At 63.6% G+C, this 110,366-nt stretch carries 115 protein-coding genes, 1 tRNA gene and 1 pseudogene (2 of these 117 only partly in view); 79 read left to right on the top strand and 38 right to left on the bottom strand.

Going from position 1 to position 110,366, the window contains the following annotated elements; translation table 11 throughout:
* The 3 genes in view from minD to ROV95_RS17015 are tightly spaced (at most 37 nt apart) and all read right to left on the bottom strand, a layout consistent with a single transcriptional unit that may run on beyond the window.
* On the bottom strand, positions 1-183 hold the 5' end (the start) of the coding sequence (gene minD, locus ROV95_RS17025) for a septum site-determining protein MinD (RefSeq protein WP_019659318.1). 627 nt of this gene lie to the left of the window's left edge; the window shows 183 of its 810 coding nt (coding positions 1-183); it begins with the start codon at positions 181-183; its stop codon lies beyond the left edge, outside the window.
* Positions 184-220: 37 nt separating this feature from the next.
* Positions 221-1,066 carry a septum site-determining protein MinC gene (gene minC / locus ROV95_RS17020; RefSeq protein ID WP_164143875.1) on the bottom strand — a complete coding sequence of 282 codons (846 nt, stop codon included), beginning with the start codon at positions 1,064-1,066 and terminating at the stop codon, positions 221-223.
* The gene (locus ROV95_RS17015; protein WP_019659316.1) at positions 1,012-1,608 is read right to left on the bottom strand and encodes a GNAT family N-acetyltransferase; all 597 of its coding nucleotides are present in this window, start codon (positions 1,606-1,608) and stop codon (positions 1,012-1,014) included. Before ROV95_RS17015 ends, minC begins: the two co-directional genes overlap by 55 nt.
* A 150-nt stretch (positions 1,609-1,758) precedes the next feature.
* On the opposite strand from ROV95_RS17015, the gene ROV95_RS17010 reads away from it, so the two are divergent.
* From ROV95_RS17010 to ROV95_RS16990, 5 genes are all read left to right on the top strand, one after another.
* Complete coding sequence (locus tag ROV95_RS17010) at positions 1,759-2,961, top strand: sensor histidine kinase (protein WP_312545420.1); 1,203 nt, start codon at positions 1,759-1,761, stop codon at positions 2,959-2,961.
* Positions 2,961-3,602 (top strand): response regulator transcription factor, encoded by a 642-nt coding sequence (locus ROV95_RS17005; protein ID WP_021203109.1) that lies wholly within the window; start codon positions 2,961-2,963, stop codon positions 3,600-3,602. Before ROV95_RS17010 ends, ROV95_RS17005 begins: the two co-directional genes overlap by 1 nt.
* Positions 3,603-3,836: 234 nt before the next feature.
* Positions 3,837-4,910 (top strand): SRPBCC family protein, encoded by a 1,074-nt coding sequence (locus tag ROV95_RS17000; RefSeq protein WP_021203110.1) that lies wholly within the window; start codon positions 3,837-3,839, stop codon positions 4,908-4,910.
* Positions 4,911-5,014: 104 nt separating this feature from the next.
* Complete coding sequence (locus tag ROV95_RS16995) at positions 5,015-5,386, top strand: DUF423 domain-containing protein (RefSeq protein ID WP_019659313.1); 372 nt, start codon at positions 5,015-5,017, stop codon at positions 5,384-5,386.
* 410 nt (positions 5,387-5,796) lie between these two features.
* Positions 5,797-6,759, top strand: a complete 963-nt coding sequence (locus ROV95_RS16990; protein ID WP_049459279.1) for an IS110 family transposase — start codon at positions 5,797-5,799, stop codon at positions 6,757-6,759.
* Positions 6,760-6,969: 210 nt separating this feature from the next.
* Here ROV95_RS16990 and ROV95_RS16985 read toward each other — a convergent pair whose 3' ends face one another.
* Genes ROV95_RS16985 through ROV95_RS16965 form a run of 5 tightly spaced genes read right to left on the bottom strand, consistent with a single transcriptional unit; the run spans position 6,970 to position 9,668 of the window.
* Positions 6,970-7,779: a M15 family metallopeptidase gene (locus tag ROV95_RS16985; RefSeq protein ID WP_312545418.1), complete on the bottom strand. Its 810-nt coding sequence runs from the start codon at positions 7,777-7,779 to the stop codon at positions 6,970-6,972.
* A 9-nt stretch (positions 7,780-7,788) separates the two neighbouring features.
* On the bottom strand, positions 7,789-8,382 hold the full coding sequence (locus tag ROV95_RS16980; protein ID WP_312545416.1) for a PH domain-containing protein: 594 nt from the start codon (positions 8,380-8,382) through the stop codon (positions 7,789-7,791).
* A gap of 3 nt (positions 8,383-8,385) precedes the next feature.
* The gene (locus tag ROV95_RS16975) at positions 8,386-8,565 is read right to left on the bottom strand and encodes a DUF4177 domain-containing protein (protein ID WP_019659310.1); all 180 of its coding nucleotides are present in this window, start codon (positions 8,563-8,565) and stop codon (positions 8,386-8,388) included.
* On the bottom strand, positions 8,562-8,741 hold the full coding sequence (locus tag ROV95_RS16970; protein WP_312545414.1) for an Arc family DNA binding domain-containing protein: 180 nt from the start codon (positions 8,739-8,741) through the stop codon (positions 8,562-8,564). The genes ROV95_RS16975 and ROV95_RS16970 overlap by 4 nt, the downstream gene beginning before the upstream one ends.
* A 45-nt stretch (positions 8,742-8,786) precedes the next feature.
* The gene (locus tag ROV95_RS16965; protein ID WP_021203112.1) at positions 8,787-9,668 is read right to left on the bottom strand and encodes an SPFH domain-containing protein; all 882 of its coding nucleotides are present in this window, start codon (positions 9,666-9,668) and stop codon (positions 8,787-8,789) included.
* A 137-nt stretch (positions 9,669-9,805) separates the two neighbouring features.
* Between ROV95_RS16965 and purT the strand changes: the two genes are divergently transcribed.
* Positions 9,806-10,993, top strand: coding sequence for a formate-dependent phosphoribosylglycinamide formyltransferase (purT, locus tag ROV95_RS16960; protein ID WP_111101819.1), 1,188 nt, complete (start codon positions 9,806-9,808; stop codon positions 10,991-10,993).
* Between the two features lie 129 nt (positions 10,994-11,122).
* On the opposite strand, the gene ROV95_RS16955 is transcribed toward purT, so the two are convergent.
* The gene (locus tag ROV95_RS16955) at positions 11,123-12,337 is read right to left on the bottom strand and encodes an endonuclease/exonuclease/phosphatase family protein (protein ID WP_227844127.1); all 1,215 of its coding nucleotides are present in this window, start codon (positions 12,335-12,337) and stop codon (positions 11,123-11,125) included.
* A gap of 38 nt (positions 12,338-12,375) precedes the next feature.
* Entirely contained in the window at positions 12,376-13,131 is a 756-nt protein-coding gene (locus ROV95_RS16950; protein WP_049447050.1) for an arginyltransferase, read from the bottom strand.
* A gap of 156 nt (positions 13,132-13,287) precedes the next feature.
* Here ROV95_RS16950 and ROV95_RS16945 point away from each other — a divergent pair, with 156 nt between their 5' ends.
* Positions 13,288-13,848, top strand: a complete 561-nt coding sequence (locus ROV95_RS16945) for an EF-hand domain-containing protein (protein WP_061480377.1) — start codon at positions 13,288-13,290, stop codon at positions 13,846-13,848.
* A gap of 51 nt (positions 13,849-13,899) precedes the next feature.
* On the opposite strand, the gene ROV95_RS16940 is transcribed toward ROV95_RS16945, so the two are convergent.
* The 4 genes from ROV95_RS16940 to ROV95_RS16925 form a co-directional block, all read right to left on the bottom strand.
* Positions 13,900-15,117 carry a sigma-70 family RNA polymerase sigma factor gene (locus ROV95_RS16940; RefSeq protein WP_312545412.1) on the bottom strand — a complete coding sequence of 406 codons (1,218 nt, stop codon included), beginning with the start codon at positions 15,115-15,117 and terminating at the stop codon, positions 13,900-13,902.
* Between the two features lie 226 nt (positions 15,118-15,343).
* Positions 15,344-15,853, bottom strand: a complete 510-nt coding sequence (locus ROV95_RS16935) for a pathogenicity-like protein (protein WP_312545410.1) — start codon at positions 15,851-15,853, stop codon at positions 15,344-15,346.
* A gap of 4 nt (positions 15,854-15,857) precedes the next feature.
* Positions 15,858-16,757, bottom strand: a complete 900-nt coding sequence (gene tesB, locus ROV95_RS16930; protein ID WP_032953622.1) for an acyl-CoA thioesterase II — start codon at positions 16,755-16,757, stop codon at positions 15,858-15,860.
* Between the two features lie 79 nt (positions 16,758-16,836).
* On the bottom strand, positions 16,837-17,613 hold the full coding sequence (locus tag ROV95_RS16925) for an enoyl-CoA hydratase/isomerase family protein (RefSeq protein WP_021203118.1): 777 nt from the start codon (positions 17,611-17,613) through the stop codon (positions 16,837-16,839).
* Between the two features lie 34 nt (positions 17,614-17,647).
* Between ROV95_RS16925 and ROV95_RS16920 the strand changes: the two genes are divergently transcribed.
* Positions 17,648-18,094, top strand: a complete 447-nt coding sequence (locus ROV95_RS16920; protein WP_312545407.1) for a copper chaperone PCu(A)C — start codon at positions 17,648-17,650, stop codon at positions 18,092-18,094.
* A gap of 92 nt (positions 18,095-18,186) precedes the next feature.
* Here the strand turns inward: ROV95_RS16920 and ROV95_RS16915 are convergent, their stop codons facing one another.
* The 3 genes from ROV95_RS16915 to uvrA all read right to left on the bottom strand — a co-directional run bounded on the left by ROV95_RS16915 (position 18,187) and on the right by uvrA (position 22,400).
* Positions 18,187-18,912 carry an enolase gene (locus tag ROV95_RS16915; protein WP_312545405.1) on the bottom strand — a complete coding sequence of 242 codons (726 nt, stop codon included), beginning with the start codon at positions 18,910-18,912 and terminating at the stop codon, positions 18,187-18,189.
* Positions 18,913-19,002: 90 nt separating this feature from the next.
* A complete protein-coding gene (locus ROV95_RS16910; protein WP_019659297.1) occupies positions 19,003-19,410 on the bottom strand; it encodes a thioesterase family protein in 408 nt (135 codons plus the stop codon).
* Positions 19,410-22,400, bottom strand: a complete 2,991-nt coding sequence (gene uvrA, locus ROV95_RS16905) for an excinuclease ABC subunit UvrA (protein ID WP_279937027.1) — start codon at positions 22,398-22,400, stop codon at positions 19,410-19,412. Before uvrA ends, ROV95_RS16910 begins: the two co-directional genes overlap by 1 nt.
* 338 nt (positions 22,401-22,738) lie before the next feature.
* On the opposite strand from uvrA, the gene rplU reads away from it, so the two are divergent.
* The 3 genes from rplU (at position 22,739) to cgtA (ending at position 24,558) form a co-directional block, all read left to right on the top strand.
* Complete coding sequence (gene rplU / locus ROV95_RS16900; RefSeq protein ID WP_005408557.1) at positions 22,739-23,047, top strand: 50S ribosomal protein L21; 309 nt, start codon at positions 22,739-22,741, stop codon at positions 23,045-23,047.
* A gap of 18 nt (positions 23,048-23,065) precedes the next feature.
* Positions 23,066-23,329, top strand: a complete 264-nt coding sequence (gene rpmA / locus ROV95_RS16895) for a 50S ribosomal protein L27 (protein ID WP_005408558.1) — start codon at positions 23,066-23,068, stop codon at positions 23,327-23,329.
* Between the two features lie 176 nt (positions 23,330-23,505).
* Positions 23,506-24,558, top strand: a complete 1,053-nt coding sequence (gene cgtA / locus ROV95_RS16890) for an Obg family GTPase CgtA (RefSeq protein WP_021202450.1) — start codon at positions 23,506-23,508, stop codon at positions 24,556-24,558.
* A gap of 168 nt (positions 24,559-24,726) precedes the next feature.
* Here the strand turns inward: cgtA and rpsT are convergent, their stop codons facing one another.
* A complete protein-coding gene (gene rpsT, locus ROV95_RS16885; protein ID WP_005408560.1) occupies positions 24,727-24,996 on the bottom strand; it encodes a 30S ribosomal protein S20 in 270 nt (89 codons plus the stop codon).
* Positions 24,997-25,112: 116 nt separating this feature from the next.
* On the opposite strand from rpsT, the gene murJ reads away from it, so the two are divergent.
* The 7 genes from murJ (at position 25,113) to ROV95_RS16850 (ending at position 34,756) form a co-directional block, all read left to right on the top strand.
* The gene (gene murJ, locus ROV95_RS16880; protein WP_032955127.1) at positions 25,113-26,717 is read left to right on the top strand and encodes a murein biosynthesis integral membrane protein MurJ; all 1,605 of its coding nucleotides are present in this window, start codon (positions 25,113-25,115) and stop codon (positions 26,715-26,717) included.
* A 75-nt stretch (positions 26,718-26,792) separates the two neighbouring features.
* Positions 26,793-27,740: a bifunctional riboflavin kinase/FAD synthetase gene (locus tag ROV95_RS16875; protein WP_019659293.1), complete on the top strand. Its 948-nt coding sequence runs from the start codon at positions 26,793-26,795 to the stop codon at positions 27,738-27,740.
* The gene (gene ileS / locus ROV95_RS16870) at positions 27,737-30,568 is read left to right on the top strand and encodes an isoleucine--tRNA ligase (RefSeq protein WP_312545400.1); all 2,832 of its coding nucleotides are present in this window, start codon (positions 27,737-27,739) and stop codon (positions 30,566-30,568) included. The genes ROV95_RS16875 and ileS overlap by 4 nt, the downstream gene beginning before the upstream one ends.
* A complete protein-coding gene (lspA, locus tag ROV95_RS16865) occupies positions 30,568-31,092 on the top strand; it encodes a signal peptidase II (protein ID WP_005408564.1) in 525 nt (174 codons plus the stop codon). The genes ileS and lspA overlap by 1 nt, the downstream gene beginning before the upstream one ends.
* Before the next feature lie 27 nt (positions 31,093-31,119).
* Positions 31,120-32,070 (top strand): 4-hydroxy-3-methylbut-2-enyl diphosphate reductase, encoded by a 951-nt coding sequence (gene ispH / locus ROV95_RS16860; protein ID WP_019659291.1) that lies wholly within the window; start codon positions 31,120-31,122, stop codon positions 32,068-32,070.
* A 116-nt stretch (positions 32,071-32,186) separates the two neighbouring features.
* Complete coding sequence (locus ROV95_RS16855) at positions 32,187-34,070, top strand: peptidase M61 (protein ID WP_312545398.1); 1,884 nt, start codon at positions 32,187-32,189, stop codon at positions 34,068-34,070.
* Entirely contained in the window at positions 34,067-34,756 is a 690-nt protein-coding gene (locus ROV95_RS16850; protein WP_312545397.1) for a lysoplasmalogenase, read from the top strand. The genes ROV95_RS16855 and ROV95_RS16850 overlap by 4 nt, the downstream gene beginning before the upstream one ends.
* Before the next feature lie 59 nt (positions 34,757-34,815).
* On the opposite strand, the gene ROV95_RS16845 is transcribed toward ROV95_RS16850, so the two are convergent.
* Genes ROV95_RS16845 through ROV95_RS16825 form a run of 5 tightly spaced genes read right to left on the bottom strand, consistent with a single transcriptional unit; the run spans position 34,816 to position 40,850 of the window.
* Positions 34,816-35,523: a hypothetical protein gene (locus tag ROV95_RS16845; RefSeq protein WP_312545395.1), complete on the bottom strand. Its 708-nt coding sequence runs from the start codon at positions 35,521-35,523 to the stop codon at positions 34,816-34,818.
* Positions 35,520-36,476, bottom strand: a complete 957-nt coding sequence (locus tag ROV95_RS16840) for a hypothetical protein (RefSeq protein ID WP_312545393.1) — start codon at positions 36,474-36,476, stop codon at positions 35,520-35,522. Before ROV95_RS16840 ends, ROV95_RS16845 begins: the two co-directional genes overlap by 4 nt.
* A gap of 47 nt (positions 36,477-36,523) precedes the next feature.
* On the bottom strand, positions 36,524-39,319 hold the full coding sequence (locus ROV95_RS16835) for a TonB-dependent receptor (protein ID WP_312545392.1): 2,796 nt from the start codon (positions 39,317-39,319) through the stop codon (positions 36,524-36,526).
* 11 nt (positions 39,320-39,330) lie between these two features.
* The gene (locus ROV95_RS16830; RefSeq protein ID WP_019659285.1) at positions 39,331-40,299 is read right to left on the bottom strand and encodes a DUF4880 domain-containing protein; all 969 of its coding nucleotides are present in this window, start codon (positions 40,297-40,299) and stop codon (positions 39,331-39,333) included.
* Positions 40,296-40,850 carry a sigma-70 family RNA polymerase sigma factor gene (locus tag ROV95_RS16825; RefSeq protein WP_167692761.1) on the bottom strand — a complete coding sequence of 185 codons (555 nt, stop codon included), beginning with the start codon at positions 40,848-40,850 and terminating at the stop codon, positions 40,296-40,298. The genes ROV95_RS16830 and ROV95_RS16825 overlap by 4 nt, the downstream gene beginning before the upstream one ends.
* Before the next feature lie 240 nt (positions 40,851-41,090).
* Here ROV95_RS16825 and ROV95_RS16820 point away from each other — a divergent pair.
* The 21 genes and pseudogenes from ROV95_RS16820 to ROV95_RS16720 form a co-directional block, all read left to right on the top strand.
* Positions 41,091-42,678, top strand: a pseudogene (locus tag ROV95_RS16820) (autotransporter outer membrane beta-barrel domain-containing protein); the annotation flags it as partial.
* 100 nt (positions 42,679-42,778) lie between these two features.
* Positions 42,779-43,774, top strand: a complete 996-nt coding sequence (locus ROV95_RS16815) for a 2-hydroxyacid dehydrogenase (RefSeq protein ID WP_312545390.1) — start codon at positions 42,779-42,781, stop codon at positions 43,772-43,774.
* A gap of 58 nt (positions 43,775-43,832) precedes the next feature.
* A tRNA-Thr gene (locus tag ROV95_RS16810) sits at positions 43,833-43,908 on the top strand.
* 138 nt (positions 43,909-44,046) lie between these two features.
* Entirely contained in the window at positions 44,047-44,826 is a 780-nt protein-coding gene (locus tag ROV95_RS16805) for a hypothetical protein (protein ID WP_130519109.1), read from the top strand.
* Between the two features lie 38 nt (positions 44,827-44,864).
* A complete protein-coding gene (locus tag ROV95_RS16800) occupies positions 44,865-45,836 on the top strand; it encodes a hypothetical protein (RefSeq protein ID WP_312545387.1) in 972 nt (323 codons plus the stop codon).
* A 210-nt stretch (positions 45,837-46,046) separates the two neighbouring features.
* Complete coding sequence (locus ROV95_RS16795) at positions 46,047-46,295, top strand: hypothetical protein (RefSeq protein WP_024957510.1); 249 nt, start codon at positions 46,047-46,049, stop codon at positions 46,293-46,295.
* Between the two features lie 125 nt (positions 46,296-46,420).
* Positions 46,421-47,092 (top strand): DNA N-6-adenine-methyltransferase, encoded by a 672-nt coding sequence (locus tag ROV95_RS16790; RefSeq protein ID WP_024957511.1) that lies wholly within the window; start codon positions 46,421-46,423, stop codon positions 47,090-47,092.
* Entirely contained in the window at positions 47,085-47,747 is a 663-nt protein-coding gene (locus ROV95_RS16785; RefSeq protein WP_136191691.1) for an N-6 DNA methylase, read from the top strand. Before ROV95_RS16790 ends, ROV95_RS16785 begins: the two co-directional genes overlap by 8 nt.
* 499 nt (positions 47,748-48,246) lie before the next feature.
* Positions 48,247-48,417 carry a ribbon-helix-helix protein, CopG family gene (locus ROV95_RS16780; protein ID WP_140222693.1) on the top strand — a complete coding sequence of 57 codons (171 nt, stop codon included), beginning with the start codon at positions 48,247-48,249 and terminating at the stop codon, positions 48,415-48,417.
* 46 nt (positions 48,418-48,463) lie between these two features.
* A complete protein-coding gene (locus tag ROV95_RS16775; RefSeq protein ID WP_008265409.1) occupies positions 48,464-50,113 on the top strand; it encodes a phage/plasmid primase, P4 family in 1,650 nt (549 codons plus the stop codon).
* Positions 50,114-50,175: 62 nt separating this feature from the next.
* On the top strand, positions 50,176-50,421 hold the full coding sequence (locus ROV95_RS16770) for a hypothetical protein (protein ID WP_040008462.1): 246 nt from the start codon (positions 50,176-50,178) through the stop codon (positions 50,419-50,421).
* A gap of 66 nt (positions 50,422-50,487) precedes the next feature.
* Entirely contained in the window at positions 50,488-51,501 is a 1,014-nt protein-coding gene (locus tag ROV95_RS16765; protein WP_111196844.1) for a zincin-like metallopeptidase domain-containing protein, read from the top strand.
* 360 nt (positions 51,502-51,861) lie between these two features.
* Positions 51,862-53,721 (top strand): ankyrin repeat domain-containing protein, encoded by a 1,860-nt coding sequence (locus ROV95_RS16760; protein WP_077684467.1) that lies wholly within the window; start codon positions 51,862-51,864, stop codon positions 53,719-53,721.
* Positions 53,722-53,827: 106 nt separating this feature from the next.
* Positions 53,828-54,412 carry a hypothetical protein gene (locus ROV95_RS16755; RefSeq protein ID WP_024957517.1) on the top strand — a complete coding sequence of 195 codons (585 nt, stop codon included), beginning with the start codon at positions 53,828-53,830 and terminating at the stop codon, positions 54,410-54,412.
* Positions 54,413-54,707: 295 nt separating this feature from the next.
* On the top strand, positions 54,708-55,028 hold the full coding sequence (locus tag ROV95_RS16750; RefSeq protein WP_024957518.1) for a hypothetical protein: 321 nt from the start codon (positions 54,708-54,710) through the stop codon (positions 55,026-55,028).
* Complete coding sequence (locus ROV95_RS16745; RefSeq protein WP_024957519.1) at positions 55,025-55,339, top strand: hypothetical protein; 315 nt, start codon at positions 55,025-55,027, stop codon at positions 55,337-55,339. Before ROV95_RS16750 ends, ROV95_RS16745 begins: the two co-directional genes overlap by 4 nt.
* Complete coding sequence (locus ROV95_RS16740; protein ID WP_024957520.1) at positions 55,336-55,719, top strand: hypothetical protein; 384 nt, start codon at positions 55,336-55,338, stop codon at positions 55,717-55,719. Before ROV95_RS16745 ends, ROV95_RS16740 begins: the two co-directional genes overlap by 4 nt.
* Entirely contained in the window at positions 55,716-56,198 is a 483-nt protein-coding gene (locus tag ROV95_RS16735) for a hypothetical protein (RefSeq protein WP_024957521.1), read from the top strand. Before ROV95_RS16740 ends, ROV95_RS16735 begins: the two co-directional genes overlap by 4 nt.
* A 127-nt stretch (positions 56,199-56,325) precedes the next feature.
* Complete coding sequence (locus ROV95_RS16730) at positions 56,326-57,981, top strand: DNA methyltransferase (RefSeq protein ID WP_197697521.1); 1,656 nt, start codon at positions 56,326-56,328, stop codon at positions 57,979-57,981.
* A 2-nt stretch (positions 57,982-57,983) separates the two neighbouring features.
* Positions 57,984-60,629, top strand: a complete 2,646-nt coding sequence (locus tag ROV95_RS16725) for a DEAD/DEAH box helicase family protein (protein WP_024957523.1) — start codon at positions 57,984-57,986, stop codon at positions 60,627-60,629.
* A 21-nt stretch (positions 60,630-60,650) separates the two neighbouring features.
* On the top strand, positions 60,651-62,402 hold the full coding sequence (locus ROV95_RS16720) for an AAA family ATPase (protein WP_024957524.1): 1,752 nt from the start codon (positions 60,651-60,653) through the stop codon (positions 62,400-62,402).
* Between the two features lie 107 nt (positions 62,403-62,509).
* Here ROV95_RS16720 and ROV95_RS16715 read toward each other — a convergent pair whose 3' ends face one another.
* Positions 62,510-63,238 (bottom strand): hypothetical protein, encoded by a 729-nt coding sequence (locus tag ROV95_RS16715; RefSeq protein ID WP_024957525.1) that lies wholly within the window; start codon positions 63,236-63,238, stop codon positions 62,510-62,512.
* Positions 63,239-63,438: 200 nt separating this feature from the next.
* The gene (locus tag ROV95_RS16710; protein WP_024957526.1) at positions 63,439-64,167 is read right to left on the bottom strand and encodes a VRR-NUC domain-containing protein; all 729 of its coding nucleotides are present in this window, start codon (positions 64,165-64,167) and stop codon (positions 63,439-63,441) included.
* Positions 64,168-64,677: 510 nt separating this feature from the next.
* Between ROV95_RS16710 and ROV95_RS16705 the strand changes: the two genes are divergently transcribed.
* Positions 64,678-65,181: an H-NS family nucleoid-associated regulatory protein gene (locus ROV95_RS16705; protein ID WP_024957527.1), complete on the top strand. Its 504-nt coding sequence runs from the start codon at positions 64,678-64,680 to the stop codon at positions 65,179-65,181.
* A 381-nt stretch (positions 65,182-65,562) separates the two neighbouring features.
* Here the strand turns inward: ROV95_RS16705 and ROV95_RS21450 are convergent, their stop codons facing one another.
* Entirely contained in the window at positions 65,563-65,835 is a 273-nt protein-coding gene (locus ROV95_RS21450) for an HNH endonuclease (protein ID WP_322888679.1), read from the bottom strand.
* Positions 65,836-66,185: 350 nt separating this feature from the next.
* On the opposite strand from ROV95_RS21450, the gene ROV95_RS16700 reads away from it, so the two are divergent.
* The 3 genes from ROV95_RS16700 to ROV95_RS16690 all read left to right on the top strand — a co-directional run bounded on the left by ROV95_RS16700 (position 66,186) and on the right by ROV95_RS16690 (position 69,667).
* Positions 66,186-66,683, top strand: a complete 498-nt coding sequence (locus ROV95_RS16700; RefSeq protein ID WP_077684466.1) for a spore coat U domain-containing protein — start codon at positions 66,186-66,188, stop codon at positions 66,681-66,683.
* Between the two features lie 116 nt (positions 66,684-66,799).
* Positions 66,800-67,456: a fimbria/pilus periplasmic chaperone gene (locus ROV95_RS16695; protein WP_024957530.1), complete on the top strand. Its 657-nt coding sequence runs from the start codon at positions 66,800-66,802 to the stop codon at positions 67,454-67,456.
* 9 nt (positions 67,457-67,465) lie between these two features.
* Positions 67,466-69,667 carry a fimbria/pilus outer membrane usher protein gene (locus tag ROV95_RS16690; RefSeq protein WP_024957531.1) on the top strand — a complete coding sequence of 734 codons (2,202 nt, stop codon included), beginning with the start codon at positions 67,466-67,468 and terminating at the stop codon, positions 69,665-69,667.
* Here the strand turns inward: ROV95_RS16690 and ROV95_RS16685 are convergent.
* Positions 69,664-70,497, bottom strand: coding sequence for a hypothetical protein (locus ROV95_RS16685; RefSeq protein WP_024957532.1), 834 nt, complete (start codon positions 70,495-70,497; stop codon positions 69,664-69,666). The genes ROV95_RS16690 and ROV95_RS16685 overlap by 4 nt on opposite strands.
* Positions 70,498-70,641: 144 nt before the next feature.
* Here ROV95_RS16685 and ROV95_RS16680 point away from each other — a divergent pair, with 144 nt between their 5' ends.
* Positions 70,642-71,094, top strand: coding sequence for a BLUF domain-containing protein (locus ROV95_RS16680; RefSeq protein WP_024957533.1), 453 nt, complete (start codon positions 70,642-70,644; stop codon positions 71,092-71,094).
* Positions 71,095-71,134: 40 nt separating this feature from the next.
* Here the strand turns inward: ROV95_RS16680 and ROV95_RS16675 are convergent, their stop codons facing one another.
* Both ROV95_RS16675 and ROV95_RS16670 read right to left on the bottom strand, forming a co-directional pair.
* Entirely contained in the window at positions 71,135-71,497 is a 363-nt protein-coding gene (locus ROV95_RS16675) for a response regulator (protein WP_024957534.1), read from the bottom strand.
* 1 nt (position 71,498) lies between these two features.
* Positions 71,499-72,641 (bottom strand): PAS domain-containing sensor histidine kinase, encoded by a 1,143-nt coding sequence (locus tag ROV95_RS16670; RefSeq protein WP_008267080.1) that lies wholly within the window; start codon positions 72,639-72,641, stop codon positions 71,499-71,501.
* 161 nt (positions 72,642-72,802) lie between these two features.
* Here ROV95_RS16670 and ROV95_RS16665 point away from each other — a divergent pair, with 161 nt between their 5' ends.
* Positions 72,803-73,180: a response regulator gene (locus ROV95_RS16665; protein ID WP_065427875.1), complete on the top strand. Its 378-nt coding sequence runs from the start codon at positions 72,803-72,805 to the stop codon at positions 73,178-73,180.
* Between the two features lie 45 nt (positions 73,181-73,225).
* On the opposite strand, the gene ROV95_RS16660 is transcribed toward ROV95_RS16665, so the two are convergent.
* Positions 73,226-75,091, bottom strand: coding sequence for a YbhB/YbcL family Raf kinase inhibitor-like protein (locus ROV95_RS16660; RefSeq protein WP_197585899.1), 1,866 nt, complete (start codon positions 75,089-75,091; stop codon positions 73,226-73,228).
* A gap of 130 nt (positions 75,092-75,221) precedes the next feature.
* Here ROV95_RS16660 and ROV95_RS16655 point away from each other — a divergent pair, with 130 nt between their 5' ends.
* The 5 genes from ROV95_RS16655 to ROV95_RS16635 all read left to right on the top strand — a co-directional run bounded on the left by ROV95_RS16655 (position 75,222) and on the right by ROV95_RS16635 (position 80,187).
* Positions 75,222-75,731 (top strand): DUF892 family protein, encoded by a 510-nt coding sequence (locus tag ROV95_RS16655; protein WP_024957537.1) that lies wholly within the window; start codon positions 75,222-75,224, stop codon positions 75,729-75,731.
* 84 nt (positions 75,732-75,815) lie between these two features.
* Positions 75,816-76,760 (top strand): Ku protein, encoded by a 945-nt coding sequence (locus ROV95_RS16650; protein ID WP_049419341.1) that lies wholly within the window; start codon positions 75,816-75,818, stop codon positions 76,758-76,760.
* An 18-nt stretch (positions 76,761-76,778) separates the two neighbouring features.
* Complete coding sequence (locus ROV95_RS16645) at positions 76,779-76,955, top strand: DUF3606 domain-containing protein (protein ID WP_008266817.1); 177 nt, start codon at positions 76,779-76,781, stop codon at positions 76,953-76,955.
* A gap of 12 nt (positions 76,956-76,967) precedes the next feature.
* Positions 76,968-79,511 carry a DNA ligase D gene (gene ligD / locus ROV95_RS16640; protein ID WP_049419338.1) on the top strand — a complete coding sequence of 848 codons (2,544 nt, stop codon included), beginning with the start codon at positions 76,968-76,970 and terminating at the stop codon, positions 79,509-79,511.
* Between the two features lie 106 nt (positions 79,512-79,617).
* Entirely contained in the window at positions 79,618-80,187 is a 570-nt protein-coding gene (locus ROV95_RS16635; protein ID WP_024957540.1) for a DUF488 domain-containing protein, read from the top strand.
* Positions 80,188-80,841: 654 nt separating this feature from the next.
* Here the strand turns inward: ROV95_RS16635 and ROV95_RS16630 are convergent.
* The 3 genes from ROV95_RS16630 to ROV95_RS16620 are packed head-to-tail and all read right to left on the bottom strand — an operon-like array spanning position 80,842 to position 83,177.
* Positions 80,842-81,120 carry a hypothetical protein gene (locus ROV95_RS16630; protein ID WP_080354857.1) on the bottom strand — a complete coding sequence of 93 codons (279 nt, stop codon included), beginning with the start codon at positions 81,118-81,120 and terminating at the stop codon, positions 80,842-80,844.
* Positions 81,121-81,126: 6 nt separating this feature from the next.
* Entirely contained in the window at positions 81,127-81,504 is a 378-nt protein-coding gene (locus ROV95_RS16625) for a hypothetical protein (RefSeq protein WP_258390950.1), read from the bottom strand.
* Entirely contained in the window at positions 81,501-83,177 is a 1,677-nt protein-coding gene (locus ROV95_RS16620) for a PAS domain S-box protein (protein ID WP_099605708.1), read from the bottom strand. The genes ROV95_RS16625 and ROV95_RS16620 overlap by 4 nt, the downstream gene beginning before the upstream one ends.
* A 385-nt stretch (positions 83,178-83,562) precedes the next feature.
* Between ROV95_RS16620 and ROV95_RS16615 the strand changes: the two genes are divergently transcribed.
* From ROV95_RS16615 to ROV95_RS16585, 7 genes are all read left to right on the top strand, one after another.
* Positions 83,563-83,949, top strand: a complete 387-nt coding sequence (locus tag ROV95_RS16615; RefSeq protein ID WP_049451918.1) for an H-NS family nucleoid-associated regulatory protein — start codon at positions 83,563-83,565, stop codon at positions 83,947-83,949.
* Positions 83,950-84,334: 385 nt separating this feature from the next.
* Positions 84,335-84,520, top strand: coding sequence for a hypothetical protein (locus ROV95_RS16610; protein ID WP_049451917.1), 186 nt, complete (start codon positions 84,335-84,337; stop codon positions 84,518-84,520).
* A complete protein-coding gene (locus tag ROV95_RS16605) occupies positions 84,507-84,725 on the top strand; it encodes a hypothetical protein (protein WP_049419329.1) in 219 nt (72 codons plus the stop codon). Before ROV95_RS16610 ends, ROV95_RS16605 begins: the two co-directional genes overlap by 14 nt.
* 40 nt (positions 84,726-84,765) lie before the next feature.
* Complete coding sequence (locus tag ROV95_RS16600) at positions 84,766-85,005, top strand: hypothetical protein (protein ID WP_040008402.1); 240 nt, start codon at positions 84,766-84,768, stop codon at positions 85,003-85,005.
* The gene (locus ROV95_RS16595; RefSeq protein ID WP_049419324.1) at positions 85,002-85,376 is read left to right on the top strand and encodes a hypothetical protein; all 375 of its coding nucleotides are present in this window, start codon (positions 85,002-85,004) and stop codon (positions 85,374-85,376) included. The genes ROV95_RS16600 and ROV95_RS16595 overlap by 4 nt, the downstream gene beginning before the upstream one ends.
* Before the next feature lie 474 nt (positions 85,377-85,850).
* Entirely contained in the window at positions 85,851-86,102 is a 252-nt protein-coding gene (locus tag ROV95_RS16590) for a hypothetical protein (RefSeq protein WP_049419319.1), read from the top strand.
* A gap of 36 nt (positions 86,103-86,138) precedes the next feature.
* Positions 86,139-86,324 carry a hypothetical protein gene (locus ROV95_RS16585; protein WP_008268538.1) on the top strand — a complete coding sequence of 62 codons (186 nt, stop codon included), beginning with the start codon at positions 86,139-86,141 and terminating at the stop codon, positions 86,322-86,324.
* A 62-nt stretch (positions 86,325-86,386) separates the two neighbouring features.
* Here ROV95_RS16585 and ROV95_RS16580 read toward each other — a convergent pair whose 3' ends face one another.
* Positions 86,387-86,698: a hypothetical protein gene (locus tag ROV95_RS16580; RefSeq protein WP_140222682.1), complete on the bottom strand. Its 312-nt coding sequence runs from the start codon at positions 86,696-86,698 to the stop codon at positions 86,387-86,389.
* A 27-nt stretch (positions 86,699-86,725) separates the two neighbouring features.
* Entirely contained in the window at positions 86,726-87,082 is a 357-nt protein-coding gene (locus ROV95_RS16575; RefSeq protein WP_049419313.1) for a helix-turn-helix transcriptional regulator, read from the bottom strand.
* A 106-nt stretch (positions 87,083-87,188) separates the two neighbouring features.
* Between ROV95_RS16575 and ROV95_RS16570 the strand changes: the two genes are divergently transcribed.
* From ROV95_RS16570 to ROV95_RS16555, 4 genes are all read left to right on the top strand, one after another.
* A complete protein-coding gene (locus ROV95_RS16570; protein ID WP_049419311.1) occupies positions 87,189-88,007 on the top strand; it encodes a hypothetical protein in 819 nt (272 codons plus the stop codon).
* Between the two features lies 1 nt (position 88,008).
* A complete protein-coding gene (locus ROV95_RS16565; RefSeq protein WP_046433505.1) occupies positions 88,009-88,392 on the top strand; it encodes a hypothetical protein in 384 nt (127 codons plus the stop codon).
* A 74-nt stretch (positions 88,393-88,466) separates the two neighbouring features.
* Positions 88,467-88,964 carry a hypothetical protein gene (locus tag ROV95_RS16560; protein WP_239667460.1) on the top strand — a complete coding sequence of 166 codons (498 nt, stop codon included), beginning with the start codon at positions 88,467-88,469 and terminating at the stop codon, positions 88,962-88,964.
* Between the two features lie 298 nt (positions 88,965-89,262).
* Entirely contained in the window at positions 89,263-89,421 is a 159-nt protein-coding gene (locus ROV95_RS16555; RefSeq protein WP_158230919.1) for a hypothetical protein, read from the top strand.
* Positions 89,422-89,423: 2 nt separating this feature from the next.
* Here ROV95_RS16555 and ROV95_RS16550 read toward each other — a convergent pair whose 3' ends face one another.
* Positions 89,424-91,355, bottom strand: a complete 1,932-nt coding sequence (locus ROV95_RS16550) for a type 4 pilus major pilin (RefSeq protein WP_080353161.1) — start codon at positions 91,353-91,355, stop codon at positions 89,424-89,426.
* Positions 91,356-91,475: 120 nt separating this feature from the next.
* On the opposite strand from ROV95_RS16550, the gene ROV95_RS16545 reads away from it, so the two are divergent.
* The 8 genes from ROV95_RS16545 (at position 91,476) to ROV95_RS16510 (ending at position 95,068) form a co-directional block, all read left to right on the top strand.
* On the top strand, positions 91,476-91,703 hold the full coding sequence (locus ROV95_RS16545) for a hypothetical protein (RefSeq protein WP_143572931.1): 228 nt from the start codon (positions 91,476-91,478) through the stop codon (positions 91,701-91,703).
* Positions 91,700-91,945, top strand: a complete 246-nt coding sequence (locus ROV95_RS16540) for a hypothetical protein (RefSeq protein ID WP_049419303.1) — start codon at positions 91,700-91,702, stop codon at positions 91,943-91,945. The genes ROV95_RS16545 and ROV95_RS16540 overlap by 4 nt, the downstream gene beginning before the upstream one ends.
* Positions 91,942-92,412 (top strand): hypothetical protein, encoded by a 471-nt coding sequence (locus tag ROV95_RS16535; protein ID WP_049419301.1) that lies wholly within the window; start codon positions 91,942-91,944, stop codon positions 92,410-92,412. Before ROV95_RS16540 ends, ROV95_RS16535 begins: the two co-directional genes overlap by 4 nt.
* 197 nt (positions 92,413-92,609) lie before the next feature.
* On the top strand, positions 92,610-93,197 hold the full coding sequence (locus ROV95_RS16530) for a ParA family protein (RefSeq protein ID WP_049419299.1): 588 nt from the start codon (positions 92,610-92,612) through the stop codon (positions 93,195-93,197).
* Positions 93,198-93,208: 11 nt separating this feature from the next.
* A complete protein-coding gene (locus tag ROV95_RS16525; RefSeq protein WP_143572929.1) occupies positions 93,209-93,763 on the top strand; it encodes a hypothetical protein in 555 nt (184 codons plus the stop codon).
* A 323-nt stretch (positions 93,764-94,086) separates the two neighbouring features.
* Positions 94,087-94,311, top strand: coding sequence for a hypothetical protein (locus ROV95_RS16520; protein WP_046433416.1), 225 nt, complete (start codon positions 94,087-94,089; stop codon positions 94,309-94,311).
* 336 nt (positions 94,312-94,647) lie between these two features.
* Positions 94,648-94,866 (top strand): hypothetical protein, encoded by a 219-nt coding sequence (locus ROV95_RS16515; protein ID WP_049419296.1) that lies wholly within the window; start codon positions 94,648-94,650, stop codon positions 94,864-94,866.
* Positions 94,853-95,068, top strand: coding sequence for a hypothetical protein (locus ROV95_RS16510; RefSeq protein ID WP_024957697.1), 216 nt, complete (start codon positions 94,853-94,855; stop codon positions 95,066-95,068). The genes ROV95_RS16515 and ROV95_RS16510 overlap by 14 nt, the downstream gene beginning before the upstream one ends.
* A gap of 382 nt (positions 95,069-95,450) precedes the next feature.
* Here ROV95_RS16510 and ROV95_RS16505 read toward each other — a convergent pair whose 3' ends face one another.
* Together ROV95_RS16505 and ROV95_RS16500 are read right to left on the bottom strand one after the other, a co-directional pair.
* Positions 95,451-97,004: an AAA family ATPase gene (locus ROV95_RS16505; RefSeq protein WP_312545368.1), complete on the bottom strand. Its 1,554-nt coding sequence runs from the start codon at positions 97,002-97,004 to the stop codon at positions 95,451-95,453.
* 88 nt (positions 97,005-97,092) lie between these two features.
* The gene (locus tag ROV95_RS16500; protein WP_024957694.1) at positions 97,093-98,130 is read right to left on the bottom strand and encodes a hypothetical protein; all 1,038 of its coding nucleotides are present in this window, start codon (positions 98,128-98,130) and stop codon (positions 97,093-97,095) included.
* Between the two features lie 1,085 nt (positions 98,131-99,215).
* On the opposite strand from ROV95_RS16500, the gene ROV95_RS16495 reads away from it, so the two are divergent.
* The 10 genes from ROV95_RS16495 to mobF form a co-directional block, all read left to right on the top strand.
* Entirely contained in the window at positions 99,216-99,548 is a 333-nt protein-coding gene (locus tag ROV95_RS16495; RefSeq protein ID WP_130519073.1) for a hypothetical protein, read from the top strand.
* Between the two features lie 34 nt (positions 99,549-99,582).
* A complete protein-coding gene (locus ROV95_RS16490) occupies positions 99,583-100,191 on the top strand; it encodes a hypothetical protein (protein ID WP_049419283.1) in 609 nt (202 codons plus the stop codon).
* 66 nt (positions 100,192-100,257) lie between these two features.
* Positions 100,258-101,406: a hypothetical protein gene (locus tag ROV95_RS16485; RefSeq protein WP_049419281.1), complete on the top strand. Its 1,149-nt coding sequence runs from the start codon at positions 100,258-100,260 to the stop codon at positions 101,404-101,406.
* Between the two features lie 64 nt (positions 101,407-101,470).
* The gene (locus tag ROV95_RS16480) at positions 101,471-101,965 is read left to right on the top strand and encodes a hypothetical protein (RefSeq protein ID WP_024957450.1); all 495 of its coding nucleotides are present in this window, start codon (positions 101,471-101,473) and stop codon (positions 101,963-101,965) included.
* Between the two features lie 2 nt (positions 101,966-101,967).
* Complete coding sequence (locus tag ROV95_RS16475; protein WP_130519071.1) at positions 101,968-104,982, top strand: TraM recognition domain-containing protein; 3,015 nt, start codon at positions 101,968-101,970, stop codon at positions 104,980-104,982.
* Positions 104,983-105,067: 85 nt separating this feature from the next.
* The gene (locus tag ROV95_RS16470) at positions 105,068-105,598 is read left to right on the top strand and encodes a hypothetical protein (RefSeq protein ID WP_049419277.1); all 531 of its coding nucleotides are present in this window, start codon (positions 105,068-105,070) and stop codon (positions 105,596-105,598) included.
* Between the two features lie 270 nt (positions 105,599-105,868).
* The gene (locus ROV95_RS16465; protein WP_255313069.1) at positions 105,869-105,991 is read left to right on the top strand and encodes a hypothetical protein; all 123 of its coding nucleotides are present in this window, start codon (positions 105,869-105,871) and stop codon (positions 105,989-105,991) included.
* 195 nt (positions 105,992-106,186) lie between these two features.
* Complete coding sequence (locus ROV95_RS16460) at positions 106,187-107,206, top strand: ankyrin repeat domain-containing protein (RefSeq protein ID WP_149500864.1); 1,020 nt, start codon at positions 106,187-106,189, stop codon at positions 107,204-107,206.
* Positions 107,184-109,094 (top strand): type IV secretion system DNA-binding domain-containing protein, encoded by a 1,911-nt coding sequence (locus ROV95_RS16455; protein ID WP_024957454.1) that lies wholly within the window; start codon positions 107,184-107,186, stop codon positions 109,092-109,094. The genes ROV95_RS16460 and ROV95_RS16455 overlap by 23 nt, the downstream gene beginning before the upstream one ends.
* A 62-nt stretch (positions 109,095-109,156) precedes the next feature.
* Positions 109,157-110,366, top strand: partial view of a MobF family relaxase gene (mobF, locus tag ROV95_RS16450; RefSeq protein ID WP_136191679.1) — the beginning only. The gene runs 1,718 nt beyond the window's last position; 1,210 of the gene's 2,928 nt are visible here — the first part of the coding sequence; its start codon is at positions 109,157-109,159; its stop codon lies beyond the right edge, outside the window.

The following is a 110,366-nucleotide window of genomic DNA, read 5'->3' as shown; positions in this document are numbered from 1 at the left end:
GACGAAGTCGTACACCACGCGGCGTTCGCAGCCCATGATCAGGTCGAGGTTGCGCAGGCCGACGTCGAAGTCGATCACCGCCACCTTCTTGCCGCGCCTCGCCAGGCCACAGGCCAGGCTCGCGCTGGAAGTGGTCTTGCCCACGCCGCCCTTGCCGGAGGTGACTACGATGATTTCAGCCAAAGGACTTCTCCTGGTTCTGCATTAGTTTGGAGCTGCGTCAGTCCAGCGCAGCGATCTTGACCTGGTCCTGTTCCAGCCATACCTGCACGGCCTTGCCGCGCAGGTTGTCCGGGACATCGTCCAGTACCTTGTAGTGGCCTGCAATGGCCACCAGTTCCGCATGGAAATCACGGCAGAAGATGCGTGCCGCGGTGTTGCCCTGCGCCCCTGCCAGCGCGCGGCCGCGCAGGGTGCCGTAGATATGGATGCTGCCGTCGGCGATGACTTCGGCGCCGGCGCCGACGGTAGCCATCACGGTGAGGTCGCAGTTTTCAGCGTACAGCTGCTGGCCCGAGCGTACGTTGCCCAGCTGCATGCGGCCCGGCTGCGGTGCCGCAGCGCCGGCAATCCTGGCTGTCGGCGCGGCCGGCGCCGGCTTCGGTTCGGCGCGCGCTGCGCGGCGCGGTTCCGGAGCGGGCGGGGGCGGGGGCGGCTCGGCCTCGGCTCGCTCGTACTGGGCGCGGAACTTGGCCAGCAGCGGCAGTCCGAGCTGCTGCGAGAGCAGGTCGACCGCGCTGGTGCCATAGGCCAGCGCCACCGGCAGCACGCCGGCGCTGCGCAGGCCATCGACCAGCGCTTGCGCCGTGGCCACGTCCGGTACCTGGCTCAGGCCGCCGAAGTCGAGGATCACCGCGGCGCGGCCGAACAGCTTCGGCGCCCGGGTAACGCGTTCGCGCATTTCCTGCACGAGGCGTTCGACGTCAAGCGTACGGATGCGCAGGTTGGCGATGCCCACCTGGCCGATCTTCAGTTCACCGGCCTGTTCGTAATCGAAATTCACCGCCACGCTCAGGTCCCCGTCGGCCGCTGTGCCTGCGCCGGCAGCTGCCGGGCACGTGTCCATGCCACATCCGGCAGCTTGCCGCCGTAGGTCTCCTTCACCCACGGGTAGCTGCACAGTTCCTTGGCCAGCATGCTGGCGCGCACATCGACCTGCGGCATGGTGTTCTGGCCCAGCTCGCGGAAGCCGAAGCTGCCGTGGAAGAGCAGGGCGGCATCGGCGCCATGGTCGAGGAAGACCTCGCAGGTCATCTGCGGGTAGCGCAGCTCGGCGAAGCTCTGCGCATCGGCATAGAACGCGCGACCGACGCCACCACCACGGCGGCGGCTGGCAACCACGATGCGGTCGATATAGAAGAACGGGGCGTCCAGCTGCTGCTTGAACCAGGCAAAGTTGCTGCTGTCGTGCTGGCTGTCGCTGCCGAAGCCGATCAGGAAGCCGGCAAGGTTGCCATCGCGCTCGGCGACGCGGAAATACTCAGCGGTTTCATAGAACAGGCGCAGGCGGGCCGCATCCAGGGGAAGGATGGCCAGGCCAGCGTTGTTGTTCAAAGCCAGGACGGAATCGAGCTCGTGCTCGCGCACGTCGCGGATGACAATCGACATTGTGACTCCGTGGGGTAACGCGGTTGGTCCGTCAGGGGACCCTGCGCACGATTATTGCATGCCCGGGGTGGGCTGCGGCATGAACAGGGGGCGCGGATGCATGACTTCCGTGGGAGTGCGCGACGCAGGCCGGGCCCGTAGAGTGCTGGCATGTTGGGAGTCCTCAGCCATACCCGCGTTCTCCGTCTGGCCGGCCTGTTCACCTGGGTCATGGTCGGCCTTCCATTGGCGTATTCGCAGTTCGAGAACCTGCACAGCCGCAGCGATATGGGCGGCTGGGCGATCCTGCTGTTTTTCGCCTACCTGTCCTTCGGCGCGGCGTACTATTGGCTGACCCGCCTGCTGCGCAGCGACAGCGGCAGCCACACCAGCTGGCTGGACCGCGGCCTGCTGCTGCTGCTGACGGTCTCGGCGCTGGGCGTCAGTTTCCTCAGCGGCTCGGGCCTTGGCAGCATCCTGATGATGGTGGCTGCCGGCGTCATTCCGTGGATGCTTTCGGTACGCCTGTGCGTGCTGTGGCTGCTGGTCAGCCAGCTGGCGGTGGCGCCGGTCTATTACCTGCTGCTGCGCTTCCCGCTGTTCGAAGCGGTGATGCAGTCGTTGCTGTATGGCGGCTTTTCCATGTTCATCTTCGTGACCAGCCTTGTTGCGAGACAGCAGACCGAGGCCCGCGACGAACAGCGCAGGCTCAATTCAGAGCTGCGCGCCACCCGTGCCCTCCTGGCCGAGAGCGCCCGCGTCAACGAGCGCACCCGTATTTCGCGGGAGCTGCATGACCTTCTGGGGCATCAGCTGACCGCGCTGACCCTGAACCTGGAAGTGGCAGGCCACCTGGCCGAAGGCCAGGCGCTGGACCACGTGAAGCGCTCGCATGCCCTGGCCAAGCTGCTGCTGGGCAACGTGCGCGAGGTGGTCAGCCAGCTGCGCGAGACCGGTGCCATCGATCTGGCCGCGGCGCTGCGCCCGCTGACCGAGAACGTGCCCTCGCTGGACATCCAGCTGGACATCGAGGATCCACTGAACGTGGAGGACCCGCAGCGGGCCCACGTGCTGCTGCGGTGTACCCAGGAGATCATCACCAACGCGGTGCGCCATGCCGGTGCCCGCCACCTGTGGATCAAGGTGTACCGTGAAGCCCCCGACCAGGTGGTGGTGGAGGCCCGCGACGACGGCGTCGGCGCGGATACGGTCAATGTGGGCAATGGCTTGCGCGGCATGCGCGAGCGACTGCAACAATGTGGTGGCCAGCTGCAGGTCGAGACCCGGCCCGGTGAAGGCTTCCGGCTGCGGGCGACGGTACCGGCAACGGTGCTGGTGGCCGCCCTTACCAAGGTTCCTGAAGGAGTGCGTTGATGATTCGCGTCTGCCTGGTCGACGACCAAACCCTGGTGCGGCAGGGAATCCGCTCCCTGCTGGCGCTCGACGACGGCATCGAGGTGGTGGCCGAGGCCGGCGACGGCCGCCAAGCGGTGGAGCTGATACCGCAGGTGCGACCGGACGTGGTGCTGATGGACATGCGCATGCCGGTGATGTCCGGGCTGGAGGCGCTGCAGGTCCTGTCGCGTCAGGACCTGCTGCCGCCGACCATCATCCTCACCACTTTCGACGATGACCAGCTGGTGCTGGCCGGGCTTAAGGCCGGCGCCAAGGGTTACCTGCTCAAGGACGTGACCCTGGCACAGCTGGTCGGTGCCATCCGCACCGTGGCCGACGGCGGTTCGCTGGTGCAGCCGGCCGTGACCCAGCGGCTGCTGTCCGGCCTGGAGCACATGCGCAACGAGTTTGTCAGCCTGGACCGTCCGGACCCGTTGACCGACCGCGAGACCGAGATCCTGCGCCTCATGGCCAGCGGCTTCTCCAACAAGGAGATTGCCAATTCGCTGGGGGTGGCCGAAGGCACCATCAAGAACCACGTGTCCAACATCCTTTCCAAGCTGGGCGTGCGCGACCGTACCCGCGCCGTGTTGAAGGCGTTCGAGCTGCAGCTGGTGTGAGAAAATTCTTTTCAGGACAATGACTTGAGGTCCATTCATGGCCCTCCGGCGGGGTTGCCCCCTACTTCAGGGGCGTCGGTATGCGGTACCCTTCGATTTCTTTGTCCATACAAATACGCAGCCGGCACGGAAACCGGTGCGCCAATCCCGATAAACAATGCCCGCGAAGCCTGCTAGGATTGGCGCTTCGCTTCAATCAACCCGGCCGTGGGATCGGCCCCGGAGACTCTCTGAATGACCCGTATTATCGAGTTCCTGATCGCCTTGGGGATCGTGGCTGGCCTGTTCGTCATCATTGGCGTATGTCTGCCGGGCGAGCGTCACATCACCGAAAGCATCGAGACCAACCGCAAGATGACGATCGTGTACGACACGGTCAGCAGCCTGCGCCGCTTCAAGGACTGGAACCCGCTGGTACTGCGCGATCCCGCCGTTGAACTGAAGCTGTCCGGCCCGGCCTCCGGCGTCGGTGCCACCCTCGACTTCACCTCCAAGGACCTGGGTACCGGTTCCTGGAAGATCACCGAAGCCGAAGAGAACAAGCGTGTTGCGATCGCCATCGATGACGCCACCAAGGGTCACGACAAGATCACCACCTTCACCCTGGAGCCGACCGGCAAGGGTGGCCGTAACGTCAAGATCACCCAGGACTACTCGGTGAAGTACGGCTTCGACCTGTTCGGCCGTTATGCCGGCCTGTATGTCAGCCGCCAGATCGGCGACGACATCAAGATGGGCCTGTCGCGCATGGCCAACATGCTGGCCACCGTCCCGAACGTCGACTACCGCACGCCGGAAGCCCCGCTGACCGATCTGGGCATCGTCGATGTGCCGGCTGAGGACCTGCTGGTCGTCAACGCCGGTAACGTGGACCGCGGTCAGGACACGATCACCAAGTCCATCAAGGACAACCAGGAGTGGATCAAGCGCGTGATGGAGGCCAATGGCCTTGAAGCCGCCGGTCCGTTCCGCATCATCACCACCGACTTCGGCCAGGAGAAGTACGCCTTCGACATCGCCCAGCCGGTGAAGAAGAAGGGTGCTGAAGGTGCCACCGCTGAAGAGCTGACCGTCAAGATCGACGGCGGCGCGCCGGTCAAGTACGTGCATGTGGCTCCGCACCGTTCGGCGCATGCGGCCTACACCGGCCACATGGCGGGTCTTGACGTGGCCCGCAACGGCCTGCGTGCCTGGGCGGTGACCTCCGGCAACGAAGTGATCGACCGTCCGTACGAAACCTGGAAGGACGGCATCGACAAGTCGTTCACCCCGGAAGGTACCTACGACATCTACTGGGCCGTCAAGTAAGCTTCGGCTGACCCATGTAGTGCTGGACACGAAAACGCGCCGCTCATTGCGGCGCGTTTTTTTTTCATCTGGCGCCCGGCAAGGGCGCTGCGCAAGGAGCCCACATGTTCAATCTCGAACGTCGCGCACGTAAGCCTTCGCTGCTGGCCTGCCTGGGGGCACTGCTGGCCGCCGCCTCGATCGGCCTGTCCGCCTATGCATCGCATGGCGTGGCTGATCCGCTGGCGCAGCAGCATCTGAACATGGCGGCGCTGTATGCGTTCGCGCACGGTGCGGTGCTGGTGGCGCTGGGGCCGCGCGCGCAGGGAGCGATCGCGCACCTTGCGCTGTACGTGCTGCTGCTGGGTGTGCTGTTGTTTTCCGGCAGCCTGGTGGGTGGTGCGCTGTGGCAGTGGCCGACGCGGATGGCACCGATCGGTGGCACCAGCATGATGGCCGGATGGGTGTTGCTGGCGATCAATGCGTTGAGGCGGTAACTGAGTCGACGTTGTCGCTTCGATCCATGCAGATGCGATCTGCACCGTTCATGGGCGTTACTTTTCTTTTCGCGCGAAAAGAAAAGTAACCAAAAGAAACGCGCCGCCGGCCACGAGCCGGTGCTGCGCACCGGTCCCCTGCGCTCCTCGGCGCATCGAGGGGCGGTGCGGAGAGCAGCCGAGCATGGCTTGTATGTTCCTCCCGGCTCCTACGCGGTATGTAGGAGCCAGGGTGGAGGGACCGTCAACATGATATCTGCGGATAGCAGCCGACAGACGAGCCGAGCGATCCCCATCCCGCACCTTAACGTCGATAAAGGATCTAGCGGCCTTTGAGGACCGCCGATGTAGGCAAGCCAACGTGGTGCGGTACCACCCCAGCCCCTCAACAATAGCTGGGAGTTGCGCAGATGTCAGATCATTTGGCCGTCGGCATCGATGCCGACTCAAAGAGCCTTGTGGTGGCACGCCATGGCACCAAGGGCAGCACTCGAATCCCCAATTCAGCGTCAGCCATCGGTAAGTGGCTGTCCACTCTGCCGGTCGGGTCTCGCATTGGAGTGGAAGCAACCAATCGCTACCACGAGCTTGTGGTTCAAGCTGCCCAGAAGGCCGGCCACGTCGTCTTTGTGCTCAATCCGCGCGACATCAAACATTACGCCAAGGGCGTGGCCTGCCGCGGCAAAACCGACTCAGGTGACGCGCAGGTCATTGCGCGTTACATCGCCAAGGAGGCCGACAATCTGCATGAGCATGTCGCCCGATCGCCTGCGCAGGAGCAGCTGCATGTGCTGCTCCAGCAACGTGACAGCCTGGTCCGGAGCAAGGCGAAGTTGAATCTCTCGCTAGGCGCGGGGGCGTCGGAGTCGGCCATCTTTGGGCGCATCTTCGATGGTCTGAAAGAGGCCATTGCCCTGCTCGACCAACAGATTCAGCAACTGTGCCGCAGTGGCGAACAGCGCGACCTGTATCGGCGGATCATGACCATTCCGGGGGTTGGGCCGACGGTAGCGGCCTTCGTCACCCATCACATCACACGATGGCCCTTGACCAGCTCGGACGCCTGGATCGCCTGTACCGGCCTGGATCCGCGCCCCAACGAATCCGGCGCCCGGATCGGTAGGCGGCGCCTGTCCAAGCGCGGCAACGCCAGCCTGCGCCAGATCCTCTACATGGCGGCCATGGGACTGACCCGCTCCAAAAATGGCAAAGCCCTTTACAACGCCATCCGCGAACGCGGCCACAGCAGTACTGCCAGTTTCAACATCCTGGCCAGAAAGCTGGCCAGGATCGCTTGGGGCGTCTTCAAGAGCGGCCGGGACTTTGACCCGGCCATGCTGAAAGTGGGTCAAGCCTGCTTCCAGCAGGCTTGACCACGAACATAGGATCTCGGCTCTACAGAATCGCAAGCACCTCTTCGCCCTCGCCGGACCTGCGGTGCTCGGCTCGCTTGAAGGCGGACCCAACAGCCGCGCGCTGATCCGTTGTAGTGGCTTCGAGCGAAGCGACCGGCTTTCGTCTTTGCTGTCTTGTTCCATCCCGCGGCCATGCGCTGACCGCTCCAGGCTTTCGCCACGAGGGGCTCAGCCGTTGGCCGGCTTCCAGCACCAGTGCCACGGTTCGTAGACGATTCCGTGCGGGTTGTCGCGGGGGTAGCTCAGATGGAAGCCGTGTTCACCGGCATGGGCCTGCAGCCACGCGAACGCGTCGGTGGCTTCGAACGATTCTTCGGCCGGCGCGTCGCCCGGCGTGCCGATGTCCAGCGCGTGGCCGCTGTGGTGTTCGCTGAACCCCGGTGCGGCATTCACCTTCAGGATCTCTGCCACGCTCAAGCCGCGCGCCAGCTTCCGTTCGAAGATGCCCAGCTGGTAGGCATGGCTGCGGAAGCCGGAGATGGCGTCCAGCGCAATTCCATCCTGTGCCGCGTGCAGTCGCATCCGCCGCCAGCCCTGCGCGGCGGCACGGTGCAGCCACAACGGGCGGGCGAAGCGGTCGCGGCCGGCGAAGTGCAGCAGGCAGGGTTCGGGTTCGAGCGGCAGCCCGCTGTCGCCGGCATAGCGCTGTGCATCCAGGCCAAGCTGCTGCAGGCGCTGCTGCAGGCCTGCCAGTGGCAACCACTGATCCTCCAGCACGGCGCCGAACGGACGCGCCGCTGCTGCATCCAGCAGCGCCAATGCGTCCTCCACCCCTGGCTCGCGTGCCAGGCGCGGCACCATGGCGTGAACCCCGCGCGCCAGTACCGCCGCGAGGTAGCGGCCATCGCGCTTGCGCCGCAGCACCCAGTGTGCCTGCGACAGCAGGCGTGCATCCAGGTTGCTGCGTGCACGCAGCAGGTGCGCGGGCCACAGCTCGATGGCCTCGGTGTTGATCAGCAGGGGGGCGCGTCGTTGCATCTCAGCAGCTTACTGCCGTGGCGCCGACGCGGCCACTTTGTGCAGCGCATCGAGCAGCGCCTGCGGCCGGTCCACGCTGAGCAGCAGCGTGCTGCCGTCACTGACCGGCAGGGCGAAGACACGCGCACGATCGGTGACCAGAGCGAAGCCCTTGCCGCCCCCGTGCAGGCGGAAGTGGCCGGAATAGAAGCCTGGCACTGAATAGCCATTGGTTTTGACACGGATGCCATAGCGGCGGTCACGCTGCAGGTCGACCACCTCGGCCTGGTCCAGCCGCAGCTGTGCCACCGGGACGCGGCGGCGGTACATCGTCGAGCGCACATCCAGCACGTTGTCGTCCAGTTCCACCCGGCGACGGAAGAATGCTGCGCCCAACCCGATGCCGAGTACCGCGATCACCAGCAGACTCCAGGCGGCACTGCCACCCATCCGGAACCAGGGCGGCGACAGCGCTACTTCGATCCAAGGGGCACTGGCCGGCGCCTTGTACAGCTGTGCGTACACGCACGCCACGAAGGCAGCCAGCAGCGGAAGCACGATCCAGAGCACGCGCAACGGCGAGCTCTCGGCCACTTCAAACGTCTTCGGGTCGCTGCCGCCCATGCGTCAGGCCTCCTTCTTGAACACCAGCATCGCCGGGCGCATCGGCGCCGGGATGATGATGTTGACCAGTTCCCAGCCCAGTTGGCCCTGGCGGCTGAGTTCGGCCTGGATGTCCTCGGCCTTGAGCAGGCCCATCATCGACGTCTTGACCTCGATGGTCTGATAGCTCCAACGCTTGCTCATTGCTTGTCCTCCGACGATGGCGCGGGTTTCGGCAGGCGTCCCGCCTTGCGCAGGGCGTCGCGCAGCACGTATTCGATCTGCGCGTTGAGGCTGCGCAGTTCGTCATCAGCCCAGCGCTGCGCAGCAGCCAGGACGTCGGCATTGATGCGCAGCGGGTAGGCTTTCTTCTCACTCATGGGGGCTCCTGGCGGGGCGGTGGGGCACCCCGTTGCGAGTGTGGCTCAATACAGCGAGCCGGCATTGACGATCGGCTGGGTGCCGCGGTCCGAGCACAGCACGGTGAGCAGGTTGCTGACCATGTGCGCCTTGCGTTCCTCGTCCAGCTGCACCACGCCGTTCTTCTGCAGTTCGGCCAAGGCCATCTCGACCATGCCCACCGCACCAGCAACGATACGCGTGCGCGCGGCGATCACCGCGTTGGCCTGCTGGCGTTGCAGCATCGCCTGGGCGATTTCGGCGGCGTAGGCCAAGTGGCTGATGCGCGCGTCGATCACCTGTACACCGGCATCGGCCAGGCGCTCGGCCAGCTCGTTCTTCAGGTGCTGGGAGATTTCGCTGGCGTGGCTGCGCAGGGCCAGCTGTCCATCCTCGTGCTGGTCGTAGGGATAGCTGGTGGCCATCGCCCGCAGTGCCGATTCGGACTGGATGTGCACGAAGCTCTCGTAGTCGTCCACGTTGTAGACGGCCTCGGAGGCATCGACCACCTGCCAGACAATCACCGCGGCGATCTCGATCGGGCTGCCGTCCAGCTCGTTGACCTTCAGCTTGCCGCTCTCGAAGTTGCGCACGCGCTGGCTGACCCGGCGCTTGGCATAGAAAGGGTTGTTCCAGCGCAGGCCGTTGTCCTTCACCGTGCCCACGTACTTGCCGAACAGGCTCAGCACCGCCGCCTGGTTGGGCTGGATGGTGTACAGGCCGGCCAGCGTGAACACGCCGAGGACTACCAGCAACGCCCCCAGCAGCATCAGCAGCAGGTTGGGCGAGCCGACGCTGGCCTTGGCGGCCACACCCAGTACGAACAGGGCGGCGCCAGCGAGGGCGACGAGCAGGGCGACGGCCAGCGTGCCGAGGCCGTTGAGCGAAGACAGCGACTTCTCTTTCATGGCGGTACGTCCTTGAGGGTTCGAACGGAAGATATCAAAGTGATATCACTTCCAGGCTACCGTTCGTCGGATGGCATGGCCAGAGGGCGCGGCCAGCTAGAATGCCCATCCGCCTTCACATTGCTGCTGGAACCGCCATGGCCAAGCTTGGAACTCCGTTGTCCCCCTCCGCCACCCGCGTGCTGCTGCTGGGCTCGGGCGAACTCGGCAAGGAGGTGGCCATCGAGCTGCAGCGGCTGGGCGTGGAGGTGATCGCCGCCGATCGCTACGCCGATGCGCCGGCCATGCAGGTCGCGCACCGCTCGCACGTGATCGACATGCTCGATGCGATGGCGCTGCGCGCTCTGATCGCCGAGGAGCAGCCGCACCTGGTGGTGCCGGAGATCGAGGCCATCCACACCGAGACCCTGGTCCAGCTGGAACAGGAGCAGGGCCTGCGGGTGATCCCGACCGCGCGTGCTGCACGCCTGACCATGGACCGCGAAGGCATTCGCCGCCTCGCCGCCGAAACCCTGGGCCTGCCGACCTCGCCGTACCGCTTCGTCGATACCGAGGCCGAGTACCGTGCTGCGGTGGCCGCCATTGGCCTGCCGTGCGTGGTCAAACCGGTGATGTCGTCCTCGGGCAAGGGCCAGAGCACCCTGCGCAGCGAGGCGGACATCGCCCCGGCATGGGAGTACGCGCAGACCGGTGGCCGTGCCGGGGCCGGTCGCTGCATCGTCGAAGGTTTCATCGATTTCGACTACGAGATCACCCTGTTGACCGTGCGCCATGCCGGCGGCACCTCATTCTGTGCGCCGATCGGCCACCTGCAGAAGGATGGTGACTACCGCGAAAGCTGGCAGCCGCAGCCGATGTCGGACAAGGCGCTGGCGCGTGCCGAAGAGATCTCGCGCGCGATTACCGACGACCTCGGTGGCTGGGGCCTGTTCGGCGTCGAGCTGTTCGTGAAGGGCGACGAAGTATGGTTCAGCGAAGTGTCGCCGCGCCCGCACGACACCGGCCTGGTGACGCTGGTATCGCAGGAACTGAGTGAGTTCGCGCTGCATGCGCGCGCCATCCTCGGCCTGCCGATCCCGCTGATCCGCCAGAGCGGCCCGTCGGCATCGTGCGCGCTGTTGGCCCACGGCGAGGGCGTGCCGTACTTCAACAACGTCGCCGCCGCGCTGCAGGTGCCTGACACCGCCGTGCGCCTGTTCGGCAAGCCGAGCGTGCACGGTCATCGCCGGGTGGGCGTGACCCTGGCGCGCGCGGAAACCATCGACGAAGCACGCGCCATCGCGCGTGATGCCGCCGACGCCATCGGCGTCGAACTGCGTCCGTAAAGCAAAAAGGGGACGGAGGGGATTAAGTCGTTTGTGGCACAAACGGCTTAATCCCGTCCGTCCCCTTTTTCCGGTGGGTACCGACCGTTGGTCGGTACAGATTTCCGTGCAGTCGACTAACAGTCGACTCTACCGCACATCCACCCACACCAGGTGGTGGTCGCTGCCATCGGCGATCTTCGCTTCCGGGCTTTCATTGGCTGGCCAGAAGATGCCGCTGCCCACGTACTCGAAACCGGTCGAGGGCAGCACGTAGTCCAGGCGCATGGTGCCGGACTTCGGGCCGAAATCGCCGGTGGCGTGGAACGGTGCGCCCTTGCGCTCGATGCCCTTGGCCGCATAGGCCAGGCTGGTCTGCTCGCCGCCGACGCTGCGCGGGGTGGGGTAGCGCAGCACGCGGGCGTTCTCGATCAGCTCGACGATTGCTTCATGGCGGCCATCGCCATCGACCGGGTCGTTGTTGAGGTCGCCGAGGATCACGAAGCGCGCGTCCTGGGCCAGGCCGCCGCACTGGCCCTTGTCGTCGCACAGCCACGACTTGTCGCCCTTGGACAGGTATTCCTGCCACAGGCGCAGTTCGTCGTGGTTGCGCGCGGCGTTGCGCTTTTCCGGGCCGTCGAACACCGGCGGGGTCGGGTGCGAGACCAGCGCGTGGACCACGCCGCCCGGGGTCTTCACCGGCACGTCCCAGTGCGACTTCGACGACAGGCGCAGCTGCGACCACACGTGGTCGTTGTAGAAGCTCTTGCCGGTGCGCGGATCGACCGGACGGATCGCGCCGGGCATCGCGCTCCACTTCAGCAGCTGGAAGCTGCGCACCTTGGCTTCGTCGATCGGGTAGCGCGACAGCACCAGCATGCCGTACTGGCCGGGGTGCAGGCCGTAGCCCCACGCGTCATTGCCACGGCTGCGGCCTTCGCCGCCGACCACGCCGTTGTTGTCCAGGTCCAGGCCGCTGGGCACGCCGGTGTTGACCGGGGCCAGGTAGCGATAGGCGAAATGCAGCGGCTTGCCGCCACCGGGCTGGGCGACTTCCAGATAGCGCTTCTGGAACAGGTCGGCGGCGCGATGGGCGTCGTCGAAATCGAATTCGTTCAGCAGCACCAGATCCGGGCGCACCTGCTGCAGCACCGCGGCGATCTTGCGTGCGTGCTCGCTGTCGCCTTCCAGTTCCTTGATCAGGCCACCGGCGTCATCGGAGTACAGCGACGTGTTGTAGGTCGCCAGGCGCAGTGCAGCGGACGGCTTTTCGGTCATCGCGGGGGACGTGGCGAAGGCGGGGGCGGTGGCGCCGCAGAGCAGGGCCAGGGCGAGGATCAGGGGATGGCGGCGGGTCATGTTCATGGGCCGTATTGTGCACCCGGCCCGGTGTCAGCGGTTTGTCAGCGCCCGTCCAGATCATTGTCGAAATCGTGCCAGCGGCGGCCATCGTAGGCTTCCAGCGGATGGAAGCGGCGCTTGTAGTCCATCTTCTGGTGCCCGCGGATCCAGTAGCCCAGGTACACGTGGGGCAGCCCCTCGCGGCGCGCCCACTCGATCTGCTGCAGGATCGCGAAGGTACCCAGCCCGCGTGCGGCGTGGTCCGGGTCGAAGAAGGTGTAGACCGCCGACAGGCCATGCTCGGTGACGTCGGTCACCGCCACCCCCAGCAGCTGGCTGGGCTGGCCGTCGTGGCCGGGCAGGCGCATCTCCATGAAGCGGGTGTGCGACCAGCTGCCGATCAGGAACTGCTCGAATTCGTGCGGGCCGTGGTCGTCCATGCCGCCATTGGCGTGGCGGTGGGTGAGGTAGCGGTGATACAGCGCGAACAGGTCGTCGCGGGCGGTGGCGGCAGTGATCCGCACCTCCAGGTCGTCATTGCGGGCGGCACAGCGGCGCTGGCTGCGGTCCGGGGCGAAGCGCGCCACCGGGATCCGCACCGCCACACAGGCCTGGCAGTGCGCGCAGTGCGGCCGGTAGACCAGGTCGCCGCTGCGGCGGAAGCCCCAGCTCAGTGCCAGCGGGTACAGGCCACCCAGCCGGCGATCGTGCGGATCCAGCACCAGGTCGCGCGCCACCCGGTCCGACCAGTACCCGCAGGGGTGCTCGCCGGTCTGGAAAAGTCGCAGTTCGTCGTCTCTGTCGCCATGTATCGCCATGGGCACAGCATAGCCCCAGCCTGTCGCAGAGGCGGCGACTGTCCGCCGGATGAATGGAATCGGCAGTGGCGTCAACCGACGTCGCGCCCGGGCGTTGTTGTCCCCCGAGGGTGAAGTGATCACCCCGACGCTGTTCCCATCCCCAGGAGTGACCTCATGATCCGTACCCCCCTGCTGCTGGCCCTGCTGCTGGGCACCTCCGCTTCCGGAATCGCGCTGGCCGCCGACACCCCGGCCATGCCGGCGCAGCGCCCGGCCAAGCTGGACACCAATGGCGACGGCGTGATCGACCGCAGCGAGGCGGCTGCCAATCCGCGCCTGGCCGCGAAGTTCGACGAGCTGGACAAGAACAAGGACGGCAAGCTCTCGCGCGATGAGCTGCCGCGCTGGCAGCATGGCCGCCGTGGCCACGGTGGTGAGCGCTGGGCCAGGCTGGACGTCAACAAGGACGGCCGCATCAGCCGCGACGAGGCCAAGGCCGATCCGCGCCTGGCTGCGCGCTTCGACCGGCTCGACCTCAACAAGGACGGTTACCTGGACAAGGCCGACCGCGAGCTGCGCATGAAGCAGCATCGTGATGCCTGGTTCGCTGCCGCCGACACCAACAAGGACGGCCAGCTGAGCAAGGCCGAGTTCGACGCAGCCAAGGGCCCGATGCACGGCGGCCCGCGCCAGGGCGGTCCACGCGATGGCGGCGCACCGAAGCCGCAGCGCTGAGCGTCAATGCGGTGATCGGAGACAACGCCGGCGCAGTGCCGGCGTTGTCGGTTACAGGTGGCCGTTGCGCATCAGCACATACACCACCAGGGCGATCACCAGCAGGTTCGCCCCGATGATGCCGGTGCGACCGTACATGGATTCGAATTTCCAGTTGGTTCCGCGGCGCCCACGCCGCGCCGAATCGCGCGCGATCATCGGCGCCATCACCCGTTGCAGCGGCACCAGGCACTGGTAGTTGACCACACCCAGGCCCAATGCCAGCAGCAGCATCTGGCTCCAGATCGGAGCCTGCAACAGTGCCGCCAGCAGCATCGCCAGGCACCAGACCAAGCCAGTACCGGTGTTGAGGCGGACAAAGTGCCGAACCTGCGCGCGTTCGCGTTCGGTCTCGGTATAGGACATCAGGAAGCGTGCACCGAGGTAGCTGCCGATCGCGCCGCCGGCGACACCGGCGAGGATCGCCCCCCAGCTTGCCACTGGCAGCACATGCAGTTGGCCGAGCGTGGCGGTCAGGGTGCCCATTGCGGTACCACCGGCTACGCTGGCGCCGCCCAGGCCGAGCTTGCTGCCACCGATGCCGACGCCGGTGCCGAGCAGGATCGCGGCGCTGGCGGTGCCGGGCGCGGCCACCAGCATCATTGACACCACGGCGGTGGCGAAGGCGGCGCTCGGCGCGCTGCTGCGGGCGAATTCACCGAAGCGCTGCAGCAGGCCGTCGCGCACCAGCGCGCGCGCGCGCGACAGGCGCTTGCGCACGGCGGCGTCGCTGAGCCCGAGCAGGTCGGCCACCTGCTGCGAGCGCTGGCCCTCGCGGTAGTACAGCAACAGGACTTCGCGGCTGTCGGCGGGCAGGGCAGAGATGATGTCCTCGGCGGCGATCTCCTCTTCCACCCGCTGCAGCCGGTCGGCAGCACCCGGGGCGGGGTCGGCGGCCATGCCCATCGCCACCTCGGCCGCCTCGCCGGTCAGCGGGCGCCCGCGCTGGGCGCGCAGCCAGTCGCGGGCCAGGTTGCGGGTGATCTGCCGCAGCCAAGGCAGGAAGCTGGTCGCGCTGCGTAGCTGGTGCAGCTGCTGCCAGCCCTTCACAAAGGCCTCCTGGGCGATGTCCTCGCTGGCCTGGCGGTCGCGGGTGATGGCCAGCGCGATGGCGGTGACCGTGTTCTGGCAGGCCAGCACGATGCGGCCGTATGCGTGCTGGCAACCGCTGGCGGCGGCGGGCAGTTCGCGTTCCAGGGTCTGGTCGATCGATGCGGCGAACGTCGTCATGGCGGCGGCTCTCCTGCTGGGATTGTGTCCCATGACGGAGCCGCGCGCGAAGTGTGACCGCAGATGCTGATGCATCTTCGGTCCGCGCATTCCACCTCATCCCCGCGCCGTTGGCGCGCCCCCTTGAACAACAAGGGGGGGGGCCAATCCTGACGGGTTACGGTGAAGTCGCGGCCCTGCTGCCAGGCCGCTGCGCTCGCCGGGCATGGCCCGGCGCTACCGCCTCTTACTTGGAGGGCTGGATGCGGACCCGCACTTCTTCCTCTGCCGGCGCGGCCTGCTGTGCCGGCTGTGCCTGCTGCGGCTGGGCCTGCGGGGCAGGGGCCGGCGCGACCGGTGCCGGGGCACCACGATGGCGCAGGCCGATCACCAGCGCCACGCCAGCAATCACCACCAGCAGGGCGATGCGGATGCGCGAGGCCCAGCTGCGGCCGCCGCTGCCCGGTTCCGCCGTGTCGCGGAAGGCGAATTCGGCGGTGGGGTGGTCGCGGCGGGTAGTGTCGAGCAGGCGCGCCTCGCGCAGGATTTCGCGCGCGCGCGGCTGGTCGTCGGCACGCACGATCCATACCGCCGGATAGGCGTTGGCGTTGCCCAGGTCGGTATAGCTGAACTGGCCGCGGCGACGGGTCTTGTAGGAGCGCCCGTTGGTCACCTTGACCTCGATGCCATGCCCGCGCAGGAGCTCGGCGACGCCTTCGACGGTTTCCACGCGCTGGCTGCTGAAGATCTGGCGCATCGGTTTACTCCTTGGCCGGCACGGCGGCGGCCGCGGCCTGGTCCGGAACGACGCGGATCAGGCCTTCCTGCGCGGTGCTGGCCACCAGCACGCCGTTGCGGGTGAAGAACTGGCCGCGGGCCAGGCCGCGCGAATCCTGCGCGCTGGGGCTGTCCAGCGAATACAGCAGCCAGTCGTCGGCGCGGAACGGGCGGTGGAACCAGATCGCGTGGTCGAGCGAGGCCATCTGCACGTGCGGGTGGTAGTAGCTGATGCCGTGCGGGAAGGTCGCCGTGCCCAGCAGGTGGAAGTCGGACGCGTACGCCAGCAGTGCCTGGTGCAGCTCCGGGGCATCGCCGACCGGTTCGCTCAGGCGCAGCCAGACCTGGTGGTAGGGCGGACGCTTGGGCGGGTTCAGTTCGTCGCGCGGATAGACGTGGCGGAACTCGAACGGGCCACCGCGCGACAGCCAGCGCTGCACCTTGATCGGCAGGCGTTCGAGCACTTCCGCCGGCAGCGGCCGGTTCGGTTCGATGTCTTCCGGCTGCGGCACCTCGGGCATCTTGTGCTGGTGCTCGGCGCCGGTCTCGGCCTGCTGGAAAGAGGCCGCGCAGAAGAAGATCACCTTGCCGTGCTGGATCGCGGTGACCCGTCGCACCGAGAAGCTGCCGCCATCGCGGGTGCGGTCCACGTCGTAGACGATCGGGTGGTCGATGTTGCCAGCGCGCAGGAAATAGGCGTGCAGCGAGTGCACGTGGCGGCCATTGTCGACCGTGGCCTGCGCTGCGGCCAGCGCCTGGCCCAGCACCTGCCCGCCGAACACGTACTTGGTGCCGATGTCGCGGCTCTGCCCGCGGAACAGGTTGTCCTCCAGCCGCTCCAGCGTGAGCAGGTCGATCAGCTCGGAGACGACGGGTTCGGGCATGTCGTTCAAGGGGGCGGCCACAGCAGTGAAGAGGCCCCGATTATACCGGTGCAGGCCAGCCCATCATCGGTAGCGCCGGCTACTTGCCCAGCCGCGCCACCAGCGCCTGCAGCGCGTTCTGTGCATCCGGGGCGAACCAGGCCTCGACGAAGCGGTCGAGCTGGATCAGGTCCGGGTGCAGCGCCTCGTGCAGGTCGGCGCGGGCGATGGCGCGGGTCAGCAGCATCGGCTGGCGCGGCTGCTTGAGCAGGTTCTGCAGCCAAGCCACGGCACGTGCCACCACCAGGTCACCCTCGGCCAGCTCATCGACCAGCCCGATCTGCAGCGCCTGTTCGGCCGGCACCAGCGAACCGGTGGTGAGCAGCACGCCGGCGCGGTGCACGCCCACCGCACGCCGCAGCAGGCGCTGGATGCCCTCCGGCGCGATCAGGCCGACCTGCACTTCGTTCAGGCCGATGGCGTACGGCCGCGACGGATCGGCGCTGCGCGCCATCACCCGGTAGTCGCAGCACAGCGCCAGCACGCAGCCACCGGCCGGCGCGTGGCCGGTGATCGCGGCCACCACCGGGATACGGCTCTCGGCCAGCGTGCGCACCGCGCCGAAGAAGGCGTTCCAGGTGTCCAGCAGCCTGTGCTTGTCATCGCCGTGCGAGAGCAGGTGCGGCACGTCCATGCCGCCGGTGAAGATGCGCTCGCTGCCCGACAGCACGATGCCGTGCGCGTCGTCGGCCATGGCCTGCTCGATGGCATGGATCAACTGCCGGCACAGGTCGGTGTCCAGCGCATTGACCGGCGGCCGCGCCAGGCGCAGTTCGCGGATGGGGCCGTGGTTGATCACCTCGATGAGCGTCGTCATGCTGCGGTCTCGTTGCGAAGAAGGAACCTGGGCGATGATAACCAAACCATCCGTTGGCGTACTGTGGGTTCTGTGTGCGGCCGCAGCATCGGCTTCAGCGGCCGAACCGGCCTGCGTCACGGTGGAGCAGGGCTGGGCGCGGTTGCCACCGAATCCGGCGATGCCGATGACCGCTGGTTACGGCGTGATCCACAACGGCTGCAGCAAGGCGGTGGCGATCACTGGCGCAGCCAGCAGCAGCTTCGATGATGTGTCACTGCACGAGACCACGATTGTCGATGGCGTCAGCCGGATGCGCGCGATCGAACGCCTGCCGCTGGCGCCGGGCGCGCGTGCCGAGCTCAAGCCCGGCGGCCTGCACCTGATGCTGATGCAGGGCAAGGGCGCGTTGAAGGAAGGCCAGGCGTTGCCGTTGCGGCTGCAGCTGGAAGGCGGCGGCGAAGCGAGTGCGACGTTGACCGTGCGCAAGGCTGCGCCGTAACGCGTCGCCCGTTCCGCCGGGCATGGCCCGGCGCTACCAGTGATGATCCGGCGGTCATGCCTGGGTAGCGCCGGGCCATGCCCGGCGGGATGCTACGTCCAATCGTACGAGAACAGCACCGTGCGGCTCACCGGCTCATACAGCATCACTATCGCGTCGGCGCCGGTGGCGCACCAGTTGTAGCCAGCGACTTCGGCCACGGCGAAGAACTTGTGGCCACCGTGGCGGATGATCGCCAGTTCGGCATCATCTGGAGCATGCCGGTCGTTGGCGGCGTCGGTGAATTCCAGGGTGAAGGCGGCCGGAATATCGGCTGTTTCGATCCAGTTGCCACGGGAAATTCGTCCACCCAGCGTATCCAGGTAATCGCGCTCGCTGGGCTCGTCCTTGCCATAGCGCGAGTAGCAGGCCAGGCGGCCGTGCGTGGCATGGTAGTCACGCGCCTTGGCATAGCTCTCGCGCATCTGCGCGATGTGTTTCCGCGCGTGCTTGTCATCCACCTGATCGCCGATGAAATAGCCCTCGTTGCCGAGGAAGCGCATCTGGTTGCCGGCGGTCAGCTCGAAGGCGATCCAGTTGGTGCTGGTGAAGTCGTTGTGGTGTTCTTCGGTGGTCTCGCCGATGCAGCCGTCGTACGGCTCGATCGGGCACAGCATCGTTGCCACCTGGCCGGCCAGTTCAGGGCGCAGCACACCGAGGTCGATCTTCAGCAGCGGCAGCAGATGCTGGGCGAGCCACGCCTGGTCAGCGGGGAAGACATCGGTAGGGAAGGGGACCATGCCGGGCAGCAGGTCGCGCAGTTCAGTCTGGTGGATCATCTCAGTCCTTTGAATGGGATCGGTAGTGCCGGCCGCTGGCCGGCATGCGCGAAGCATCTGGAGGTTGCCGGCCAGCGGCCGGCACTACCTTCAGGTGGAAGCGCTGCGGATCGCCTCCGGCAGCGGTGCGCTCCTGCCGGTCTGCGTATCCATCCAGACCACCACCACGTTGCCGTCGGAATACAGCTTCGAGTCGTCCTGCTGGTCGACGATGCGGTGGCCGATGGTCACGCTGCTGTTGCCCAGGCGCTCGACGAACAGCTCGACCAGGATGTCGTTGGGCCACACGATCGGCAGGCGGTAGTTGACGTTGGTCGCGGCCACCACCGGTGCGATGCGGTCGGTCATCGACACGCCTTCCACGCCCAGCATCCAGCGCACGCGCGCTTCCTCCAGGTAGGAAATGTACTTGGCGTTGTTGACGTGGCCCATGCTGTCCATGTCACGCCAGCGCACGCTGATCGGGATGCGGGCCAGGATCTTGTGTTCGCTGCTCATCAGGCGTCCTTCTTCTTGCGGGTCGTCGCGGTCTTGCTGGTCTTGCCGGTGCTCCTGGCAGCCACCGCCTTCTTCGCCGGCTTCTCAGGCTTCAGCTTGCGTGGCGGACGGGCGTCGGGCTTGTTGGCCACCGCAGCCGGTTGCTCCGGGCGCGCGCTGGTGGAGGGCAGCATGCGGGCCAGGAACTGGCCGGTGTACGACTGCGGGCAGGCCGCCACATCCTCCGGCGTGCCGGTGACCAGGATGGTGCCACCGCGATGGCCGCCTTCCGGGCCCAGATCCACGATCCAGTCGGCGGTCTTGATCACGTCCAGGTTGTGCTCGATCACCACCACCGTGTTGCCTTCGTCGCGCAGCTTGTGCAGCACGCCCAGCAGCGCTTCGATGTCGTGGAAGTGCAGGCCGGTGGTCGGCTCGTCGAGGATGTACAGGGTGCGGCCGGTATCGCGGCGCGACAGTTCCTTGGACAGCTTCACGCGCTGGGCTTCACCACCGGACAGCGTGGTCGCGCTCTGGCCCAGCTTGATGTAGCTCAGGCCCACGTCCACCAGCGTTTCCAGCTTGCGCGCGATCGACGGCACCGGCTCGAACAGCTTCAGCGCATCCTCGACGGTCATTTCCAGCACGTCGTTGATGTTGAAGCCCTTGTAAAGGATCTCCAGCGTTTCGCGGTTGTAGCGCTTGCCATGGCAGACATCGCAGGGCACGTACACGTCCGGCAGGAAGTGCATCTCCACCTTGATCAGGCCGTCGCCCTGGCAGGCCTCGCAGCGGCCGCCGCGCACGTTGAAGCTGAAACGGCCCGGCGAATAGCCGCGCGCACGCGCCTCCGGCACCTGTGCGAACAACTCGCGCAGCGGCGTGAACAGACCGGTGTAGGTGGCCGGGTTCGATCGCGGGGTTCGGCCGATCGGCGACTGGTCGATGTCCACCACCTTGTCGAACAGATCCAGGCCATCGATCTCCCTGTACGGCGCAACCGGGTGCGAGGCACCGTTGATCTCGTTGGCAGCCAGCGAGAACAGGGTATCGTTGATCAGGGTCGACTTGCCCGAGCCGGACACGCCCGTCACGCAGGTCAGCAGGCCCGCCGGAATCGCCAGGTCCACGCCCTTGAGGTTGTTGCCGCTGGCACCGCGCAGGTGCAGCGTCATCTTCGGGTTCGGCGTGTGCCGGCGAGCAGGAATCTCGATCGCGCGCTTGCCGGACAGGTACTGGCCGGTCAGCGAGCGCGGGGCCTCCAGAATGTCCTGCAGGGTGCCCTGGCCGACGATCTCGCCGCCATGCACGCCCGCGCCCGGGCCGATGTCCAGCACGTAGTCGGCCAGGCGGATCGCGTCCTCGTCATGCTCGACCACGATCACCGTGTTGCCCAGGTCGCGCAGGCGGGTGAGGGTGCCCAACAGGCGTTCATTGTCGCGCTGGTGCAGGCCGATCGACGGTTCGTCGAGCACGTACATCACGCCCACCAGGCCGGCGCCGATCTGGCTGGCCAGGCGGATGCGCTGCGCCTCGCCACCGGACAGGGTGTCGGCCTTGCGTTCCAGGGTCAGGTAATCCAGGCCCACATCGACCAGGAAGCCGAGGCGCTCACCGATTTCCTTGACGATCTTCGCGGCGATCTCGCCACGCCAGCCCGGCAGGCTCAGCTCGCTGAAGAACTTCAGCGCCTCGTCGATCGGCAGCACCACCAGCTCCGGCAGTGGGCGGTCGGCCACGAACACGTTGCGTGCCGCCTTGTTCAGGCGCGCGCCGTTGCACTCCGGGCACGGGCGTTCGCTGATGTACTTGGACAGCTCCTCGCGTACCGCCGGCGATTCGGTCTCCTTGTAGCGGCGTTCGAGGTTGGGAATGATGCCTTCGAAGCGGTGCTTGCGCTGGGTGCGGCCGCCGGCTTCGGTGAAGTAGGTGAAGGTGATCGTTTCATCGCCGCTGCCGTACAGCACGGCCTGCTGCACCTTGGCTGACAGGGAGTTCCACGCAGCGTCCACGTCGAACCTGTAGTGCTTGGCCAGCGAGGCGATCAGCTGGAAGTAGTAGGCGTTGCGACGGTCCCAGCCGCGCACCGCACCGGCGGCCAGCGACAGCTCCGGATGCACCACCACCCGCGACGGATCGAAGAACTCGGCCATGCCCAGGCCATCGCAGCCGGGGCACGCACCCATCGGTGCATTGAACGAGAACAGGCGCGGTTCCAGCTCCGGCAGCGAGTAGTCGCAGACCGGGCAGGAGTACTTGGAGGAGAACAGCGTGGGCGAAGCAGCGGCGCTGTCCAGGCTCTGCACCGAGGCCATGCCATCGCCCAGCTTGAGCGCCGTTTCAAAGCTCTCGGCCAGGCGCTGCTTGATGTCCTCGCGCGGGCGGAAGCGGTCGATCACCGCCTCGATGGTGTGCTTCTGGCGCAGCGCCAGCGGCGGCACCGCATCGATTTCGTGCAGCTCGCCGTCCACGCGCACACGCACGAAGCCCTGCGCGCGCAGCTGGTCGAAGACCTGTGCGTGTTCGCCCTTGCGGTCGCGGATGACCGGGGCCAGCAGCATGTAGCGCTGCTCCGGGTCCAGGGTCAGCACCTGGTCGACCATCTGGCTGACCGTCTGCGCCTCCAGTGGGTAGCCGTGGTCCGGGCAGCGCGGGGTGCCCACGCGTGCGTACAGCAGGCGCAGGTAGTCGTAGATCTCGGTGATGGTGCCGACCGTCGAACGCGGGTTGTGCGAGGTCGACTTCTGCTCGATCGAGATGGCCGGGGACAGGCCTTCGATGTGGTCCAGGTCCGGCTTTTCCATCACGCTCAGGAACTGGCGCGCATAGGCCGACAGCGACTCGACGTAGCGGCGCTGGCCTTCTGCATAGATGGTGTCGAACGCCAGCGAGGACTTGCCCGAACCGGACAGGCCGGTGATCACGATCAGCTTGTCGCGGGGCAGGTCGAGGTCGAGGTTCTTCAGGTTGTGCGTCCGCGCGCCGCGGATGCGGATGAAATCCATCGCCATGGGGGATCCGGTTGTGGGGGCGTTGGCTGGGTGCCGGGCCAGCAGGGAACGGCAATCGGTCAGCCTACCGAGGTGACCAGATGGGGGCAATGGGCGACAATGCCACCCCGGCGTCTCACGTTGTGAGACCGGCCGACAGCTTTGTGTAGGGTCGGGCCATGTGCAGCGGCCTGGACCGCGAACCGTTCAGCCGTGCATGGCTCGGCCTGCAGGTCCGGGCCCGTGGGTCGTTCAGGGGTTGACTTGACCCGCGCCCGCTGATCTGCGTACAATCCCGCTCCTGTCCGCCCTCGATGGCGGCAGTTCAGACCACAATAACTACAGAGGAAGGCCTGGTCATGTACGCAGTACTGGTCACCGGCGGTAAGCAATACCGCGTGGCGCAGGGCGAAAAGCTCCGCATTGAAAAGCTCGAAGTCGAAGTCGGCAGCGAGATCAAGTTCGACAACATCCTGATGCTGGGTGACAGCGATGGCGTGAAGCTGGGCGATGCGCTGAAGGGCGCTGCCGTCACCGCCAAGGTCCTGTCCCAGGGTCGTGCTGACAAGGTGCGGATCATCAAGTTCCGTCGCCGCAAGCACCACATGAAGCGTCAGGGTCACCGTCAGTACTACACCGAAATCGAGATCACCGGCATCGCCGGCTAAGTATCAGGAGAAGCAGTCATGGCACATAAAAAGGGCGTAGGCTCCTCGCGCAACGGTCGCGACTCCAACCCGAAGTACCTGGGCGTCAAGATCTTCGGCGGCCAGGCCATCGAAGCCGGCAACATCATCGTGCGTCAGCGCGGCACCCAGTTCCACCCGGGCACCGGCGTTGGCCTGGGCCGTGACCACACCCTGTTCGCCCTCGTGGACGGCAAGGTGGAGTTCTCGGTCAAGGGCGCCAAGAAGCGCCGCACCGTCAGCATCGTCTCGGCCGACGCCTGACCAGGCATCGCCGGCACCCGTGCCCTGGCATGGGAGTGCTGCATGAAGAGCCCCGCTTCGGCGGGGCTTTTCGTTAGAGTTGAAGCAAGACCGGCTGGGCCGGGTTACCGGCCCGCGGCCGGCATGACATTCAAGGTGGCGGCCAGCAGGCCGCGCCCATCGCAGGCATCGAAACAATGAAACTGGTAGACGAAGCAGAAATCGAAGTGTTCGCCGGCAACGGCGGCAACGGCTGCATTGGCTTCCGTCGCGAGAAGTTCATTCCGCTCGGCGGCCCGGACGGCGGCGACGGCGGTGCGGGCGGCAGCGTTTACATCCGCGCCGACGAAAACCTGAACACCCTGGTCGACTTCCGCCATGAGCGCATCTTCAAGGCGCAGCGTGGCGAGAACGGCATGGGCCGCCAGGCCTATGGCAAGGGCGGCGAAGACCTGACCATCACCGTGCCGGTCGGCACCGTGGTCATCAACGTTGCCACCGATGAAGTCATCGGCGACCTGACCCGGCACGGCGACCGCCTGCTGGTGGCCAAGGGCGGCCGCGGTGGCCTGGGCAACATGCACTTCAAGAGCTCGACCAATCGCTCGCCGCGCCAGGCGCTGCCGGGCGAGCCGGGTGAGGAGCGCACGCTGAAGCTGGAGCTGAAGCTGCTGGCCGACGTCGGCCTGCTGGGCTTCCCCAATGCCGGCAAGAGCACCCTGATCCGTGCCGTTTCGGCTGCAACGCCGAAGGTGGCCGATTACCCGTTCACCACGCTGTACCCGAACCTGGGCGTGGTGAAGGTGGAGAACCACCGCAGCTTCGTGATCGCCGACATTCCGGGCCTGATCGAAGGCGCTGCGGACGGCGCCGGCCTGGGTGCGCAGTTCCTGCGCCACCTGCAGCGCACCCGCCTGCTGCTGCACCTGGTGGACATCTCGCCGATGGAAGGCGGCGTGGAGGGGATTTCGCCGGTGGAGCAGGTGCGTGCGATCGAACGCGAGCTGGAGAAGCACGATCCGGAGCTGCTGAACAAGCCGCGCTGGCTGGTGCTGAACAAGGCTGACCTGATGTTCGAAGACGAGGCGCAGGCCGCGGCCGAGCAGATCGTCGCCGAACTGGGCTGGAAGGAGCCGTGGTTCCTGGTCTCCGCGCTGGGTCGCGAAGGTACCTTCCCGATCATGAGCCGGATCATGGCCTTCTTCGATCGCCAGAAGGAAGAAGAGCAGGAAGCCCGCAACGCGCAGTAATGCCGTTGTGGTTCCATGCGAAAAACCCGGCTTCGGCCGGGTTTTTTATTTGGTAGTGCCGGCCGCGCGGCTCCGCGGATCGCCCGGACCGCAGGCAACAAAAAACCCGGCCGGGGCCGGGCTTTTGCCTGCAGCCCAAACCCCGAAGGGCAGGGCGGCAACGCCGGATCAGGCGGCCTTGAGGGCCTTGATGCGGTCGTTCAGGCGGCTCTTGTGGCGAGCAGCCTTGTTCTTGTGGATCAGGCCACGCGCGCTGAAGCGATCCAGGATCGGCTGGGCAACGGCGAAGGCGGCTTCGGCGCCGGCGGCATCGTTGGCGTCCAGCGCCTTGATCACTTTCTTGACAGCGGTGCGCAGCATCGAGCGCTGAGCCACGTTGCGCGCGTTGCGCACGACGGTCTGCTTGGCGCGCTTCTTGGCGGACTTGATATTGGCCACGGTGGTGGTTTCCTGAAAAATCGGTGTTATGGGAACAGCAAGCTAGCTAGTATGATGGCGTAAGAAATGCACGTCAAGTCGATTGTCAAGAGGGACGCTGAGTGAGTTCACCCAAGTTGTTGCGGGGCCTGCTGTCGTTCAGCAGCATGACCATGGTCTCGCGCGTTCTCGGACTTGTCCGGGACTTCGTGGTGACCACCACGTTCGGCACCAACGCCATCACTGATGCTTTCTGGGTCGCCTTCAGGGTACCCAATTTCCTGCGGCGTTTGTTCGCCGAGGGCTCGTTCGCCACCGCTTTCGTGCCCGTGTTCACGGAAGTGAAGGAAACCCGCAGCCACGCCGAACTGCGCGAACTGATGGCGCGCACCGCCGGCACCCTGGGCGGGGTGCTGATGCTGGTCACCGCACTGGCCCTGATCTTCGCGCCGCAGCTGGCCTCGGTCTTCTCAAGCGGCGTTGATACCGACCCGGTCAAGCAGGGCCTGCTGGTCGACCTGTTCCGCCTGACCTTCCCGTTCCTGCTGTTCGTCTCGCTGACCGCACTGGCCGGCGGTGCGCTGAACAGCTTCCAGCGCTTCGCGATGCCGGCGCTGACCCCGGTCATTCTCAACCTGTGCATGATCGCCGGTGCGCTGTGGCTGGCGCCGCGGCTGGGCGGCACGCCGGAAAAGCAGATCCTGGCGCTGGGCTGGGCGGTGCTGGCGGCCGGCATCCTGCAGTTGCTGTTCCAGCTGCCCTCGCTGAAGGGCATCAACCTGCTGACCCTGCCGCGCTGGGGCTGGAGCCATCCGGGCGTGCGCAAGGTGATGACGCTGATGGTGCCGACCCTGTTCGGTTCCTCTGTGGCGCAGATCAACCTGCTGCTGGACACGGTGATCGCGGCCAAGCTGACCGATGGCTCGCAGTCCTGGCTGTCGCTGGCCGACCGCTTCCTGGAGCTGCCGCTGGGCGTGTTCGGCGTGGCGCTGGGCACGGTGATCCTGCCGGCGCTGGCCCGCCATCACGTCAGTACCGACCGCGAGGGCTTCTCGCGCTCGTTGGACTGGGGCCTGCGCATGACCCTGCTGATCTCGGTGCCGGCCATGCTGGGCCTGCTGCTGCTGGCCGAGCCGCTGATCGCAACCATCTTCCAGCACGGCCAGTTCAGCGCCTTCGATACCCGCATGACCGCGCTGTCGGTGTACGGCCTGAGCTTCGGCCTGCCGGCATTCGCCCTGCTGAAGGTGGTACTGCCGGCTTTCTACGCCCGCCAGGACACCAAGACGCCGGTGCGCGCGGGTGTGGCCGCGCTGGTGGCCAACATGGTGTTCAACTTCGCCCTTCTGGCGGTGTTGTACCAGGTGATGGTGCCGGACGAGCTGAAGGCGCAGGGCGTGATGGCGGCCATCGGCAAGCAGCCGGGCCTGCACCTGGCGCTGGGCATTGCCAGTGCGCTGTCCAGTTACCTGAACCTGGGCCTGCTCTGGTACTGGCTGGGCAAGACCGATGTCTACCGCCGCCGGCCGGGCTGGGCTGGCTATCTGCTGCGGCTGCTGCTGGCCTGCGCGGCCATGGTCGGGGTGCTGCTGGCCCTGCTGCACTGGCTGCCAGGCTTCTCGGCGATGACTGTGTGGGAGCGGATCGGCGCCCTGGCGCTGCTGGTCGGTGGCGGTGGCGCGACCTACGCGGTTGCCATGGTGGCGATGGGCTTCCGCCCGCGCGACCTGCGTGGGCATTGATCGTGCGCCGTGACGGCTATACTTCAGGGCTACACCATTGAAGCGGCGGCCCCGGTCGGGCCGGAACGAGAGTTGATGAGCAGGCTGTTCAGAAGCGTGGAGGGCGGGGCGCTGTTCCCCAACGGAAGCGTGGTCTGCATCGGTGCATTTGACGGCCTCCACCTGGGCCATCGTGCGCTGGTGCGCCACGCGGTTGCCCGCGCGCGCGCCTTGGGCGTGGCCGCAGTGGCCGTGGCATTCGAGCCGCTGCCGCGTGAATTCTTTTCCCAGGGCACGCCGCCACCGCGGCTGACCCTGGCCCGCAGCAAGGTCGAGATCCTGCGCGAGCTCGGTGTGGATGCGATCGGACTGCTGCGTTTCGACGCGGCGATGGCAGCGATGCCGGCCGAGGATTTCGTCCACCGGCTGCTGGCCCACCGCCTGGGCGCACGCGAAGTGTGGATCGGCCCGGAGTTCTGCTTCGGCAACCGCCGCCGTGGCGACCTGGCCCTGCTGCAGAAGATGGGCGCTGCACTGGGCTTCACCGCGGGCGAGATCGAAGCGGTGGATCTGCATGGCGAGCGCATTTCCAGCACCCGCATCCGCCAGCTGCTGCAGCAGGGCGACTTCGCCCGTGCCAACGACCTGCTGGGCCGTCCATACGCGATCAGCGGCCGGGTGGTGCGCGGTCGACAGCTTGGCCGTACGCTGGGTTTCCCCACTGCCAACCTGCGTTTCCCGAAGACGCCGGCGCTGTCGGGTATCTACGCGACCTGGGTGCATGGTGTGTTCGACCAACCGTGGCCATCGGTGTCCAGCTTCGGCACGCGGCCGACGGTGGAGGGCGTGGAGCCGCTGCTGGAAGCCCACCTGTTCGATTTCCAGGGTGACCTGTACGGTCGCCACATCGACGTGGAATTCGTCGCCAAGCTGCGCGACGAAGAGAAGTTCAATGATCTGGCGGCGCTGACCGACCAGATGCACCGCGACGCCGAACAGGCGCGCGCCATCCTTTCCGAACATAGATTGCGAGCCACTGCGTGAGCCAGGACTACAAGACCACCCTGAACCTGCCAGCCACCGAATTCCCGATGCGCGGCGACCTGCCCAAGCGCGAGCCGGGCATTCTGGCGCGGTGGGAAGCGCAGGGGCTCTACCAGCAGCTGCGCGACAACGCCGCCGGCCGCCCGCTGTTCGTGCTGCACGACGGCCCCCCGTACGCCAACGGCCGCATCCACCTGGGCCACGCGGTCAACAAGATCCTGAAGGACATCATCGTCAAGTCGCGCTACCTGGCCGGCTTCGATGCGCCCTATGTGCCGGGCTGGGACTGCCATGGCCTGCCGATCGAGATCGCGGTGGAAAAGAAGTGGGGCAAGGTCGGCACCAGGCTCGACGCCGTCGAATTCCGCCAGAAGTGCCGCGAGTTCGCCGAAGAGCAGATCAATATCCAGCGCGTGGACTTCAAGCGGCTGGGCGTGACCGGTGACTGGGACAACCCGTACAAGACCCTGAGCTTCGACTTCGAAGCCAACGAGATCCGTGCGCTGTCCAAGGTCGTGGCCAACGGCCACCTGGTGCGCGGCGCCAAGCCGGTGTACTGGTGCTTCGACTGTGGCTCGGCGCTGGCCGAGGCCGAGATCGAGTACCAGGAAAAGGAATCGCCGGCGATCGACGTGGCCTACGCCGCACGCGATGCCCAGGCCATCGGCCAGGCGTTCGGCGTGAGCGTGCCGGCCGACGTCGAAGTGGCCGTACCGATCTGGACCACCACCCCGTGGACGCTGCCGGCCTCGCTGGCGGTGTCGCTGGGCGCGGAGATCCGCTACGTGCTGGCCGAAGGCCCGGCGCACAACGGCAAGCGCCGTTGGCTGGTGCTGGCTGCGGCGCTGGCCGAGCGCGCGCTGCAGCGCTACGGCGTCGAGAACGTGGTGCTGCACGGTGAAACCACCGGTGCGGCGCTGGAGAACCAGCTGCTGGCGCACCCGTTCTACCCGGAGCGCGAGATCCTGGTGCTCAACGGCGACCACGTCTCCGACGAGGACGGTACCGGTGCGGTGCACACCGCCCCCGGCCACGGCCAGGAAGACTTCGTGGTCAGCCAGAAGTACGGCCTGCTGGACAAGTACAACGCTGGCCAGGTGACCCCGATCGACGGTCGTGGCGTGTACCTGGAATCGACCCCGCCGGCCGGTGACGTGGTGCTGGCCGGCCAGCACCTGTGGAAGGCGCAGGAGGCCATCGTCGGCGTGCTGCGCGACAACGGTTCGCTGCTGGCGTTCCATCCGATCCGCCACAGCTACCCGCACTGCTGGCGCCACAAGACGCCGGTGGTGTTCCGCGCCACCCCGCAGTGGTTCATCTCGATGGACAAGGCCAACCTGCGCAACGATGCGCTGGCCGCCATCGACACCGTCGGCTGGTTCCCGACCTGGGGGAAGGCGCGCATCCAGAGCATGGTCGACGGCCGCCCGGACTGGACCATCTCGCGCCAGCGCACCTGGGGCGTGCCGATCGCACTGTTCACCCACCGGCAGACCGGCGAGATCCATCCGCGTTCGGTGGAGCTGATGCAGCAGGTCGCCGACCGCGTCGAAGCCGAGGGCATCGACGTGTGGTACTCGCTGGATGCCGCCGAACTGCTGGGCGCTGAAGCCGCCGACTACGAGAAGGTCACCGACATCCTCGACGTCTGGTTCGATTCTGGCGTGACCCATGAAGGCGTGCTCGCCGCGCGTGGCTTCGGCAAGCCGGCCGACCTGTACCTGGAAGGTTCCGACCAGCACCGCGGCTGGTTCCAGTCCTCGCTGCTGACCGGCGTGGCGATCGACAAGCGCGCCCCGTACAAGCAGTGCCTGACCCACGGCTTCACCGTGGATGAGCACGGCCGCAAGATGTCCAAGTCGCTGGGCAACGGCATCGAGCCGCAGGACATCATGAACAAGCTGGGCGCGGACATCCTGCGCCTGTGGATCGCCTCGGCCGACTACAGCAACGAGATGTCGCTGTCGCAGGAGATCCTGAAGCGCAATGCCGATGCCTACCGCCGCCTGCGCAACACCGCACGCTTCCTGCTCGGCAACCTGGACGGCTTCGACCCGGCGCTGCACCTGCAGCCGCTCGAGCAGATGGTCGCGCTGGACCGCTGGATCGTGCATCGCGCGTGGGAGCTGCAGGAGAAGATCAAGGCGGCCTACGACGGCTATAACATGGCCGAGATCGTGCAGCTGCTGCTGAACTTCTGCAGCGTGGACCTGGGCTCGCTGTACCTGGACGTGACCAAGGATCGCCTGTACACGATGCCGACCGATTCGCACGGTCGCCGTTCGGCACAGAGCGCGATGTACCACATCGCCGAAGCGTTCACCCGCTGGGTCGCGCCGATCCTGACCTTCACCGCCGACGAGCTGTGGGGCTACCTGCCGGGCGAGCATGCTGGCCATGTGCTGTTCACCACCTGGTACGACGGCCTGGCGCCGCTGCCGGCCGATGCCCAGCTCAACGCCGCCGACTTCGACCAGCTGCTGGCCGTGCGCGAACAGGTGGCCAAGGTGCTCGAGCCGATGCGGGCAAACGGCGCGATCGGTGCCGCACTGGAAGCGGAGATCACCATTGCCGCCAGCGAGGAGCAGGCCGCGCGCTGGCAGCCGCTGGCCGATGAACTGCGTTTCCTGTTCATCAGTGGCGACGTGCAGGTGCGCCCGGCGACCACCGACGAGGTGTTTGTCAGTGCCCAGCCGACCAGCAAGGCCAAGTGCGTGCGCTGCTGGCACCACAGCGCCGACGTCGGCAGCAACGCCGATCATCCGGAACTGTGCGGCCGTTGCGTAAGCAACGTGACCGGCGCCGGCGAAGTGCGGAGCTGGTTCTGATGGCCGCGCCCCGTCCGCATCCGAACGCCCTGGTCTGGCTGCTGCTGTCGGCCGCCATCATCGGCCTGGACCAGTGGTCCAAGGCCTGGGTGCTGTCCAGCCTCCCGGAGTTCCAGCCGGTGGTGGTCATCGACGGCTTCTGGAACTGGTACCGCACCTACAACACCGGCGCGGCATTCAGTTTCCTGAGCGACGCCGGTGGCTGGCAGAAGTACTTCTTCACCGCACTGGCGATCGCCATCAGCGGCCTGATGGCGTGGTGGCTGCGCGGCACCGCGCGCGGCAACTGGAAGGCCGCGGTGCCGTATGCGCTCATCATCGGCGGCGCCATCGGCAACGTGATCGACCGCCAAGTGCACGGCCACGTGGTCGACTTCATCCAGTGGTACGTGGGCAGCTACACCTGGCCCTCGTTCAACATCGCCGACTCGGCCATCGTGGTAGGTGCCATCGGCATCGCCCTGTTTGGCCTGTTCGACGGCAAGTCCGCCAAAAAGGCGGATAATGCCAATCCGAAACCGTAAGCCGGCCGCTGCCGGGAGATTGAACTGATGGATGTGCTGCTCGCCAACCCGCGTGGTTTCTGTGCCGGTGTCGATCGTGCGATCGAGATCGTCAAGCGCGCGATCGAAACGCTGGGCGCGCCCATCTACGTCCGCCATGAAGTGGTGCACAACCGCTTCGTGGTCGACGACCTGAAGCAGCGCGGCGCGATCTTCGTCGAGGAACTCGACGAAGTGCCGGACAACAACACGGTGATCTTCAGCGCCCATGGCGTGTCCCAGGCCGTGCGCCAGGAAGCCGAGCGCCGTGGCCTGAAGGTGTTCGACGCCACCTGCCCGCTGGTGACCAAGGTCCACTTCGAAGTCGCCCGCCACTGCCGTGCCGGCCGTGACGTGGTGTTGATCGGCCACGCCGGTCACCCGGAGGTGGAAGGCACCATGGGCCAGTGGAACCGCGAAGCCGGCACCGGCCAGATCTACCTGGTGGAAGACGTGGAGCAGGTTGCCACGCTGCAGATCAACCAGCCGGACAACTTCGCCTACACCACCCAGACCACGCTGTCGGTGGATGACACGCGCGGCATCATCGATGCGCTGCGCGAGCGCTTCCCGGCGATGCAGGGCCCGAAGAACGACGACATCTGCTACGCCACGCAGAACCGCCAGGATGCCGTGCGCGATCTGGCCAAGCGCTGCGACCTGGTGCTTGTGGTCGGTTCGCCGAACAGCTCCAACTCCAACCGCCTGAGCGAGCTGGCCCGCCGTGAAGGCGTGGAGTCGTACCTGATCGATGGCGCGCACGAGATCGACCCGGCGTGGGTGGCGGGCAAGCAGCACATCGGCGTGACCGCTGGCGCCTCGGCGCCGCAGGTGCTGGTCGACGGCGTGCTGGCACGCCTGGCCGAGCTGGGTGCCAGTGGCGTGTCCGAGCTGGACGGCGAGCCGGAATCGATGGTGTTCGCGCTGCCGAAGGAACTGCGCCTGCGCCTGGTCGACTGACCGGGAAAGGCCTCATCCACGCATGGCGTGGATAAGCACATCCATGACCTTTGGCCATGGGGCCGGCCATCGCACAGGCCTAGCATCGGAGGATTCTCCGATGCTGGAAGTTGCCGATGAAGACCCGTGCCCTGGCGATGTCGTTGCTGTTCGCGCTGGCCGCCACGCCCGCGCTGGCGCAGGCCTCGCCATCGGGTGATGCCGCAGCCCCAGGCCTGCTGCGCATCGATGTGGATGCACGTGACCTTGCCCGTCGCATCTTCAAGGTGACCGCCACCGTGCCGGTCAAGCCCGGTCCGGTCACCCTGCTGTACCCGCAGTGGATTCCCGGCAACCATTCGCCCACCGGCCCGATCGACAAGCTGGCCGGCCTGCGCGTGACCGCCAACGGCAAGCCGCTGGCCTGGCAGCGCGACCAGTACAACGTCTATGCGTTCAAGGTGGACGTGCCCGAGGGCGTCAGCGAGATCGTCGCCCACTTCGATTTCCTGTCCTCGCAGGGCGGGAGCCAGGGGCGGGTGGTGATGACCCCGGAAATGCTCAACCTGCAGTGGAACGCCAATTCGCTGTATCCGGCCGGCGTAGATGCGCGCAACCTGCAGGCGCAGGCCAGCGTGACCCTGCCCAAGGGCTGGTCGTTTGCCACGGCGCTGGAAACCGCGCACCGCGTCGGCGATACCGTGGTGTTCAAGCCGATCTCGTATGACCATCTGGTCGATTCGCCGTTGTTTGCCGGCGAGCACTACCAGCGCATCGATCTCGATCCGGGCGCGAAGGTGCCGGTGCACCTCAATGTGTTTGCCGACGAAGCCAAGTCGCTGAAGCCGACCGACGCGCAGATCACGATGCACCGCGCGCTGGTGCAGCAGGCCGACAAGCTCTATGGCGCGCGTCACTACAACCATTATGAATTCCTGCTGGCCTTGACCGATCGTCTTGGCGGCATCGGCCTGGAGCATCACCGCTCCAGCGAGAACAGCGCCGACCCGGGTTACTTCACCGAGTGGGACCGCAACGCGTGGATGCGCGATCTGCTGCCGCACGAGTACACCCATTCCTGGAACGGCAAGTACCGTCGCGGTGCCGACCTGGCCACTGCCAACTTCAACGTGCCCATGGGCGACAGCCTGCTGTGGGTGTACGAAGGGCAGACCCAGTTCTGGGGGCAGGTGCTGGCGGCACGCTCGGGGTTGTGGTCGGCTGCGCAGGCGCGCGACATGCTGGCCAATGTGGCCGCGACCTATGACCGTGGCCGCCCGGGCCTGGCCTGGCGGCCGCTGCAGGACACCACCAACGACCCGACCATCGCCCAGCGCCGCACGTTGCCGTACCGCAACTACCAGATGAGCGAAGACTATTACTCCGGCGGCCAGATGCTGTGGCTGGAAGTGGAAGGCAAGCTGCGCGAACTGAGTGGCAACCGCCGCAGCCTGGATGACTTCGCGCGCGCCTTCTTCGGCGTCGGCAATGGCGACTGGGACGTCAACCCGTACACCTTCGACGACGTGGTCGCGACCTTGAACGGCATCGCGCCGTACGACTGGGCGACGTTCCTGCGCGGGCGCCTGGACGGCCACGGTTCGTTGACCGGCGGCCTGGAACTGGCGGGCTGGAAGCTGGTCTACCGCGATACGCCGAACGATGCCTACAAGGCGCAGGAGAAGCGCGCCAAGGCCGCATTGCTGGCGTACTCGCTGGGTGCGACGGTGCTCGACAACGGTACGGTCGGCGACGTGATCTGGGACAGCCCGGCCTTCAACGCCGGCCTGGCGCCTGGCATGAAGGTGATTGCCGTTGGCGGGCGTGAGTACAGCAGCCAGCGCTTGAAGGATGCGGTAGCTGCGGCGGCGAAGGACAAGGCGCCGATCGTGTTGCTGGTGAAGCAGTTCGATCGGATCGACTCGATGAACATCGACTACCACGGTGGCCTGCAGTACCCGGTGCTGGAGCGCATTGCCGGCAAGCCTGACCGCCTTGCGGAGCTGTGGAAGCCACGATGAAACCGCGCGCCGGCGATGGCGTGATCCTGCTGATGGCGATCCTCGCCATCATCGGTGCGTTCCTGTACGGTGACGGGCGCTGGCTGCATTGGCTGGCGAAGCCGGCGACCACGCTGCTGATCGCTGCCATCGCCTGGCGGGTGCGTGATCCTGCGCAGCCGACCTACCGGCGCGCGGTGCTGGCCGGCATGCTGCTGTCGTGCGTGGGTGACATCGCGCTGATGCTGCCGATGGACGCGTTCGTACCGGGGCTGGTGGCGTTCCTGCTGGCGCACCTCTGCTACATCGTCGCCTTCCGCGATGGCCTGCGTGCCGGGCGTGGGCTGCTGGCCGCCAGCGTCCTGCTGGCGGCCTTTGCCGTACTCAATGTGCTTGGCCTGTGGCCGCACCTGCCTGCACCGATGCGTGTGCCGGTGCTGGCATACGTGGTGGTGCTGGCATCGATGGCAGCGCTGGCCCTGGCACGGCAGTGGCGCAGCCCGCAGCCCGGTGCCGTGGAAGCCCGAAGCGCCCGCTGGGCCGCGGCAGGTGCATTGCTGTTCGTCGCCAGCGATTCCCTGCTGGCCTGGGACCGCTTCGCCGGTGGCCTGCCGTTGGCCAGCCTGCTGGTGTTGTCCACGTACTATGGCGCGCAGTACGCCATCGCCCGCTCGGTGAAACAGCAAAAAGGGGACGGAGGGGATTAAGTCGCAATCCGCACCAAGGCACATACGACTTAATCCCCTCCGTCCCCTTTTTGTGCGGCCTATCGGTGGTTCACGCCGCGCAGGGTGCCCTGCGCATCGAACTGCAGGCGCACGGATTCGCGGTCACCGGCCACTTCGTCTGGCAGCCATACCAGCTTGCCGCCCTTGCGCACGATCACATAGACGTGGCTGACGTCACCCGGTGTGCCCATCAATGCATTGCGCTGTACCTGCAGCGCCTGCGCCACACGCGGTACTGCCTCGAAATCAATGCTGGCCAGAGGCGTGCTGCTGCGCTGTAGGCTGATGGTGGGGGCGAACTGTTGTGGGTTTACTGGATTGCCCTTGCGCCACTGGCCGTGCTCGAAGTGGTAGCTGTCCACGTGCGTTGGTTGCTGCGGGTTGACCAGATCCAGGTTGATGCGGCCATCGTCGTAGAAGTGGATGCTGTGGAACACCGTCAACCGGTGCCCGGCCAGTGCCGGCAGTTGCTCCAGTGCCTGGCGGGCGGCCAGCAGGTAGTCCGCATCGAACAACCGGTTGCTGCGTTCGGGAGCCGGCATTGATCGCGGTTCGGGAATCGGGGCGAGCGAAGCGGGCCTCTCGCGCGATGGCGGCATGGTGATCGGCGCGGTCGCGCGGTCAGCCTGCACCGAATGCCCCAGTGTTTCGCCTATCGTCTGCAGCGCACCACCGGCAACGGCGGCGCCAGCCAGCACCAGCAGCACGGCGGAAAATACCACGGGTGTGGAAGGCGGCCGCTTCATACAGCCTCCAGGCGCACATTGCTGCGGTCATCCGGGTCGTACAGCAGCGTGACCTGCTCGCGTGGAACGTTGGCCAGCTCGATCAACGGGATGAAGCGGCGCACGCTCACCTGCTGTATGCCACCTTCGCGGTCGGTATATTCCAGCTGGAACTCCACCTGCGGCTGTTCGTTGAGGTAGGTGCCGGTCTGGCGCACCTTCAATACCCGGGCCTCCACACCGATGCCGCGATACTTCAGCGCATCACCGCGGGCATCGGCGTGCAGCAGGCGGCCGAGCAGGCGCAGTCCCAGCGCATAGCCACACAGCACCAGCGGGCATACCAGCAGCGGGTGACCGAACGACAGGAAGGTCCAGCCCAGCCCCTCGTTCTGCAGCCGGTAGGCCAACACATAGGCAGCGGCAACGGCTGCGATGCCGAGTGCTGCACCGATGCCGCGTCGCCACAGGCTGGCGACATTCAGTTCGGGCTGGGCACCGTCCAGTACCACGTTCGGGAACGCGCCCGGCACCCGGCTCAGGCGTGCATCGATGTGCCTGCCGACGCCGAAGCGCTGCAGTTGCGGCTTGCTGTCGACTACCAGCAGCTGTTCGCGGATCGGCGTGCCGGACAGGTTCTTGAAGGACAGCTGCAGTTTCCATTGCGCGAAGCCACGCACCTGCACGCCGGTCTGTTCAGCGTGTTCGATCAGCGCATCGCGTGGTTCGCCATCGGCGAGGATCGAACGAACGCGATGCAGGGCGCGTGGTGGGCCGAGCAGCAGGAAATGCAGGAACGCGAACAGCAGAGCGAGCCATGCAGCGAGCGACAGTGCCAGCAGCAACAGTGCCAGCCACGGTGCACTGCGATCAGCCAGCGCCACCGGCCACGAGGTGCCGAAATAGAGAATGCAGGGGAAGGGCAACGCGAAGAACAGCAGGAACGCGCCCCAGAACCAGAGATAGGCCTTCATGGGGGGAGGTGGCAGACCGGTGGAACAGGCCGCGTAGGTTACTACGCTCAGCGGAACTGCAGGGTAAGCAGGTAGTAGCGGCCGAGCGGATCATCCAGCCCCGGCATCTGCCCGCCATTGCCGACCAGGTAGTTCACCGGTTGCGTGTCGAGCACGTTGTGCACGTCCAGCGCCGCGACGACGCGCGGGCCGAGGCGGCGTGCCAGGTGCAGGTTCCAGCGCAGCTGGCGCGGATTCATGCAGTGGTTCTGTTCGGCCTGATCCTGCGGGCATTCGGCCCCCGGCAGCCAGGCACGGGTGCGACCGACCTGGTTGCCGCGCAGGGCGACGTCCCAGTTGCTGTTCTGCCATTGCGCGTTCAACACCGCAGCCAGTTCGGGTGTCACATGGCCGCGCAGGTCCACGGCGGCCCCGTGGTCACGGCGCCGACGCAGTTCCTGCTGCTTCAGCGCATCGAGTGAGAACAACCATTGGCCGTTGCTGCCGCTGTCGATGCGGTATTCGCCACGCAGGACCCAGTTGCGGGAGGTGGTGCGGCCGATGTTGTCGAACGACAGGCGCAGGCTGCTCAGGTAGCCGTCGTCATCCAGCTCCCAGGTGCTGCGATTCCACACCGCGTCGCTTGGCTGCAGGGCGAGGATCTCGTTGCGCAGTTCCACGATGTTGTGGGTCAGCGACAACGAAAACGTGTCGTTGGGTGTCCATGTGGCGGCCAGCGAATGGCTGCGCGATCGCTCGGCCTTCAGTGCATCGTTCTCAACCACGTTGGCCGTGACGCTGCAGCCGCCACTGGCCGTGGCCATTGCACATTCAGGAAGGGCACTGGACACCGGAAGCGTGATCGACCCGAAGTAGCCCGGGGGGCGCCGTTGCTCGAACAGGCTCGGCGCACGGTAGCCGCGTCCGCTGGCCAGCAGGAACGACCAGTGAGGCGTCGGGGTCCAGCGCAGTCCGGCACGTGGCGAGAACGCCATGAAGCCGTCGTCGCGGTCCCAGCGTGCGGCCAGGTCCGCGCGCAGCGTGGGTGCCAGTGGCAGGCCCAGCTCGGTATAGACACCGCTGCTTTGCCGCGACAGGCGGCGTTGCTGCTGCGGCAAACCCAATGCAAGGTCGCCCTGGCTCAGCAGCGCATCCGGATGCGAGGTCCAGCGCTCATGGCGCAGGTCGATGCCGGTCGCCAGTTGCGCATTGCCCCCAGCCATCGCCATCAGCTCACGCTGCACGCCCCACCAGCCCTGCCACTGTGCAGTGCTGCCGCGGTTGCGGATGGATGGGAACAGCGCGTCCATATCGGCTGCCGGCGGCGCGTCGAAGCCGGGAATGAACCTGCGTGCCTGCGTTGCTTCAAGCAGCAGCGCCGTGCGCACCGTGCCTGCCGTGGACAAGGTGACTTCGCTGCGCTGCGCACTGATGCCGGCTTCCCAGCTGCGCCGGCCCTGGTCACGTCCGATGCCGAAGGTGGCGTCCGTATCGGTGGCGCGGACCTTGGGACGCACGTTGCCGGCCTCACGCAGCACACTGTTGAAGGTGATGCCCCGCGACACCACCGCAACGGCGGTCGGGCCCAGGTCGAAGCGCTGGCGGTTGTGACTGGCCCGCACCTCGGCATAGGCATAGCGTCCCTCACCCCGTTCGTGCCGGTAGCGCAGGTAGGCCGACGCGGTATCCGAGGCCGGTTGCAGCGAACGCGGCCGGGCGCTGTCGAACCAGCAGCCGTCCTCGCGCCGCTCCAGGGGCGGCTCGCAGCGCCGCGCGGGCACGTACCAGTTGCCCAGGATCGCGCCGATCGGATACAGCGAGGTTTCCGCATGCCAGTCACGCTGGTCACCGGCGACATGCTCGACACGGTGCAGATCGAGACCGGCAAACCAGCGGTCTCCGTTGCCACGCGCGCCGCCCGTGGCGGCCTGCAGGCGGTACTGGCCCGCGTCACCACGGCTGCTGAGTCCGGTCTGCAGCATGGCTTCGGGCCCATCGGCCTGGTCGCGCAGGATGATGTTGACCACGCCGGACATGGCATCGGCGCCATAGATGGCCGAGGCACCGCCGCGTACCAGTTCGATGCGGTCGACGAAGCTCAGCGGAATGCCGCCGAGGTCGGTCAGCCCACCCTGTTCCAGCGACACCATCGGATAGCGCGGCAGGCGCCGGCCATTGACCAGGAACAGCGTCGCCCGCGGTCCCATGCCATCGAGGCTGGTGGTGGCCGCTGCACCCACCGGCAGGTACTGCGAATCGCCGCCGCGCGAGGTGCTCATGGCAGGATGGCCGTTCATGCCGGGCAGGTGCCGCAGCAGGTCGAACAGGTTGCCGTAGCCACTGCGCAGGATGTCGTCACGATCAATGGTGGTGACCGGCAGCGTGGTCTGCACCGAAGAGCGCGGCAGCCGGCTGCCGGTGACGTGGATGGGAGCCAGTTCCACCTCGTGCGGCGTGTCGGCGGACCTGGGAGGCGGGCGCGGCAGACGCGGGGCGGTGAACGCTGCCGGCGGCTTGGCAGGCTCGGCATGGACCCGCCGCACGACAAAAGCACCCGAGGACGTGCGCAGGATGTTCACCGGCAGGCCGGCAACCAGTTGCTTCAGCGAAGCCCCGGTATCGCGCTGGCCACGGGTGCCATCGGTGCGCAGACCCTCCAGTTCACGTGCGTCGAACAGCAGGGCGGTGCCACTCTGCCGGGCCCATTGCTGCAGTGCCGGTACCAGTGGGCCGGCGCCCACGTCGATCGCCAGCGTGCCTGCGGGCGTGCCGGCATCGGCCATCGGTACTGCGGCAACGCCCAGGGCAAGGCATAGCAGGGCCCGGAGCAGCCCCCACTGCAGCGCACCCGGACCTGCCTTCACTGCCGGTCTCCTCAGTATGTGCGGCGCAGTTCCAGCGCGCCATCCGGACGCGTCTGGCCAGCCACGGACCACCCCAGTTCCAGCGCCGACAGCAGTTCCTGCGCATCGCCGGCACGGAAGGTACCGCTCACGGCCAGGCTGGCGATCTCAGGATCGGCGATCACCAGCGGCGTGCGGCCGTAACGGTTCATGCGTTCGACCACGATCGACAGGGGGGTGGCATCGAACACCAGTTGCCCCTGCAGCCAGCCTTCAGCGGCGGCAGTGGAGGAGAGGGCAGGGCCTGGCTGGATACGGCCGGAAGGCAGAACCTGCAGCTGCTGGCCGGGCGCCAGCGTGTGCTGCGCTGCGCCGCTGCTGACTTCGACGGCACCTTCCAGCAGCGCGACCTCGACCAGGCCGTCGCGCAGGCGTTCCACCTGGAAGGTCGTGCCGATGTCGCGGATCGTACTGTCGCCGGCGCGCAGTTGCAGCGCCTTGTTCGACGGTGCGACCTGCAGTTGCAGCCGGCCCTGCTCCAGCACCAGCTCACGATGGCGCCAGCCGAAGCGGGCGCGGAGAGTGGTGCCAGCATCCAGCATGGCGACGCTGCCATCGGCCAGTGTCTGCTGCTGTGGCTGGTGCGAATCATTGGCGTAGACCTGTGGCGTCGGGTTGCCGTCGACGGCAGCCATCCAGCCGATGCCGATCGCCATGCAGACACCGGCAGCAGCGGCCACGCCCGGCAACCAGCGCCGGCGCGGCGGACGCGCCGCGCGTGCCGCAGCGGTCCGCAGCCAAGGGTCAGCCGCAAGCCCAGCGCCCTTCTGGAACAGGGTTTCGGCCTGCACCCAGGCTTTGACGTGGGCCGGATCTTCGGCCAGCCAGTCCTCGAACGCTTCGCGTTCGGCCGATGTGCAGTCCGGGGCTTCCAGGCGGGCTACCCAGGCGCTGGCGCGTTCAAACAGCTGTGCATCATCCCTGTGCGGGGTGCCACTCATTGGCCGTCCCTGTCGTTGTGCAGCGGATCCGATCCCAACTCCTGACGCAGGCCCTGCAGGGCGCGGGCGATATGTTTTTCCACGGTCTTGGCAGTAATTCCACAATGCCGCGCGATCTGCGTGTAGCTCATGCCGGTGATGCGGTTGAGCAGATAGACCTCGCGTGCGCGTTCGGGCAGCTTGAACAGGGCCTGCCGCAGCAGGGACAGCATCTGCCCCGACTCGGCCTGGCGCAATGGATCGGGCGAGGAACTGGACGGTTCGTCGCTGCCATCGTGTTCGGCCAGCGGCAGATGCGGCCGCGACAGCGGTGAGCGGCCGCGGTCTGCCAGGCGGTTGCGGGCGATACGATACAGCAGCAGGCGCAGTTCGTCCGGACCCTGTGCGCGGTAGCGGATCAGCCGCTCCATGCAGTCCTGCGCGATATCCTCCGCATCCTCAGGCCCAACCCCCCGCGTGCGCAGGAACGCGCACAGCGGTGCGCGCTCTTCGCGCACGAACGCGATGAAGGCATCCGCAGGTGCGGGTAGCTCCGGCGCGCGATGGAGCAGGGGAGACGGGGTGGACAGGGCTGGCCTCGACGGTGGGTGGCGAATGCGTCGTCGAGTTTTACGCGACGATGACCGGATGGGGAAGAGTGTGCATCGATCGAATCCCCATTGTGAATGTATTCATTTTCCAGGATCCGTTCCACTGGGGGAGATCATCCCGCTGCGGCGTTGATCGCTCCATCCGCGTGTTGCGGGTGGAGAGAGAACGCATGAAGTACTCGCCTGGCCCTGGCCGGGCTGATGGGCGTTGCCGCCATAGCCGTGGTGGATGACGTCATGGCAACCAATTATCACGTGCAGGGCGATCGCATCTTCCTGAGTAGAGATGTGACCTACGCCGACGCGGTGTCCCTGCCGGCATTGCTGGCCAAGGCACAGGCCGAAGGCCGGCCGGTCCGTGAGGTGGTGCTGCGTCCAATGGTGGCGCGTTGATCACCGGGGAGTGGCTGCAGGGCATCATCCACACCTCCGGGCTGAACACCATCGTGTCCGGCAATGCATCTCGTCCTGCTCGATCATGCAGTCCGGCGGCGTCGAGCGCTATCTGGCCGGCGATCTGCCGCTCATCGACTCGGTGCAGATCCACGCAGCCAGCAGCGGCGGCAAGGTGATCTACACGCCGTCGCCGCGCATGACCCAGATCTATAGTGGCAACTACGGTGGTGGCATGGATGCCGGGCTGCTGCACAAGGTCATGTATGAAGTGGTGAAGCCGAACGGCCTGCTGGTGTTGCGCGATCCGGCACGCGGCACCGGTCCCTCGGTCACCTTCGACCCCGATGGCAGTGGCAGCAAGCTGTAGTTGTTCCCCGGCCAGGACATCTACAGCAACAGGATCATCACCGCGAACGGGTACCGCGATCCGGGCGACACCCTGAACGTCACCGCCAACGTGACCGGTGACATCAATCCCGGCTACCTGCGCACCGGACGCCAGCTGCGGGCATTCGTCGACGACGACTTCACACGCTGGAATACCGACTGGCGATCCACCTACATCAATGTCGCACAGAGCATCTACACCGCATCCAGCCGCGACCCGCAGGGCATCGGTGCGCTCTCGGTGCAGGGTTACCTCAGTGACCCGGACATCCAGGGCCTGTTGCTGTCCAAGCTGCGGCTGGCTGATCTGGATGTCTCCACGCTGGACAGCGCCATGGCCAGCGATGGCTCTGGTTTCACCGGAGATGTGCGCGCGCTGGACGTGGGCGGCTACCTCGATGCGACGTACGCGCGCGGCTATCTGTCGGCGGCCGTGCGCTACACCGATCTGCGGCATGAGACCCGTCGCAGCATCGGCGGTATCGATGGCCTGCAGCAGCCCCTGCGCGCGAAGTACAGCAACGATGCGATCTCCGCACGTGTTGAACATGCGTTCTCGTTCACCACCGGCAAGGGCCTGGTGATCCAGCCGTTGCTGCCGGTGGTGGATTGCGCGCGCACTTCGGCCACGCGCTTCAATGAAGGGGAGGGCATCGGAGCACTGATCGGTCGCAGCGGCAGCCTGGAGAGCATCCGCGTGGGTGCGGGCCTGCAGCTGTTCAAGACGTTCGAAGGCAACAACGGCGAGCGCATCACCCCGCGCGCCCGGGTGGTCTGGCAGAAGGAGCCGGGCGATTCGCAGACCCGTTACAGCACCGGTTTTGCTGCAGCACCGGACCTGGTGTTCGGCGCCAGCAGCCAGGCGGTGGGCGAGCAGGTGTTGGCCTGGAACCTGGGCATGACCAGCCGCGCCAGCGAACGGTTGTCGATCATGGCCGACTATGTGGGTGAGCGCCGCGACGGGCAGATCCAGAACGGCGTGATGCTGGGCCTGGGCTACAGGTTCCAAGTGGCACCCGGCACCGGCGATGACGGCATCGCCGGTGCCATCCCAACGCGGGCGCTGCTGCGGTATCGTCGGTATGGCATTCCACCCAGGCCCATCCATGCAGATCGCCGTCTTCAGTGCCCGTCCCTACGACCGCCGTTTCCTTGATGAGGCCAACCAGCGCGATGCGGCTGGGGACGGCTTTGCGTTCGTGTACTTCGATGTGGCGCTGGACGTGCACACGGCGGCGCTGGCGCAGGATTGCGCAGCCGTATGCGTGTTCGTCAACGACCGCCTGGATGCGCCGGTGCTGCACACCCTGCATGCGGTGGGGGTGCGGGCCGTGCTGCTGCGATGCGCAGGTTTCAACAACGTGGATCTGGCGGTTGCAAAAGCGCTGGATCTGTTCGTCGCACGCGTACCGGCCTATTCGCCTGAAGCCGTGGCCGAGCATGCGCTGGCGCTGGTGATGACCCTCAATCGGCAGACCCATCGCGCCTACAACCGGGTGCGCGAAGGCAACTTCATGCTCGATGGCCTGCTCGGGCGCACCCTGCATGGCCGCACCGTGGGCATCGTCGGTACCGGCAAGATCGGCCTGGCCACTGCGCGCATCTTCAAGGGCATGGGCTGCATCGTGCTGGGACACGACCCGTATCCGTCGGCTGCGTTCGGCGGAATCGGCGATAGGGTCGGGCTGGATGAACTGCTGGCACGTGCCGACATCGTGTCGCTGCATTGCCCGCTGACGCCTGAGACCCACCACCTGATCAATGACGCGTCGCTGGCGCGGATGAAGCCGGGCGCGATGCTGGTCAATACCTCGCGCGGCGCACTGGTCGATACCCATGCGGTGATCCGCGCGCTGAAGGCGCGCCGGCTGGGTCATCTGGCCATCGACGTGTACGAGCAGGAAAGCGCGCTGTTTTTCCAGGACCTGTCCGGCGAGATCATCGACGACGAGGCCTTCCAGCGCCTGATGACCTTCCCCAACGTGCTGGTGACCGGCCACCAGGGCTTCTTCACCGTGGAGGCGCTGCAGGAGATCTCGGCGATCACGCTGGGGAACCTGCGGGACTTTGCCGAGGGGCGGGTGTGTGCGAACCGGGTGTAGCGGGCTGAGCCGGGTGGATTGACCGCCGGGGCGCCCAGCCCGTAAAATCGCGGGCTCCGCCGGAATAGCTCAGTTGGTAGAGCGGCGCATTCGTAATGCGTAGGTCGTAGGTTCGATTCCTATTTCCGGCACCAGTTTCAAGGTTGCAAAAAGCAGTAAAATCAAGGGGTTGGCCGGGTATCCGTCCAGCCCCTTTTTCTTGCCACCCCCAGTCCACCCCGGGAAAAACAGGGATTTCCAGGGATCGTTTTTCCCCACTTTTTCCCCAGCCCATGAACGGAATGCTGCACATCTTGCGCACCATGTTCCCCGACAAGCCGCTCTTGTCGGTCGAAGACGTGGCGCGCGTGCTCAACCGAACGGGGGCCGGCGGCTACGAGCAAACCCGCGAGCAACTGGCGGCCGGCGTCATCGTTCCCGGCCTGCGCAAACTGGGCGGTAGTTGGCTGGTGCCGGTGACCGCGCTCGCCGAGGCGCTCGACGGGCTCACAGACACCGACGCGGCCGGGCAGGCCACCCCAAAGGCCCACCCAGCCCGGCACACGGTCACCCGTGCCAACCCCATCGTGCCGCGCAAGGGGGGGCGGGTTCCTGACCGGGCCAAGCACATGGCACTGGCCGACATGACGTCCCTGGCTTTTGCGTTGGCCACCTTCGATGCAGCGGAGTTTTGGGGCGAGGTGCTGGCCGTGCTGGGGCAGCCCTTGCCGCGCCCTGCGCTGACCGCAACGCCCGCCGACTGCTTCGCCGAGCTTCAGCCCTGGGTGCGGCAGAACGGGCGTTTGGTGGGCCATGTGCAACTGCTGCCCATCGAGGAGCGCGACAGGGCCCTGGCAGAGGGCGAAATCTGGGAGGCCCCCCTGGCCGAGGCGCTGCTGGAGCCTTGGACCAGCGTTGCGGCGCGCGAGCCATTCGATGACGCGATGGAGGCGGCTCAGTCCGCGTTCCAGGCGGCGTGGAGGGAGGTCCGCAACCAAGCCCGTGCTCAAGGCTTGGACGACGGTCTGCCGCCCGCGGCGGACCCAATCACTCGCACGCCGTTCCGCTTCTAAGCATCTACAGTCCCCACCGATCCTAGTGGTTGCCCCGTATGTCGTTTGATTCGAAAGCAAAGACCGAAGCGGCGCTGATCCGTCGCTATGCTGACCGCTACGGGCACGTGGATGACACGTTCGCGGGCGGGTGGGGGGTAACCTGGGGAAAGTTGCTGCGCGCTCTGGACAAAGAGCTGGCCGATGAGAAGAAGCAACGCCAGGAACTGGGGGCTGGCAAGCGGGAGGCGGTGTGGATGGACACATGGACCGCAGCCGCGGCCGCGGGCCTGCTGAACATGACTTACGAAGCCTTCAACGCGTGGGCTCGCAAGGTGGGCGTGGTGGTGGACAAGCCGGGGCAGGCACGCACCCACGCAGCCATATCGTTGGTGGACCTTCTCGACGCCCTCGAGGACGAGAAAACGCGTCCGGCAGGGCGCCCATGGCGGGACGCGAGGGAGCCAGGCCATCTCTTGGGGGCCACGCGAACGTTGCCGGAAGGCTTGGCGACGTTTCGAGAGCAGCTCAATGGCGACCTCCTGCTCACGATTGGGGTCGATGAGCGAGGCGAGCGGGTGGTGGCGTCGGTAAGACCTGGTCAAACCTTGGGCGCGAAGGATCACATTCGGATGTTCTTCCGAGGCAAGAGCATCGCTGAGGTTGATCAACACAACTACTTCAAACTCGAGGTCGAGAAGTGCGGACTGGCCGAAGCGTTCGGCATGCCTTGGGCACAGCCCGCACTGAAAGGCGCGTTGCTCCAATGCCACAAGGACTGGCTGGGTGCCGTTTCCGACTTCATGGCGTGGGAGGAATCCCTGGCCATCAAAGACGCATCGGAAGCCCGGGCTGCATTCGATGCCGAAGAGGACCCGCAGGCCGCGCCAGCCATGGTGCTGAAAGCGCGCGAAGCAGAGCGAATGAAGGACGCGAAGATGGCGCTCACGGCTCGTAACGAAGCAAGGGCGGAACTGCTGGACGTCTCGCTTCCGGCCCCTGCCCCGAGCAGAAAGGGAACGCCCTTTTAGACGGCCCTTCAGGGGCGCAACGCCCCTGTCTCGCCGGCTGCCCGCCGGCTCGGTCGTGGAGAGATAAAAGCGGGGAGGCAGCGGCTTCCGCCGCCGCCCCAGCGTGGCTGGATGAATGAGGATTCAGGTCCAAGAGGGGAGGCCCTCTTAGGGCATCGAAGCGCGCGGATCGTGACTGGAAAATGGAGCCACACCAGCACGGAGACAGTCATGCAACCGCTCATCCTCTCGCTCGACCCCTCGCTCTTGAACCAGTTCTCTAACGTGACCTCGCAGGCCCTCGCGGACGCCCTGGCCGACGTTCTGCCCCACGCGTTGGGCGTGCTTGCCGCCGACACCAGCACGTCGGTCAACGTGCCCAACCGCGACCTGCGGGGCGTGCCCTCCGGCCAGGTGCTCACCCTGCAGCTGGCAACGCTGGACGCCTTCCTCGACGTCCAAGACGCCGCCAACGGCTAAGCCAGCAGCGCAGCGGTAGCCCGGGGCCAGGTCTGGCCCAACCCCTCAACCCTTTTCGCGAAACGCGGCCGACCAGCCGTGCTGGCGGAGCTTTGCCCCAAAAAACTCAAACCTGGAGATTTCCCATGAACGTTGTTGCTCGCCCCCTCCCTGTTTCGACCAAGCCGAAGAAGCCCGCGAAGAAGCCCAAGCAGACCAGGCTTTCGCTCGCCGTCGCCAACAACGTTGGTTACGACCGGGCGCCGGAAGGCATCACGACCGAAACCTGGCTCACCCCGCCGGAGATCGTCCACGGCCTGGGTCCGTTTGACCTGGATCCCTGCATCCCGCAGCAGGGCATGCCCTGGCGCACGGCCACCCGGATGCTGAAGCCCAGCGACGACGGGCTCAAGACGCCCTGGCCAAAGTCGGCGTTTGTGTGGATGAATCCGCCCTACGGCGGGCACAAGAACAGCCCGACCAGCCAGCACCGCTGGATGGAGAAGGCCGCCGAGCATGGCAACGGGATTGCCCTTGTGCTGGCGCGGATGGAAACGAGCTGGATGCAGGAGTCGGTGCTCAACCACCCCAGCGTTTCAGCGGTGGTGTTCACGAAGGGGCGTCTGTCGTTCTGCCGCCCGGATGGGACCCTGGGCACGAGTTGCCCGGCGGGATCGGTGTTCATCGGCTACGGTGCTGCAGCCGCGCGCAGGCTCAAGCGGGGAGTGGAGTCTGGCCTGATTCGCGGAACCTACCTCGACATGGCCCACGTGAGCCGGGTGGCGGGCGCTGACGTGGGGGCGGCTAACAATGAATGAGGTCACTGCGCTTGTGAAGGCCATCCGCGCCATTCCTTCCACTCCTGGCAAGCCGTGGAATCCGCGGGTTGCATTCGAAACGTTCGTTCAGCACGCACTGATGTCAATGGCACATATCCACGCAGACACCAAGGGTCACCTCGACACCAAAGTCCTTGCTTTTGGACCCTTGAAAAAAAATGTCGAAGAAGCGCCTGAAGTGGTAGCAGCCATCAACGCTTACATCAAAGCGGTCTTCGCAAGCAGGCCGTTTGACGATGTCCTGGGACGGGTCCATGCCGAGCTGCTGGCCAGGAAGGGTGGAGAAGGGCTGGGTCAGTCTTTCACTCCCGGCGATCTTCTCGATCTGGTTCAAGCCCTTGCCACCAGGCATCGGCCTGGTGGGAGCGGAGCCAAGGTCTACGACAGCTGTTGCGGCGCGGGTTCGCTTGCCCTTGCCGCGATCAGGAGTCAACTGAAACACCTTCCAAGCGAAAAAATCCTGGTGCTGGCGGGTGACATCGATCCGTTGTGCGCAGCGATGACGGCTTTGCAGATCCACGCGAATCAAACGTTTCATTTCCTGCCGCTTGGGGCGGTCAAAGTCACGGTGGGGAACGAACTGACCGGTCCCAGGCGCCCCGGGTTTTGGTCCCACTTCCACCTCTACGAGTAGAGGCCGGAGGCCCGCCTTTCCCTCTTCAAGACTCGGCGGCGAGCAGCCGCCGGCTCTTGCTTCAAGCCGCTTTTGCTCTTGTTTTTCCTAACAGGTAACAAGCACCTGTTACCCCCTTGTTACCCGTGAAAGCCTTGTCCCATAAGGAGGTAACAAGGGGTAACAGGGTAACGGGTGGATCGCGAGCTCCCGATGGGTGTATGCATGGATGTTGTGAGCGGTGAGTGGATTTTTCTTGCGTGGATCTCTTAAACCACTTGTTACCTTGTTACCACCTGTTACCCCCAGTAAACATAAGGGTTTGAAGGGTAACAAGTGGGTAACAAGCACTTGCTACCTCCCAGGCTGATGCTTGAGGTATTTCACACTTTCAAGTGTTTCTGGAGCATCGAAAGCAGAAACGAACATCCGTTGGCGCGAGCCCTTGCCAGTTCCGTAAAGCCTGCTTAGATGGATTTGTGGCCACAACAGGACCACAAATCAAGAAACGGAGCAGGCAGTGAAGACGAAACGCGAAAAGACCGCACGGGATGAGTTGTTGAAGGCCCGGGTCAGCAAAAGTTTTAAGGCGTTGGTGGAGGAGACGGCGGTGGCCCGTGGGCAAACCCCTTCCGAGGCCATGCGTCAGGCGCTTCAAGAGTGGGTGCATCGCCCCAGTCAAGCGGCATAAAAAACCCCGGGTGCGAACCGGGGCGTTTACTACTAGGGATTACAACATGAAGAGTAAGTCGAAGACTGGCCCTGTCAAGGGCGGGGAGGCCAATGGCGACGCCGTTGATCAGGCTCCGAAGAAAAAGGGCAAGGCCTTTGGGGCCGATGCCAATCCCAACGACGCCACGGATGACCTGGGCGTTATTGGGGAAGACCTCTCGTTTGAGCTGGCTTATGCCGACGATATGCGCCGCGCCAACTGTTTCCGCATTGGCGGCAAGATGGACAACGGCGAGATCGATTTTTCGCTGTATCAGTGGAATGAGTCCGAAGGCATCTGGGCCCCGCAAGCCACCCGGGAAGTAGAAGCCCACGCGTTGGACTGGATGCGCAAGCACGCCCCGGAGGACGCCAAGCAGAGCAGCGCGACCAGCTGCGTCAAGACGGCCATTCTCGAAATGATCCGCTTGCCTGGCATGAAGTTGCCTGAAAGCCAGCATCGGGCCATCGTGCCGCTGAAGGGCGGTTACCTGGAGATCCTCAAGGACGCCAACAAGAAGGCCTACATCGAATACCTGCCGGCCGACCCCAAACACGGGATCACTTCCTTGGTCCCAGCGAAGCTCAACCTCGACCAGGTGAGGTCCGGCCGCTACACCCCCAAGCCGTTGGACCCCAAGTCGCGGTGGGCCAAATATCTGGATCGCTTCATGCCGGACATGGCCGTGCGAGGGTTGCTTCAAGAAGCCATGGCGTCGTCGGTCATGCCGATGTGCCTGGAAAAAGCCTTCCTGTTGCTGGGAAGCGGCAGCAACGGCAAGAGCACCTTGCTTCACGTCCTGCGAGCCATCCACCCCAAGAACACTGCGGTCCGCATCGACAAGCTGGATGGGCAGTTCGCCATGGCACCTCTCGCTTCCAAGACTCTTTATCTGGCGACAGAGGCGCCCAAGGTCCTCTCCGATCCCATCCAGCAGGTCTTGAAGGCGCTTATCTCGCGCGATCCCATGTCAGCGGAGAACAAGGGCAAAGATGCCTACACCACGGTGCCGCGCGGCACGCTCTTCCTGGCACTGAACGCCATGTTCTCGGTGACGAGTCACGAACACGGCTTCTGGCGAAAGATTTGCATGATCCCGTTCAATGTGCGCCTGGCCGAGAACGACAAGGACCGCGATCCGGACTTCCACAAGAAGCTGACCGAGGACCCGGCGGAAATGGCCGTGATCATCGACTGGCTGCTGGAGGGGGCCATGCGCCTCATTGAGCGTGGCGGCCTGCCCGAGGAAATGCCCGAGGCCGTCAAAGCGCTGGCCGAGCAGACCCGGCAAGAGACGGACACCACGGCATCTTATTTCGCCGAGCGCATGGTCATCGAAGAAGAAGGCACGTGGACCGACAAGAACGACATCTATGCAGACTACCGAAACTACGTTCTGGATGAGCTGGGCCGCAAGCCGGTGGGTGCTGAAGAGCTTTGGAAGCGGGTGCGCGAACGGATGCCGGGGCTCCAGCAGAAGCAGAAGAAGGCGACGAAGGGATCGAAGGCCGAGCGCTGGGTCAACCTGCGCGTGGGGGGATTGAAGCCGCGCCTGGAGGGCGGGGCTCCCCAGGCCATCCCGGACGAGGAGGTTCCGTTGGGTGACCCTCTGAGCAAAGAGGCCATGGAAGCCATCGCCCTCCTGTCGGGCGCACCGATGGCTGAAGCCGCGTAGGCCTTTACAACCGGCGATGGTGCGCTATTGCAAAGGGGTATCCAAACCAAGACGGAGCCCCCATGCCATCGCCCGACCACATTCCCGAAGACGCTTTCCACGAAGAAGCTATCACCGCTGCCGATCTAGAGAGCCCAGAGACACCGGAAGCGGACCCGCAATACTTGCTCGTGCAAAGCGGGTTTGGTCTCCACGTCCGTCTGGGAAAAGACGGCGACCAGGGATTGCGCAGCGAGGACGAAATCGCCGAGCTGGTGCGGCGAGCGTTGTATCACCGCAAGAGTCTGACCCTTCATATCGAGTTCTGACCCCATCTACCCACAACCACCTGTTGAGAGGCGCAGGAGGTTGAAAAAGATTTGAGGCAACCACCCATGTCCAAGTATTCCGATCTCATCCAAGCCACCGCCGAGCGAATGCTCGACCTCATGAAGCAGGGCACCATCCCCTGGCGCCGACCCTGGAACGACCCCGACGCCCCGAAGAACGGCTCGATCAACGGGCCGTGGAATCCAACCTCGGGCAAGTCCTATAGGGGCTCGAACACACTGATCCTTCTCGGGGCGCAGATGGCCCATGGCTACAACGACAATCGCTGGCTGACCTACCGGCAGGCAGAAAGCATTGGGGCCCAAGTCAAGCGCGGCGAAAAGGGCCAGCAGATCGCTTACTGGGATTTCAGCAAGGCCGGCAAAGCCAAAGACGGGGCCGAGCCGTTGACCGAAGGCGAAGAGAAGAGCGGATACCAGGGACCATCGGTGTTCGTCGCCACGGTGTTCAATGCCAGCCAGATCGACGGCATGCCGGAGCCCCCGCCGCCCTTCGTCATGCCCGAGTCGATCCGTAACTTGCGTGTGCGGGAGCTGCTGGACCGTCACCAGCCGAAGGTTCACCACGACGGTGGCAACCGGGCGTTCTATAGCGTCGCTGCCGATTCAATCCACCTGCCGAAGCACCACACTTTCAGAGATGACGTCAGCTATCAGGCCACGCTGCTCCACGAACTGGCCCATTGGACTGGAGCGAAGCACCGCCTCGACCGAGACCAGACCGGGCGATTCGGCAGCCAGGACTACGCCAAAGAGGAGCTGGTTGCAGAGCTGTCCAGTTTGTTCATTTCCGAGCGCCTGGGTATTGCCCTGGGCAAGGAGCACGAAGAGCAACACGCCGCCTACCTGCAGTCCTGGATGAAAGCCCTGGCCGATGACCCCAGGACCCTGTTCCGCGCAGCCAGCCAAGCGGAGAAGGTCATGACCTTTTTGGACATCCCGGCGTTTGAACGCGAGCCGCTGCCGCAGGTCAAGAAGGAGCAGGACATGGAGCAGGGGCGAAAGACGGAAGCCGGTCGAAGGACCCCATCGCGACGCAAGGAACGCCAGGTTGCTTAGCGCAGGTAGGGGGTTGACCTTTTGAGGTTTCGAGTTAGAAATGAATGTGCTGGGGGAAGACCCGGCTGTGGTCCGATTCCTCTACTTCTAACTGAGAACTTTTCCAGGGTGAGCGGTTAGAAGGTGGTTGGGTGGTTATCCTTGCTGTATCGGTGGTTTCCGGTGGTTGCTGTCGCCGGGGTGGAAAGAATGCTTAGTTAACCGACCTGAGAAATCACTAACTAGGCACCATGTTTTTTCTTGAGCTTCTTACGCTGGGTTGAGAGGGGTGGCGAAAGCCGCCCCTTTTCTCTTTGCGGCCCCTTGCGCATCCCCCTTTCTTTGTTAAGACATGAGTATCACTCACCAAGCGGAGGAACCATGGCTGGCAACGTCTTTTCAAATCTACTTCGACCCTTCATCCGTCAAAAGGACACGGAACTACCAGGCGTGGCTTCTTCTGAGCCGCCTGAACCCCCGGTCCGGGAGCGCTTGGATGATTCAAGCCAGCGGCCAGTGGCTTCGGTGGAGCCGGTAAAAGTTTCACCCGGTGAACGTCCTCAGATGATCCCATCTTCCAATCAGACCCGGTCGGGTCAACAGAGCGCTCTGCAGGCCCAAGGGGCGATCCCATCTTCTAGTCGGACCCGGTTGGGATCGCAGAGTGCGCCCCCATCGTTCAACGATGAGGCAACGGATCGGTTGGGGAGCACTTTGGCCTTCGCTGGTCTGAAGACGAAGGGTCGCTTCGAGGACGAGGTAAGGCAGGCCATCGAAGACGGCGCCGATGTGAAAGGGTATCGCGACGCGCGCGGCGATTCCGCCTTGCATAAATGTCAGGAGCCGTGGCAGATGGAACTGCTTATCTCGGCTGGGGCGGATGTTCACGCGTTGGACAAACAAGGGCGTTCGCCTTTTGATCGCCTGTTGAGCACATACCAAAGGGAACCCGCTTGGTCCGAAAAACCTACTGCGGAAGGTTTGGCGCTGTTGGCGAAGGCCGGAGCGGATGTCAATGCCCTAAGCCAAGGGCAATCCGCTCTGCATGTTGCTGCGAAGCGAGGGCTTGAAGGCGATTGCCACATGCTTATCGATGCCGGCGCCGACGTGAATCTGCGGACGGACGGGGGAGACACCCCGCTCCACCTGGCCAGCGACCCAAGCGTTGTGCTGCGCTTGCTGGATGCCAAGGCCGATCCCTCCCTGCTGAACTCGAATGGCGAGCCAGCGCTAAAACATGATCCTATGCTTTATCGAGAAAGTATTCGGAACCACCGAGACGATTTTTCGCCGCGTGAGCGCGTCGATGCGGCGACCGACCCGATTTTCCTGGCCGAGACGCCCAGCGAGCTTGTCGCTGCGTTGGGGCAGGGCGGTAGTGTGAGGGACACCGATGCGCTGGGCCGAACCGCGCTTCATTACGTCAAAACGGGGGAGATGGTGCAGGCGTTGGTGTTGGCCGGGGCCCAGGTTGACGCAAAAGACATGGAGGGAAACATTCCTGCCCATACCGCGGACGAGCGCGCGATGGAAGAGTTGGTCGATGGGGTGGGGCGAGGCGTTCCCCAGCACCACGTAGAGAACGACAGGGGGGAAACCCCTTATGCGAGCCGGGATTACTACCACGAGGCTCGGTATTGGGATGCCGAAGCGGAAGAGCAGGCCGCGGAAAAGGCGGAGCAGACGAAGGAGGAGCAAGACCGCGTGCTCAACATTGTGGCCCTCGTTGAGGCCGGCGACGCCAAACGTCTGCTGGAGCAGGTGGATCCCAACGAAGAACTGGTCAGTCGGAACCGAACGTTCAACATCGACGGAGACGAGGGCTGGGCCTACAACAACTATGCCGGCTACAGCGTCCTCCATGAAGCGGCGAAGCAGGGAAAGACGGAACTCTGCCGAGAACTGGTGTTCGCAGGGGCGGACTGGGACAAGGGGTGTAAGCTCGTCGGCGAGCAAGGCTTTGACAACCATGTCAACGGCTTTCGAAACGAGCCTGGCATGAAGCCCATCGATTTTGCGAGCAACCGAGAGACCAAGTCGTTCTTGAACAACGCTGAGAACGAGCTGCGAGCCCACAACCGATCCAAGCTCTTGGACGAGCTTCTTCCCGCTGCCAATGCTTGGAAGCCACCGGAAGGCGGGTTTGGGGCCGACGCCCAACGGCAGGTCGGTGCGGCCATGAAGGCCCATGGGCAGGACGGCCAAACCCTGGAAGCCCCTCGCTTGCGAGCGCGCTTCTAAGGCCAAGGGAAAGGGCGGCGAAAGCCGCCTTTTCTTTTCCCGATCCCCTTGCGCAAACCAAACCGTTTGTTATGGGTAGTGCAACCCATTCAAAAAAGGAGGCCTCATGCGCGCGTTGATTCTTTCTCTGGCCCTTGCCAGCCTGCTCCCCCTTGCCGCCAGCGCCGCCGAGCCCCGTAGCGATTCGGTCGCCGTTGCCGTCGGGGTGAATGCCACCGTGATCACGCCGCACACCATCGCAGTAAGGGTCACACACGCCTGGGAGGCGTCCCCCACGGAAACCGCCACCGGGGTTCAGTCCTTCGAACCCATGGAAGCGCCGGGCCGTGGCCCATACGCGGCTTACAACTCAATCTTGAAGAAGAACCCCGCAACACGCGAAAGCGTCACGCTGTGGGTGATTGACGAGGCGCAGCGCTACTACACGCTCCGAGTGACGTATGAGCGCGTCCCATGCCGCGACACGCGAAACAACGGTGTGGATGACAGCGTATGTGCGCTGCGCATCGCTGGCCGCATTCTGCCGTTCTACATGCAGGGCGACGAGCAGGGGGCTTTTGAGGTGGGGGATCAAGTTTTTCTCCGCTCCGAAGGGACCGCGCAGCCAGTGATTACAGAGCTTGAGGCAGCTTCCGTATCCGTAGTCATCGGTGCGGGCAGAGAAAATGTAGCCGTTGGAGGGCAGCGCTGATGGCAATCTATATTATTTTTGTTCCGGTTGGGGTCTTTGTCTGGGACGGCATGGGCTCTTTGCCCCGAGAACTTTTTGAGCTTCCTTTTGACAAAGTTGCTCTCATTTCGGGGGATACAGCGAGACAGATCCTAGATGGCATGGAATGTTCCGGGGTTGCAGGAGCATTGCCGAATGACGCCCGGTTGCACGCGAAGGTCGAGCTCCCAATGGCTTGGAATCTGAAGCCCAGCCAGTGGGGCCAGCCTCTCACCTTCCAGGCGCGCCCGCTGAGGAGTCGCGCGGGAGGCCGCCCATGGTGAGCGCGATCCTTCTGCTGACCCTGCTGAGTCTCATGGTCCTGGTCCCTCTCTGGACGTTTAAGCGCTTTGGCGATGCCAAGGCAGCTTGGCAACGGGTGAGGGGCGGTGAGCGAGACGCTCGCACGCACGGCCGCGTCGTGATCCATGGCGGGCTGTTTGGAGTTGGGATGGTGGTCATCGCCGCGTTCTTGGCCCAAGCCACCTTCAGCGTCTGGCACCAGCTCGCCACCGGGGGAGGCCTGTTTGTCCTCGGCACGGTCGCGGTGCTCTGTCTGCTGGCCTTTTTCTGGGGCAAGGGGAGGTCGCGCGGATGAGTGCGTTGACGATGCTGGTCCTTTCCATGCTGGTCCTTGCTGTGTTTCTCTGCTCGGCGGCGTTTCTCTCTTTTATGATCGCGTTGACTTACCCGACCGTAAAGCAATCGCTGGCCCTATTCTGCGCCGGGAAGCGCGACGCATCGCTCTACGTGGATTTCGCGATTTTTGGGGGGATCTTCGCGGGTTGCGTCCTCACGCTCGCATTCGGGGCGGTGGTAATGGCCCTCAACATTTCCAGCGCTGAGGACGCCGCTCTATACGCGGCCACCTTGCTTAGCGCGGGGCTGGGCTACTGGGTGGGCCGATGAACCGCGAGCCTTCCACCTTGTTTGCCCCAGGCGTTCTTCCCGGGCCTGACGGCATCGAGCTGCTCCCCATGCCTGCGGAGATCCAAGCCATCTACGACGCTGCCCAACGCAACACGCCTTTCAGCATGGACGTGGACGACGCCCTGGCCGCGCACCGCCAAACGTGTGGTGAGCGGGATCAAATCGAGCACGCCCGACGGGTAGACCCGTCCGATGCCATGCCCATCGACCCGGAGGCTCGTCGCCAAGCCTATGAACGTCAGCGGCGGTATGCGATTGGCGCCGGCATGACCGCAGGCCTGACGCTTGGGGCCATCGCCCAGGCGCTTGGTGTGTCACCCTCCGAGATTCAAGGCGACCTGGCGGCGATGGATCGATGAGTCCGCGCAAAGGCTTCCTCGGCGGCCGCTCCCCGGCCCAGGTTCAATCCTGGCTGGACGAAGGGGTGAGCCAGCGCGCCCTGGCCCAACGCCTGGGCGTCACCCACCAGGCCGTGAACCGCTTCGTCCGGCGGCACCGCCTGGCGGGCTCCGGACGGCAGGCGTTCCGGGACCGCCAAGCCCGCGAGCTCGCTGAGCGTCGCCAGCAGGTGCAGCGGCTGGTCCGAGCCGGGCTGACCTCGGCCGAGGTGGCCCAGCGCTTGGGCTTGTCGCCGGCCACCATCGGCCTGGACCGCCGAGCCCTTCGCTTGGGGCGTGTCCTGAAAGGGCCAGAGCACCGCACCTTGCGCGGGCTGGCCCTGGACCAGGTTCGGGCTCGCTTGAAGGAGGTCAGCCGGGCTCACCTGGCGCGGGAACTCGGGGTGAGCAGTTCCGCCGTCTATCGCTACTGCGGGAAGGTGGGCCTCAGCCGTCCGTAGCCGAGATGCTTCTTGGCCCGCTGGTCGCTAAGTGGCCCAGCATATAGTTCGCGATCAGGCCCCGATCACGGGAAGGTTATTTCGATCAATGGCTTAGCCGCCGTTAGGCTTTGGAGCATTGGCCGAAATGCACCCGCTGAACGATACTTGGAGCCTGTTCGAGGGGATGTATTCGATGCCGCTGCTCAACTGGTCCGACCGTGACGAGGACCTAACCCGTTCCGCCCTGACGCCTTACCGCCTCCTGGAGCCGGTGGTCAGCTTGTCCTATGGGGAGGTGGACTCCCCCAACATGCTGATCGAGGGCGACAACCTGGATGCGTTGAAGGCGTTGCTGCCTTACTACGCTGGCCAGGTTGGTTGCGTCTACATAGACCCGCCGTTCAATACCGGAGCGATGTTCCCGAAATACGACGACAACTTCGAGCATTCGATTTGGTTGTCAATGATGTATGCCAGGCTCGAACTCATCCACGAGCTTGTTTCAGAGAAGGGATCTCTTTTTCTTCATCTGGACGATAACGAGGTTGACTATGCGAAGGTGATGCTGGATGAGATTTTTGGCCGGTCCAACTTCGTCAACAGGATAACTATCGCTGCCCGCTCGCCTTCTGCATTTAGCACTGTCAATCCTGGTGTATTCAAAGCATCGGAATACATTCTTTGGTATGCGAAGGACAAAGAGAAGTTTGAAGACGTAAGTGCCCGCATTCCACGCGGTGTTGACTATGCCTACAACCTTTGGCTGGAGAACCGGGATTTGCCTGAGAGTGAATGGAGGTTTTCGTCTCTTGCCGATAAATATGCTGAGGTGCCGCGGAACGCAAGGATCAAACACCCTAAGTCTATTCTCCAGCACTTCGACAAGTGGGTTCTGAAGAACTCAAGCCAAGTCTGCCGCTTGGCATCCATTAGCGACTCCGGTGCGGGTCAGGCAATCGTTGATCTAAAGAAAGAGTCTCTCACTCGACCTGGTGAAGTTCTAAAGCTGGAGCGGGGCGAATCGCTCGATACGGTCTACATCTTGGACGGTCAGCAAATCCTTTTCTACAGCAAGAACGTTGTTGAGATTGATGGAGAGCCTGTCGCCTCCTCAATGCTTACGAATATCTGGAGTGATATCTCGTGGGAGGGCATTGCTGGCGAGGGCGGCGTGACATTTAAGAAAGGTAAAAAGCCCGAGCGGCTCCTGCGTCGTTGCATTGAGTTAACGACTAAACCTGGGGACCTTGTTCTCGATAGTTTTCTTGGAAGCGGGACGACAGCAGCAGTTGCTTTGAAGCTCAATCGCAGGTTTGTTGGTATTGAGCGAGGTGACCAGGCGCGAAGCCATTGCCAAGCGAGGCTTGTATCCGTTGTGGAAGGTGAGCAATCAGGTATTTCGAAAGAAGTCGGTTGGAAAGGTGGCGGTGGCTTTCGCTTCTACAAGCTCGGCGTGCCCGTATTCGATGACCAAGGTCACATCCGCGAGGGCATCAAGTTCGAACACTTGGCCGCCCACGTCTGGTTTGCCGAAACGGGCACCGCACGCTCCACACGTGCCTCGAAGCAACCGTTCCTGGGTGAGCACCATGGGATCGGCTATTACCTGCTGTTCAATGGCATCTTGGGCGACGAGAGCAAGACCGGCGGCAACGTGCTGACCAAGCGGGTGGTGAAAGGCCTGCAGCCATTTGACGGGCCCAAGGTGATCTACGGCGAGTCCTGCGACTTGCCCAAGGAGCGGCTGGAAGAGCTCCAGATCACCTTCAAGCAAACCCCCTACGACATCAAGGCACGCTAAGCATGGCTCTTTCTCTCAAGGTGTATCAGCAGCGGGCCTTGTGCAGCCTGGCCCAGTTCCTAGAAGACGCCAGGCTGACCGGCCCCGCATCCGCGTTTGAGAAGAACGTGGATGCCGGTCTGATCGCCCACTACAAGCCCATGCCGGGTATGGAAGCCTCGCCCTACGTCTGCCTTCGCATCCCCACTGGCGGCGGCAAAACGGTTATGGGCGCGCACATCATCCAGGCGGCAGGCGACGCCTACCTCGAGCGCGAGTTCCCGCTGGTCATGTGGATGGTGCCCACCACCCAGATCAAGACCCAGACGCTGGAAGCCTTCAAGAACCCCCGCCACCCCTATCGCCAGGAGCTGGACGAGGCGTTTGGGGGCAAGGTCGCGGTGTTCGACGTGGAAGACTTCACCCACATCCGCCCTGCTGATCTGGGAACCAAGGTCTGCGTGGTCATTTCGACGATGGCCGCGCTGCGCGTGGAGAACCAGGAAGGCCGCAAGGTTTACGAGCACCACGAAGATCTGGAGCCTCACTTCGCCGGCAGCGTGTCCGATTTGCCCTACTTGGAGCAGAACAAGGCGGGAAAGGCCATCGCGTCCTTTGCCAATCTGCTGAAACTTCACGGTCCGTTGGTCATCACCGACGAAGCCCACAATGCCAACACGCCCCTGTCCTATCAGGTCTACGAGCGCCTGGGTGCCAAGGTAGTGGTGGAGCTCACCGCAACCCCGGAAGCCAGTAAAAGCAATGTGCTGGTCAGCGTCAGTGCCTTTGAGCTCAAGGGCGCGGACATGATCAAGTTCCCAGTCGTGCTCAAGGAGCACGTCGGGCAATGGGAAGTCGCCGTGGGCAGCGCTGTGGCCCGCCGCAACGAGTTGGGCAAGACCGCGCTGGGCGAGCCGGATTACATCCGTCCCATCCTGCTGATTCAGGCTGAGAACGCCAAGGGCACTGCCACGGTCGAGGAGGTCAAGAAGCACCTCATCGACAACGAGAAGGTGCCCGAGAAGGCGATTGCCATCGCCACGGGCGATCAGCGCGAGATCGACGGCGTGGACCTGTTCGCCAAGGATTGCCCCATCGAGGTCATCATCACCAAGCAAGCGCTCAAGGAAGGGTGGGATTGCTCCTTTGCCTACGTCTTCTGCTCGGTGGCCCAGGTCAAGAGCGACAAGGACATCCAGCAGCTGCTGGGCCGCGTGCTGCGCATGCCGTATGCCACCCGCCGCAAGCAGGAGGTCATGAACAAGGCCTACGCCCATGTCACCACTGCGGCGTTCAATCTGGCTGCCGCAGAGCTCACCAAGTCGCTCATCGACATCGGCTTCAACCCTCTGGAGGCCGTGGGCGCGGTGCTGCCGGATCCCACACCTGGGCCCGGCTTGGACTTGCGAGGCGGCAAGGTCAATCCGGTTCCCGTGACGCCCAAGACCACCATTGCCGTGAGCAAACAACCGGATCTTACTGGTATCCCTGCTCGGGACCAGACCAGCGTTGTTTTCACTCCGAACGAGGAAGGCAAGGGCGGCTCGGTGGAGATCACGGGCGAGGTGGACGAGTCCACCGTGGAAGCGATCACCAAGGCTGTGCCAACCAAGGAGCGGGAGGAGGCCACGGCAACCATCGAGCGCCACCAGATCGCTTCCAAGGCCGTCAAAGCCCCCAGCCAGAACGGCGCAGTGTTCAGCGTGCCCCGGCTTGGGGTCATGGAGCAGGGCGAGCTGGAGTTCGTGGAGAGCGGCGCCACGCCGCCGGGCTTCACCTGGGACTTGCTGGCCTATCCCCCGGACTTGACAAGCCTCAAGTTCAATGCAGATAGCAAGACCTTTGAAGTCGATTTGGTGGAAGAGAAGGTCAGCTACACGCCGATTGATGACGACGTGAACACCTACTTGCCAGGCTTCGCCAAGGACCGCACACAGGCGGACCTGGTGGGCTGGCTGGACCAGAAGATCCGCGATCCAGCGGTCAAGCAGCCCGTGCTGCGGGAGTGGTTGCGCCGGTCCATCGGCGGGCTGTCCGAAGATCGCGGCTTCTCGTTATCCCAACTGCTCAATGGCCAGTTCGTGCTCCGACGGAAGCTCGGCGAGCAGCTTCAGATCGCCAAGGCGGAGGCGCTCAAGGATGGCTTCCAGCAGGCCTTGTTTGGTGCCGACGCCGACATCGTGGTCAGCGATGAGCCCGATGCCATGTTCACCTACCCCGCGGACATGACCCAGTATCCGGCGCACTCCTACTACCAAGGCGGCACGTATCGCTTCCGCAAGCACTACTACCCCTTCGTGGGCGATCTTCAATGGAAGACCGCCGGGGGCAAGGTGGGGGAGGAGTTTCTCTGCGCCCAGGCCATCGATCAGCTGGATGAGGTGGCGTTTTGGGTCCGAAACTTGGTGGACAAGAGCCAGTTCTGGATGCCGACGTCCAAGCAGCGGACCTACCCGGACTTCGTTGCCAAGCTCAAGGACGGTCGCCTGCTGGTCGTCGAATACAAGGGTGGCGACCGTTACACGGCGGACTCCGAAAAGGAGAAACGCATGATCGGGGAGCTCTGGGCCAGCAAGAGCAAGGGAAGGGGGATCTACCTCATGGCCCAGTTGAAGGATGAGAAGGGCAACAGCGTGACCGAGCAGCTGAAGGCAGCCATCGGGGAGTGACTTCATAACAGGGGGAAGGGAATGGCTGTCTATATTTCAGATCTCGATATTCGCAACTTTCGGTCGTGCGTTTCTACGCAGTTGCAGCTGACCGAGTTCACGCCACTCGTTGGGTTGAACAACTGCGGTAAAAGCAACTGCCTCACTGCACTTCAATGGTTGGTAAAAGGGGGGCGCTGGAAGGAGGAAGACTTCCACGATCCACTTCTGCCTATTGAGGTATCTGGCCGTCTCTATGGCATCGTCGAAGAAGACCTTGCCATGCTGGACTTGAAGCATCGAACAAGGATCGAGCCGCATGTGCGTGATGGCGTGCTTCGCATCCGAAAGCATCAGCAAGGGGCTGGCAGTGGCGTTTCACTGACCGTGTTGAACTTAGACACGAACGAGTGGGATCCAAATCCGACTGGCATTGATCAGGCCATCTCAGCTCTTTTCCCGGATCCAATACGGATCGGGGCTATGGAGGATGCGGAAGAGGATGCCAGTAAGGCAAAGACCAGTACGACGATTGGTAAGCTTTTAATAGACATGGTCGCAGCTATTCAAGAAAGGCATCAGGCGGATCTATCGCCGCACCTTTTGGCAATCGTTGGAATGCTTTCCGCTGAGGGTGCAGAACGATTTGAAGAGCTGGGGAGGATTGACGCCTCCATCAATCAAAAAATCGCCGATCTGTTCCCTGGGGTGAGCATCAAGCTGGATTTCCCCGTCCCTGTGTTGAACGACCTCATCAAGGCGGGAACCGTCAAGGTCTATGAGGGAGACGGAAAGGGCAGGGGATTTGGTTCATACGGGCATGGTGCCCAGCGCGCTATTCAGATGGCAATGGTGCGCCACCTGGCTGACCTCAAGCGAGGCGTTGCCATAGCCGGTGGAGTGACGCTGCTGCTGATTGATGAGCCCGAGCTGTTCATGCATCCCTTTGCTGTAGAGCAGGTTCGCGAAGCACTGAGGGCACTTTCCGCGTCGGGCTATCAGGTGGTCTTTTCGACCCACTCTGCTCAAATGATCCTCGCGCGCGACGCTAAAAATGCTTTGTTGATGACGAAGAAGCATCCGCAGGGGACCCAAGCAAGGCCCAGGCTTCAGTCGGTGGTCGAGCAGTTGGTTGCCGAGCCTACGCATCAGCTCCACCAGATCTTCAGTTTGACCAACTCTTCCCAGATGCTCTTCGCTGACAAGGTGGTCTTGACCGAGGGAAAGACAGAGCTCCGGTTGCTCCCCAGCCTCTTCAATGCAGTCTCCGGCAAGACCATGGGGCAGTCTTCGCTCGCGATTGTCGCGATGAGCGGCGTCTCGGATACCCAGAAGTCCATGGAGATCCTGGAGGCGCTGGGCCTTCCAGCATGCGCGATTGTGGACCTTGATTACGCGTTTCGGCAGGCCACCAAGCACGGTTTCCTTGACCCGAGCGACACTGATATCGCTACATGCCGCTCGATGCTAAGAACGATGGCGGACGAGGGTCAGATCACCTTGGACGAAGGGGGACTCCCTAAGAAGGGCCCCCAGGGCCCGGCCTCGAAGGCTTTCGAGCTTCTAGCGGAAAGAGTAGAAGCATTGCCGCACATCCAGGCACTCGTCCGAAAGCTTCGGGACAAATCGATCTGGCTATGGAGCCGGGGTGCCATCGAGCCTCATGTTGGGCTGACCGAAAAGAAGGAGCACGCCTGGCTGGCGTTCCAAGTGAAGGTCGAAAGCGATGGGGTGGATGCAGCATGTGCGGACGCAGCAAGCGTGCGAGAACTCGTGGAGTGGCTGGCTCGCTAACGTCCGCTAGCACGTTGGCTAGTCCACCGGCCCGGAGCGCTCGCGGAGCTTCTCGCAAGCGCGCTGGGCGGCATGACCATCGTTAGTCTGGCAGGGCGAATGTGAGTTTAGCCAACCCGTGCCGGCATGGCTTGGAGCGTGGCGTTCAGTTCGTTGCCGAACGCCACGATGAACTTGCTTTGACGGTTATGTTCTTTTCGCAGCGTCTCCAGCACCCAGCGGGCGGGATAGGATCTGTCTCCGAAGGTGAACTCGCCGAACTGCAAGCCATGTTCCTTTACCTGATCTATCTCAAACTTCGTTTGATAGGAAACTTTGATCAAGGATCGATGCTTGGAATGGTTGTTGAGGTCATCGATGTAGACGAAACTTTCGTCCGCAACGAGTTGGCTGTAGACCTCTTTCAGTGGCTCAGGAAGGCGTCTGTTCACCTCCTTTCGGGTGATGTCTCGCAAGCGCTGGATACGAGTTTTTTCATCCAAGTCCATTCCTAATGCCCAGTAGGCGAAGTAGGCCAAGTGGTCGGGGAGAGAGTGAAGGTTCTGGACGCAAGCAAATGCATGGGCGTGGGAAAAGCGAAAGTGTTCCCAGGCCCCGGGCTCGTCGTCTTCGTCAAATACGCCCAAAAAAACCAACATGGCCTCATCGCTGGTTCGGCCTTCCATCGGCTTCTTGATGAAATAGTTGGCTTGCCTGTAGTGGTATTCGCTGAAGTAAATGCGCTCATTGAGTGCCTGTAGGCAAGAACGCACCTTCTCTAACTGATCGCGGCCAAAGATTCGTTCGACCTGTCCACGCGTTTCGTCGTTATTCCATCGCTTCCTAACCTGGTTCATCCATTCACCCTAACTAGCTGGTCACACCTCGTAGTTTATGCCGGACACAATGCATCCTGCTTGACCGACCAAGCCGGTTTCCGGATGGGCTTGCTTGCCCTTTGGCCGCCATGCCGCGCCCGCGAACTCTTCCTTGGCGAGCCAAAGTCGGCGGGAGAGTGCTGCGGCCTGGTTTCGCGCGCGAGCGTCAATGCTGTGGGCTAGGGCACCGCTGGTGGCACCACGACATCAAGGAGCGTGAAGTCCAGGCCCAATGGGACGGCGAAGGTTTGGGCAATGACTTTCTGACTCTTGCCCAGCGAGTCGCCAGGAGCTTTGACCTCCACGAAGCGGAGCTGCCGTTCCCTCCACATCGTGATGTCCGGCCAGCCGCGGCGGTATTCGTAGGGGTTAGAGGCGAAAATGGTGGCAATGCGGTGAAGCAAATCAGAGCCGGCAACTTCAAACAGTTCCAATAGCATCCAGCGCTCCAGGCCGGGAAACACATCGAGAACTGACGAGGTGTCGGACGAATGCCCCCACGCCGTTTGCTCTATGTGTGGACCCCGAGACGCCATTTGGTCAAAGTTAGCCGCCACTTGACCGGCGGTTGCGCGGGCCAGATTCGTGAGCAACTCGGCAACGGTGTAGGATCGTCCGTAGGATGGTTCTGCGGCCAGCGTATAGAGCGCCTCGACGTAGCGCGTGCGCTCGTCGTATCCAAGGTTCTGGAACGACATGGCTTTGATGAGGGTCAGCAAAAGGCCGCCTTCGCCGCTGAACCCTCGCCATCCTTGCTGGGCGAAGTGGGACAGGGCCGCCTTTTCGACCGAAAGCGGCTGGCTCATTTGTGGGCACATCCACTGTTTCGGGCCGGGGCCGCATTTCAGGCGGACCTTCTCGTATCCAAACCCCGCCTTTTCGGCATTTCGCTGTCGGACCGTGATCATGTCTCATCTTAGCTCAGGGGTGACGATTGGAAATGCCTATCCCGACCAGCGCTGAAGGTGTGAGCGCCGCCGGGCGACGGTTAGCAGGGGGATTGATCATGAGATTGAAAGAAGTTTTGGCTCGTCGCTGCACTATTCGCCGTATGCCCACCCGTTATCGCCAAATATGAGGAGGTGAATAAGGCATCCGTCCAAGTCGGCACCGCGACGCCGCGGGGCAACTCGACGAGTCTCGAATGCAAGGCAGGCAGCCTGGCGATCGCCCAGCGCTACGGGAGGGGCTCGATGGCCGTTTCGATGACCAGCTAACACGCCTGAATCCAGTCCACCCGACCGCTAGGGGTCTTCTTCTAAAGCTTTTTGACCAAGAGCGTCGAGGCCGGACGCACGCTGATCTGCCGCACGAGGCTGGTTTCGGTGGATGGAAGTTGGCCGAAGGGCGCGTCCTGCGTTGGCCCTGGCTCCGCCGATGGGCTATAACCCTTGCTTGCCCTCAACGGAGTATTTGCCTTGGCCTTGACCACTCTTCAGTCGATCAACGCAGAAATCAAGCACCTCGAAGCCCAAAAGCGGCTGGTTGAGAAGCGCGATGGTGAGGTGCCCAAGGCGATTGCGGTGCTTCAGAAGTATGCGAAGGTTCTCAGCCCCGCCCAGCGTCGCCAGGTTGCCAAGCTCATTGGCGAGGCCATTGACGTCAAGCCGGCGCGTTCCCCGAAACCTTCTGTGGGGCCGCTGAAGGGCCGAAAGCTCGGCAAAGTCGCCCCCAAGTATCGACTCCCGACGGGAGAGACCTGGGCAGGCCGAGGGCTGGCACCCAAGGCTTTCACGGCATGGGCCAAGTCGGCCGAAGGCAAGGCGTGGGCGCAGGCCAACCCTGGGGCCAAGTTCCCGCCCGCCGCTGGCAAGGTGAAGAAGGCCGCGGCTAAGGGAGCTGCGAAGGTGGGCAAGGTCGCCAAGAAGGCAAAGCCGATTCGGAAACCTGCCAAGAAGGCCAAGGCGAAGCCGGCAGCTTAATCCCTGCACAAAGACCCTGCGAATGCCCGTGCCAAGGCGTTGGCCGCTGCACACGTGTTGCTCGAAATGGCCGACGGGACGCTCTTGCAAGGGGAGGCTGGAACGCGACTGCGCACCGAGTTTGGGCTTCACTGGTCCGCCTTGACGTGCGTCCAATACTTGTCAGGGAAGGACGCGGTCGCTGCATTGACCGCCCTTCCGAGCGATGGGAGCGAGCAGGGGCGGACGAAATCGGATCTCCTCCAAGCCGTGGTCATGGCCCTGGCGGTTGTCCGCGAGGCGCGAGGGAGTGGTTGAGGGAAGGTGTCTGCCAGCAAGCTGTCCCTGCGCCTTCAAGAGGTGCGAGCCGGCTCAAACGAGGGTTCGTAGAGCTTGATGAGGTCATACAGGAGCATGCGCAATCCCTGGCGGCAGTCTGGACCACCATCTTCCCACTGCCAGCCGCTTCTGAACCAAGGCCCGGAACGCTTCAGGGGAGGGAGCTGGTCCCGTTCGCTTGTGCCTGCACTGGTTGCATCGGGCATGCGCGGCCACCACATTCCCGGATACGTCTCGGCCCCCATCCTGCTGGGCGACCAGGTGCTCCGCGGTGCATTGAAAGGCTCGAGCCTTGCTGGGCTTCAGCCCGAGCTCTGAAGGAGCTGCGAGCCACATCGGCAGGCCGCAGTAGTAGCAGCGGCCGAACTGGGCATGGAAGGCAGACGTGCGGAGGGATTTGCGGCGTTTGGTCGTCATGGATGGCTCCGGAATCGAAAAAAGATTCCCGCGCCCCCATTGGGTGGACCTCGGGCACCCGGAGCCTATTGGCTATGCGGGCACAACACCGACGCTTCTGCGACCGGCGATTGCTTTTTAGCTCACTCGTGCCCTCGGTGCAAGCGCTTGGGTTGGCCCCTGCAACTCTTGTTGCCCGATCCTCTTGCGGAAATAGATTTATCGAGTATTGGTGAAGCAAGCCCAATCCGGGCCACTTTCCCTTTCCCTAAATCCGAGGAGGATTTTTCATGCGCAAGACCCTTTCTTTTTCTCTGGCCTTGATGGCCGCGTTTTCTGCCGCTTCGGCCTCCGCCGCCGACGTCACCGAAGACTTGATGATTTCTGCGACCGTGAACAACGAGTGCAGCCTGCTCGTGACCCAGCTGGGCGGCGGTGAATACAACGGTTTGGCGTCCGGCACGCAGGGTTATTCCAACGGCGCGTTGCTGGTTCGCTGCAACCAAGGCACCGCCTTCAGCATCGTGCCCGGCGACGGGTTGAACTACGGCGCCGCGATTGCTCGTCCCAATCACCGCGCCGTGTCCGATGGGGCCGGAAACTTCGTCGCCTACGGCCTCTTCAAAGATCCCGGTGCCAGCCAAGTGTGGGGCAGTGGGGCCGATGCTTGGGAGGGCGTGGGAACCGGTGAGCAGCAGATGATCGGCATCGGTTATGCCTTCTACGATTTGAACAAGGTGCCCGGTGGAACCTTCTCCGACACCATCGCCGTAACCCTGACTTATTGATCCTCAACCGTTTCCCTTAAAGCCCCCGGAAATCCTCGGGGGTTTTCTTTTGGGGGTGGGTTGACAACTTTGAATGTTTTGGTTGGATCAAAGGAGGTGATCGGTTTGGAGGAGTGATGTTGAAGCGTTTGTTGGCCGTTTCGTTGTGCTCATTGTTCGCCGTGCCTGCGTGGGCGGGCAACGTGTCGCTATTTCCCACAAGCATCGTGGCCCCGGCTGGAGAAAAGGCAGGGGCGTTGACCTTGGAAAACCATGGGGAAACCCCCGAGCGCTTTCAGGTGACGGTGCTGGACTGGTCCCAAGATCCCAGCGGGCAGGACGTGACCGGCCCCGCCAAGGCGGTGATCGCGGCACCGTCCATTGTCGAAATCCCGCCTGGGTCCCGCCGGGCCGTGCGGTTGGTGCGCACCCAAGGCATCGGCACGCCGGGCTACTACCGCGTGCTGCTGCGCCAGTTGCCCCAGCCGTCCACGGCGGGCCAGGTGCAGTTGTTGATCCACCAGAACCTGCCGGTGGGGTTTGAAGACGCCAAGGCCGGTCCTCCGGTGCTCACGGCCCGCTTCACCGCCGACGGCCTTCTGCTGACCAACACCGGTTCGACCGCCGCGCGCCTGATCGCCGTCGGTCCTCAAGGCATGCCGGCATGGCGCGAAGGGGCGTTGGGATGGGTATTGCCGGGGCAGAGCAAGCACGTGGAGCTCAAGCCTGGTCTCAAGGCGTCCACGCTCTCAATCACGGTCAACGGGGCTCCCGTCGTCGTCCCCGTGAACTGAGGGCGACACGTGCGGCGGGGAAGCGTCCTGGGCCTCGCGCTGGCCCTGTCCATTGGCAGCGCGCACGCGGCCATCCCAGACGGGGTGGAGCCGGTGCTGGCCGCGCCGATCCAGGCCAACGGGCTGCCCGCGAAGGACCCCGTGTTGCTCTGGCAGCAAAGTGGGGCCTGGGTGGCCGAATCCACGACCTGGCAGCAGCTCGGCGTGACCCTTCGCCCGGGCGAGGAGGGCCAGGACCTGACCGACCAAGCCTTGGGCGTGACCGTGGCTTACACCCCCGAGAACGCCACCGTCCAGCTCACCATTCCGGCTGACCGCAAGCCGGCGCAGCAGCTCAGCCAGCACGGCACTCCGGTTTCTCAGGTGTCGCCCGCCATCGGGGGCGTCTTGGTCAACTACAACCTCGCCACCCAGATTGCAGGCGGCCAACAAGCCACGTCCTTGGCACTGGACGCGCGCACCGGAGGGCGTTGGGGCGCGGTCTCCACCACCGGGCAGCTCAACCAATCCCCCAACGGGTTTGGCATGCGCCGCGGCATGACCGCTTGGCAGAAAGACGACCTGCCGCGCCAACGGACTTGGCAAGCCGGCGATGTCTACGCCACGCCCCGCATCGGCCCCGTGGCGCTGGGCGGCATTCGACTCGCGAAGGACCCGGCAGCACTGGATCCGCTCACGCCGACGTGGCCCGTCCCGACCTTGGGGGGCATCGCGTTGGATCCGGGGCAGGTCAAGGTCCTGTCCAACCAGGCCGAAATCACACGCCAAGACGTCAAGGCCGGCCCCTTCACCGTGGACGGTCGAAACGTGGCCCTGGGGGCCAGCCAAACGGATGTAGTGGTGCGTGACGCCTACGGCCGGGAAACTGCCGTTTCCACTGCACGGCTCTACGTGGCCCCAACCCTGCTGCGTCCCGGGCTCTCCGCGTGGGAAATCGCGGCGGGACAAGTCCGCGAAGACGAAAACCGCTACGGCACGGCCGGCGTCAGCGCGTCGTGGGCCAAGGGCGTCAACGACCGCTGGACCATCCGAGCCGGTGGTCAGGTGGACGAGAACGGCAAGGGCAACGTCACCGTGGGTTCCACCTGGGCCCCGGGCACTTGGGGCGTTTTCGATGGCGAGGTGGGCCGCTCAAGCCAAGGTGGAACGCGCTGGGCGGCCAGCTACGACTACCGCGGCCCCAAGCTGGGCGTTCGATTGGAACACGAAGAGAACGAAGGCTTCTGGCGCCTGCAGAGCACCTACGCCACACCCATTGCCTCGCGCACCCAAGCCTCCGTGTTCTACCGCCCGGATCGCCGCTTCACTGTGCGTGGCATCTACAGTGCCATCGACACGGGGCGCTCCAGCCTGGCCTTCGCTTCCTTGGGCGTGAGCGCGAACCTGGGCACTGCAGGCCAGGTGTCCGCCAACGTGCTCCGAGACCTCCAAGGCGACGATCTTCAAGTGTCCGCCAGCTACACCTACCGCTTCGGCAGCAAGGCCAGCGTGGGCGTTCGGGCCCGCCAGGCCCCAGGCCAGGATGCCCTGACCACCCGAGCGACCTACCGCACCGAGGGCGGCCTTCGCTTGGCGGCAGAGCACACCGAGGGCGATCAGGGCAGCACCCGGGCCACGGCGGATGCCATGACGCGTTACGGCGACGCCCGGATCATGGTGGACCACTACGACGGGCAAACCCAGGTGGCGGCCAACTTCTCCGGCGCCGTGTTCCTGGACCACCGCGGCGTGGCCTTCGGGCGACCCGCCTACGCCAGCTTCGCCGTGGTGGATGTGCCGGGCCAGGCGGGCTTGCCGGTGCGGGTCAACGGAGCGCCGGTCGGCCAGACCAACAAGCAAGGCCGCGTGTTGGTGACCGACGTTCCCTCCCTGCTACCCACCACCGTCAGCCTCAAGGACAAGGAGCTGCCGGTGGGCGTGGAGATCGGGGAGACCGAAAAGCAATCCGTGGCGCCCCGCCAAGGCGGTGTGCGGGTGACCTTCCCCGTGCTGACGCAGAACGCCCGGGCCTTCATCCTGACAGGTCCGATCATCGCGCCGGGCACCGTCGCGTCCACGCCGAACGAACAAGCCATGGTCGGCTACGACGGAGCCCTTTACCTAGAACACCCTGAGCCGGGGATGGCCGTCGAGGTTTCCGGCGTGTGCAAAGCCGTGTTGCCGTCGCCACTGCCGGGCGTGGACGAAGTGGCGAAGTTAAGGTGCAACTAGCCGCTCAGGTCTCCCTCGCGAGTAGGCGGCACCCCTAGCACCCTTGCCTTTGCAGCAATGACTGCGCAAACGGTCGACCCACAAGCTGGGCAAACCGCAGGCTTGAGAAGCCTCTCTGGCAAGATAGGAACGATGGCCTCGCATTCGCAGCGCAGCCCCAAGGCTTCGACCTTCTGCACCCGCCGCTCCGGGTCCCCCTTGATGGCCAAATAGCTCGAGTTGCACTTGGTATTCGGGCAGAAAACGGGCTTGTCCCCCGCTTGCTCGGCCGGGCCGAGAATGAGCACATGGCCGCAGTCGACGCATTTGCCCGTCGCGAGATCCTTGCTGGCAGCGATCAGCGTCGAGCTCGCAACCTCTTCCAGCTCAGCGATGAGAACACGGAGCCTTTCGATCTTCGGCCGTGCGTTCGTCAGATCTTTGCGCAGATGGAGAAAGCTCCCCAACGAGTTGTAGTAACTGCGAAACTTGCCCCAAGGAATGCGCTTGGCCTCGCCGATCGGCAAGAAATCCTTGTCCTTGAAAGCGGCCTTCAAGTCACTTGAGGCAAAATCGAGGTCTTTGGGCGGTGGCGTTACCGAGATGGAGAAGCTGGCCGTTTGATCAGAGTTCGGATCGAAGGCGGCCAGCATTTTGATGATCTGGTCCGGTCGCCACTCGCGAGCAAGCTCGGTGGAAACGTCTTCACCATATGCAGCCAAGTTCTGATACGCCACGGATTCCAGGCAGAATCGTAGTTCCAGCGCGGCGTAGATCAATGACGCGTCATCGCCCCTGCTGATTAGTTCTTTAGCCGTGCTTAAACGTTCCGCGATGTTGTAAAGGGCCATAATCAAAGGTTACTCGATTGGAACTCGGGATCAAGTTAACAGCCGCCTGTAGGCGCTATCTCACAACGCGATTGCCTAAATGCGTGGGCGGGACTAAAGTTCGTGGAGGGGGGGATGGCCAGACAAGTTGAGAAGGAGCGCCCAATGCCCATCAGGGCCGTGGTGTATGTCAGCGAGGCATCCGACGCGTTGCGCGGCGATCTGCTTGGCCTCCGGAGCGGCAAGCTCCAGGAGCTGGTCGACGACGCAACTCGATTTAACCGGGACGCAGGTGTCAGTGGGGTGCTCTTGTTCGACGGGACGCGCTTCGTCCAATACTTGGAGGGCCCCCCGGACGGGTTGGACGTGGTGTTCTCAAGGGTGCTCGGTGCTTCGAGCCATCACGACCTGATCGAGCTGCAAAGCGGGACGATCATGGATCGCCGCTTGCCTTATTGGCCTATGCGCTGGTTGCCTGTGGAAGTTAAAGAGCTGAGCGAGGTCGCAGTGGGCGACTGGACCGGTTTCAAGGTGCGGGGGGATGGAGAAGCGTTGAACGCAACGGCGATCGACCGGCTGCTGTTCCTAGTGAGCAGACGCGCACTGGTAGGAAGATGAACCAGTGGCGACCGCCTGGCCGCGCAAGGAATCCGCCCCCCTACGTGCAGCCCAAGTCTTCGTGGATCGCCGTAACAAGCTGTCGGAAGCGGTAAGGCTTCGGGAGAAATCGAACCGTCTCGGGCAGCGGGGGCAGCTGCGAGCGTTGAAGGCCAGACGCGAGCATGACGCGGGCCTGGGGTTGAGCAACCGCGGCTTCCGCCGCGACCTCCAGCCCGTCGGCGCTGTCTGGCATGTTGAAGTCGGTCACTACCACCGCGAACCTGGCGTCGCCGCGCAGGAGGACGAGGGCCTCATCCCCGTTGCTGGCGGGAGTGACTTGGAAGCCCTGAGAGGTCAGAGCCTCTACGACGACGCTGCGGAGATCGTCTTCGTCTTCAACAAACAACACGTGGATCGGCATCTCAATGCTCTGGTGCGGGGAAGCAAAGGCTAACGCGGGTTCCCTTCCCAAGCTCGCTCTGGAGCTCGGTGAACCCGCCGGACTGGGCCGTGAAGCCAAACACTTGGCTCAAGCCCAGCCCGCTGCCCCTTCCAATGGGTTTGGTGGTGAAAAACGGTTCAAATACCCTGGCCTGCTGGTCCGCCTCAATCCCTGAACCGTCGTCTCGGATGCTCAGGCAGATGTAAGGTCTTTCACTGGTGTTGGGCAACGTAGGATCACGGGTTTGCCGCGCAGAGGCCGTGATGAGGATCGTTCCGCCCTTCGGCATGGCGTCGCGGCTGTTGCACACCAGGTTAAGGATTGCGGCCTCCAGCTGTGCCTTGTCCAGCGACAGGGTCGGAAGGCCCCGGGAAACTTCGACGGTCAATGCGATCGCGTCGCCGGCGGAGCGGCGCAGCATCGCTTCGCATTCGGCCATCAAGGCGGCCAAGTCGACTGCCTCTGGCACCAAGGTTTGTCCCTTGCCGAAGGTCAGCAACTGCCGAGTCAGAAGGGCCCCGCGCTCGGCGGCCCGCTGCGCGGTATCGATGAGCTTGGCCACGCCTCCGTTTTTCACCCGCAGGCTGATGAGGTCTAAACAGTTGGCCACGATGGTCAACAGGTTGTTGAAATCGTGGGCCAAGCCGAGCGTGAACTTGCCGATGGCCTCCATCTTCTGCGCCTGCAGGAGATCGCGCTGGGCTTGGAGCAGCTGCTCCTGCGCTTCGTGGCGCTGGGTGATGTCGCGGGTGATTTTGGCAAACCCCACCAGTTCCCCGTCTTCCCAGATGGGATCGATCACGACGCTGGCACGAAAGCGGGTCCCGTCCTGCCGCAATCGCCAGCCCTCGGCGACGTAGCGCCCTTCTAAGGCCGCGGTCCGCAGGTTTCGCTCTGGTAGGCCGGCTTGGGCCTCCTCGGGCAGGTAGAAGCGGGAAAAGTTGGTGCCGACCACGTCGGCAGCCTGGTAGCCCTTGATTCGTTGCCCACCCGGGTTCCAGGTCTGGATCACCCCGCTGGGGTCGAGCATGTATAGGGCGTAGTCGGTGACGGAGTTCACCAGCAGGGCAAACTGCCGGCTCTCGTCCCTCAAATCGGTTTTCGCTTTCGCTGGTTGGTTCATGGGTCATCCTCTCGGCAGGGCCACCGAAGGGCGACAGAGTGCGCAGTGTAGAAGAGCGACGGCCGTCATCCTTTTGCGCCCTCTTAACAAATCGGGCGAGCCCTCGGGCCACACTGTCCAATCGTGGCACATCCACTCAGAGCGCTTGTAGGGAGAAAGTCATGGGATTGGACGGCAAAGCAGTAAGGGTTCTTCTTGTAGAGGACGAACCCACTCTCATGATGGTCTTGGAGCAGGCCATTGCCCAAGTCGGCTACGACGTCTCCAAGACGGCCGAAGATTTGCCCACAGCCTTGGCATGCGCCGAGGAGGCGGCCTTCGATGTTGCGGTGCTGGACGTCAACTTGAACGGGGTCGAGTCTTACCCCGTGGCCGATCGCTTGGTCGAGTTGGGGGTGCCGTTCCTGTTTACGACCGGCCTTGGGGCCAGCCGGCTGCCCGAACGCTTCAAAGGCACGCCCTTCCTTGAAAAGCCGTTCCGCCTGAAAGAGATCGCCGCCGCCCTCCAGTCCCTTTGCCACGAACTGGAGGTTCACTGAGTTTCCGGGCCTTGGGCGCCGGTCGGGACCTTCGGGTCCCTTTTTTTATTTCAGCGGGGCCTCGACCTGCTGGTAGGTTCCCACAGTCTTGCTCATGCCCAGAATGTGGCCCTTCGCGGCCTTTAGCACTTCGTCCCGCGTCGCGCCGGCCTTCAGATCAAGCACGGTGTCCAAGGCCAACAGCTGGAAGTGGTAATGGTGCGGTGGATCGCCCACAGGCGGTTTGGGGCCGAAATAGCCCACCGATCCTCGGCTGTTCGCCCCCTGCAGCATTCCCTCCGGTTTCAGAAGCCGCGGATCGACCGGCAGGCCCTCGGGCAGCGATTGCTCGGTGGCTGGGATGTTGTAAGCGACCCAGTGAACGAAGGGTTTGACGTTGGCTGCATCCGGATCCTCCATGATCAGCGCATAGGACTTGGCACCAGGCATCGGGCTCCAAGAAAGAGCGGGCGATGCATCGTCGTGATACGCGCTGAAGCGGGGAGGCAATGCTTGGCCCGAGGAAAACGCCGGGGAGCGGAACTCGAACGTGGCGGCTTTGCCGATCCGATCCTTGGCCAACGGCACGCCCGAGCCTTGATTGACTTGGGCCATCAAGGGCCCGCTAGGCACTGCGGTCGCGGGGGAGGCGGACGCTTGGCCTGGGCCGTAAGTCACTCTGTAGATGACGCCGTTGGCATCGTCGCCGACCAAAAGTGCACCGCCCTTCGTCATCGCCAGACCGACGGGCCTTGCGATATGCGCCTGGCCGTTGTCGACCAGGAAGCCGGTCAAGAAGGGCTCAAACCCGACCGGCTTGCCGGCGTTGAAACGAACCCGCACCACCTCGTAGCCCGACGCAGGCTTGCGGTTCCAGGAACCGCGCATCGTCACGAAGGCGTCCCCCCGGTAAGCTGCCGGAAACTGCTGGCCGGTGTAGAACAGCATCTGCATGGGGGCCGCGTGGGCTGTGTAGCCGAGCACCATGGGCTCGCTTGTCGCCGCCCATTGCTGTTTGCTGATCTGCCCTGGCGGTGTGCTCTGGGGATTCACCCCGTCCTTGCCCCAGATGTGGGGCCAACCATACTTCTTTCCTTTCTGAATGCGGTTGAGCTCCTCGGGCTGCTCATCGTTGCCCAAGTAGTCGATGCCGTGATCCATCCCCCACAGCTCCCCCGTTTTGGAGTCCCAAGCAAAGCCGATGGTGTTCCGCAGGCCGCTGGCAAAGATGGACCGGCTCTTGCCATCCGGCGAGGACCTCAGCAGCGCCGCATGCTCGGGATTGGTCTCGTTGCACGCGTTACAGGACGAGCCCACGCTGATGTAGAGCATCTCATCAGGGCCAAAGGCCAGCGTGCGGTTGGGGTGCTGACCGCCATCGGGCAGGTCGTTGATGATCCGTTCCTCTGGACCCAACGTCCCGTCCGGGTGTATGGGGGCGCGATACACGTCGTTGGCCGTGGCGACATACAGCTGCCCGTTGGCGATGGCCAGCCCGTGCGCTCCTGGACGTGAGAAGACCACCTTCGGTTCGGCGTCCAAGGCTCCGTCTTCATTGGCATCCTCCAGCAACAGCACGTCGCCTTGATCTCGACGTGAGACATAAATCCGCCCATCTGGTCCCACGGCGATGATCCGGGGATTTTGAAGGCCTTGCGCCAAGGGACGCACTTGGAAGCCACTGGGCACCGTCAGGGCCTGAACGCGCTCGGGCGTCGCCTCCACCTTGGCGGGTTTGAACGTGTGGACGTTGGCTTGGACGTCGGTTCCGTCCCCCTGCTGAGCGAAGGCGAGGGAGGGGGCCAAGAAGACGAGCAAAAGCGCGGAACGGGTCATGAGGATGGCCTGGCGCTGAGGAGCGTTCAGCATGTGGCGGGAGCGGTCAATGGCCTGCGAATGCGTTGCATGCGCGCCGTTCACCACGAGGGCCATCGATCTCCAGGCCCACGCACCGCCGGTCTGAGATGCTCCGCCGTTCGCCAAGCCTTCACTCGGGGATCGCTTGATCCGCATCCCAGCCTCGATACGGTAAGGCTTCGCCCGACACGAGAGGAAGACATCCATGGCAGAGCTCAAAGAGAACCTGTTGGACTGGCTGCGCGACGCACACGCGATGGAACAGCAAGCCGAAACCATGCTGAAGGGGCAGGCTTCGCGGATCGAGCACTACCCAGTGCTGAAGGCGCGCATTGAAGAGCACATTCAGGAAACCATTGGCCAGCGCGAACGGCTGGAAGGGTGCATCAAGCGCTTGGGCGGCTCGCCGTCGACCCTCAAGGACGTGATGGGCAAGATGGCAGCCTTCGGTCAGGCCGTCGGCGGCATGACGGCCTCCGACGAGATCGTCAAAGGCGCGATGGCCGGTTACGTCTTCGAGCATTTCGAGATCGCCTCCTACACGGCCCTGATCGCCGCAGCGAAGACGGTGGGCGATGCAGAAACGGCCCGGATCTGCGAAGAAATCCTCGTGCAGGAAGAGGCGATGGCCGACTGGCTGGCGGCCCACCTGCCCGAGGTGACCGAAGAGTTCATGGTGCGCGACGCCACGCCGGGCGTCGAAGCCAAAAAGTAACCGCTGCGCCGCGCCGGCCGGGTTCACGCCCCGCCGCCGCGGCCGGGCCTACAACGAAAGGCCCTAGGATTGGAGGCGGCTGGCATGCCCAGGCCCATCTGGAGTGGTTCGTTGTCCTTCGGGCTGCTCAACGTTCCGGTGTCCCTCATGTCCGGCGAGCGTCGCATGGATCTGAGCTTTCGCATGTTGGACGCACGAAACAAAAAGCCCATTCGCTACGAGCGGGTCAACGCCGAAACCGGCGAAGAAGTGCCTTGGAAGGACATCGTCAAAGCCTTTGAATACGACAAGGGCAGCTACGTCGTCATAGAGAAAGAAGACATCGCCGCGGCCGCCCCCGAGACGCACGAGTCCATCGACGTGGAGGCCTTTGTCGACGCCGAGAGCATCGGGCTGAGGTTCTTCGAAAAGCCCTACATCTTGGTGCCCGGCAAGAAGGCCGAAAAGGGCTATGTCCTGCTCCGAGAGACCCTGAAGGAAACCGGCAAGGTGGGCATCGCCAGGGTGGTCATCCGCACGCGCGAATACATTTGCGCGGTGATGCCCGAAGGCGATGCGTTGATCATGATCCTGCTTCGCTACCCGCAGGAGTTGGTGGCTCCGGACGAATACAAACTGCCGCAGGGGGGGGCGTCGGACTACCGGGTTGCGCCCAAAGAGCTCGAAATGGCCAAGCAGCTGATTGAGAGCATGACCTCTGACTGGGAGCCGGACAGCTACCAGGACGAGTTCCGCGAGCGCCTGTCCGACATCATCAAGAAGCGGGTCAAGCAGGCCGGTGCCACGACGACGTTTGAGGAACCGGAGCACCGCGATGACTCGGCGACCAACGTGGTGGACTTCATGGCGCTGCTCCAGAAGAGCTTGGAAACCAACAAGCGCACCCCGGCGAAAGCAACGCCGGTGAAGACCGCCTCCAAGCCCTCCACCAAAGACAGCAAGCCTGCCAAGAAGGCCGCCGTTAAGAAGGCCCCAGCAAAGAAAGCCGCAAAGAAGTCCCCCGCCAAGAAGGCTCGAAAGAGCGCCTGATCACCCAAGGAGATTCTCATGAGCGACGACAAGAAGAACACCGGCAGCCCGGACCGCGACCGCATCAACGTCAACGAAGACTACGAGCTCCAGTATTGGACCAAGGCGCTGGGCGTGTCCGCCGACGAGCTCCGGGCCGCCGTCAAAGCCGTGGGCCCCACCGCTGCGGCCGTTCGCAAGCACTTGGGCAAGTAACGAGGAGCCGTCATGTCCTTGGTCGAATACCGCCGCAAGCGCCGCTTTGACCAGACCAAGGAGCCGGAACCTGGCAAAGCGCTGCCCCAAGGGCAGCGCGCCATTTTCGTGGTCCAACTCCACCACGCCAGCCGCCGGCACTACGACTTCCGGCTGCAAATCGGCGACGCCCTGAAGAGTTGGGCCGTCCCCAAAGGCCCCAGTTACGACCCCAAGGTCAAGCGCATGGCCGTGGAAGTAGAAGACCATCCCGTCGACTACGCCAGCTTCGAAGGCGAGATCCCCAAAGGGCAATACGGCGGTGGGCACGTGGCCCAGTTTGATCACGGCGTCTGGGCCACCCAAGGAGACCCAGAGGCACAACTTGCCAAGGGTCACCTGCGCTTCGAGCTGTTTGGCACCAAGCTCAAAGGCGGGTGGCACCTGGTCCGCTCCGGCAAGCCTGCCCGTCAGCCGCAGTGGCTGTTGTTCAAGGACGACGATGCGTATGCGAGCGATCTGGAAGCGGACGATCTGCTCGCCGATGTGTCGGCGGCCCCAACGGCAGACATCAAGAGGGCCGGCGGCGGTAAAGCCGACAAGAAGAAGCTCAAAGCCCTCCCTGCAAAGCGTGCGCGACGGAAGAACTGGGCCAAGAAGGCCTTGGCCCTGCCCAAAGCGAAAGAGGCGGCCCCGCCTTCCGGCCCCTTCGTGCCCCAGTTGGCCAAGCTGGGGGACGCCCCACCGCAGGGCGACCAATGGGTCCATGAGATCAAGTGGGACGGGTATCGGATCCTCGCAACGGTCGCCGATGGGGCCGTCCGGCTCTGGTCCCGGAACGCGTTGGAGTGGACCGACAAGATCCCCGAGATACGCGACGCAGTAGCGGCATTGGGCCTCACTTCTGCGGCTTTGGATGGCGAACTCATCGCCGGATCGGGCACCAAGGAGGACTTCAACCTGCTCCAGGCGACATTGTCCGGGGAGCGGCAAGGCGCGCTGGCCTACGCGCTCTTCGACCTGCTGCACATCGATGGCGTGGACGTGGCCGCAGCACCTCTGTTGGAGCGTAAGGCGCTCCTGCAGGAGCTGCTGGAGGGCCAAGCCGGCCATTTGGCCTTCAGCTCTCACGTCCAAGGCGACGGCAACGAGGCCTACCGCCTGGCGGGCGAACAGCACTTTGAAGGCATCATTTCCAAGCGCGCCGATCGCGGCTACCACACCGGCCGCAGCGACGACTGGCGCAAGACCAAGCAGCTGGCCAGCGATGAGTTCGCAGTGGTGGGCTATACGGCCCCCAAAGGAAGCCGCAGCGGCTTTGGCTCGCTCCTTCTGGCCAAACCTGACCCCAAACACGGTTGGCTCTACGTGGGCCGGGTGGGCACCGGGTTCTCCGACGCGTTGATCAAGGACGTGAGCAAGAGGATCCAAGGGGGAGGCAAGAAGCCGACGGCCTACGTGCCCACGGAGGACACCGATCTCCGGGCCGCTACTTGGTTCGAGCCGCGCTTTGTGGTGGAGGTGTTCTATCGCGGCATCGGCGGACAGCAACTGCTGCGCCAGGCTTCCTTGAAAGCCGTGAGGGCCGACAAGGACGTGGCCGATCTGACCGACTCAGACCGCGCCCCGGTAAAGGGCGGCCGCGGGAAGCGGGCATCGGCGGTGTCTTCTGCCCGCAAGACCGCCCCAACGCCTCAAGCCGATCGCATGCCGCCCAAGCTGTCCTCCCCGAGCAAGGTCCTTTTCCCTGGCGACGGCTATACCAAGCAAGACGTTTGGGATTACTACTCGGCGGTCATGGATCACCTGCTCCCAGAGGTGATCAATCGGCCCCTCTCGATCATTCGCTGCCCCGCCGGCACCGGCAAGCCTTGCTTCTTCCAGAAGCACCACACCGCCGGGCTGGAGCTGGTGGACTCGGTCAAGTTGAAGGAGGACAGCGGCATCAACGCCCACTACCTCGTAGTGCGCGACGCGGCCAGCTTGCTGGAGCTGGTCCAGTTCAATGCCCTGGAGTTCCATCCGTGGGGAAGCCACGCGGAGGAGCCCGACCGGGCGGATCGGGTCGTGTTCGACCTGGATCCCTGCCCGGACGTGCCCTTCGCCGAAGTGAAAAGGGCCGCCACCGATATCCGGGAGCTTTTGGTCCAGCTGGAGTTGGAGTCCTTCCTTCGGGTATCCGGAGGCAAGGGCCTGCATGTCGTGGTGCCCCTCAACCCGGGGTGCGACTGGGACCTGACCAAGCGCTTCGCCAAAGGATTCGCCGACGCGCTGGCCCAGTCGGAACCTCAGCGGTTCTTGGCCACCGCCACCAAGGCCCTGCGAAACAAGCGGATATTCGTCGATTACCTCCGCAACGGACGAGGAGCCACCGCCGTGGCGTCCTATTCACTGCGAGGGAGGCCTGGCGCTCCGGTGGCCATGCCCTTGGCGTGGAGTGAGCTGGCCAAGCTCAAGCGGGCTGACGCGTTCACGATCAAGGACGTGCCGGGCAAGCTGAAACGTCGCCGCAAGGATCCCTGGGAGGGCATCGATGCGTTGAAGCAGAACTTGTCGAAATGGGCCCGAAACGACTAGCCGCTATCCCCGCGGTCGTGTCCGAGCGTAGACGGGAAGACGCGAGCGTCGTTGGCAGCTGCCGAGCACGTGATGAGCACGCGGGCTTGATGCCGGCTCCTGTCCAATGAGCCTCATGCAGTGCGATGCTCCCGCTCCGACCCCGGTGACCGTCTGGACCATCGGGCATTCCACTCGACCTTGGGACGAGTTCTTACACCTGCTGTTCGCACAAGGCATCTCGGCGATCGCGGACGTGCGTCGTTTCCCAGGATCGCGTCGTCACCCTTGGTTCGCATCCGAGCAGATGGCTAAAACGCTGCCAGCGCACGGCGTGGAGTATCTTTGGATTCCTGAACTGGGCGGGCGGCGCAAGGTGCAGCCGGATTCGCCCAATGGTGCGTGGGACAACGCCGCGTTTCAGGGCTACGCAGACCACATGGCGACCGCCGAGTTCGCCGGCGGGCTATCGAAGGTGCTTGCACTGGGGGGCGAACATCGGACCGCGCTGATGTGCGCGGAGGCACCGTGGTGGCGTTGCCACCGACGTCTCATCTCCGACCTGCTGACGCACCGGGGCCATGAGGTGCTGCACATCGTGTCCCACGCCGAACCCAAACCGCATCCGCTGAACCCGATGGCGCAGGCCGTCGGGCCAGCGCTTGTCTACCCACCGGCTCAGACGGAGCTGTTCTGAACCAACCAGTAGGGCGATCGCGTGTCGGGCCCGCCCGGCGCATTTTCTCCCTATCGAAGCTATGCGGACATGTCGGCTGCCTTGCAGTTGGCGCGCGCTTGCCGCACGGTGTTGTTGATAGACGACGGGCAGCCGCGCAACCCTGCCTGAATCGGCTTAGGCGGTCGTCCCTGGTCCCAGCTTCAGGTAATGGATCGGAGGCTGCCCCGTCAGAAAGTTGGCGTTCTCCTGAGGGATTCAGACTGGCTTTCGATCTTCATGTCTGCCATGAAGTAGTCTGGGATGGATGGTGAAGCGCAGGTTAGAAAACGATGCAAGGGGGAGGGGAGTGAGGAGTGCTCAGTATGATTCGCTTTGCAGCGCGCTCGATAGGATACATGGACAGCAAGCGCTGACGGATTTCGCCTCGGATTGGGGCCTCCACCGCAGTCCCAGCGAGGATGGCACAGTGGAGGTATGGAAAGGCGCGGCGATGGGGGCCGGCGTTGAGATCTTGTTGCTTCCGCCCGTGTCCGCTTCCAGCGACTGGGCCATCTCGACGCTGGTCACGGTCGGAGGCCGGGTCGAGCATGTCAGGCGGCGTCCGTTTCGGATCTGACGAAGAGTGGCTGCTAAACGCCTACCACGGCTTTCCTTGGTGCAGCCAATACTGGGTCAGCAGGGAGGCGGTGCGTCGGTTCGTCGACGTCGACGCCAAGCCAGGATCTGTCCCACCACGGCCGTGAGCAGCAGCAGGGCATTGGTCACCACAAACACCGTTGACCCCAAAAGTGCACTGTAGGCGGTGAACAGGGTCGACGCGGTCATCTGACCGACAAACAGCCATTTGGAGACCGTTTCCGGATGGGGAGACTGCCACTGTTTGATCATTTGCCGGACCAACGTGGCTATCAACACGGCGGTTGCAGTCCAGCCAAGAACATCAGGATGCATGGCCGCTCACCCGTCCTTTGGGTCGTGGACAGTTGAACCGTCTTGGCCGTGCGCCGGGCGCTTATGAGGCTCCTCAATGATTTCCTTGTTGAGGATGCGAACCTCGCCCACCATCAGCAGGCGCATGTCGCGCACGATGTAGTCGGCCAACGCCTTATCGGTGATGTCATCACCGGCGATGTCCAGCCGGAAGCCTTGGCCCTGAATCCCGCCCCCGTTGCTGAAATCAATCTCGAAATCAAAGCACACCCGCTTCTCCATGTTGCCCTCTCCATCGGTGAGATTGGGCGGCACTGAAGGGCCGCTTGCTACGCTAAAGGCGATCATCGGCGTAAGGGGGCAGCCCACAACTGGCCCCATGCCCGGATCTGAGGGCAGGCTCACTGCCGTTCCCGCTTTCGGCGGTCGTAGAGTTTCATGTCTGCGCGATTGATGGTATCGGCCACCGATTCCGAGGGCCGACCAATGGCGCAACCGCCGGAAAAGCGGATCGGTGCCTCGCCGGCGCGCTCGTGGTAGGTGTCCTCCAACACGCTCAGCCGTTCCAACGTCGCATCGGGGACGAACACGAGGAACTCGTCGCCCCCGAGCCGAACCACCGCTTCCTCGCCTTGGAGCGGGGCGGACAGGAAAGCCACGAAGTCGACCAGCACCTTGTCGCCTTGGGCGTGGCCTTGGGTGTCGTTGACTTCTTTGAAGTGGTCCAAGTCAAACACCAGACAGCCCCACCCATCGAACTGCTGGTGGGCCAGATCGGCCAAGTAGCGACGGTTGAACGCTCGGGTGAGCGGGTCGCGGGTCGCCAAGTCGTGGAGCTGCTGCTCAGTCGTGATGTCTTGCGCGTGGCCCAGCACGTAGGGCGGTTGGGCTTCTGTGTCCAGCACGTTGTGATACGCCCAGAAGCGGCGCGATCCGTCGCGGGCCACCAGCTCCATCATGCCCGAGTCGCTCTCGTTTTCCCGGATGCGATCCAAGTAAGCCTTGAACGCGTCCTGCTTGCTCTGGGGAATGAGCTCGGCCAGCGATCGGCCGACGACGTCACCCTCCGAGAGACCCAGTGAGTGCGAGGCCGCAGGGTTGACCGACGTGACCGTCCCGTCCAAGGAATGCGTGCAGATGAGGCCGAGGCTGTGTTGGAACAGCCTGCGGTAGCGTGCCTCGCTATGCGCCAAGGCCTCGACCGCCGCCCGTTGCTCCGTCACGTCTTGGATCGCGCCGATCAATCGGGCACCGGTTTCGGTCTCTTCCCGCTGGCCCACCACGTGGACCCACGTGCGCTCCCCCGAAAGCTTGCTGGACGGAAGGGTCAAATCGATGGGCACACCCGATGAGATACAGTCTTCCAGGGCGGCCTCCAGCCGCTGCCGTGCGCCTTCCGGACACAGGGCAATCGCCGTGTCCAGGCCGGGCACCGCGTCGTCAGAGACGTCATGGATCCTCCGGGTCTCCTTGGTCCATTTGACTTCTCCAGTTCCAAGCACCAGCTCCCACCCTCCGACCTTGGCCAGTGCATTGGTGCGCTCCAGAAAGAACTGGCTTCTCTGAAAACGCCGTTGCAAGGCCTGGGATTCGCTGACCCGCTCAAGAAGGCGAGCGCGCTGCTGCATGCCGACTGCGGCGGCCTGGGCCAAGCATGACAGGGCTGCTCCCTGCTCCGCTGAGATCGTTCCCGGGTTTGGGCTGAGCAGGCAAAGCGTTCCCACGTTCTGGCCATTGGCGCTGATGGGCGCGCCGACATAGTGGCGGACGAAAGGAGGACCCAAGACCAACGGGTTGGTCGAAAAGCGGGCATCCTGGCCGGCGTCTGCCACCTCAAACGGCTCATCGGACTGGATGGCCCAGGTGCAGAAGGCAATGTCGCGGGGCGTCTCGTCCACACCGGGAAGGCCTATCTGGGCCTTGAACCATTGGCGGTCCCCGTCCACCAAGGAGATCAGGGCGACCGGCATGCCCGTCATGTTTCTCGCGGCCCGCATCAGCGCATCGAAAAAGGGCTCGGGGTCGGAATCCAGGATCCGCAACGACTCCAGAGCAAACTGACGGGCGGCCTCAGCCATCGGTCACCTCTATCACGGTAGGCTACCGCTCTAGCTTAGTCAGGGAATGCGTGTTGGGCCGGTGAACCCTACAGTATGGCCCTCCGCCATCGCGCCTCCGCTCCGCACCACGCTAAGCATTGCTCCCGCTGTCCAAAGCTTTGCCGGCGCCCGGTAGCCCTTGGACATTGCGGCATTGCATGGTGGAAGGTGGGGGTGGGCACGGTCAGTCCCCCGCAACCGCCGAGGCCTGCTCCAGTGGTCGGCGTACGGCATCCCCTCAGTGACTCTTGAGGGTCAACCTCCGTGGCAGTTGCCACGGGAGAGCCGGGGTTGGGCCGTTGAGGGTTTACAGTAATCTCGCAAAACGGCAGGATCGGGGTTTGACCAACCCCAAGGGAAAGCCGTGGCATTGACGCTTGAACAAATCCGAAAGAAAAAGGCCGAGGCCGAGGCTTTACTGGCCGAAATGGAAAAGGCTGAAGGCGATGCGCTTGCGGCCGAAGCCGGGGCCAGCTTTGCAGGGGTCTACGAGACTTTGCAGCAGTTTGCGCAGCATTACACGACGAAGCAGAAGAACGATCTGAAGGCGCTGCTTGAGCCACGCAAGGCGGTTTCCGCGAGCGCTGGCATCAGTCGCGCCCCGAAGTTCCAGATCCCGGATGGGACCACGTGGGCTGGCACCGGGCGGCAGCCGAAGGCCTTCCTTGCGTGGGCCGAAACTGCTGAAGGCAAGGCGTGGAAAAAGAAGCACCCGGACCAAGAATGGCCGGCGCACCCGTATAAGGCCTGACCGGCATTACAGCGTTGCAGATAGAGCCCCGGGAAACCGGGGCTTTTTTTTTGAGCGAGGGGTTGGAGGCAAAGAGCAAAAGCGGCCAAAGCAAGAGCCGGCGGCGCTGCCGCCGAGTCTGGGGAGTGAAAGGCGGCGAAAAGCGGCAACGGCTTCCGCCGTGCCTTGGGCTTTACGGGAAGTGTGATGTGATGCAAAGGTTTCCTAAAACTGCTTTTGCCCCGTCAATCTTGAACTTTAGCTAAGAAATGATCGGATAAACCTATTGCGATTTGTTTCTGCTGCCCTAATCTGGATTTGTAAAGATGAGATAACTCCTTTCTATAAATCGGGATTTAGACATGGGTATTCAAGCTATTGCTTACGACAAGTCGGAGCGCTTCTGATGAGATGGAAGTTCGTAAGGCAGACCGTGGTTCCCGGGCGCATCTATGGCTTCAAAGAAGGGGTGTTTGTCGTGGTGAATGAAGATTTCACCGACTCTTGGAACATGGTTTTTTCAAAGGGCGGGGCAGAAGAGAAGGCCAAGCAATACGCTGCGGAGAGGAACGCGAATAATGGGCTTGCTTGAACGCCGCCGCCGCTACTTTGCCTACGAGCGCCGATCCGGGGGCACGTGCTACTTCGACAGGGATATGCATGCCCACCTGCAGCGGTATCCGCACACCATCGGCCATTACCAGCTCACGCGCTTCCTGGGCACCTCCGCGTTGCTGACCGCTGAAGAGGCGGCCGCCCAGGGCTGGATGGCTAAGCCCAGTCGGAGGACCGCATGAGAAGGCGCTACGTCCTCTGGCCCTCACAAGCAGGGTTCGAATGAAAGAGTTGATTGAAATCGAGAACGCCGGTTACCGCCACCGGGTCAAATACATGTGCGACTCAGAAGATGGCTTTGGCGTAGTGACTCGCCAGGAATACAGCTACCTCAAAGATGGGATTGTGGTCTGGAGTCAAGAGTTTCCGGCGGGCGTTTCGTTTCGCGAGATGGCCCTCGTTTTTATGGATTCGGGGTTGTATGTAAGAGCAGACCTGAAGGAGAAGAGGAGGAGCGGATGAGCCGCTACACGCTACAACCCAAGCGGAACAACATGCCACTTGTGGAGACCATCCACGAAACGTGGATTGACGCGCCTAGCAAAGCCGCGTTTCAAGCCCTGGCCGCCGCGCAAGGCCTGAGCATGCGCGCTGCACTGGCCCAGCTCATCGAGCAACACGCCCAGATTCGAGAACCGTTTTCCCCTCGACGCCCCACGCCTTGGACCGGAGAGGCGGCGAAGGGGCGAGAGCGCTACAAAACCGCGCTCCCCAGTGTGCAGGTGGCTCCCCAGGTCGCCATGGCCCTGCTCATCGACGCCAACCGAATCGGCATTCGTCAGCCAGAAGCCGTTCGCCAGTTGGTCTGGCGATGCATCCAATCCAGCGCCTGACGAATCGGACTGCCTTTTGCGGGCATGGGGCCAAGGACAGCCACGCGGACGCTGGGGCGGAAGCCCCGGCCCTGGGCCTTTCCTCCCCGAAGGGGGCTTTTCAGGCGCGGCCCCGGGCCGCGTTCTTTTGAGATCTAGGAGAGAGAAGGCAACGGCAAAAGTGGCTCAAAGCAAAAGCGCATTGGGGAAAGGGCAGGTGGGGCCTCGGCTTCCGCCGGGCCCGACGCGGGGCTGGGAATGTGAGGTGTTTCAAGGTTTTTGTATTTTCTGCGTCTGCTCATCATTTTTGTTTTTTAGTCAGAAAAATGTAGGGTTAATCTATTGCGAAAAGTTGGTTTTCTTTTACCTTGAGATCAGAGAAGGGCGCCGATGCTCTTTAACCAAAGGAAACCCCATGTTGACGTTCTTTGCTTTTTGCCTCTTGGCTGGATTGGTCGCCGGACTGGCCATTGCTGACCGACTGGATGCGCTCTGATGAATACCCGCAGCCAAACCCAAGCGCCCGCCCGGTCCTCCGTCGCCACCACCTCAGCGCTCCTGCGATTCCTGTTCGACGCCATGTCGGGGATGGGGGCGGCCAAGCTGGGATGGGAGATGGTCACCGACCCCAAGGCCAAGCTGTCGGACATCGCCCTCGGCGTGCCGCTTTGCCTGGCTCCTCCAACGATTGCGGCCACCTGGGCGCTTTGCTTGTTCGGCATCGCCCAACACCACCAACTTTTTTGAAACCCGAACCCCTGACAACCACGGAGGACCCCGCTCGTGCGCAAACTTTTCAACAAACTGCTCAACATCGCCCTTTTTGGCATGGTTCTGTTCGCCCTGGACCAAGTCCCGGAACGCCTGGATCGCATGTCGCAAACCGCCCAGAACCTGGTTCAGCAGGTGGGCTACTCGGGCCCCATGCAGGGCATCCCCTCGGGCGTGCCAGACGGTTACGAGTTCTGATGACCCCCGCACCCTGGCCATCGTCGGAGCTCGTTCGCCTCGCATGGAGCGATAGGCTCGTCTCACGTCTCTGAAGGCGCAGCGACGTGCGCGGCAGCCAGGGCGGCCGCCAGATCACGGTTCAGTGCTCGCGCTTCTGCCCGCAGTTCGCTCCAGTTCGGTGTCCCGACCGGGCCTTGGCCACGGACCGACGCGAGCCAAGCATGGGATCGCAGCCTGGTCGCCTCCGCGGCTGGCGTCGAGGGCCTGAGGGCGTCCAACGCTGCCAACTGGATTTCCAGAAGGTTGATGTCCATCAGCGCCTGCAACTGCTCCGGTGCCATCGGGCTTGGCGCATCCCGCCGCAGCCACCAGCGTCGAAGTCGTTTCAGCATGTCTCCTCTTCCCTGAGATCGTTGACGTTACTCGGGAGGATCGATGTCCACGCCGCGGCTCTGGGCGTAATCCCTCACCTTCTTCAGCAGCTCTCGCTGCTGCTCTGGGTCAAGCCGCGACATCACCAACAACGTCTCCGCCATGAGATCGTTGGTGGCATGGAAATAGGCGACCGGCAAGCCCAGCGCTTGGGCCAGCTTTTCCATCGTGGCTGGATCCGGCACCCGATCTCCTCTCTCGTAACGAGAAATCCTGGGAGCGGCGGAGTTCTCCTCGTCCAACCCAAGCACGGCTCCCAACTCTGCTTGCGTCAGGCCCTTGGCCAGCCGGGCCTCGCGTAAGCGGCGGCCAAACGTGTGAGCTGGGGCGAGAGGGGCAGGCATGGGCGATCACGAACCGGGAACAATCCCTCAGTCTGCCGCTTCCCATGCTGCACCGCATTTGCCAAAATGGCAAACAAGGCCATGGTGGCCGGGATCAGGGGGATGCATGAAGCAAGCGATTGCAGCCGTGGCCGTGTGCCTAGCGTTGGCCAGCGGCACCGCCACCGCTCAGCACGGCATTCTGGGAAAGATTGGCAAGGGGTTGATGCAGGCGGGGAAAGATGCAGCCTCCGCGCCTGCGACCAAGCGTTACTTGGAACCCGCCGGCACTTATTGGGACGACGGCGACCCTCCGATGCTCGACGGCTACACCCGGATCCGGTGGGGCTTGGCGGCCACCGCGTCGGGTGGTCACAAGATGTGCGAAGAAGACCTCTTTGCCCAAGCCAAGGCCGGCGCGGCGCTGACACCGGCCATGCGGGCCCACTGCATCGGCTCATGGGGGCACCAGTTCAAACGCATAGGCCTGCAGGGCGACCCGGCGTCTGCGTTTGAGGCCAAGGCGCGGCAGATCGCCTCTACCGATGCGTTCTACCTGCGGCCCTACATCGACGTGGAGATCGACCCCAAGACCAACATTCTCCACGCCTACGTGCTGGTCATGAACCACGACTGGTATCCCCGCTCGCCTGACTTTCTTCCGACGGCCGTTATCGGCCCTTCGCCGTTGGGCAAGGGCAGTGCGGTGGTCGGGGTCGAGCATGGCGGGCGCTACCACGCCGCGCTGCGATTGAAGCCGGAAGACGCGGCCGAGCTGCGACGGGTGGGGCGCGACGCCGCGGGAGACCGAATCTTTTTCAAGGTCGTGGAGGGCAGGTTGAAGCCCAACGGCCTGCCCGACATCGTTCTCCAAATCGACCGGCTGGAGATCGGCTACAAGACCCAGAACATCGGCATCACCCCCTCCAAAGACAAGGACGCATGACATGAAGCACGCACTGATCGTGGCCGCAGCAGCGGCACTTTTGACCCTGACCGCCTGCTCTGGTGACAAGGGCCCCTCAAAGGAGGACGGGGTGAAGGTCGTGGAAGGCTTTTTCACCGAGCAGGGGAGGCAGGCAACCCTCCAGCGCTCTTGGCGGTTTGAAGTCACCGACGCGGGCGGCTTGGATCTCGACTGCGAGAAGAAGCCCAATGGGGATCAAGAATGCATGGTGGGCGGGTCGGTAAAAGCGCAGGGGTCCATCGGTGGCCAGCCCACCAAGCCCGAGCCAAGCACCCTCAAGCCGAAGCTGCGTGCACTGTTCCGCCCGCAGGGCGAGGGCTGGCAAGTGGTCGAAGTGACCGACGAAGGGACGTCTGCGGGCTAAACGGGCCGCAGTCCGCCGCTTGACTGCACGCCGGTCCCGATCAAGCGTGCAGCCATCCAACAGGGGAGGACCATATGAACCGCTATCCGCCGCAGCAAGTTGTGTATGCGCCGCCGGGCCCATCCGCGCTGATCCTCCCGAGCGTCATCTTGGGTCCGTTGGGCCTGGTTGGGCTGGCGGCCGGCCTGGAGGTGATGAAGCGCGACTTCTTCATTGGCCTGGTCTGTTGTGTGCCCGGTGCGCTCGTCTTCGCGTTTTTGGCATTTTGCCTGGCGCTCCACATCCGGGCTCAGCGGCTCTGGGACTGGCACGTCCGCACGGGGCGGATGCCGTATTTTCGGAAGCACGGCTTCCTGAAAGGGGCGCTGCTCGGGGGAGGGTTGGGCGTGGTGACGGTGGTGGCGGCTGCCGTTCTGGGGTTCAAGTATGCAGAGCATCCCGTGTATGGAGAGGTGGCCACGATGGCGTTCTACGGCGCGTGGCTGTATGGCGTGTTCTTGATCGGGGTGCTGGCCGTGGTGTTCGGGTGGGCCAAGCGGGCTTGGGATAGGTCCGCTTGGCCTTCAAGCTAAGTGCCGTTAGTTCGCGAGCGAGTATTTATATGCGTCTATACTCAAGTTCAGGGAAGATCCCTTGGAACTAGAAGGCACGCATGGAAAAGGAAAGACTCAAGGACGGGTATATCGTGGTCAATGCGACTGCTGAGCGTCTGCACCCCGGAGATGCCATTGAATACCCGTTCCCGGGTTCTACGACGCGTTAGGCCGTTGTAACAGACGTGCGGCGAGCCGCGGACGGAGGTGTGGAACTCCACATGGCCCAGGGCAAACTTCACTTGCGAGCGACCATGTCTGCACGGTTCGACTGGCCATGGCGAACCCGGATATTTTGGCTGGAATGTTTTTCCGCAGAGAGGGCCTAGATGTGTATCAGCTGGATCAGCTCCGACGTGGCGGCTATCTGGAGATCGAGGATAGCGGTCGCGAAGTGTTGTCCGGCTACGGCAGAAGCCTGATCGGTATCAGCTGAGATCAGTGGGCGGTGGGCCCCCTGCACGTCAGCGTGAGTGCCTGGTAGTCCACCCGCACGGGGTTGTAGAACTGGCGATACCAGTTGAACGCGAAGGTCTCGCCCACGTTGTGCTCGTTGCACGCCGGCAGGCCTTGCTGGGTGCCAAAACCGCCGTTGGGCGTGCATCCAGGCTGGCCCGTGCAGGTGGTGTAGGGCGTCGAAGCCACCACCGACGACTCGGGCCACTCCCAGCGATACGGATTGTTGGTCTTGCCCACCAAATCGGACGCGCAGGCCTGGCGGCACACGGCCAAAGAGGTGCCGCCGGTGGTCCAGTTGTAGTCGCAGTAGTGCATGCCCATGTTGGAAACGCACTCGAAATCGTAGGAATAGGCGTAACGGATGTTCCCCGCGTCCGAAAGCGCGTTGCATTGCTCTTCGTAGAAAGCCCATTCGCTCACGTCGGCCGGCCAGTTGCCAGGCATCGGGGCAGGGGTCTCCACGCGGGTTACCGGCACGTTGTTCAATGCCCATTGCAGCCGTGCTGTCTCCGCTGGAGTCAGACGAACCACTGCGTCGGGATACCAGTATTGAATCGCGGAGGAGCCCGAAGGGAGCGGGAGGTCCACGTAATCGGAGGAATACCACGCCGCCACCTGCAAGCTGCCATCGCTGCAGCGCGGGGCCGTGGGCTTGCACGTGTTGACCTCGTTGCGACGGCCCCCCGTATCTGCCCACGCCGACCAGTCGCCGTAAGTGGGGCCGGGCAGGGCGGTGGTGCCGAACGGGCAATGGGTGAACACGTCCCGCGACCGCACCTGCTGGCGCTCCCAGGTGTGCGTGCCGGTTTGGCCTGACGGGCAGGCTTGCGAAGTGGACAGCCATTGATCCCGTTCCTCCTGGGCGGCTCCAGGGCAGGCCTGGCAATCCCTCGCCGTCACGGCCGCCACCGTCTGGGCTTGAACCCACGCCTCGGGATGCTCCCACGCGGCGTCTGAGGTTGGATCCACGTCGCCAGCGGCGCAGACCTGGCGTGTCCGCACCGTTTCCGTGCCCCACGTGCCCGTCGGACAGCTGGCCCGAGCCACCGAGCTTTCCGATTGCCGGCACGGCACCAAGGCCGGCGGAGCCGGGGTGAGGACCGGCGTTGGGAGCGGCTGAGGCACCGGAACGCTGGGCGCAACAGGAAGCGGCGGAACCGCCGGGGAAGGAGCAACCCCAGGGCCTGGCGACACACTCCCAGGAACGCCAGGCAGTGCATCGGGCACGCTGGGCGCGGTGGATACGGGCCCAGCCGGGGTCGGCGTTGAAGGGCCAGGGACGGCGGGCGTGGAGGGCAGGGGAAGCGTGGGCACCACGGCGACCGACGACCCGGCGACCAGGCCTGAGTAATAGACGACATCGACCACGGCCCCATCGGCCCCGCACGCCAATCCCAAGCCGGGGACGTCCAGGGTTCCGCCGTTGCCCAACAAAACACTGGTGTTGCCCACGATCACGTCCCGCACGTTCGCGTCGCCCGCAAGGGCGGAGACGAACGGCACGCAGGCCCGCGCAGGAAGCCCGGACAGCCCCACGGAGAAGGCATCCCCCGCCAAGCGCACCGTGGCCGGGGACACAGTCACTGCACCACCCCACGCGTTGCTCATGGTCGCTGCGCTGGCTTGGCGGAAGTCGGCGGGGGCCAGCCCATCTTCAAGGACGTTCAACGTGCTGACGCCCCGGAACGAGCCAACGACGCCATGGGACCGATCAACGCGGTTGGCCAGGTGCCGAACGTTCTCGACGTCCGACGCCACATTGACCCGAGTAGTAACGCGGGGGTAGACCCAGAACGCGGCGGCGCCCATGGCCGTGGCAACCCCCAATGCGAGCAGCAACTCGACCAGGCCAAAGCCTGGAGCGGAAGAACGGCGGCGAGGGCGGGCATGCGGTGTCATGCACTTCAGCATGCGACACAACCGCGTTTTGACAAGCCCCGACGGCAGTTCTTGATTTTAGTCAAAAATCTTTCAAATCAATGGGTTGACATCGGTTGGCGATGTGGTTGGATCGTGTGTAGGAGCGGTTTAATGGGTAAGCCGACCTATCCACAAAAAGAGAGTGAAGACATGAAGATTCATCCCGTCGAGCCTGCCAGCACCGACCTGGCGCATTTCCAACTCCACACCGCCGCGCGGTTCCTGGACCGCACCAATGGCCTGAACCAACTGGCCGACAAGCACCGGCGTCTCCAGCGCCTCGCCACCCGCGCTCGCCACGAGCGGCGTTGGAAGAAGGAAGAGGAGCGGTTCGTATGAGCCTCTTGAACATGGCCCTGCTGTTTGTCGGTCTCCTGGGCACCGCGGTGTTCTACCGGGACCTGGTCGCCAACCCCATCACCGCCGGGCGCGCCCTGATGCGCTTCTATCAACTGCCGGCGGAGCATCGCCAAGGAAGCGTGCTGCAAGAGGTTTCGAAGGCGTGGTGGAGCATCGTGCTGGTGCCGTTCTACGTGCTGGTGGCCCTGGTGCTCATCGGGGTTCTGGGAGGTGGGCAATGAGTGCCGGGACCGAAAGCCTCATCAGGGCCATCCAAACCAACGACCCGCTGGCCTTCTATGGGTGGCTACACACACTTAAGGGAACGTCCGACCTCGACGCTGGCGTGGCCGGCGATCCTGGCATCACTGCGTTGGCCGTCGCCTCCCTCATGTATTCCAAGGCCATCCAGTCGGACCCGGTCCTGGCGACGCGTTATGCGGCAATGATTGAGGCGCTTATGGACGCCGGGGCCAATCCGCTGGTTCAGATCGGGGAGCGGTTCGTGGTGCGACGGGGGCACACCGGGAAGCTGGAGCGGCGCCGGGTGGACGAAGGCCGAACGCTGGCGGAGGTCTGCGGGGGCGTTCTTTGCCCGGCCATGCAGGCATGGTTCGCACGCCATACCGCAGATTTGATGAACACCCACCTTCACCGCTACCACCCAGCGTTCATCAAGACTCAGCAACCGGTCGCTGAAGAGGTTTGAAGCGCGTGCCGGCGGCTACTCGCCGCCGAAAGGCGGGGTGGAGACAACGGCAGGGTGGGCCACGGCTTCCGCCGGGCCCCGGGGGAGCTGAACCTAAGACGTCTGCACCGCTGAAACCCCCTCGCTGCATGGCTCTTGCGGGAATAGGTTTGCATCGTAGTGTGTTGCACGACCTACCCATAAAAGGAGCCCATCTCATGCGTCTCGTTGTCTGCTGCTTCAAGGGGGGCGTGGGGCGCACCACGCTCTCGCTCAACCTCGCCGCCGCGTTTGCCGGCCAATCCCGCGTGCTCGTCAACGACCGCGACCCGCAATGCGGTTCCGTGGCGTGGTCAGCGATGAGCGACGGGGAAACGCCGTTCACCGTGAGCCGTGCCTCATCCCCAGGCTTCGACCTGGAGATTCAAGACCTGCCGCCCAGCGCCCCAGTGAAAGACCAGCTGCCGGACGCGGACCTCTACATCGTCCCAACGCTGCTCGACGGGGGCAGTTACGTCGTCTACCTGCGGACCATCGACACGCTGCGACGTCAGGGCAAGCCCTTCCTGCCGGTCGCCAATCGGGTCAACCTCAAGCGGGCGGAGCACCGCCGCCGGCTGGAAGATCCCAGCCTGGCAGGCGCCATCGTCATTCCCGAACGCGCAGCACTGGCCAGCTATTACGAACTGGGGGAAACCGTGTTCTCCATGCGAGGAGCTGGGGTGGACAAGGCCCGAGAAGACATTTTGCGGGTAGGTCAGGCTATCCAAAAAAGGTTGGCCAACCCGGGCCGGGGGAATGCATGATGGACATCCCAATGCTGCCCCTGCCGGACCTCATGGCTGCCAAGAAGACCCCCGCCAAGAACGCCGTTGCCAAAGCCCGCAAAGACCTGTCCACCGCCGCGAAAGTGGTCCACGCCAAGCCGGAACGCACGTATGCGCCGCTCATTGATCTGGACCAGTTTTCCGAAGAGCAGCTGGCAGAGCTGATGGTGGCTGCAGGGGACGCGCCTGGGCGGAGAACCTATTTCGACTACTCCGAGGAACGGCCCTACCTGCGGGACGGCCAGAGGGTTCACCTGGAGGTGGGGCGCGATTCAACGATGTTCGACTACCGCGACGAGCTGGGCGCGAGGACCGAGCGAACGATGGTCACCGTGCCGCCCAAACTGCGGGAGCAGATTCAGGACGTCACCGGGGAAGATCAACCGATTCTCACCACCGCGCTCATCGCGCTGGCGTCCTGGGCCTGCCAAGAGCTCAAAAAGAGCAAGCGTCGCCTCGTAGTGACCACGGCAACCGACGACCTGGACCCGGTGCGGAAGCAGGTCCGGAAAGCCATCGTGGGGCGGGCCCGGAAGAAGAGGTAGGGCTGATGCGGTTTGACGAGCGAGAGGCGGCCATGGGCCGCCTTTTTTATGGCTGGCGGCGGGTGGAAAGAGCAACGGCAAAAGCGGCTAGAGCAAAAGCATGTTGGGGAAAAGGCAGGTGGGGCCGCGGCTTCCGCCGGGCCCGGTGCTGGGCTGGAAGTGTGAGGCGTTTCAGGGTTTTCGTGTATTTTGCGGTTGCCCGTCACTTCTGCACTTTAGTCAAATAAATGTGTTGTTTTCGGGTTTACATTTTTACGCTCTGTCGTAGCCTGGATTTGCAGGGAGGCAATACCGCTGACCTGAAAACCAAACAAGGATTCATCATGAAAACCCCTCGCCGCCAAACCCTCGAAAACCGCGCCGCCCGTTTGGGGCTGCGACTCTCCGAAGCTGGGCTCCACGTCAAAATGGAAGCCGCCAACAACTGCGAAGCCATGCCGCGGTGGGAGCTTTCGGACGGGAAATACCAAGACAGTCTTTGCGGGTATGCCACCCTGGCCGAGGTTTCCGAGGCGTTGGATCACAAGGAAATCATGGCAGAGCTATGAGCAGGTCCTACGCCATCCCTGGGGTGTAGTGAAAGACAGGCGGCCATCGGCCGCCTTTTTTATGGCTGGCGGCGGGTGGAAAGAGCGACGGCAAAAGCGGCTAGAGCAAAAGCGTGTTGGGGAAAGGCGGGTGGGGCCTCGGCTTCCGCCGGGCCCGGTGCTTGGCTGGAAACGTGAGGCGTTTCAGGGTTTTTGTGTTTTCTGCGGTTGCCCGTCAGTTCTACGCTTTAGTCAAATAAATGTGTTGTTTTTGAGTTTACATTTTCAGGGCCTGTCGTAACCTGGATTTATAGGAAAGCAATACCGCTGACCGAAAAAGCCAAAAAGGTAACCGCCATGCAAAAAAACACTTTCACCATCGAAGCTGACTACTCCACCAACAGCTGGAGCAGCAGCTGGGAGCCCATCGACAACGCGGAATACTCGACACTCGCCGAAGCCGAAGCCGGCATGGAAGATCTGGAGCAGAAACTGGGCTGGCGCAACATGCGCATCGTGGATGAAACGCGTTTTGTTTGGGCCTACGGACAGGAGGGCGAGGATGAAGATGCCTAAGCTCTATGCCATCCAATCCAAGCAACCGGCCCCGCGCCGGTTGTCTGGACCGAAGAAAGAGCTGATCTACGTCGATGCATCCAACGTTCTGATTGAAAGCGATGCGCATGTCCTAGATATGCGAGAGCTTCTCAAGCTCCACAAAGAAGATTTAAAAAAGAGGAGCAATAGCGTTTTGCAGGAGATCGCTCGTGGTTCGTAACCCCTACGCCATCCGACCCAAGCAGCCGGCCCCGCGCCGGCTGCCCACGGTTCGCATTGCCCCCGACAAGGCCGCCGCGTTCCGAGCCCTCGCTCGCCAACAAGGCCTCACGCCTACCGCTGCCCTGGCTGCCCTGGTGGCCACCCATGCCGACATCCGGCAGCCGTTCGGGCCCCGAGTCCGTGCCAAGCATGGGCCGGATGGGAAGCGTTACGGCGCGATTTTGCCGGACCCGAAGGTGTCTGAAGAGGTGGCCCAGGGCCTGGTGCGGGATGCCCGAACGGCGGGGATCTCGCTGGGCGAGGCGATGCGGCAACTTGTAGATCGGTGTTTGGAGCAGAGCTGGTGAAGAATGCTGCAAGGCCATCGCAGCCGTTTTTGCTTACTCCGCAGAGGGGGAGGGTATTACTGCTGGCAAGGGCTTGGTATCTGATTCGATAACACTGGCTTGCCTAAGCTCCAGCCATTCCCGTAGTTCCGACACATAGAGTTGCCAATGCGGCGACCTTGAAGCGACATCAACTATGCGCGATAGGCCGGCAGCCCTGTTGATGTTAAGTGTGCTAATAATCAGCTCGATGAAGGAGTGCGTATCATCGACTGCTTCTATACCTTGTGCGAGTTCAATGATCTCAGTTCCTTCAATGTCATCTTGTGGTGGCAGACTACGGATCATCCAATGCAGCTGCGTCTCCGGCGCCGCAGCTGCATCATTCGCCGGGATAAGTTTTCTGATGCCTTCGAGGCAACGCTCACGGCGCTCCGACGCGCTGGTTTCGGTTCCAGTTAGAACCGCGTTGACACGTTCCCGTCGCTGGTGTTCGCTTGCATAAACATCACCGTCCAGCAAGAACAGCTGAGATTCGACGCTGTGTGCTCCGGACAGCATCAATCCAGCAGCGAGGGTGAAGCAGTTTGTCGCCGCGCCATAGGATGTTATGTTTGCATAGCGCTTCATTCCCAGCGAAAAAAGCTCGTGTTCCACGATTGTCAAGGTCATTTCGTCTTCGACAAAAACCTCAAGCGGCCGATCCCGTTCCCCGGTCAGTCGGTGGAGTGCCTCAGGCTTCGTATTTGAGAAGCAATACGTCTTGTTCTGATTTTTGACCGTGTGTAGGTGTTTGATGCTGGCAATCTTCGTGAGGTCAAGAATCGCCTCTCTGTGGGTTGTGAAGATTATCTGGAGCGATTTTTCTTTAGCTCGATCATGTAGGAGCTGCATCAAGCGAGTCAACGCGGCGGTGTGTAGTAGGAGGTCAACCTCATCAATCAGGATGAGTGAATACTTCGGCGCTTTGAAGACGACGGATAGGATTTCCAGAACTCTCTGCTCGCCCGCTCCCATGGCAAGCGCAGAATACCTGTTGCCATCGAGTGCAAGGCCATTGTATTTTCGTCCGGCATGCGCCTTGTGAACATTGACCTCGGTATAGGCACGGTTGAACACTACACCCATTTTTGCTTTTATGAGCGTGGCGTCAGCGTGCACCTCTGTTTGATAGTTGATGGCTGAGTTATAGGTCTCTTCCTCAATGCGAGGAACGCAGGACTTTATTCCGATGAAGTAAACGTCGCGCTCCGGGCGCCTCGAATAGCGAGGGGACCACCTGTCCGCCTTCTTTCTGTATTCGGTGCTGATGTCTTTATGCTCAGTCAAGCCGTCTCTAAATGAATGATGCATGATCAGCGAGCTGCCTGCCCACGTTGAATCGGATGTGGGAGTGAAGAACTCCCGAAACTGCCAGCTCTTGCCGTCCGATCCTTCGGGTGGCCTATAACAGCAAGCGAGCGCGTGCAATACCGTTGACTTGCCGCAACCATTCGGCCCGAGGATTGCAGTGAGCGGTTTCTCGTCGAATCGAATCTCATCCAAAGCCAAGATTCCCTTGAGCTTCGTGATGTTCAAGCCATGAATCACTTGCTGACTGATTGCCATTTCGTAGTCCCTTGACGATTCCTTTGTCGGGGCACTCAATCGATGCCCACCGTGCCGCTTCTGAGGCAATGATAGCGAGAGAGCGGCTTTAGTTCTTTAGCTTCACCCAGTCCACGCCCAGCTGCCTCACCTCATCGCTCCACGCCCGGTATTCGTCCAGCGGCATCGGGGCCTCCAAGCCGCGTCTGACACGCTCCAGGTATTTGCTCTTTCGGGCCATCGCCTCGCGATACAGCAGCTCCGCCTCCTCCACCCGGTCAGCACGGCGGGCGGCCCGCAGCTGGGCCAGCCGGCGAACGGAATCCGGGTTGGTGGACAGCACGCGGGGAGCATGAGGCAGCGCCTGGCTGCTGGTCATCGGAACCCGCTTGTGGTTGCTGACCGGGTCCATGACTCGGTGTCGCCAGCATTCCCGCCAGTCATCTGCATTGAGCGGCCCATCGCTTGGCACATCCAACGGCACGACGATCCCATGGGCCTCGATGAGCGCCCACACGGCCCGCAGGAACGCGTCCACCGGAAGCCGTAGAAGGGTCACCTGGCCCTCTGCCACCACCTCGCCCCCGTCCCTCATTCGTAACGCCAGCAGGGCCTCGCTCAGTGCCAAGGCATCGCCTGACCGCGTGCTCCAGCCCACCAGGCCAACGCGCTCCCCATCCACCTCACCCGACCAGGCGTAGACGCGGAAGCGGGGCTTGTCGAAACGGGCGGACAGGTTTGCCAGCAGCCGCTCACGCTTCGAGTGGCGGCTCAACGGGGTGAAGTGGTTCTCTGCATACAGCAACGCAGAGCGCCGACGTTCCAGCAGCAGCGCCACGCGGTCAGGGGTCGCCGACGCTTGCCACTCTTTCCAGCACACGATATCTCGCAGGCCCTTGGCAGCAACGCAGGGACGGCAGGCAGGCACCCAGTTCTCCACGACACTGACGGGGCCGCCCAGTTGCGCGGGCACCAGTGGCGTAGCCGTCCAAGACTTGGGAGAGGCCAGGTCGAGCGGAGCGGAGCAGAAGGCGCAGGCGTTGCCGAACTCGGCCAAAACAGCCTTGCGTTGCCACCCGTTGGCCTTGCCTTCCAGCGGGGCATCGGCTTGAGCAATGGCATCCAAGAAGGGGGTCAGCTCAAACACGGAACACCCCCCAGCCGTTCAACGCAGGCCCAGCAACCGGATCGCAGAACAGGGGCAGTGGGGCGTTGCAGGAGTTTGAAAAAGATTTGACTAAAACGCTTTGCCGAGCCTGTCGAACCTCCCCAGCGACCGCCGATCCAAAACCCAGAGCCCGCTTGCCCGAAACATTTCCAGACCAGCACTGGCCCCCCAACCGCTGATCGAATACCGGGGGGCAGTGAACTTCAACCGAGGCCACTCGCTTGACTAAAACGGATGGGGTCAACGCTTTCCAGGCACCCGAACCAAAACCAATAGCCCCTGCAGTCGTCCTCCAGAACCCCCGAGCAAAGTTGACTAAAACAGATGGAGGCAGGGCTTTCAGAACACCCGAGCAGCGTGACTGAACCCAACCACTCACGCGATCCCATGCTGGCCTCCGCTTGACTAAAACGAACTGGGACAGGGCTGGGGCGTGGGGGAAACGGCGGTCCCCGATTTCTGAGACAGGGGGTGCGGCGTCGGTGGAGAGGTGGGGAGCTGGATGGGTGGGGAGGCAGGCTACGGGGGCTGGCGAAAACTTTTTTGAGCGGCTGGGCGTGGCGGGAGTGAGGGGCATAGGGGGCTCCGGTTGGGTTGAGGATTGGGGCTTTCCTAAACTTCTACCGGGGAAAAGCGGAAGGGCAAGAGCGGGGGAGCAAAAACTTGGGGAGGACTGCGAGGGAAGAGGTTGGCTGCCCATTCACCGTTCAAGGTTTTCCGAAGGGTGAAGGGAGTAGGCCATACACAAGTCGCACTGAAGTGTTTTTCCGGCTTGGCTAGAAACGCTGCGCCTTTCCACCCGTCCAGGCCTTGCTGCGCCTTGTTTTCAGTCTTGGCTAACAACTTGGCCAACCGTTCGGCTGAAAAATGGCCGGAACCCCAGAAAAACAGAAGAAAAACGGCTTAGCCCACTTGCGCTTCTTAAATCCTTTGCTAATCCATGGGTGTGGATTTTCATTGCAGGGGGTTAAGTGGGTCGTCCGTCGCTTCTAACCAAATCTTTCAGCATCGCTCCCGATGAGTTGGAGAGCGCGCGGTATTGCGCGAAAGAACAAGGCGTTTCCTTGAACAAGTATTTGCGCCTGGCGGTCCTGGAGAAAAACCGGGGCGTGGTTCAGGGGCTTGAAGCGTCCGATGCGTTGGGCGACATCCGAGCCACGGTCCGCGAATCCGAAACGCGGAATGCCCTTGCCCTAGAAAGCGCGCTGGCGGACTTGCGAGCAGAGCAGAGCGCGGCGCTCCAGGCCAATGAAGAACTGGTGGTGAAAACCCTTCAAGCGTTTTCCCAGTTCCTGGCGCAGCAAGAACCCGACGCCGAAACCCTCTCCAAGCAACCGGCTGCCGAACCCAGTCGAGCTTCTGCTGCTACCTCGGCGTTCCTGCCTCCAAAACTCTAACCCTTTCCCCACTACCTCATAAGGAGGCATACCCATGAAGCGTTTCATCCTCACTCTCACCATCGCCGCGTTGCTGGCTCCGGGGCTTTCGTTTGCCCAGGACAGCACCCGGCCCGAACCCCAAAAGACCAACAAGCTGCGCCTGTTCAAGGCCGGCGGGATTGGCTGCGCTGCCGGTGCAGGCATCGCCCTGCTTACCGGCAAGAAAGACAAGGCCCTGACGGTGTGCGCTGCTGGGGCGATTGTCGGAGGCATTGCGTCCTATCAAGCCCAGCTCAAGGAGTTCCGCGAACTGGAAGCCGAAGCCAAGGCAGCTGGCCTGGATGCTCAGGTGCATACCAAGACCGTCGAAACCAAGGACGGCCAGGCCGAAGCCCTGGACAAGCTGGTCATCCGTTACCCGGCCGCTGACATGCAGCCGGTGAGTGCCAAGACCGGCGCCACGCTGGACAAGCTGGCCGCGTTGCTCAAGGCGAGCAAAGAAAAGCTGACGGTTGGCTTCAGTGGTGCCGATGCCGCCGTGTGCCAGGTGCCGGTCGTTGAGCTGGCAAAGCGCGGTGCGCTTCAGAACGCCACGGTCGATGACCAGTGCGGCCGGGGCGATTACGCCATCACGGTTTCGCCGATCCCCGACGTTCGCTAAGCCAACCGAGAGCTGGGGGGCGAAAGCCCCCTGGCTCAAATCTTTTTCAAGCGCCTGGGAGGAACCATGACACCCGAAGAACTCATCAAACAACGCAAGCAGCGCGAGCTGCTCGCCAAAGCAGCACAAGCCAAGACCACCGCCCCCACGGACGCGGAGAAGCTCGTCAGCGATGCGACAAAAGAAAACTTGAAAACCGCAGGCCGGCTGGCTGCAAGTTTTGGCAAAGCCTTGGCAGACAAAACCAAGCAAGCGGCCTCGGTCGCCGCTGAGAAGGGGCGAGAGGCGCAAGAAGCGTTGGCCCGGCGTGCGGAAGAGGCCAAGGCGCGCAAGGAAGCCGAAGCCGCAGAGAACGCGCGCCTGGAAGTCGAGCGCGCCCAGGCGTTGGCCGAGCAAGAAGCGACTGCCCAGCCCGAGCCGCGGGTGGTTGAGCCCGAGCCCGTTCAAACCGATTCCGCTCCCGAAGCGCCCGAGCCGGTTGTTGAGGAGGTGGTTCCCGAGCCGACAGCAGAACCAGAAGCAGGCCCCGCGCCTGTCATCAAAGAGCCGGTCAGCGCTCCTGCGCCTGCCGTCAGTGAAGCCGTGGACGCAACGCCTGCCGCTCCAGTGCCGGCCGAGCTGGTGGCCCCGTCTGTTCCGAACCCCGAACCGAGCAAGTCAGCTCAAGCCCCGGCACCGGCCCCCAAGGCGACGTCGACCCGGGCCCCGGTGAAACCGGAAGCCCTCAAGGCCAATCCGGCCGGTGAGGCGTCGGCGAAGGCCAGCAACAAGAAGGGCTGGCAACTTCTGGCTGGGTCGGGCGTGGCCGTCCTTGTGCTGGGTGGGGCGTTGGCGTGGTGGACCACTCACCGCTCCAGCGAAACCGTTCCGCTCCAAGACAAACCGGCTGCAGCAGTGACTGCCCCGGCCCCCGTCGCCGTGCCAGTTGCTCCGGTTGTATCCGCGCCGCCCCAGGTCGAGGAGCCCAAGCCCGTGACTGCCCCGGTGGAAGAGAAGGCCGCGGTCGCTGCCCCGGTTGTGGAAGCCCCGGTGCTGGCAGAGCCACCTAAGGCCCAGACCCCGGCAACTGCCCCGGCGTCAAAGCCGGTGCCGGTTTCGAAACCAGCTGCAAAGCCCAAGCCGGCCCCCAAGCCTGTTGCTAAACCCGAGCCGAAAAACGATTGGCAGGACCAAGCCAACAGCGATATCGACGCGTGGGCAGAAAAGATCAGGTGAGGTGCTTGCGCTTATCGAAAGCCTTGCTAGAAAGAATGTGTATCCATGAAAGATGGGAGGAAAAATGTTTGGGTGGTTGTTTACGCAGTATCGAAAGCCCGGAAAGCTCCACTTCGGATCGAAGTGGCTCAACCTGCATGGGCGATTTTTCATTGGTAACCCAGAAAGATTTGGGCTCTCCGATTGCCGAGAGAACGTCCTGACCTCGTATTACTACCTGCGGGCGGACCGGAAGATGCCGGTGGCAAACGATGGGGACTTTGATGCCTGGAGGATGGACGCCCTGCGCGCCAGCCAGGTTCGGCACGCCAGCGAAAAACATGTGTCCAAAGCCGGCTTTCTTGTCACCTCGGCCGCGTGCGTGGCCCTTTGCTTTGGGGCATTGGTCGTCAACAAAGTGAAAGGAACACGCCCTTCGCCGGCGGCGATCCAACTCGCGCCCTCGTTGTCGTTGAACGAGTGCAAAAAGAAATGGACGAGCGGCACCATCACGCCTCAGGAAATCGTGGCGTGTCAGGCGCTATCTCAAACCAACAACAACAACAACGGGAGGCACTGAGCATGTTGCTATCGCTGATGGATTGGACGGTCGGTATTGGCCGCAAGCTGTTCAAGAAGGACGATCAAGCGTCGAGCACGCTGGAGCAAATCATTCTGGACGGCAATGACCGCTACGAAAACTTGGTCGGGCGCTTTGACGTGAGCGACCGCGTGAAGAGCCGCGTGCTGGACGTTCCCCCAGAGGATGTAGATATGGCGGTCCAAGCGGGCGCGGTTTTCGACGAGAAAGAGATGGCACTGGTTGTGCCCGAAGAACTGGATCTGGACCAGTTCCATCCGTGGTGGCCGAAGGTTCCGGAGGATCTGCGCAACACCCAGGCCCGCATGATCATCACCAAGGAAGGACGTCGTGCCGAAGGCTTCGTGCTGGGGGACGACATGGCGCTGGGCGGCGACAGCACTGCAACCTCGCTGATGTATCTGGCCTTCCCGCTGATTGGTGCGGTTCAATACTTCTTGGGCTCGCTCATTGGCGTTTTTAGTTACGTGGTGCTGCTGGCTGCCATTCCTTACTTTGTTGCGTTGAAGCAAGCGGAAGGGATGAAGGAAGCCTTCAAGGGCCTGGCCCTGATGGTGCTGCCCGTGCTGATTGCAACCGCTTCGGCGGCGTTGTCGTCCGCGCTCCACGTGGACGCGGCCAGCATGGGGCAAGCAGCGGTTGACCCGATGAACACGGGAGCGGGGATGATGGCGGTCGCTGCGGGCTTTGCCAAAATGGCGGGCATCGTTCTTCTGATCTTGACCATTCCTGGCCTGCTGTTGTTTGCGGCCTTCCTGAGTGCGGCCTCGCATCCCCACCGGGGCGTGCTGGGGGGGACCGCCGAGCGCTTCATTCAGATGATGAAGTGGATGGTGGTGATCTTGGCCCTTGTTGGGGTTGGCTCCCTTCTCCCGGACGGAATAGGCGTGGCCGTGGCGTTTGTGATTGCGGCCATGTATGCCCTGCAGTTCACGGAAGGCAACTTCGTTCAAACGGCCGCTCGCCTCTATCTGCAGAACTTGGACAACAACCTGGCGACCCAGGGGGCCCTGTCCAAGTCCCACGTGAAGGCCCGCGAGCAGCAGGCTGCCGAAGCGTTGCGCGACAAGACCCCGCTTTTGAAGGTGGGTCGAGCGTCTGGTCACCTGAACGACCGCGGCCATGGCTTTGCGCCGGACAAGGGCACGGTGATGATGCTGTCCTGGCGCGACCTGACCCAAGGCCTGATCGTCTACGGGCGTATCGGTTCGGGCAAGTCCTTCAGCGTGCTGCGGCCGTTGGCCCGTCGCTATCGCGAGTCCGCATTGGCCGTAGGACTGCGGAATGAACTGAAGGGGAGCGCCGCGGGCGAGACCGTTCTTGATGCGAAGCGCAGCGGGGGGGGAGCACTCATCCTCGACGCGAAGGACGGCGCGATCATCTCCGATTTGGGCAAGGACGCGTTTGATATCGTCGTGCGCGCAGGCATGTCGGTGGCCCCCTACGAGGGCCTGGAGCCCGACCAAATCACCAAGGCCCTTCGCGGCGCGACCGGTGGCAAGGTCGATGAGAAGTCCAAGCTCTGGAGCGACGGCGGCGACGCGTTCCTCTTCCACACCGGCATCATCCTGAAGGCCGCATGCGAGCACGAGCAGGCCTACCGAGACTTCTGCATCGCCAAGCTGGAAGGGTTGGAGCACGCCCGGTTGATTATGCTGCTGGAGCGGGAGGAGTTGGAGAAGCGTGGCTTGGGGTTGGAAGACCTGGAAGCGGCGCTGGCTCGCGTGGAAGAGCAAATGGGCACTTACGCGATTGTGGCGGAGGCTTCCCGGAACTGGTTCTACACCCCATTCCACCATGCCAAGCTGTTGGCGATGGTTGAGCAGGTGGTGCCGACGCCGCGTGGCGGGGAGATTGCCAGCGCTCGCGTGCTGGAGTTGGTGAACTGGTTGGGGTTGGAGCGCCCGGATACGTCTAGCACTGACGAAGAGCGGGAGGCCTATGCCGCCTACTCCCGGGACTACCACAACCGCTTGGCCACCCGGTCCGAGACCGTCCATCCCGACTTGCTGCGTCCCATGTCCCAGCTGCAAAGCTCGCTGGAATGGGCATTGCTGGGCGTTCCTGCAATGCATAAAGAGCAGCGCCAGTCCTTCACGTTGAACTCGCGGGGGCTCATCGAAAAACTGCTTCGGGGTGAAAAGCTCCGGACGGCAGATGACATCCCGTGGCATTCCGTCGAACGTGGGGAAGTGGACGTCTCTCAGGCGCTTTACGGGAAGTTCGTGGGCTTGTTCCTGCCCCCCACCCAGTTCGGCGAAGCGGGCGACATGATGCAGCGGTTGCTCAAGCAGCGTGTCATGAACGGCATTCGGGCACGCGGGGCGCACGGCGACAAGTGGCGCGAAATGCTGCCGGGCCAAACCGACGTGCTGCTGATGATGGACGAGGCGCATTTGCTGCTGACTTCGGACGATGTGCTGCTCTTCAGCACCTCCCGAAGCCTGGGGTTGATGCCGGTGATCGCGGTGCAGGGCCACGACAGCCTTATCAACACCTACGGGTCGGAGAACGAAGCCGATTTGCTGGCCAACACCATGCAATCGGTCGTCGCGCTCAACCACTCGTTTGTCACACGCAACTACTTGATGAAGCGGCTGGGCAAGGCTCAGTTGACCACCTTCAAGGAGCCGACGCGTGGCATCGATTTCTCGGGTGGCTTGACCAACTTCCGCCACAGCGTTCTCAACGATCCGAACCACCCCTACGCAGCGGCCTACGAGCAAATGCTGATGCAGGGCGCAGGCCGCTTGAGCGCGCTTCGCGTGGATCCGGCGACGGGGCGCAAATGGCGCGTCGGGGCTGAAGACACGGTGGGCCAAGAGGAGCTGGCACGGGACATCGACATGCCCACAGGGGGCAAGCGGGAGGTCCTGCCGCTCTTCCTGGAAGAGGAATACCCGGCCCTGACCGCTGCACGTGGCAATGCGATTGTCTCGCTCTGCCGAGCAGGCGTGAGCCGCACGGACTTGGCCGAGATGATGCCCAACGACTGAGCCCCAAAAGGGCAAGGCAACCCTTGCCCTTTCCCAAAATCGATCAATGCTGACCTAACCACCCATTTCCTTGAAGGAGGACTTTATGAGCAATGCCCACCTCGATGCCTTGAACGACCTGCTGGGCGCTCGCGATAAACGGCGAGCCAAGCTGGCCGGAGAGCGTCCAAACGACCACCAACCGCAGAAGAAAGCAGCCTTCGACCAGTCGCTGGCGAAGGACCAGGCCGATATCCAGGAGAAGCAACAAGCCGTGTTGGACTGGGCCAAGCAAGCCAAGCCCGACGAGATCACCGACGCGCGTGAGCGGTTGCACGCACAGGTGCAGCAGCGCGCTGAAGACGCGCCCAAAGACAAGCACGCCCAAGTGGTGTTCAGCACCGTGGACGAATGGCGACAGAAGCGCCAGCAGAAGGACGGAGGGCAATCCTTGGGGGAAAACATCCCCATGCTGACTGCGGCCCAGCGGCAGCAAACCATGGGGCCTGGTAAGTTGGGCTACGCGCACTACGCCGCCAGCGCGAAGAAGGAAGCGGACTTCATGAAGCGCTATGAGGCGGGCTTCGACTGGGACAAGCACGAGGCCCAAGTCCAGAAGAACATCTACCGTCAATGACGGTCCATTCCCCGTGTCGCATCCAGGGCCCTTCGGGGCCCTTTTTGTTGGGCACGTTCCCTTGTTTGTGAGTGGATCGATCTACCCATAAAAGCAAACGGAAAAAGCGGCTCAAAGCAAGAAGCGGGGTGGGGGTTGATCATCTGGGGAAGAGAGAAAAAAAGGTTTGACTAAACATCAAAAGTGTCGATCAATCGAGATTTTTAGGGTTGCCAGTTTTATGGGATGTGGTTGACTGTAATCAGTCAAACACAACCGGGGGAGGCCCTTATGTATATTTTTGCCGATGCTTACGAGTTCGCCGTGGACAACGTGGGGAACCTGCTGATCACCTTGCTTTCGTTTTCGGTGGTGAGCTACGTGGCCGCCAACGTGGCGGGGTTGCTGGCTTGATGGCCTGGTTGAGGGGGGATTTGGAGCAGATGGATCTGCACACCGTTTCGCTTTTCCTACAAACCGGGGTTTTGGTTGGCGCGGCTTTCATCCTCAAGATCGCTTGCTGATTGCCAAAACCGAAAAAGACGGTATGCAAAGGGGATGGAACCCCAACACGACAATCCAGCAGGCAACCCAGGTGGGGGCGATTTCTTGAATCGTCCCCACGAGCCGTTGCTTCATCCCATTCTGCACCCCCTGACGCTGGCCCAGTTCTACGGGAAGCATCACGAGGCCGCCGCTGCCGCCGATGCGCGGGAAGTGTTGGACCTGGCCACGCGGTTTTGCCGAGAAGCCCAGGTTTCCGGGTTGGACACCCAGACCGACGCGGGCTTTGACTGGGTGCTGACCCCCAGCCGTTTCTCCAACCGCATTTCCCTGGAGCTGGGGCAGGGCGGCCACGCTGCGTTGCTTCAGGTCGATCCGGACCTATCCGCTCACCCGCTCGACGCAGCCATCCATGCCGGCGTGCTGGGCCACAAGCCCCTGGCCACCGCTTACGCCTTGCTCCCGGCCGAGCAGCGGGAGGGGCTGTTGAGAGAGCTGAGGGAATCCATCGACCAGGTCCAGTCGAACCGTTCCGCAGCGAAGCAGCTCCAGGCCCTCCGAGTCCTGCCTGAACTGCCGGTGCCGTCTCAGCCGCCTCTGGACATCGCCCAACTGCTCCGGCGGTTTGAGGTCCCCGATGCCCAAGCCCGGTTGGCGGCGGACCACGTCAAGGCGACCTATGGAGAAGCGCTGAACACCATGCATGGTAGCCAGGTGCTGGCAGCAGCCCATGCGCACGCCCCGCACTTGGGGCTATACGGAGCCCCTTGGCAGACGTGGCTTTGCGAGAGCGCAACGACCGGCAACCTGGATGGGGTGGAGGCCTGTTTGCGCATGCAGGCCGAGCCCAATGTGCCCGACGCCAACGGCGAGACGCCGCTACACCTCGCCGCGCGCCACGGCCACCCCGGCATCGTTCGTCGGTTGATTGAGGCCGGCGCGGATCCAGCGTTGGGGAACCCCCGCGGGGAGACTCCCCTGCATGTGGCGGCCCAACACAAACGCGCGCAGTGCTGCCTGGAGCTCATGGCCGCAGGCGCGGACCCTGGGCAGTTGGATCGTGAGGGGCGCAAGCCGGGCGACGCTCACCGGGAGAAGGCACGTGAGCAAGTCCACGGTTTATGACTGCTGGAGCTGGACGGTCCCGTCGAGCATCGAGCCAAGCCGGGCCGTCCGCTATTGGCCCCAGGCCCTGCTGTCTGGGGCATGCGTCGCGGCGCTGACCTATCCCGCGGCTCTCTGGCTGGGCTGGCAAATCCCATCATCACATTCACTGATGAACTTCGGTCAGGCACTGACTGGCAGCCTGGCGGCGCTGGGGAACCTTGCCACCGGCACGATCTCATTCCGAGAGCCTGCCGCCGCATTCTGGGAGGTGGCCAAGGAGCAGGCAACGTTTGGCACGTTGGCACGGGTCGGCGTTGCGGCGGGCTTGGCAGGGTGGGCGTCGATTTGGGCGACGCGGCGTGGGCTCATCCCGCGCTCAAATACCTGGCATGTGTCCGGCGCTCAACTGTTGCAGGGGAAAGAGGCCCTGACTGAAGCCCGGCGTCGTTCGCTTACAAAGAAGGAGCAGAGGGGCGAGCGGCATGCGTTGTCACTACATCCGGCTTGGGTGGTCAGCAAGAAGCTGCTGGCCCGTCACATGTTCATCTATGGAGCCGTGGGAATGGGCAAGTCAGTCATCCTGAAGCACCTGCTGGAACAGGTTGTTCGGCTCGACAAGAAGGCTTTCATCTACGACATCAAAGGAGACTTTACGTCGATCTTCGAGCGCCCGGTGATCGTCTGCCCCTTCGACAAGCGAAGCTGGATCTGGGACGTGGGCCGGGACGTAGCGACGCAAGCCCAAGCCGCCGCGTTCTCCCAAAGCATCATCCCCCCGGAGGAGGGCAGCGGCGCATTCTGGGCGTCTGCGGCGCAAGCCTTGCTGGAAGGGTGCGTGCGCGAACTCCAGGCCACGAAGGGCAAGAACTGGGGGTGGGCAGAGTTGGCCGCGTTGGTTGCCCGTCCCGCTGAACCGATGGCTAAAGCACTGTCGCTCTACTACCCCCGAGCCGCCGCTCTCATTTCCAATCCCGATTCGAACACCACCAGCAGCTGTATCGCCGTGCTCGCCAACGGCACCGCGGTTATCGAGCGCCTAGCCTTGGCATGGCCCGAGCGCACGCCTGGGCAGATGTTCTCCATGCTGGACTGGATCAAGGACGACTACACGGGATGCAAGCAGGTCATTGTTCAATCAGGTCCTGATGAGGTGCTAACCAAGGCCTACATCTCCGCCATGATCAACGTCGCGGTGCCGGAAATCATCGGCCCCTCGCTGCCAGATGACGAAACCGGGCGATTCCTGGGGTTCTTCTTCGATGAGCTTACCTCCGCCGGCAAGCTCAACATCGAGCTGTTGCTGGCCTTGGGACGCTCAAAAGGCGTGGTGGCCTGCATGGCCGTGCAGGATTGGTCACAGGTCGAGAGGGTCTATGGGGACAAGACCGCGCAAGCCTTTTCAGGGTTGGTCGGCACACACATTATTTGCCATCTCCAAATCGGCGAGACCCGGGAAAAAGTCTCCCGGAACCTGGGCAAGCGCACCGTGGCGTGGCGCACGCATGATGACAAGGCGACCGTCCACGAGGAGTCGAAAGCCGTTGTTCCGCCGGGGCGGCTCACTGACGACTTGGGCCCACGCAATGGCAGCGCCTATGGCTCCGAGAGTTGGGGCATCCGGGCCATTGTGCAGACAAGCCGGGACCCACTCTTGCTGGACTGGCCGGGCGTCAGCTACCCGCACGCGCGCGACGGCCAGGAACGCGCCGCGTGGACCCAACAGGGGGCGCGCCCGGTGGAGCAAAAGCCCATGCCACCGAGCGACGCGCAGAGCGCTGCAGAGGTCCAGCGGGTCTTGAAGATGACCGCCGACCAGGCCGCCGCGGAGCTGCGAAAACGTGGTGCCACGCCGCCGAAGCTCCGCGCCGTTTCAGACGACGAACTGGAAGCCATCTTCCGCAAGTAGTGGGGTTGTGGAGTCGCTGGGTTTTGGTAGATCTGAAGGGATACCCATTCCTGGAGAACTCCATGTTCAACGTCACCGCATTGACCGCTCAAGGCACGGACAGCAAGTCCGGCGCGGCGGTGGTCGAGTATCTGATGCTCACCGAGTATTACCTCGACAAAGACGGGAACGCGCAGGGCACCATGGCCTGGGGCGGCAAGATGGCCGCGCACCTCAATCTCTTGTCCACGGCGGTAACACGGGAGAGCATGAGCAAGCTGGCCGAAGGATTCGACCCCCAGACAGGGAGGGCGCTTTGCCAGAACGCAGGCCAGAAAGGCAAGGTGCGGCCAAAGGTGGACAAGAACGGGGATCCCGTCCTGGACGCCCAAGGCAAGCCCGAGGTCGTGGTGGTCGGCGGCCACCGGGTCGGCTACGACGTCACGGTGTCGGCGCCCAAGGACGTTGGGATTCTCTTTGCAATGGAGTCGCCAGAACGGCGCGATGCCGTGCTCAAGGCGCACCAAGCCGCCTCTACAGAAGCGATGAACCGGCTGGAACAGATGGTTGAGACTCGACGGGGAAAGGGCGGCAAGGACGTGATCGGCGTGAAGGGCCTGGTGTGGTCAAGCCACCAGCACTTCGCCGGGCGTGACCTCGACATGGATCTGCACACCCACCATCTCGTTTATGGGGTGGCGCTGGGAGCCGATGGCAAGGAATCGACCTTCGATGCCGTCGAAATCTATCGCCATGCCCGGGCCATGGATGAAATCTACAAGCTGGAGCTCTACAAGAACCTTCAAGGGTTGGGCTATCAGGTCGAGCACGTCCGAGAACTGGACGACGACGGCAAGGAGACCAACCGATCCTACGCACGCCTTGCGGGCATCGACCAGGACGTCATCGACCACTTCAGCAAGCGCCGGAAGGCCCTGCTCGAATACGCGGAGCAGCATGGGGTCAGCACCCAACAGGCGAACAAGGCCACGCGGAAGCACAAGAACGAGCCCACTTACACGGAGTTGGTCGAGCACTGGCAGGAGGCTTTGAAGGACTTCGAGCTGACGCCGGAGACGTTGAAAGCAGCGCGGGGGAACCTGAACAAGGTGGAACACAAGAGCGACGCCGAGCTGCTGGAACTGCTCCACGAGAACGAAGCCGTGTTCAACGACATTGATTTGGTGCGGGTGCTGGGAATGGAATACGCCGGCAAGTTGGACGCGGCCGGACTCCATGCCCGCATTGAGCAGTTCAAGCAAGACAATGGGCTGGTGCTGGTCAACGCCGAGC

The sequence above is a fragment of the Stenotrophomonas maltophilia group sp. msm1 genome (genome assembly GCF_032025805.1).
GTDB lineage: Bacteria > Pseudomonadota > Gammaproteobacteria > Xanthomonadales > Xanthomonadaceae > Stenotrophomonas > Stenotrophomonas hibiscicola.
Note: the sequence above shows the minus strand (reverse complement) of the source record. Positions and strands in the feature narration are given on the sequence as shown.

Excerpts from the sequence above, each read along its gene's own strand:
- ROV95_RS16920 (WP_312545407.1), top strand. The coding sequence starts at position 17,648 with ATGATAACCAAACCATCCGTTGGCGTACTGTGGGTTCTGTGTGCGGCC.
- cgtA (WP_021202450.1), top strand. The coding sequence starts at position 23,506 with ATGAAACTGGTAGACGAAGCAGAAATCGAAGTGTTCGCCGGCAACGGC.
- ROV95_RS17000 (WP_021203110.1), top strand. The coding sequence starts at position 3,837 with ATGACCCGTATTATCGAGTTCCTGATCGCCTTGGGGATCGTGGCTGGC.
- ROV95_RS16505 (WP_312545368.1), bottom strand. The coding sequence starts at position 97,004 with ATGGCAATCAGTCAGCAAGTGATTCATGGCTTGAACATCACGAAGCTC.
- ROV95_RS16525 (WP_143572929.1), top strand. The coding sequence starts at position 93,209 with ATGCTGCCCCTGCCGGACCTCATGGCTGCCAAGAAGACCCCCGCCAAG.
- ROV95_RS16770 (WP_040008462.1), top strand. The coding sequence starts at position 50,176 with ATGCCATCGCCCGACCACATTCCCGAAGACGCTTTCCACGAAGAAGCT.
- minC (WP_164143875.1), bottom strand. The coding sequence starts at position 1,066 with ATGGACACGTGCCCGGCAGCTGCCGGCGCAGGCACAGCGGCCGACGGG.
- ROV95_RS16630 (WP_080354857.1), bottom strand. The coding sequence starts at position 81,120 with ATGCATCCTGATGTTCTTGGCTGGACTGCAACCGCCGTGTTGATAGCC.
- ROV95_RS16715 (WP_024957525.1), bottom strand. The coding sequence starts at position 63,238 with ATGAACCAGGTTAGGAAGCGATGGAATAACGACGAAACGCGTGGACAG.
- uvrA (WP_279937027.1), bottom strand. The coding sequence starts at position 22,400 with ATGGCGATGGATTTCATCCGCATCCGCGGCGCGCGGACGCACAACCTG.
- ROV95_RS16760 (WP_077684467.1), top strand. The coding sequence starts at position 51,862 with ATGGCTGGCAACGTCTTTTCAAATCTACTTCGACCCTTCATCCGTCAA.
- ROV95_RS16595 (WP_049419324.1), top strand. The coding sequence starts at position 85,002 with ATGAGCCGCTACACGCTACAACCCAAGCGGAACAACATGCCACTTGTG.
- ROV95_RS16680 (WP_024957533.1), top strand. The coding sequence starts at position 70,642 with ATGCCCATCAGGGCCGTGGTGTATGTCAGCGAGGCATCCGACGCGTTG.
- ROV95_RS16475 (WP_130519071.1), top strand. The coding sequence starts at position 101,968 with ATGTTGCTATCGCTGATGGATTGGACGGTCGGTATTGGCCGCAAGCTG.
- ROV95_RS16730 (WP_197697521.1), top strand. The coding sequence starts at position 56,326 with ATGCACCCGCTGAACGATACTTGGAGCCTGTTCGAGGGGATGTATTCG.
- ROV95_RS16940 (WP_312545412.1), bottom strand. The coding sequence starts at position 15,117 with ATGACGACGTTCGCCGCATCGATCGACCAGACCCTGGAACGCGAACTG.
- ROV95_RS16830 (WP_019659285.1), bottom strand. The coding sequence starts at position 40,299 with ATGAGTGGCACCCCGCACAGGGATGATGCACAGCTGTTTGAACGCGCC.
- ROV95_RS16740 (WP_024957520.1), top strand. The coding sequence starts at position 55,336 with ATGAACCGCGAGCCTTCCACCTTGTTTGCCCCAGGCGTTCTTCCCGGG.
- ROV95_RS16510 (WP_024957697.1), top strand. The coding sequence starts at position 94,853 with ATGAAGATGCCTAAGCTCTATGCCATCCAATCCAAGCAACCGGCCCCG.
- ROV95_RS16620 (WP_099605708.1), bottom strand. The coding sequence starts at position 83,177 with ATGGCTGAGGCCGCCCGTCAGTTTGCTCTGGAGTCGTTGCGGATCCTG.
- ROV95_RS16600 (WP_040008402.1), top strand. The coding sequence starts at position 84,766 with ATGAAAGAGTTGATTGAAATCGAGAACGCCGGTTACCGCCACCGGGTC.
- ROV95_RS17015 (WP_019659316.1), bottom strand. The coding sequence starts at position 1,608 with ATGTCGATTGTCATCCGCGACGTGCGCGAGCACGAGCTCGATTCCGTC.
- purT (WP_111101819.1), top strand. The coding sequence starts at position 9,806 with ATGGCCAAGCTTGGAACTCCGTTGTCCCCCTCCGCCACCCGCGTGCTG.
- ROV95_RS16815 (WP_312545390.1), top strand. The coding sequence starts at position 42,779 with ATGCAGATCGCCGTCTTCAGTGCCCGTCCCTACGACCGCCGTTTCCTT.
- ROV95_RS16875 (WP_019659293.1), top strand. The coding sequence starts at position 26,793 with ATGAGCAGGCTGTTCAGAAGCGTGGAGGGCGGGGCGCTGTTCCCCAAC.
- ROV95_RS16660 (WP_197585899.1), bottom strand. The coding sequence starts at position 75,091 with ATGGCCCTCGTGGTGAACGGCGCGCATGCAACGCATTCGCAGGCCATT.
- ROV95_RS16545 (WP_143572931.1), top strand. The coding sequence starts at position 91,476 with ATGGGTAAGCCGACCTATCCACAAAAAGAGAGTGAAGACATGAAGATT.
- lspA (WP_005408564.1), top strand. The coding sequence starts at position 30,568 with ATGGCCGCGCCCCGTCCGCATCCGAACGCCCTGGTCTGGCTGCTGCTG.
- ROV95_RS16520 (WP_046433416.1), top strand. The coding sequence starts at position 94,087 with ATGAAAACCCCTCGCCGCCAAACCCTCGAAAACCGCGCCGCCCGTTTG.
- ROV95_RS16635 (WP_024957540.1), top strand. The coding sequence starts at position 79,618 with ATGAGCCTCATGCAGTGCGATGCTCCCGCTCCGACCCCGGTGACCGTC.
- ROV95_RS16725 (WP_024957523.1), top strand. The coding sequence starts at position 57,984 with ATGGCTCTTTCTCTCAAGGTGTATCAGCAGCGGGCCTTGTGCAGCCTG.
- ROV95_RS16755 (WP_024957517.1), top strand. The coding sequence starts at position 53,828 with ATGCGCGCGTTGATTCTTTCTCTGGCCCTTGCCAGCCTGCTCCCCCTT.
- ROV95_RS16490 (WP_049419283.1), top strand. The coding sequence starts at position 99,583 with ATGAAGCGTTTCATCCTCACTCTCACCATCGCCGCGTTGCTGGCTCCG.
- ROV95_RS16560 (WP_239667460.1), top strand. The coding sequence starts at position 88,467 with ATGAACCGCTATCCGCCGCAGCAAGTTGTGTATGCGCCGCCGGGCCCA.
- ROV95_RS16565 (WP_046433505.1), top strand. The coding sequence starts at position 88,009 with ATGAAGCACGCACTGATCGTGGCCGCAGCAGCGGCACTTTTGACCCTG.
- ROV95_RS16655 (WP_024957537.1), top strand. The coding sequence starts at position 75,222 with ATGGCAGAGCTCAAAGAGAACCTGTTGGACTGGCTGCGCGACGCACAC.
- ROV95_RS16515 (WP_049419296.1), top strand. The coding sequence starts at position 94,648 with ATGCAAAAAAACACTTTCACCATCGAAGCTGACTACTCCACCAACAGC.
- ROV95_RS16465 (WP_255313069.1), top strand. The coding sequence starts at position 105,869 with ATGTATATTTTTGCCGATGCTTACGAGTTCGCCGTGGACAACGTGGGG.
- ROV95_RS16925 (WP_021203118.1), bottom strand. The coding sequence starts at position 17,613 with ATGACGACGCTCATCGAGGTGATCAACCACGGCCCCATCCGCGAACTG.
- ROV95_RS16970 (WP_312545414.1), bottom strand. The coding sequence starts at position 8,741 with ATGAGTGAGAAGAAAGCCTACCCGCTGCGCATCAATGCCGACGTCCTG.
- ROV95_RS16965 (WP_021203112.1), bottom strand. The coding sequence starts at position 9,668 with ATGAAAGAGAAGTCGCTGTCTTCGCTCAACGGCCTCGGCACGCTGGCC.
- ROV95_RS16990 (WP_049459279.1), top strand. The coding sequence starts at position 5,797 with ATGTCAGATCATTTGGCCGTCGGCATCGATGCCGACTCAAAGAGCCTT.
- ROV95_RS16645 (WP_008266817.1), top strand. The coding sequence starts at position 76,779 with ATGAGCGACGACAAGAAGAACACCGGCAGCCCGGACCGCGACCGCATC.
- ispH (WP_019659291.1), top strand. The coding sequence starts at position 31,120 with ATGGATGTGCTGCTCGCCAACCCGCGTGGTTTCTGTGCCGGTGTCGAT.
- ROV95_RS16845 (WP_312545395.1), bottom strand. The coding sequence starts at position 35,523 with ATGAAGCGGCCGCCTTCCACACCCGTGGTATTTTCCGCCGTGCTGCTG.
- ROV95_RS16985 (WP_312545418.1), bottom strand. The coding sequence starts at position 7,779 with ATGCAACGACGCGCCCCCCTGCTGATCAACACCGAGGCCATCGAGCTG.
- ROV95_RS16570 (WP_049419311.1), top strand. The coding sequence starts at position 87,189 with ATGAAGCAAGCGATTGCAGCCGTGGCCGTGTGCCTAGCGTTGGCCAGC.
- ROV95_RS16765 (WP_111196844.1), top strand. The coding sequence starts at position 50,488 with ATGTCCAAGTATTCCGATCTCATCCAAGCCACCGCCGAGCGAATGCTC.
- ROV95_RS16720 (WP_024957524.1), top strand. The coding sequence starts at position 60,651 with ATGGCTGTCTATATTTCAGATCTCGATATTCGCAACTTTCGGTCGTGC.
- ROV95_RS16955 (WP_227844127.1), bottom strand. The coding sequence starts at position 12,337 with ATGAACATGACCCGCCGCCATCCCCTGATCCTCGCCCTGGCCCTGCTC.
- ROV95_RS16910 (WP_019659297.1), bottom strand. The coding sequence starts at position 19,410 with ATGAGCAGCGAACACAAGATCCTGGCCCGCATCCCGATCAGCGTGCGC.
- ROV95_RS16735 (WP_024957521.1), top strand. The coding sequence starts at position 55,716 with ATGAGTCCGCGCAAAGGCTTCCTCGGCGGCCGCTCCCCGGCCCAGGTT.
- ROV95_RS21450 (WP_322888679.1), bottom strand. The coding sequence starts at position 65,835 with ATGTGGCTCGCAGCTCCTTCAGAGCTCGGGCTGAAGCCCAGCAAGGCT.
- ROV95_RS16605 (WP_049419329.1), top strand. The coding sequence starts at position 84,507 with ATGGGCTTGCTTGAACGCCGCCGCCGCTACTTTGCCTACGAGCGCCGA.
- ROV95_RS16950 (WP_049447050.1), bottom strand. The coding sequence starts at position 13,131 with ATGGCGATACATGGCGACAGAGACGACGAACTGCGACTTTTCCAGACC.
- ROV95_RS16785 (WP_136191691.1), top strand. The coding sequence starts at position 47,085 with ATGAATGAGGTCACTGCGCTTGTGAAGGCCATCCGCGCCATTCCTTCC.
- ROV95_RS16850 (WP_312545397.1), top strand. The coding sequence starts at position 34,067 with ATGAAACCGCGCGCCGGCGATGGCGTGATCCTGCTGATGGCGATCCTC.
- ROV95_RS16610 (WP_049451917.1), top strand. The coding sequence starts at position 84,335 with ATGAGATGGAAGTTCGTAAGGCAGACCGTGGTTCCCGGGCGCATCTAT.
- ROV95_RS16670 (WP_008267080.1), bottom strand. The coding sequence starts at position 72,641 with ATGAACCAACCAGCGAAAGCGAAAACCGATTTGAGGGACGAGAGCCGG.
- ROV95_RS16935 (WP_312545410.1), bottom strand. The coding sequence starts at position 15,853 with ATGCGCCAGATCTTCAGCAGCCAGCGCGTGGAAACCGTCGAAGGCGTC.
- rplU (WP_005408557.1), top strand. The coding sequence starts at position 22,739 with ATGTACGCAGTACTGGTCACCGGCGGTAAGCAATACCGCGTGGCGCAG.
- ROV95_RS16580 (WP_140222682.1), bottom strand. The coding sequence starts at position 86,698 with ATGCTGAAACGACTTCGACGCTGGTGGCTGCGGCGGGATGCGCCAAGC.
- ROV95_RS16535 (WP_049419301.1), top strand. The coding sequence starts at position 91,942 with ATGAGTGCCGGGACCGAAAGCCTCATCAGGGCCATCCAAACCAACGAC.
- ROV95_RS16945 (WP_061480377.1), top strand. The coding sequence starts at position 13,288 with ATGATCCGTACCCCCCTGCTGCTGGCCCTGCTGCTGGGCACCTCCGCT.
- ROV95_RS16685 (WP_024957532.1), bottom strand. The coding sequence starts at position 70,497 with ATGGCCCTTTACAACATCGCGGAACGTTTAAGCACGGCTAAAGAACTA.
- ROV95_RS16650 (WP_049419341.1), top strand. The coding sequence starts at position 75,816 with ATGCCCAGGCCCATCTGGAGTGGTTCGTTGTCCTTCGGGCTGCTCAAC.
- ligD (WP_049419338.1), top strand. The coding sequence starts at position 76,968 with ATGTCCTTGGTCGAATACCGCCGCAAGCGCCGCTTTGACCAGACCAAG.
- ROV95_RS16915 (WP_312545405.1), bottom strand. The coding sequence starts at position 18,912 with ATGATCCACCAGACTGAACTGCGCGACCTGCTGCCCGGCATGGTCCCC.
- ROV95_RS16550 (WP_080353161.1), bottom strand. The coding sequence starts at position 91,355 with ATGCTGAAGTGCATGACACCGCATGCCCGCCCTCGCCGCCGTTCTTCC.
- ROV95_RS16995 (WP_019659313.1), top strand. The coding sequence starts at position 5,015 with ATGTTCAATCTCGAACGTCGCGCACGTAAGCCTTCGCTGCTGGCCTGC.
- ROV95_RS16800 (WP_312545387.1), top strand. The coding sequence starts at position 44,865 with ATGTCGTTTGATTCGAAAGCAAAGACCGAAGCGGCGCTGATCCGTCGC.
- ROV95_RS16530 (WP_049419299.1), top strand. The coding sequence starts at position 92,610 with ATGCGTCTCGTTGTCTGCTGCTTCAAGGGGGGCGTGGGGCGCACCACG.
- ROV95_RS16775 (WP_008265409.1), top strand. The coding sequence starts at position 48,464 with ATGAAGAGTAAGTCGAAGACTGGCCCTGTCAAGGGCGGGGAGGCCAAT.
- ROV95_RS16855 (WP_312545398.1), top strand. The coding sequence starts at position 32,187 with ATGAAGACCCGTGCCCTGGCGATGTCGTTGCTGTTCGCGCTGGCCGCC.
- ROV95_RS16485 (WP_049419281.1), top strand. The coding sequence starts at position 100,258 with ATGACACCCGAAGAACTCATCAAACAACGCAAGCAGCGCGAGCTGCTC.
- ROV95_RS16980 (WP_312545416.1), bottom strand. The coding sequence starts at position 8,382 with ATGGGCGGCAGCGACCCGAAGACGTTTGAAGTGGCCGAGAGCTCGCCG.
- ROV95_RS16470 (WP_049419277.1), top strand. The coding sequence starts at position 105,068 with ATGAGCAATGCCCACCTCGATGCCTTGAACGACCTGCTGGGCGCTCGC.
- ROV95_RS17005 (WP_021203109.1), top strand. The coding sequence starts at position 2,961 with ATGATTCGCGTCTGCCTGGTCGACGACCAAACCCTGGTGCGGCAGGGA.
- ROV95_RS16795 (WP_024957510.1), top strand. The coding sequence starts at position 46,047 with ATGCAACCGCTCATCCTCTCGCTCGACCCCTCGCTCTTGAACCAGTTC.
- ROV95_RS16575 (WP_049419313.1), bottom strand. The coding sequence starts at position 87,082 with ATGCCTGCCCCTCTCGCCCCAGCTCACACGTTTGGCCGCCGCTTACGC.
- ROV95_RS16665 (WP_065427875.1), top strand. The coding sequence starts at position 72,803 with ATGGGATTGGACGGCAAAGCAGTAAGGGTTCTTCTTGTAGAGGACGAA.
- ROV95_RS16975 (WP_019659310.1), bottom strand. The coding sequence starts at position 8,565 with ATGAGCAAGCGTTGGAGCTATCAGACCATCGAGGTCAAGACGTCGATG.
- ROV95_RS16555 (WP_158230919.1), top strand. The coding sequence starts at position 89,263 with ATGGCGAACCCGGATATTTTGGCTGGAATGTTTTTCCGCAGAGAGGGC.
- tesB (WP_032953622.1), bottom strand. The coding sequence starts at position 16,757 with ATGCCCGAACCCGTCGTCTCCGAGCTGATCGACCTGCTCACGCTGGAG.
- ROV95_RS16750 (WP_024957518.1), top strand. The coding sequence starts at position 54,708 with ATGGTGAGCGCGATCCTTCTGCTGACCCTGCTGAGTCTCATGGTCCTG.
- ROV95_RS16675 (WP_024957534.1), bottom strand. The coding sequence starts at position 71,497 with ATGCCGATCCACGTGTTGTTTGTTGAAGACGAAGACGATCTCCGCAGC.
- ROV95_RS16480 (WP_024957450.1), top strand. The coding sequence starts at position 101,471 with ATGTTTGGGTGGTTGTTTACGCAGTATCGAAAGCCCGGAAAGCTCCAC.
- ROV95_RS16745 (WP_024957519.1), top strand. The coding sequence starts at position 55,025 with ATGAGTGCGTTGACGATGCTGGTCCTTTCCATGCTGGTCCTTGCTGTG.
- ROV95_RS16840 (WP_312545393.1), bottom strand. The coding sequence starts at position 36,476 with ATGAAGGCCTATCTCTGGTTCTGGGGCGCGTTCCTGCTGTTCTTCGCG.
- ROV95_RS16790 (WP_024957511.1), top strand. The coding sequence starts at position 46,421 with ATGAACGTTGTTGCTCGCCCCCTCCCTGTTTCGACCAAGCCGAAGAAG.
- ROV95_RS16805 (WP_130519109.1), top strand. The coding sequence starts at position 44,047 with ATGAACGGAATGCTGCACATCTTGCGCACCATGTTCCCCGACAAGCCG.
- ROV95_RS16695 (WP_024957530.1), top strand. The coding sequence starts at position 66,800 with ATGTTGAAGCGTTTGTTGGCCGTTTCGTTGTGCTCATTGTTCGCCGTG.
- ROV95_RS17010 (WP_312545420.1), top strand. The coding sequence starts at position 1,759 with ATGTTGGGAGTCCTCAGCCATACCCGCGTTCTCCGTCTGGCCGGCCTG.
- ROV95_RS16700 (WP_077684466.1), top strand. The coding sequence starts at position 66,186 with ATGCGCAAGACCCTTTCTTTTTCTCTGGCCTTGATGGCCGCGTTTTCT.
- ROV95_RS16590 (WP_049419319.1), top strand. The coding sequence starts at position 85,851 with ATGAATACCCGCAGCCAAACCCAAGCGCCCGCCCGGTCCTCCGTCGCC.
- ROV95_RS16710 (WP_024957526.1), bottom strand. The coding sequence starts at position 64,167 with ATGATCACGGTCCGACAGCGAAATGCCGAAAAGGCGGGGTTTGGATAC.
- rpmA (WP_005408558.1), top strand. The coding sequence starts at position 23,066 with ATGGCACATAAAAAGGGCGTAGGCTCCTCGCGCAACGGTCGCGACTCC.
- ROV95_RS16540 (WP_049419303.1), top strand. The coding sequence starts at position 91,700 with ATGAGCCTCTTGAACATGGCCCTGCTGTTTGTCGGTCTCCTGGGCACC.